The 115,343-nt window shown below is 64.5% G+C and carries 105 protein-coding genes and 7 pseudogenes (1 of these 112 running past the window's edge); 57 read left to right on the plus strand and 55 right to left on the minus strand.

All coding sequences use genetic code 11. The features are described from left to right. The 3 genes and pseudogenes from MSIMFI_RS25720 to MSIMFI_RS25730 all read left to right on the plus strand — a co-directional run. Positions 1-972, plus strand: a pseudogene (locus MSIMFI_RS25720) (PE family protein); the annotation flags it as partial. 37 nt (positions 973-1,009) lie between these two features. Then, on the plus strand, positions 1,010-1,927 hold the full coding sequence (locus MSIMFI_RS25725; protein WP_191499852.1) for an NAD-dependent epimerase/dehydratase family protein: 918 nt from the start codon (positions 1,010-1,012) through the stop codon (positions 1,925-1,927). After that, positions 1,924-3,441: an alpha-L-fucosidase gene (locus tag MSIMFI_RS25730; RefSeq protein WP_191499709.1), complete on the plus strand. Its 1,518-nt coding sequence runs from the start codon at positions 1,924-1,926 to the stop codon at positions 3,439-3,441. Before MSIMFI_RS25725 ends, MSIMFI_RS25730 begins: the two co-directional genes overlap by 4 nt. Here the strand turns inward: MSIMFI_RS25730 and MSIMFI_RS25735 are convergent. Continuing rightward, positions 3,386-4,207 carry an alpha/beta fold hydrolase gene (locus tag MSIMFI_RS25735; protein WP_191499710.1) on the minus strand — a complete coding sequence of 274 codons (822 nt, stop codon included), beginning with the start codon at positions 4,205-4,207 and terminating at the stop codon, positions 3,386-3,388. The two genes, MSIMFI_RS25730 and MSIMFI_RS25735, sit on opposite strands and share 56 nt — an antisense overlap. A gap of 94 nt (positions 4,208-4,301) precedes the next feature. On the opposite strand from MSIMFI_RS25735, the gene MSIMFI_RS25740 reads away from it, so the two are divergent. Both MSIMFI_RS25740 and MSIMFI_RS25745 read left to right on the plus strand, forming a co-directional pair. Then, entirely contained in the window at positions 4,302-5,183 is an 882-nt protein-coding gene (locus MSIMFI_RS25740) for a hypothetical protein (RefSeq protein ID WP_224770431.1), read from the plus strand. Then, positions 5,180-5,929: a hypothetical protein gene (locus tag MSIMFI_RS25745; protein WP_191499711.1), complete on the plus strand. Its 750-nt coding sequence runs from the start codon at positions 5,180-5,182 to the stop codon at positions 5,927-5,929. Before MSIMFI_RS25740 ends, MSIMFI_RS25745 begins: the two co-directional genes overlap by 4 nt. A gap of 63 nt (positions 5,930-5,992) precedes the next feature. On the opposite strand, the gene MSIMFI_RS25750 is transcribed toward MSIMFI_RS25745, so the two are convergent. The 3 genes from MSIMFI_RS25750 to MSIMFI_RS25760 form a co-directional block, all read right to left on the minus strand. Continuing rightward, the gene (locus MSIMFI_RS25750; protein ID WP_191499712.1) at positions 5,993-6,262 is read right to left on the minus strand and encodes a hypothetical protein; all 270 of its coding nucleotides are present in this window, start codon (positions 6,260-6,262) and stop codon (positions 5,993-5,995) included. Positions 6,263-6,357: 95 nt separating this feature from the next. Then, positions 6,358-6,669 (minus strand): hypothetical protein, encoded by a 312-nt coding sequence (locus MSIMFI_RS25755; protein ID WP_191499713.1) that lies wholly within the window; start codon positions 6,667-6,669, stop codon positions 6,358-6,360. Further along, entirely contained in the window at positions 6,670-7,326 is a 657-nt protein-coding gene (locus tag MSIMFI_RS25760; protein WP_191499714.1) for a DJ-1/PfpI family protein, read from the minus strand. It lies immediately after the preceding gene. 75 nt (positions 7,327-7,401) lie between these two features. On the opposite strand from MSIMFI_RS25760, the gene MSIMFI_RS25765 reads away from it, so the two are divergent. Beyond that, positions 7,402-8,355: a GlxA family transcriptional regulator gene (locus tag MSIMFI_RS25765; RefSeq protein WP_191499715.1), complete on the plus strand. Its 954-nt coding sequence runs from the start codon at positions 7,402-7,404 to the stop codon at positions 8,353-8,355. 43 nt (positions 8,356-8,398) lie between these two features. Here the strand turns inward: MSIMFI_RS25765 and MSIMFI_RS25770 are convergent, their stop codons facing one another. Then, positions 8,399-8,668, minus strand: a complete 270-nt coding sequence (locus tag MSIMFI_RS25770; protein WP_191499716.1) for an EF-Tu/IF-2/RF-3 family GTPase — start codon at positions 8,666-8,668, stop codon at positions 8,399-8,401. A gap of 69 nt (positions 8,669-8,737) precedes the next feature. Here MSIMFI_RS25770 and MSIMFI_RS25775 point away from each other — a divergent pair, with 69 nt between their 5' ends. After that, entirely contained in the window at positions 8,738-9,106 is a 369-nt protein-coding gene (locus tag MSIMFI_RS25775; protein WP_191499717.1) for a DUF3592 domain-containing protein, read from the plus strand. Between the two features lie 29 nt (positions 9,107-9,135). On the opposite strand, the gene MSIMFI_RS25780 is transcribed toward MSIMFI_RS25775, so the two are convergent. Then, positions 9,136-11,487 (minus strand): arylsulfatase, encoded by a 2,352-nt coding sequence (locus MSIMFI_RS25780; RefSeq protein ID WP_318187429.1) that lies wholly within the window; start codon positions 11,485-11,487, stop codon positions 9,136-9,138. A 41-nt stretch (positions 11,488-11,528) separates the two neighbouring features. Then, the gene (locus MSIMFI_RS25785; RefSeq protein ID WP_224770432.1) at positions 11,529-11,891 is read right to left on the minus strand and encodes a hypothetical protein; all 363 of its coding nucleotides are present in this window, start codon (positions 11,889-11,891) and stop codon (positions 11,529-11,531) included. A gap of 327 nt (positions 11,892-12,218) precedes the next feature. On the opposite strand from MSIMFI_RS25785, the gene MSIMFI_RS25790 reads away from it, so the two are divergent. Together MSIMFI_RS25790 and MSIMFI_RS25795 are read left to right on the plus strand one after the other, a co-directional pair. Then, on the plus strand, positions 12,219-13,064 hold the full coding sequence (locus MSIMFI_RS25790) for a ribonuclease Z (protein WP_191499718.1): 846 nt from the start codon (positions 12,219-12,221) through the stop codon (positions 13,062-13,064). A 170-nt stretch (positions 13,065-13,234) separates the two neighbouring features. Then, entirely contained in the window at positions 13,235-13,879 is a 645-nt protein-coding gene (locus tag MSIMFI_RS25795) for a response regulator transcription factor (protein WP_191499719.1), read from the plus strand. Between the two features lie 34 nt (positions 13,880-13,913). On the opposite strand, the gene MSIMFI_RS25800 is transcribed toward MSIMFI_RS25795, so the two are convergent. The 5 genes from MSIMFI_RS25800 to MSIMFI_RS28650 form a co-directional block, all read right to left on the minus strand. Beyond that, the gene (locus MSIMFI_RS25800; protein WP_191499720.1) at positions 13,914-15,056 is read right to left on the minus strand and encodes a PPE family protein; all 1,143 of its coding nucleotides are present in this window, start codon (positions 15,054-15,056) and stop codon (positions 13,914-13,916) included. 17 nt (positions 15,057-15,073) lie between these two features. Beyond that, a complete protein-coding gene (locus MSIMFI_RS25805) occupies positions 15,074-15,376 on the minus strand; it encodes a PE family protein (protein WP_191499721.1) in 303 nt (100 codons plus the stop codon). A 345-nt stretch (positions 15,377-15,721) separates the two neighbouring features. After that, the gene (locus MSIMFI_RS25810) at positions 15,722-16,909 is read right to left on the minus strand and encodes a sensor histidine kinase (protein ID WP_191499722.1); all 1,188 of its coding nucleotides are present in this window, start codon (positions 16,907-16,909) and stop codon (positions 15,722-15,724) included. A 25-nt stretch (positions 16,910-16,934) separates the two neighbouring features. Further along, the gene (locus MSIMFI_RS25815; RefSeq protein WP_224770433.1) at positions 16,935-18,128 is read right to left on the minus strand and encodes a transposase; all 1,194 of its coding nucleotides are present in this window, start codon (positions 18,126-18,128) and stop codon (positions 16,935-16,937) included. Beyond that, positions 18,082-18,738, minus strand: coding sequence for a hypothetical protein (locus MSIMFI_RS28650; RefSeq protein WP_224770434.1), 657 nt, complete (start codon positions 18,736-18,738; stop codon positions 18,082-18,084). Before MSIMFI_RS28650 ends, MSIMFI_RS25815 begins: the two co-directional genes overlap by 47 nt. A gap of 27 nt (positions 18,739-18,765) precedes the next feature. On the opposite strand from MSIMFI_RS28650, the pseudogene tnpA reads away from it, so the two are divergent. Next, positions 18,766-19,189: pseudogene (gene tnpA, locus MSIMFI_RS25820) on the plus strand (IS200/IS605 family transposase). A 149-nt stretch (positions 19,190-19,338) separates the two neighbouring features. Here tnpA and MSIMFI_RS25825 read toward each other — a convergent pair. Continuing rightward, a complete protein-coding gene (locus tag MSIMFI_RS25825; RefSeq protein ID WP_191499723.1) occupies positions 19,339-20,718 on the minus strand; it encodes a hypothetical protein in 1,380 nt (459 codons plus the stop codon). A 14-nt stretch (positions 20,719-20,732) separates the two neighbouring features. After that, positions 20,733-21,632, minus strand: a complete 900-nt coding sequence (locus MSIMFI_RS25830) for a haloalkane dehalogenase (protein WP_191499724.1) — start codon at positions 21,630-21,632, stop codon at positions 20,733-20,735. A gap of 90 nt (positions 21,633-21,722) precedes the next feature. Between MSIMFI_RS25830 and MSIMFI_RS25835 the strand changes: the two genes are divergently transcribed. After that, positions 21,723-22,334 carry a TetR/AcrR family transcriptional regulator gene (locus tag MSIMFI_RS25835; protein WP_186243397.1) on the plus strand — a complete coding sequence of 204 codons (612 nt, stop codon included), beginning with the start codon at positions 21,723-21,725 and terminating at the stop codon, positions 22,332-22,334. On the opposite strand, the gene MSIMFI_RS25840 is transcribed toward MSIMFI_RS25835, so the two are convergent. The 3 genes from MSIMFI_RS25840 to MSIMFI_RS25850 all read right to left on the minus strand — a co-directional run bounded on the left by MSIMFI_RS25840 (position 22,324) and on the right by MSIMFI_RS25850 (position 25,846). Next, positions 22,324-23,331, minus strand: a complete 1,008-nt coding sequence (locus MSIMFI_RS25840) for an NADP-dependent oxidoreductase (RefSeq protein ID WP_191499725.1) — start codon at positions 23,329-23,331, stop codon at positions 22,324-22,326. The genes MSIMFI_RS25835 and MSIMFI_RS25840 overlap by 11 nt on opposite strands. A gap of 68 nt (positions 23,332-23,399) precedes the next feature. Further along, entirely contained in the window at positions 23,400-24,590 is a 1,191-nt protein-coding gene (locus MSIMFI_RS25845) for an aromatic ring-hydroxylating oxygenase subunit alpha (RefSeq protein WP_224770435.1), read from the minus strand. Between the two features lie 5 nt (positions 24,591-24,595). After that, entirely contained in the window at positions 24,596-25,846 is a 1,251-nt protein-coding gene (locus tag MSIMFI_RS25850) for a cytochrome P450 (RefSeq protein ID WP_191499727.1), read from the minus strand. Between the two features lie 615 nt (positions 25,847-26,461). On the opposite strand from MSIMFI_RS25850, the gene MSIMFI_RS25855 reads away from it, so the two are divergent. After that, positions 26,462-27,277 (plus strand): PaaX family transcriptional regulator C-terminal domain-containing protein, encoded by an 816-nt coding sequence (locus MSIMFI_RS25855; RefSeq protein ID WP_224770436.1) that lies wholly within the window; start codon positions 26,462-26,464, stop codon positions 27,275-27,277. 133 nt (positions 27,278-27,410) lie between these two features. After that, positions 27,411-28,256: a class I SAM-dependent methyltransferase gene (locus MSIMFI_RS25860; RefSeq protein WP_191499729.1), complete on the plus strand. Its 846-nt coding sequence runs from the start codon at positions 27,411-27,413 to the stop codon at positions 28,254-28,256. 896 nt (positions 28,257-29,152) lie between these two features. Here MSIMFI_RS25860 and MSIMFI_RS29865 read toward each other — a convergent pair. Then, complete coding sequence (locus MSIMFI_RS29865) at positions 29,153-29,377, minus strand: hypothetical protein (RefSeq protein WP_191499730.1); 225 nt, start codon at positions 29,375-29,377, stop codon at positions 29,153-29,155. 150 nt (positions 29,378-29,527) lie between these two features. On the opposite strand from MSIMFI_RS29865, the gene MSIMFI_RS25870 reads away from it, so the two are divergent. Next, positions 29,528-31,234: an FAD-dependent monooxygenase gene (locus tag MSIMFI_RS25870; protein WP_191499731.1), complete on the plus strand. Its 1,707-nt coding sequence runs from the start codon at positions 29,528-29,530 to the stop codon at positions 31,232-31,234. A gap of 237 nt (positions 31,235-31,471) precedes the next feature. Here MSIMFI_RS25870 and MSIMFI_RS25875 read toward each other — a convergent pair whose 3' ends face one another. The 5 genes from MSIMFI_RS25875 to MSIMFI_RS25895 form a co-directional block, all read right to left on the minus strand. Further along, complete coding sequence (locus MSIMFI_RS25875) at positions 31,472-32,272, minus strand: glycoside hydrolase family 16 protein (RefSeq protein ID WP_191499732.1); 801 nt, start codon at positions 32,270-32,272, stop codon at positions 31,472-31,474. A 61-nt stretch (positions 32,273-32,333) separates the two neighbouring features. Further along, positions 32,334-33,524: a PPE family protein gene (locus MSIMFI_RS25880; protein ID WP_191499733.1), complete on the minus strand. Its 1,191-nt coding sequence runs from the start codon at positions 33,522-33,524 to the stop codon at positions 32,334-32,336. A gap of 41 nt (positions 33,525-33,565) precedes the next feature. Continuing rightward, complete coding sequence (locus MSIMFI_RS25885; protein WP_191499734.1) at positions 33,566-33,865, minus strand: PE family protein; 300 nt, start codon at positions 33,863-33,865, stop codon at positions 33,566-33,568. 849 nt (positions 33,866-34,714) lie between these two features. After that, positions 34,715-35,422, minus strand: coding sequence for a cutinase family protein (locus MSIMFI_RS25890; RefSeq protein ID WP_396820576.1), 708 nt, complete (start codon positions 35,420-35,422; stop codon positions 34,715-34,717). 54 nt (positions 35,423-35,476) lie between these two features. Next, on the minus strand, positions 35,477-36,046 hold the full coding sequence (locus MSIMFI_RS25895) for a TetR family transcriptional regulator (RefSeq protein WP_191499735.1): 570 nt from the start codon (positions 36,044-36,046) through the stop codon (positions 35,477-35,479). Between the two features lie 137 nt (positions 36,047-36,183). On the opposite strand from MSIMFI_RS25895, the gene MSIMFI_RS25900 reads away from it, so the two are divergent. From MSIMFI_RS25900 to MSIMFI_RS25910, 3 genes are all read left to right on the plus strand, one after another. Beyond that, the gene (locus MSIMFI_RS25900) at positions 36,184-37,056 is read left to right on the plus strand and encodes a lysophospholipid acyltransferase family protein (RefSeq protein ID WP_396820577.1); all 873 of its coding nucleotides are present in this window, start codon (positions 36,184-36,186) and stop codon (positions 37,054-37,056) included. Between the two features lie 100 nt (positions 37,057-37,156). Beyond that, positions 37,157-37,924, plus strand: coding sequence for a glycerophosphodiester phosphodiesterase family protein (locus MSIMFI_RS25905; RefSeq protein WP_191499859.1), 768 nt, complete (start codon positions 37,157-37,159; stop codon positions 37,922-37,924). Between the two features lie 26 nt (positions 37,925-37,950). Next, positions 37,951-38,757 (plus strand): DUF1906 domain-containing protein, encoded by an 807-nt coding sequence (locus MSIMFI_RS25910; protein WP_191499736.1) that lies wholly within the window; start codon positions 37,951-37,953, stop codon positions 38,755-38,757. A gap of 563 nt (positions 38,758-39,320) precedes the next feature. Here the strand turns inward: MSIMFI_RS25910 and MSIMFI_RS25915 are convergent. Continuing rightward, the gene (locus MSIMFI_RS25915; RefSeq protein ID WP_191499737.1) at positions 39,321-40,784 is read right to left on the minus strand and encodes an APC family permease; all 1,464 of its coding nucleotides are present in this window, start codon (positions 40,782-40,784) and stop codon (positions 39,321-39,323) included. 299 nt (positions 40,785-41,083) lie between these two features. Between MSIMFI_RS25915 and MSIMFI_RS25920 the strand changes: the two genes are divergently transcribed. Together MSIMFI_RS25920 and mmaA2 are read left to right on the plus strand one after the other, a co-directional pair. After that, positions 41,084-41,878, plus strand: a complete 795-nt coding sequence (locus MSIMFI_RS25920; RefSeq protein ID WP_191499738.1) for a hypothetical protein — start codon at positions 41,084-41,086, stop codon at positions 41,876-41,878. A 184-nt stretch (positions 41,879-42,062) separates the two neighbouring features. Further along, on the plus strand, positions 42,063-42,923 hold the full coding sequence (mmaA2, locus tag MSIMFI_RS25925; protein WP_191499739.1) for a cyclopropane mycolic acid synthase MmaA2: 861 nt from the start codon (positions 42,063-42,065) through the stop codon (positions 42,921-42,923). Between the two features lie 91 nt (positions 42,924-43,014). On the opposite strand, the gene katG is transcribed toward mmaA2, so the two are convergent. Further along, positions 43,015-45,255 carry a catalase/peroxidase HPI gene (katG, locus tag MSIMFI_RS25930; RefSeq protein WP_191499740.1) on the minus strand — a complete coding sequence of 747 codons (2,241 nt, stop codon included), beginning with the start codon at positions 45,253-45,255 and terminating at the stop codon, positions 43,015-43,017. A gap of 36 nt (positions 45,256-45,291) precedes the next feature. Beyond that, positions 45,292-45,708 carry a Fur family transcriptional regulator gene (locus MSIMFI_RS25935; RefSeq protein WP_396820589.1) on the minus strand — a complete coding sequence of 139 codons (417 nt, stop codon included), beginning with the start codon at positions 45,706-45,708 and terminating at the stop codon, positions 45,292-45,294. 207 nt (positions 45,709-45,915) lie between these two features. Between MSIMFI_RS25935 and MSIMFI_RS25940 the strand changes: the two genes are divergently transcribed. The 8 genes from MSIMFI_RS25940 to MSIMFI_RS25975 are packed head-to-tail and all read left to right on the plus strand — an operon-like array spanning position 45,916 to position 54,012. Next, a complete protein-coding gene (locus tag MSIMFI_RS25940; protein ID WP_186243416.1) occupies positions 45,916-46,260 on the plus strand; it encodes a lsr2/espR transcriptional regulator in 345 nt (114 codons plus the stop codon). 4 nt (positions 46,261-46,264) lie between these two features. Beyond that, entirely contained in the window at positions 46,265-46,744 is a 480-nt protein-coding gene (locus tag MSIMFI_RS25945) for an NADH-quinone oxidoreductase subunit B family protein (RefSeq protein ID WP_191499742.1), read from the plus strand. 38 nt (positions 46,745-46,782) lie between these two features. Continuing rightward, positions 46,783-48,717: a proton-conducting transporter transmembrane domain-containing protein gene (locus MSIMFI_RS25950; protein WP_191499860.1), complete on the plus strand. Its 1,935-nt coding sequence runs from the start codon at positions 46,783-46,785 to the stop codon at positions 48,715-48,717. Positions 48,718-48,722: 5 nt separating this feature from the next. Beyond that, on the plus strand, positions 48,723-49,673 hold the full coding sequence (locus tag MSIMFI_RS25955; protein WP_191499861.1) for a respiratory chain complex I subunit 1 family protein: 951 nt from the start codon (positions 48,723-48,725) through the stop codon (positions 49,671-49,673). 22 nt (positions 49,674-49,695) lie between these two features. Next, a complete protein-coding gene (locus MSIMFI_RS25960) occupies positions 49,696-50,358 on the plus strand; it encodes a hypothetical protein (RefSeq protein ID WP_191499862.1) in 663 nt (220 codons plus the stop codon). Then, positions 50,358-51,827, plus strand: a complete 1,470-nt coding sequence (locus MSIMFI_RS25965) for a proton-conducting transporter transmembrane domain-containing protein (RefSeq protein ID WP_191499743.1) — start codon at positions 50,358-50,360, stop codon at positions 51,825-51,827. Before MSIMFI_RS25960 ends, MSIMFI_RS25965 begins: the two co-directional genes overlap by 1 nt. Next, a complete protein-coding gene (locus tag MSIMFI_RS25970; RefSeq protein ID WP_191499744.1) occupies positions 51,824-53,299 on the plus strand; it encodes a hydrogenase large subunit in 1,476 nt (491 codons plus the stop codon). Before MSIMFI_RS25965 ends, MSIMFI_RS25970 begins: the two co-directional genes overlap by 4 nt. 38 nt (positions 53,300-53,337) lie before the next feature. Further along, positions 53,338-54,012: a class I SAM-dependent methyltransferase gene (locus tag MSIMFI_RS25975; protein ID WP_191499745.1), complete on the plus strand. Its 675-nt coding sequence runs from the start codon at positions 53,338-53,340 to the stop codon at positions 54,010-54,012. Here MSIMFI_RS25975 and MSIMFI_RS25980 read toward each other — a convergent pair. The 3 genes from MSIMFI_RS25980 to MSIMFI_RS25990 are packed head-to-tail and all read right to left on the minus strand — an operon-like array spanning position 54,002 to position 57,076. Continuing rightward, on the minus strand, positions 54,002-55,078 hold the full coding sequence (locus tag MSIMFI_RS25980) for a prenyltransferase (protein ID WP_191499746.1): 1,077 nt from the start codon (positions 55,076-55,078) through the stop codon (positions 54,002-54,004). The genes MSIMFI_RS25975 and MSIMFI_RS25980 overlap by 11 nt on opposite strands. Then, positions 55,065-55,823 (minus strand): class I SAM-dependent methyltransferase, encoded by a 759-nt coding sequence (locus MSIMFI_RS25985; RefSeq protein WP_191499747.1) that lies wholly within the window; start codon positions 55,821-55,823, stop codon positions 55,065-55,067. Before MSIMFI_RS25985 ends, MSIMFI_RS25980 begins: the two co-directional genes overlap by 14 nt. Next, the gene (locus MSIMFI_RS25990; RefSeq protein WP_191499863.1) at positions 55,817-57,076 is read right to left on the minus strand and encodes a glycosyltransferase family 4 protein; all 1,260 of its coding nucleotides are present in this window, start codon (positions 57,074-57,076) and stop codon (positions 55,817-55,819) included. The genes MSIMFI_RS25985 and MSIMFI_RS25990 overlap by 7 nt, the downstream gene beginning before the upstream one ends. 526 nt (positions 57,077-57,602) lie before the next feature. Here MSIMFI_RS25990 and MSIMFI_RS25995 point away from each other — a divergent pair. Further along, complete coding sequence (locus tag MSIMFI_RS25995; protein ID WP_191499748.1) at positions 57,603-59,777, plus strand: PPE family protein; 2,175 nt, start codon at positions 57,603-57,605, stop codon at positions 59,775-59,777. A 403-nt stretch (positions 59,778-60,180) separates the two neighbouring features. Beyond that, entirely contained in the window at positions 60,181-61,791 is a 1,611-nt protein-coding gene (locus MSIMFI_RS26000) for a PecA family PE domain-processing aspartic protease (RefSeq protein WP_191499749.1), read from the plus strand. 13 nt (positions 61,792-61,804) lie between these two features. Here MSIMFI_RS26000 and MSIMFI_RS26005 read toward each other — a convergent pair whose 3' ends face one another. After that, positions 61,805-62,467, minus strand: a complete 663-nt coding sequence (locus tag MSIMFI_RS26005; protein ID WP_191499750.1) for a cutinase family protein — start codon at positions 62,465-62,467, stop codon at positions 61,805-61,807. 375 nt (positions 62,468-62,842) lie between these two features. Here MSIMFI_RS26005 and MSIMFI_RS26010 point away from each other — a divergent pair, with 375 nt between their 5' ends. Further along, positions 62,843-63,799 (plus strand): carbohydrate kinase family protein, encoded by a 957-nt coding sequence (locus MSIMFI_RS26010; RefSeq protein ID WP_191499751.1) that lies wholly within the window; start codon positions 62,843-62,845, stop codon positions 63,797-63,799. A 20-nt stretch (positions 63,800-63,819) separates the two neighbouring features. On the opposite strand, the gene MSIMFI_RS26015 is transcribed toward MSIMFI_RS26010, so the two are convergent. Further along, positions 63,820-64,242 carry a hypothetical protein gene (locus MSIMFI_RS26015; protein WP_224770457.1) on the minus strand — a complete coding sequence of 141 codons (423 nt, stop codon included), beginning with the start codon at positions 64,240-64,242 and terminating at the stop codon, positions 63,820-63,822. Then, the gene (locus MSIMFI_RS29870; protein WP_396820590.1) at positions 64,143-64,691 is read right to left on the minus strand and encodes a TetR/AcrR family transcriptional regulator; all 549 of its coding nucleotides are present in this window, start codon (positions 64,689-64,691) and stop codon (positions 64,143-64,145) included. The genes MSIMFI_RS26015 and MSIMFI_RS29870 overlap by 100 nt, the downstream gene beginning before the upstream one ends. Positions 64,692-64,877: 186 nt before the next feature. On the opposite strand from MSIMFI_RS29870, the gene MSIMFI_RS26025 reads away from it, so the two are divergent. From MSIMFI_RS26025 to MSIMFI_RS26035, 4 genes and pseudogenes are all read left to right on the plus strand, one after another. Continuing rightward, on the plus strand, positions 64,878-65,354 hold the full coding sequence (locus tag MSIMFI_RS26025) for a tautomerase family protein (RefSeq protein ID WP_191499753.1): 477 nt from the start codon (positions 64,878-64,880) through the stop codon (positions 65,352-65,354). Positions 65,355-65,404: 50 nt separating this feature from the next. Continuing rightward, positions 65,405-65,580: pseudogene (locus MSIMFI_RS29875) on the plus strand (LuxR C-terminal-related transcriptional regulator); the annotation flags it as partial. A gap of 85 nt (positions 65,581-65,665) precedes the next feature. Further along, entirely contained in the window at positions 65,666-66,058 is a 393-nt protein-coding gene (locus MSIMFI_RS29420; protein WP_313958175.1) for a hypothetical protein, read from the plus strand. A gap of 142 nt (positions 66,059-66,200) precedes the next feature. Further along, positions 66,201-67,748, plus strand: a complete 1,548-nt coding sequence (locus MSIMFI_RS26035; RefSeq protein ID WP_224770437.1) for a molybdopterin-dependent oxidoreductase — start codon at positions 66,201-66,203, stop codon at positions 67,746-67,748. A gap of 4 nt (positions 67,749-67,752) precedes the next feature. Here MSIMFI_RS26035 and MSIMFI_RS26040 read toward each other — a convergent pair whose 3' ends face one another. Both MSIMFI_RS26040 and MSIMFI_RS26045 read right to left on the minus strand, forming a co-directional pair. After that, complete coding sequence (locus MSIMFI_RS26040; RefSeq protein WP_191499754.1) at positions 67,753-67,953, minus strand: hypothetical protein; 201 nt, start codon at positions 67,951-67,953, stop codon at positions 67,753-67,755. A gap of 43 nt (positions 67,954-67,996) precedes the next feature. Continuing rightward, positions 67,997-68,563: an FKBP-type peptidyl-prolyl cis-trans isomerase gene (locus MSIMFI_RS26045; RefSeq protein ID WP_186243431.1), complete on the minus strand. Its 567-nt coding sequence runs from the start codon at positions 68,561-68,563 to the stop codon at positions 67,997-67,999. 344 nt (positions 68,564-68,907) lie between these two features. Between MSIMFI_RS26045 and MSIMFI_RS26050 the strand changes: the two genes are divergently transcribed. Continuing rightward, entirely contained in the window at positions 68,908-69,468 is a 561-nt protein-coding gene (locus tag MSIMFI_RS26050; protein ID WP_224770438.1) for a hypothetical protein, read from the plus strand. 66 nt (positions 69,469-69,534) lie between these two features. Here the strand turns inward: MSIMFI_RS26050 and MSIMFI_RS29425 are convergent, their stop codons facing one another. From MSIMFI_RS29425 to MSIMFI_RS26065, 3 genes are all read right to left on the minus strand, one after another. Then, positions 69,535-70,149: a DUF6636 domain-containing protein gene (locus tag MSIMFI_RS29425; RefSeq protein WP_318187431.1), complete on the minus strand. Its 615-nt coding sequence runs from the start codon at positions 70,147-70,149 to the stop codon at positions 69,535-69,537. Positions 70,150-70,247: 98 nt separating this feature from the next. Next, on the minus strand, positions 70,248-70,739 hold the full coding sequence (locus MSIMFI_RS26055) for a SpoIIAA family protein (RefSeq protein ID WP_191499755.1): 492 nt from the start codon (positions 70,737-70,739) through the stop codon (positions 70,248-70,250). A gap of 493 nt (positions 70,740-71,232) precedes the next feature. Then, positions 71,233-71,595: a class I SAM-dependent methyltransferase gene (locus tag MSIMFI_RS26065; protein ID WP_191499757.1), complete on the minus strand. Its 363-nt coding sequence runs from the start codon at positions 71,593-71,595 to the stop codon at positions 71,233-71,235. A gap of 733 nt (positions 71,596-72,328) precedes the next feature. Here MSIMFI_RS26065 and MSIMFI_RS26070 point away from each other — a divergent pair. Beyond that, positions 72,329-76,444, plus strand: coding sequence for a PE family protein (locus MSIMFI_RS26070; protein WP_191499758.1), 4,116 nt, complete (start codon positions 72,329-72,331; stop codon positions 76,442-76,444). Here MSIMFI_RS26070 and MSIMFI_RS26075 read toward each other — a convergent pair. Next, on the minus strand, positions 76,441-79,839 hold the full coding sequence (locus MSIMFI_RS26075) for a TM0106 family RecB-like putative nuclease (protein ID WP_191499759.1): 3,399 nt from the start codon (positions 79,837-79,839) through the stop codon (positions 76,441-76,443). The two genes, MSIMFI_RS26070 and MSIMFI_RS26075, sit on opposite strands and share 4 nt — an antisense overlap. A 156-nt stretch (positions 79,840-79,995) precedes the next feature. On the opposite strand from MSIMFI_RS26075, the pseudogene MSIMFI_RS26080 reads away from it, so the two are divergent. Further along, positions 79,996-80,163: pseudogene (locus MSIMFI_RS26080) on the plus strand (VapC toxin family PIN domain ribonuclease); the annotation flags it as partial. Between the two features lie 7 nt (positions 80,164-80,170). On the opposite strand, the gene MSIMFI_RS26085 reads toward MSIMFI_RS26080, so the two are convergent. Then, positions 80,171-80,776, minus strand: coding sequence for an LppP/LprE family lipoprotein (locus MSIMFI_RS26085; protein WP_396820578.1), 606 nt, complete (start codon positions 80,774-80,776; stop codon positions 80,171-80,173). Between the two features lie 188 nt (positions 80,777-80,964). Here MSIMFI_RS26085 and MSIMFI_RS26090 point away from each other — a divergent pair, with 188 nt between their 5' ends. From MSIMFI_RS26090 to MSIMFI_RS26110, 5 genes are read left to right on the plus strand one after another with little or no spacing between them, the layout of a single operon-like run. Then, positions 80,965-82,635: a DEAD/DEAH box helicase gene (locus tag MSIMFI_RS26090; protein ID WP_191499760.1), complete on the plus strand. Its 1,671-nt coding sequence runs from the start codon at positions 80,965-80,967 to the stop codon at positions 82,633-82,635. Then, a complete protein-coding gene (locus tag MSIMFI_RS26095) occupies positions 82,632-83,774 on the plus strand; it encodes an acyltransferase family protein (protein ID WP_191499761.1) in 1,143 nt (380 codons plus the stop codon). Before MSIMFI_RS26090 ends, MSIMFI_RS26095 begins: the two co-directional genes overlap by 4 nt. Before the next feature lie 14 nt (positions 83,775-83,788). Continuing rightward, a complete protein-coding gene (locus tag MSIMFI_RS26100; protein WP_318187432.1) occupies positions 83,789-85,330 on the plus strand; it encodes a DHA2 family efflux MFS transporter permease subunit in 1,542 nt (513 codons plus the stop codon). 1 nt (position 85,331) lies between these two features. Then, positions 85,332-86,138, plus strand: a complete 807-nt coding sequence (locus tag MSIMFI_RS26105) for a GNAT family N-acetyltransferase (RefSeq protein WP_191499762.1) — start codon at positions 85,332-85,334, stop codon at positions 86,136-86,138. Further along, entirely contained in the window at positions 86,125-87,357 is a 1,233-nt protein-coding gene (locus MSIMFI_RS26110) for a lysine N(6)-hydroxylase/L-ornithine N(5)-oxygenase family protein (RefSeq protein ID WP_449870980.1), read from the plus strand. The genes MSIMFI_RS26105 and MSIMFI_RS26110 overlap by 14 nt, the downstream gene beginning before the upstream one ends. Here MSIMFI_RS26110 and MSIMFI_RS26115 read toward each other — a convergent pair. Next, positions 87,354-87,941, minus strand: coding sequence for a TetR/AcrR family transcriptional regulator (locus MSIMFI_RS26115; RefSeq protein WP_191499763.1), 588 nt, complete (start codon positions 87,939-87,941; stop codon positions 87,354-87,356). The two genes, MSIMFI_RS26110 and MSIMFI_RS26115, sit on opposite strands and share 4 nt — an antisense overlap. Beyond that, positions 87,941-89,182, minus strand: a complete 1,242-nt coding sequence (locus MSIMFI_RS26120) for a cytochrome P450 (RefSeq protein WP_191499764.1) — start codon at positions 89,180-89,182, stop codon at positions 87,941-87,943. The genes MSIMFI_RS26115 and MSIMFI_RS26120 overlap by 1 nt, the downstream gene beginning before the upstream one ends. On the opposite strand from MSIMFI_RS26120, the gene MSIMFI_RS29100 reads away from it, so the two are divergent. Next, positions 89,181-89,315, plus strand: a complete 135-nt coding sequence (locus MSIMFI_RS29100; RefSeq protein WP_263597450.1) for a hypothetical protein — start codon at positions 89,181-89,183, stop codon at positions 89,313-89,315. The two genes, MSIMFI_RS26120 and MSIMFI_RS29100, sit on opposite strands and share 2 nt — an antisense overlap. Positions 89,316-89,345: 30 nt before the next feature. Here MSIMFI_RS29100 and MSIMFI_RS26125 read toward each other — a convergent pair whose 3' ends face one another. Together MSIMFI_RS26125 and MSIMFI_RS26130 are read right to left on the minus strand one after the other, a co-directional pair. After that, on the minus strand, positions 89,346-90,707 hold the full coding sequence (locus tag MSIMFI_RS26125; protein WP_191499765.1) for an FAD-binding oxidoreductase: 1,362 nt from the start codon (positions 90,705-90,707) through the stop codon (positions 89,346-89,348). Between the two features lie 10 nt (positions 90,708-90,717). Further along, positions 90,718-91,959 carry an MFS transporter gene (locus tag MSIMFI_RS26130; RefSeq protein WP_191499766.1) on the minus strand — a complete coding sequence of 414 codons (1,242 nt, stop codon included), beginning with the start codon at positions 91,957-91,959 and terminating at the stop codon, positions 90,718-90,720. A gap of 96 nt (positions 91,960-92,055) precedes the next feature. Here MSIMFI_RS26130 and MSIMFI_RS26135 point away from each other — a divergent pair, with 96 nt between their 5' ends. After that, positions 92,056-92,877: a uracil-DNA glycosylase gene (locus tag MSIMFI_RS26135; RefSeq protein ID WP_191499767.1), complete on the plus strand. Its 822-nt coding sequence runs from the start codon at positions 92,056-92,058 to the stop codon at positions 92,875-92,877. After that, entirely contained in the window at positions 92,874-93,995 is a 1,122-nt protein-coding gene (locus tag MSIMFI_RS26140; protein WP_191499768.1) for an FAD-binding protein, read from the plus strand. The genes MSIMFI_RS26135 and MSIMFI_RS26140 overlap by 4 nt, the downstream gene beginning before the upstream one ends. A 55-nt stretch (positions 93,996-94,050) precedes the next feature. Here MSIMFI_RS26140 and MSIMFI_RS26145 read toward each other — a convergent pair whose 3' ends face one another. The 3 genes from MSIMFI_RS26145 to MSIMFI_RS26155 form a co-directional block, all read right to left on the minus strand. Further along, entirely contained in the window at positions 94,051-95,661 is a 1,611-nt protein-coding gene (locus MSIMFI_RS26145) for an alkaline phosphatase family protein (protein ID WP_191499769.1), read from the minus strand. Between the two features lie 248 nt (positions 95,662-95,909). Continuing rightward, positions 95,910-96,236 (minus strand): type II toxin-antitoxin system PemK/MazF family toxin, encoded by a 327-nt coding sequence (locus MSIMFI_RS26150; RefSeq protein WP_191499869.1) that lies wholly within the window; start codon positions 96,234-96,236, stop codon positions 95,910-95,912. After that, positions 96,230-96,412: a hypothetical protein gene (locus tag MSIMFI_RS26155; protein ID WP_191499770.1), complete on the minus strand. Its 183-nt coding sequence runs from the start codon at positions 96,410-96,412 to the stop codon at positions 96,230-96,232. Before MSIMFI_RS26155 ends, MSIMFI_RS26150 begins: the two co-directional genes overlap by 7 nt. Positions 96,413-96,557: 145 nt before the next feature. Between MSIMFI_RS26155 and MSIMFI_RS26160 the strand changes: the two genes are divergently transcribed. Further along, a complete protein-coding gene (locus tag MSIMFI_RS26160; RefSeq protein ID WP_191499771.1) occupies positions 96,558-97,241 on the plus strand; it encodes a GAP family protein in 684 nt (227 codons plus the stop codon). A 36-nt stretch (positions 97,242-97,277) separates the two neighbouring features. On the opposite strand, the gene MSIMFI_RS26165 is transcribed toward MSIMFI_RS26160, so the two are convergent. Further along, positions 97,278-97,727, minus strand: coding sequence for a nitroreductase family deazaflavin-dependent oxidoreductase (locus MSIMFI_RS26165; protein ID WP_191499772.1), 450 nt, complete (start codon positions 97,725-97,727; stop codon positions 97,278-97,280). A gap of 4 nt (positions 97,728-97,731) precedes the next feature. Beyond that, the gene (locus MSIMFI_RS26170) at positions 97,732-98,166 is read right to left on the minus strand and encodes an HIT family protein (RefSeq protein WP_191499773.1); all 435 of its coding nucleotides are present in this window, start codon (positions 98,164-98,166) and stop codon (positions 97,732-97,734) included. 60 nt (positions 98,167-98,226) lie between these two features. On the opposite strand from MSIMFI_RS26170, the gene MSIMFI_RS26175 reads away from it, so the two are divergent. The 3 genes from MSIMFI_RS26175 to MSIMFI_RS26185 all read left to right on the plus strand — a co-directional run bounded on the left by MSIMFI_RS26175 (position 98,227) and on the right by MSIMFI_RS26185 (position 101,658). Further along, a complete protein-coding gene (locus tag MSIMFI_RS26175) occupies positions 98,227-99,615 on the plus strand; it encodes an amidase (RefSeq protein WP_191499774.1) in 1,389 nt (462 codons plus the stop codon). Between the two features lie 89 nt (positions 99,616-99,704). Beyond that, on the plus strand, positions 99,705-100,817 hold the full coding sequence (locus MSIMFI_RS26180) for an adenylate cyclase regulatory domain-containing protein (RefSeq protein WP_191499775.1): 1,113 nt from the start codon (positions 99,705-99,707) through the stop codon (positions 100,815-100,817). Between the two features lie 256 nt (positions 100,818-101,073). After that, the gene (locus MSIMFI_RS26185; protein ID WP_186244170.1) at positions 101,074-101,658 is read left to right on the plus strand and encodes a hypothetical protein; all 585 of its coding nucleotides are present in this window, start codon (positions 101,074-101,076) and stop codon (positions 101,656-101,658) included. Between the two features lie 4 nt (positions 101,659-101,662). Here MSIMFI_RS26185 and MSIMFI_RS26190 read toward each other — a convergent pair. Beyond that, a pseudogene (locus tag MSIMFI_RS26190) lies at positions 101,663-102,424 on the minus strand (sensor domain-containing protein); the annotation flags it as partial. Between the two features lie 187 nt (positions 102,425-102,611). Here MSIMFI_RS26190 and MSIMFI_RS29430 point away from each other — a divergent pair. From MSIMFI_RS29430 to MSIMFI_RS26220, 6 genes and pseudogenes are all read left to right on the plus strand, one after another. Continuing rightward, positions 102,612-104,498: pseudogene (locus MSIMFI_RS29430) on the plus strand (AMP-binding protein); the annotation flags it as partial. Positions 104,499-104,531: 33 nt separating this feature from the next. Beyond that, the gene (locus tag MSIMFI_RS26200) at positions 104,532-106,364 is read left to right on the plus strand and encodes a flavin-containing monooxygenase (RefSeq protein WP_191499776.1); all 1,833 of its coding nucleotides are present in this window, start codon (positions 104,532-104,534) and stop codon (positions 106,362-106,364) included. 218 nt (positions 106,365-106,582) lie between these two features. Further along, positions 106,583-106,816, plus strand: a complete 234-nt coding sequence (locus MSIMFI_RS26205; RefSeq protein ID WP_186240937.1) for a hypothetical protein — start codon at positions 106,583-106,585, stop codon at positions 106,814-106,816. After that, positions 106,806-107,117, plus strand: a complete 312-nt coding sequence (locus MSIMFI_RS26210; RefSeq protein WP_191499777.1) for a type II toxin-antitoxin system PemK/MazF family toxin — start codon at positions 106,806-106,808, stop codon at positions 107,115-107,117. Before MSIMFI_RS26205 ends, MSIMFI_RS26210 begins: the two co-directional genes overlap by 11 nt. 211 nt (positions 107,118-107,328) lie before the next feature. Then, positions 107,329-107,562, plus strand: coding sequence for a hypothetical protein (locus MSIMFI_RS26215; RefSeq protein ID WP_047314067.1), 234 nt, complete (start codon positions 107,329-107,331; stop codon positions 107,560-107,562). Beyond that, positions 107,544-107,894 carry a type II toxin-antitoxin system PemK/MazF family toxin gene (locus MSIMFI_RS26220; RefSeq protein WP_224770439.1) on the plus strand — a complete coding sequence of 117 codons (351 nt, stop codon included), beginning with the start codon at positions 107,544-107,546 and terminating at the stop codon, positions 107,892-107,894. Before MSIMFI_RS26215 ends, MSIMFI_RS26220 begins: the two co-directional genes overlap by 19 nt. A 311-nt stretch (positions 107,895-108,205) precedes the next feature. On the opposite strand, the pseudogene MSIMFI_RS29435 reads toward MSIMFI_RS26220, so the two are convergent. Beyond that, positions 108,206-109,015 (minus strand): annotated as a pseudogene (locus tag MSIMFI_RS29435) (PE family protein); the annotation flags it as partial. A gap of 185 nt (positions 109,016-109,200) precedes the next feature. On the opposite strand from MSIMFI_RS29435, the gene MSIMFI_RS26230 reads away from it, so the two are divergent. Next, a complete protein-coding gene (locus tag MSIMFI_RS26230; protein WP_186243507.1) occupies positions 109,201-109,551 on the plus strand; it encodes a DoxX family protein in 351 nt (116 codons plus the stop codon). A gap of 16 nt (positions 109,552-109,567) precedes the next feature. On the opposite strand, the gene MSIMFI_RS26235 is transcribed toward MSIMFI_RS26230, so the two are convergent. Together MSIMFI_RS26235 and pncA are read right to left on the minus strand one after the other, a co-directional pair. Continuing rightward, the gene (locus MSIMFI_RS26235; protein ID WP_191499779.1) at positions 109,568-110,365 is read right to left on the minus strand and encodes a ketosteroid isomerase family protein; all 798 of its coding nucleotides are present in this window, start codon (positions 110,363-110,365) and stop codon (positions 109,568-109,570) included. Then, positions 110,365-110,925 (minus strand): pyrazinamidase PncA, encoded by a 561-nt coding sequence (gene pncA / locus MSIMFI_RS26240; RefSeq protein ID WP_191499872.1) that lies wholly within the window; start codon positions 110,923-110,925, stop codon positions 110,365-110,367. Before pncA ends, MSIMFI_RS26235 begins: the two co-directional genes overlap by 1 nt. A 68-nt stretch (positions 110,926-110,993) precedes the next feature. On the opposite strand from pncA, the gene MSIMFI_RS26245 reads away from it, so the two are divergent. After that, positions 110,994-111,854 (plus strand): DoxX family protein, encoded by an 861-nt coding sequence (locus MSIMFI_RS26245; protein ID WP_191499780.1) that lies wholly within the window; start codon positions 110,994-110,996, stop codon positions 111,852-111,854. Here the strand turns inward: MSIMFI_RS26245 and MSIMFI_RS26250 are convergent. The 3 genes in view from MSIMFI_RS26250 to MSIMFI_RS26260 are tightly spaced (at most 5 nt apart) and all read right to left on the minus strand, a layout consistent with a single transcriptional unit that may run on beyond the window. Further along, the gene (locus MSIMFI_RS26250; RefSeq protein ID WP_224770440.1) at positions 111,823-112,365 is read right to left on the minus strand and encodes a gluconokinase; all 543 of its coding nucleotides are present in this window, start codon (positions 112,363-112,365) and stop codon (positions 111,823-111,825) included. The two genes, MSIMFI_RS26245 and MSIMFI_RS26250, sit on opposite strands and share 32 nt — an antisense overlap. After that, positions 112,344-114,329: a DUF7064 domain-containing protein gene (locus tag MSIMFI_RS26255; RefSeq protein WP_191499781.1), complete on the minus strand. Its 1,986-nt coding sequence runs from the start codon at positions 114,327-114,329 to the stop codon at positions 112,344-112,346. The genes MSIMFI_RS26250 and MSIMFI_RS26255 overlap by 22 nt, the downstream gene beginning before the upstream one ends. A gap of 5 nt (positions 114,330-114,334) precedes the next feature. Next, on the minus strand, positions 114,335-115,343 hold the 3' portion of the coding sequence (locus MSIMFI_RS26260) for a carboxylesterase/lipase family protein (RefSeq protein ID WP_191499782.1). It continues 497 nt past the right edge of the window; the window shows 1,009 of its 1,506 coding nt (coding positions 498-1,506); its start codon lies off the right edge, out of view; it ends in the stop codon at positions 114,335-114,337.

Consider the following 115,343-nt stretch of genomic DNA (forward strand, 5'->3'; position numbering starts at 1 on the left):
CCCGGCGGCGCAGGCGGCGCCGGCGGTGGCGGCGGTAAGGGCGGCACCGCCGACGCCACTCAGGCCAACGGAGCGACATTGGCGTCCGGCGCCCTGGCCGGTAACGGAGGCGACGGCGGTGATGGCGGCGCCGGCGGCGGCGCCAACGGCGGTGATGGCGGCGCGGCCGGCTACGCGCGCGCTAGCCACAGTTTGGCCGCCGCGGGTTGGGGCGGTCACGCCGGTGACGGCGGCGGCGGCCTGGACGGTCAGAACGGCAGCGCCGGTGGCGCCGGCGGCAATGGCGGACGCGGCGGGCTGCTGGTCGGTAACGGCGGTGACGGCGGCTTCGGCGGAACCGGCGGCTCTGGCGGCAGCGGCTCGGGCGGCGGTGCCGGCGGTGCGGGCGGTGGCCACGTCCCCATGGATTCGTCGTCCACGCTCGCCGCATACAGCGCCAACAACAACGCCTTCGGCGGAAATGGCGGATCCGCCGGTGATGGCGGCGCAGGCGGGCAAGGTGGTCTGGGAGCCGCCGGCGGCGCGGGCGGTGACGGCGGTGCGGGTGGCCTGCTGGCCGGGAAGGGCGGCGTCGGCGGGCACGGCGGTGCCGGTGGTACTGGGGGCGCCGGTGGCCTGGGCGGCGACGGTGGCGACGGTGCCGCGGGCGGCAGCGCCGGTGCCCCCAATGGCGCGGCAACCGGCGGTAACGGCGGCGACGGTGGCGACGCCGGCCATGGTGGCGACGGCGGCGACGGCGGTGCCGGGGGTCATGGCGGCGCCGGCGGACGCGGCGGCCTGCTCGGCAAGCACGGCGCTGCAGGCATCGGCGGCGACGGCGGCGTCGGCGGCGACGGCGGCACGCGCGGCGACGCGGGTAGTGGGGGCGTCGCCGGCTTGGGCTTGGGGGCAGCATCGCATAACGGCTCTGCCGGTCCCGACGGAAACCCGGGCTTCGACGGGACCGATGGGACCGCCGGCAACCCCGGTTGACGGTCGGGCCGCAAAGCGAGCCGCATACCATCGGCGCATGCGCGCCTCGAAGATCCTGATCACCGGGGTGACCGGCCAGGTCGCCGCTCCCATAGCCATGGCGCTGGCTTCCGACAACGAGGTGTGGGGGATCGCCCGCTTCAGCGACGCCGCCGCTCGTACCCGCCTCGATCAAGCGGGCGTTCGGTGCCAACCGGTCAACCTCGCCGAAGGCGATTTCAGCGAGCTCCCGTCGGACTTCGACTACGTTCTCAATCTGGCGGTGGCCAAAAGCGGCAAGTGGGACAAAGACTTAGGGGCCAATGCGGAATCGATTGGCCTGCTGATGGCCCACTGCCGCGGCACCGATTCTGCCCTAAAGGCGTTCTTGCACTGCTCGTCGGCGGCCGTCTACGATCCGCCGGACGACGAACTGCGGACCGAGCGCGCCGCCCTAGGTGACAACCACAAGCCCTTGTTCCCCACCTATTCGATTTCCAAGATCGCGGGGGAGGTCGTCGCCCGGTCGATGGCGCGCGCTCTTGAGGTTCCCACCACCATCGCTCGGCTCAACGTGCCGTACGGCAACAACGGCGGGTGGCCGTACTTCCATATGGAGATGATGTTGGCCGGGATCCCCATCCCGGTCCCGCCCGGCGGACCGGCGCGCTACAACCCGATCCATGAAGACGACATCATCGCGGCCATCCCCAAACTGCTTGCGGCGGCGTCAGTTCCGGCCACCACCGTCAATTGGGCCGGCGACCAGATCGTCAGCATCCAGGATTGGTGTAGTTATATCGGCACGCTGGTCGGCCGCGAGCCGGTATTCGACGAGAGCCAACAAGCGCTGCGTGGCAACCCCGTCGACGTGACCAGGCTGCACGAACTTATCGGCGGCGGAACCACCGTCGACTGGCGCGACGGGATACGCCGCATGGTCGAAAAGTTTCACCCAGAGCTAGTCGGTGCATGAAATCTCTTCGCGGCGTTAAGCATACGTTTGACGCACGTTCCGTGCCCCAGTGGTTCGAGGACGCAAAATACGGCATCTTCATCCACTGGGGCCTGTATTCGGTTCCTGGCTGGGCACCGCTCGAGGCCGACATCCAGGAACTCATGGCAACAAGGGGGCCAGCGTATTGGCTCAAGCACAACCCATATGCCGAGTGGTACCAGAACACGATTCAGATCGCCGGCAGCCCGTCGCAACGACATCACCTCGAGACCTACGGTCCGGACTTCCGCTACGACGACTTCAAGCCAATGTTCAACGACGCCGCGCGCCAGTTCGATCCAGCCTCGTGGGCTGACTTGTTTGTGCGGGCACACGCGCGTTACGTGGTTCTCACCACCAAGCATCACGACGGATTCACCCTGTGGCCGAGCCGACATTCCAACCCGCACAAGGACTCCTGGCATGCCGACCGCGACCTCGTCGGTGACCTGACGACCGCGGTGCGCGACCGAGACCTGAAGATGGGGCTGTATTACTCGGGCGGGTACGACTGGACATTCAACCCGGCGCCCATTACCGACTTCGCCGGCATGGCCGGCTCGCTGGTTCAGACCGACGAATACACCAGGTACGCAAATGATCACGTCCGCGAGCTGGTCAACCGCTACCAGCCCTCGGTGCTGTGGAACGACATCGGATACCCGCCGCAGGCGGACCTCGCCGAGCTGTTCGCCTACTACTACACCCGCGTGCCCGACGGGGTCATCAATGACCGCTGGGCACAGCTGCAGCTTCCGGCGGGTCGTGGGACAAGACCGTTGCTCATGCGTGGCCTCAGCCTGGCGAGCGCAGTCTGGAAGTATCTACCCGACCGCGTAAAGGTTCTCGATTTTCCGACCGGTTTCCACTACGACTTTCGCACGCCCGAATATGCCCAGTACGACGCGATCAAGCCATACAAATGGGAGTCGACCCGTGGGGTGGGGCACTCCTTCGGGAACAACCGCTTGGAGGGTCCCGACGAGATGCTGTCCCTCGCCGGGCTTGCCCGCTCCTTCGCAGACCTGGTGAGCAAGAACGGCAATCTGCTGCTCGGCATCGGACCGTACCCCGACGGGACGATCCCCGAATTGCAGGCAAAGCTGCTCGCCGACTTCGGGGAATGGCTCGACGTAACCGGCGAGGCTTACTTCGGCACCCGCCCCTGGGTGAGGGCAGAGACTACCGCCACCGACGGCACCCAGGTGCGCTTCACCCAGAGTGACGACGCCGTGTACGCGACGTTGCTGCAGGCGCCGGGGGAGCGCCGCATCGGCATACCCGGCGTTTCGGGCGGCCCGGATACCAAGGTCGAGCTGCTAGGTGGCGGCGTCTTGGAACACAAACACACAGACGACCGCATCGTGGTCACCGTCCCCGACGTGTTGGACGTCTGGCCGGCCTACGCCCTCAAGATCACACCCAAGCCACGCGGGATCAGAGGTGAGTCAAAAGCCGCTCGGCAAACGTTTCGGGGTGCTCCCGATGCATGAAGTGGCCGCCCGGGACCTCCTCGACGACGTAATCGTTCGCGAACATCCGGGCGGCGCCCCGATAGTCCGAAGGCGCAACGATAGGATCGTCGAGCCCCGCAAAAACGACCGTTGGCACGGTGATTCGCGCCTTGAGTGACGCCGACGGGACAGGGGAGAGCTTTCGGTAATAGCCGAATGCGGCGTTCAAGCTCGCCGGGTTGGAAAAGCTTGCGCGGATGGCGTCGAACTCGCTCGGGTCGGGATTCCAAGTCGGCGACCAACGCCGATAGATCGCAGGAAGCGCTGCGAAGTCGTTGCGCGCGAAGCGTTTCGGCGCCCCCGGCAGCTTGTAGACCGCGAAGTGGCGGGCGCCCCAAAGCTTCTTCGGTGATGGCTTGAGCGCGGCGGGGTGGGGAATGCCGATGACAACCAGCTTTTTCACCCGCTCCGGGTCGAGCGCGGCCGCGCCGTATGCGGCCGAGGCTCCCCAGTCGTGCCCGATCACTATGGCGTCACCGGCGCCGAGTGCGTCAATCAACGCAAGTGGATCGCGCGCCAATGTCTCCTGATCGGGATCCCGGTTGGGCACTGCGCTCGGGTGGTATCCGCGCATGAATGGGCTGACTGCGCGGTATCCCTTGGCGGCGATTCGCGGACGAAGATCGTCCCAGGTGTGCGCCGTGTCCGGGAACCCGTGCAGCATGAGCACCAGGGGCCCAGCGCCCTCTTCGAGATAGGCGAATTTCAGCCCGTTCGCGTCGACGAAATGAATCGCATCGCCCATGGCTTGGGAACACTACTCTGCTCGTGGGCCATCGCGGCGAGTGCAGACGACGCCGTTGTGTCCTTGGGCTGAATTGCCGCTGTACCACGCTAATGTGGACGCCGACGACCCCGGTGGCAATGCGGACGCCGCGCAGGCCGGCCCCGCGGGGAGGAGCACGATGCGGTCCGCGACGGCTGGCCAACCGTGGCCGCGGGTGGTGGGCGCTATCGCTCTTGCCGTTCTCGGCACCTGCGGCCTGACCTTGCCGTTGACCGCACCGCACCCAAGTCGGGCCCACGGCTCAACGGCGAGCCTGGCGTCTCGAACGGACTGGACTCTCGCGACGGCGTTGCCCGCCAGCGCCGACTTCCCGGCCGACTGGGGCTACTCGTTGACGGGCCGGTTGCAGCGAGCCGCACCATCGCCCATCGACGCGTTGGCAGCCCAGTCCAGCCCCGATCCGGCGGCCGTCTACACACCCGAGATATGCGGGAGCATCCCAAAAGTCCTCGATCATTCTGGGGGCGCGCTGGCCGCCTACGTCCAAGTCGATCGGTATGCCCAGCTGTTCGTGCAGGACGCCCCGCAACCGGACGCTGCCGCGACTGGGGAGAGTCGCGAACACGGGCCGAATGCGCGGTTTGCGATCTGGGTCGTTCCCGACGGCACGGCCCGGATCGCGAATTACCTGCGATGGTTGGACCAATGCGGCGCCTACAAAGTCGCCAACTACTTTCTTGATGGCCAGCTCAAAGATCAGCGCAACGTTACGACCCGGGTAGAAGCCCGATCGGCGGACGGCGCCGACGCAGCCGTCACAGTCACCAGGACGTTCACCACGATCGGCAGCCGCGACCCTTCGTCGACTTATCATGTGGCCTACTACGCCGTGCGCGGTGTCCTGCTGGAATGCACGATCTACATGGAGGGCGCCGAACTCGACCAGGTGAAGCAGATCGCCTCCCACACGCTGACAAAGCTGCGTGGCTTGTGAACAACCCGTCTCGACTCCACAAGCCGCGCCGGCCGTGGCCGATCGTGGCCGCGTTGTGCGTGATCGCATCCGCCGCAGTGGTGATCACCGCACCGTCGGCGCTCGACGGCTGGCGAAACCGGGGCCCGTCGGGCCCCGAGGGGCTGGCTCCGAAGCTGGCCGCGCTGAGCGACCAGCAGTTGGCGGATCTGCTTCCGAAGCAGAGCGAGTTTCCGGACTCCTGGACGGTCAGCGACATCAAGGAGCTCTCGGATACGTTCGGCTACTTCAGATATCACGTGTCCGACGAAGGGCTGGGCATTGATCCCGCCGAATGCTTCTCGGTGGTGGGCGTGGCCTCGACCGGCGCTTTCGACGCCGCGGAGGTCTTTGGGCACGACCCCGCCGATCCGCCAGAGGTCGCCGACCGGAGAGACATCCGCCTGATGGTTGGCCGGGAATTCGATCCGTCCGGATTTGACGCGTTCACCGGCCTGGTCTCGCGGTGTTTGCGATTCAGCAGCGCCGCCGTCGGCTCCTATACGGTGAGCATCCTCGAAAACTCGCACCCCTCCGCCGGGCCCCAACGCTTTCGGTACTCGATCACCACCACAATCGGCGGTGACCCCGCCGACGCGACCCGGATTGACTATTACTCCTACGCACGCACATCCGGGTTAGTCCTGACCGGTGCCGCCAGCGCCGGCCATCAACAGGTCTTCGACACACTCTTCGACGGCACGCTGCGCCGTATCACCGAACGCTGACGCGACGAGCAATCGGCCCGAACCCCGGCACAGTTCGGACCGATTGGCGCTTGTGTCGTGACATCAAACACGTTCAGAGCCGGGCCCCTTGGTGTAGCGGGTCAGGAACCCGATGGCCGCGACAGCGGCGACCGCACCGATTACGCCCCATAGCACGAGTTGGAAGGCCAACGCACCCACGAACCAGCCGAACGTCATCGAGATGTACAGCAGCCAAATCACTCGGAACAAGGACCAAACGGCCAGGATGGCGCTGCCAATCCCGATGGCCAGGCTGTATTGGCGATCGACACGGTTGATCTTTTCTTCGATGCTGGCGGGCACGATCTTCATTTTTTCGGTCTTCCTTTCCTGAGCCGACGCCTCGATGGCGCCGTTGCTGCGATAAGTACAGACCCGTTGGGCGGCTACCGATCCCAACAACTCACCTAGCGGCGGCGACTTCCGGCAACCACCGAACGCGGCAGTCGGCCGGCGCGCGAATGCCCGCTCATTGTGTCGCCAACGACCGTGACGTCGAACGCCAGATTCAGCCGCAGGGGCTTGGTCACCGATTGGCGCCATGTCAGCCGGGTGCCGTCCGCAACGGCTTGACTCGTAATGTCTTGCAACGCAATCGTTTCGTCCTTGTATGTTGCAGTGCCCACGATCAGCTCGGACTCCTGCGCGAACACGTACCGCACCGCAAGTGTGCCGATGGGAGTCTTGATGCTCACGTCCCACTCGCCTTCGATGCCCACCTATACCTCCACCGGATCGCGGCCTGCGTCGCGCCACACGGTGCCTCGACGCTCGTACTCAAAGAGCTCCTCGACGGCATGTGCGATCCGCGGGCCGTACCAGCGATCCAGCAGATACAGCGCCAAATCCAGCCCGGACGTCACCCCGCCGGCGGTAATGAGATCGCCATCGTCGACCACCCGGGCCGTCACAGGGTGTACGCCGGCAGCCTCCAGCAGATCCATGCCCATGTGGTGGGTCACTGCGCGGCGTCGCTCTATCAGGCCTGCCATCGCCAACACCAGCGATCCACCGCACACCGCGGCCACGGTGACATCTGGATTGTCAAATGCCTTCCGCAGCAACGGTGTTAGGTCGGACTGCGCTGCCCGCGCCAGCAGTACCGGGATGGTATCAACTCCATCGTCGGGGTCACCGGCGACGGGCCCGCTGGCACCGGGCACGATCACACAACCGTGCTTGGACGGGTCGAGCGCAGCGGTGGCGGCTAACGCGAGACCGCGTGTGCCACTGGTGACGCAGCGCGGCCCCTGCGCGGAGACCAGCGTCACCGCCAGCTCGCCGCCCACGCTTTCGCTGCCCGCGGCGAGCACCTCGAATGGGGCAATGACGTCGAGCGGGTCAAACCTGTCGTACAACACGATTTGCGCATGCATCCCGTCATGGTCGCCGGTCCCTCCGATCGGGACCAGTGGCCGGATAGACACGCTGCGCCGGTATATTGCCAACGCATGCACCGTGTCGCCGTGCTGGCTGAGCCGGACGCCATCGCATTCGATCTGGCCATCGCGATTGAGGCGTTCGGCCGCGTCCGGCTAGCCAATGGTGATCCTGGCTATCAGGTTCGGGTGTGCGGCTGTGCGCCTGTGGTTGCGGCTGGACCGATCCGGATCGGTACTGACTTTGGCCTGGAGGAGCTCGCCAACGCCGACACCATCGTTGTGCCCGGGCGCAATGATGTCACCGCGGCAGTCGGCGATGACGTCGTCATTGCGCTGAAGTCCGCTTACAGCAAGAGAATTCGGATCGCTTCCATCTGCACTGGAGCGTTCACTCTGGCCGCAGCGGGGATCCTGGATGACAAACGTGCGACCACGCATTGGCTAGCGGCCGAATTGTTTTCGGCGACCTATCCCGCCGTCAGGCTCGATGCCGATGCGCTGTATGTCGACGAAGGCCAGATTCTCACCTCGGCCGGAGCCTCCGCGGGCCTGGATCTATGCCTTCACATGGTCGCTAGCGACTATGGTTCCGCCGTCGCCGCCGACGCAGCCCGACTGGCAGTAGCCCCACTTCATCGCATCGGCAGCCAAGCCCAGTTCATCATCCGCAATCGACGCGAGTCCCACACCGAACTCGACGGCGTGCTGGCCTGGATCGAGAACAACGCGCATCTACCGTTGACACTCGGCGACATCGCGCGCCACGCGTCCACCAGCGTGCGGACCCTTAACCGTCGGTTCCGGGCTGAGACCGGGCAGACACCCATCCAGTGGGTCAACGGTGTTCGCATCCGACACGCCCAGGAACTGCTGGAGGCGACCTCCGATAGCGTCGAAAACATTTCAGCCCGGGTTGGATTCGCGTCAGCGGCCAATTTCCGTGAGCAGTTCCGACGGGTGGCTGGGGTGGCGCCACATAGCTATCGCAATGCGTTTCGGGACAAGGCCGGTTTAGGCATCTGAGGGCAGACAGGTCGACTGCCAGTGGCCCAGTTGTGGGCCCGGACTATGCGAGAAACACGCCTCCTGACGTGATCACATCTCCGGCGGCAAGGTCGCTTGTAGTGAGCTTCTTGAAGAGCAGGCCAACATTGTCGCCCAACGTCGCGATGTCCACCTTTTTGCGGAATGTCTCGATCGCGTCGACCCTGACGCCCGGCCCGTCGTTGATTCGCACCTCATCACCGACCCTCAGCTCCCCGTACTCCACGCGGCCGGTAGCCACCGCCCCACGACCACGGATGAAGAACACGTCCTGGACCGTCATGCGAAACATGTGCGGCAACGCTACACGCCCGAAGGGGCTCGACGATGACGCGCACGGCAAGCTGGTTAACTGACATCCGTGGGCTGGTTCCAGCGAGCGAGGAAAGCCAGTGCGGGCCAGCGGGTCACGCGGTCCGACAAGCGGCAAGCGGTCGACACCTTGGCCGAACTCAACGCGCTCAACGCCGATCGGGAGCGCCTGATGCGCGAGGGACTGGCGGGCGTCGCAACGATCGTCGGCATCCGAGAAAACGTCGCGACCACGATGCTGGGCAGCTGGCATGAGCTGGTGCTGGACGTGCGACTGCCGGACCGCGATCCATACCGCGCCACGAGGCGCATCGCGCTCGAGCTGTCGACCGCCCCGCCCGTCAAGGTCGGTGCCGAGGTGCCGGTGCGAGTCGATCCCCGCGACCCATCGAAGCTCTTGATCGTTGCGACGCTGTAACGCCGTAACGCCGTAACGCCCGGCCTCGCCTATTGCTTGGCCATGGCGACGAGCAGCCGATCCTGCGGCTTGATCAAGTGATCCTGGCTGTCGCCGCCGATTTCCAGCAGTACCCAGGCGATTTCGCCGCTGAACGCGTTACCGGTTGCCTCGTAGTCGGGTGAGCATGGTGAGCCCGTGCTGCGCCCGACGTCGCACGCTTCGTCGGCCGAAAATGCCATGGGCTGCGTAATGTCCACTCGTCCCTTGCCCACCGGGGCGCCGTCGTAATACAGCGTGACGTCGCCGCCTTTGGCGAGTCCGTCACCGTCGTAGGCGAACTCCATGCGGAGCTGGTGGTTACCTGCTGGAATCGGCTGGTCGGCGGTCACCATGAACTGGTGGATGCCCAGGAAGTTGTAGCAATACTTCAGCCGGCCTTCATGGGCATACAGCGCCCACCCCCCGACGAGACCACCCTGGGTGACGATCACGCCATCGGCGCCGTCCTCGGGCACGGTGACATTGGCGGTCACTGAGTGAGAGGTGTTCTTCAGTCCCAGCACGCAGTTTTCGCTGACCCGCATTCCAGAGAACAACAGCTGCCGATTTCCGCGAATCAGCTTGGGACGCCCGGCGATATCGGGATTGAAGCGCTCGAACGAACGGTCATCGAGCGGCAGCACGTTGTACTTGACGGCCTCGATGAGCCAAAGGCGCTGTAGCGCTGCCAATTTCTGCGGATTGTCCTTGGCCAGGTCGTGGGCCTGGGTCCAGTCGCCGGGTCCGTAGAGTTCCCATTCATCGTCGTCGAACGCCGGCGCGTCGAGTAGCCACGGGGTGCGGTGCTTGGTTACCGCCATCCAGCCTTTGTGATAGATGCCACGGTTGCCCAAGCATTCGAAGTACTGCAGATCGTGGTTCTCCGGCGCGTTGCCGTCACGCAGCGTGGCCAACATGCTCACGCCTTCAATCGGTGCCTGCGCAATGCCATTGACCGACGCCGGCGCGGGTAGCCCGGCCGCCTCCAGGATGGTAGGGGCCACATCGATCACGTGATGAAATTGGTGACGGCACTGGCCGCTATCGGTAAGCCCGTTGGGCCAGTGCACAACCGTACCGTTACGGGTGCCGCCCCAATGCGACGCGATCTGTTTGGTCCACTGATAGGGCGTGCACAACGCATGCGCCCAGCCCACCGCGTAGTGGTTGTAGGCGCGCGGTGTTCCAAAGTCATCGATCTTGCTTTGCAGAAACTCCGGGCTTTCGATGCCACCCAGCCCGTTGAGCGTGGTCATCTCGTTGAAGCAGCCGAGCGGGGTGCCTTCGGCCGACGCGCCGTTGTCGCCGATGATGTAAAAGATCAGCGTGTCGTCCAGGACGCCGAGATCGGCAATCGCGTCTACCACACGTCCCACCTCATGATCCGTCTGCTCCAGGAAGCCGGCGTAGATCTCCATCTGCCGCGCCAGCACCGGTTTCAGCTCGGCCGGCATGTCGTCCCAAGCCGGAATCTCCGTGTGGCGCTTGGTCAATTCCGCGTCTTGGGGTATCACGCCAAGTTCTTTTTGCCTCGCGTAGATCTGCTCACGCAACACATCCCAGCCGTCGTCGAATTTGCCCCGGTACTTGTCGGACCACTGCGCGGGCACATGGTGTGGGGCGTGCGTGGCGCCCGGCGCGAAGTACATGACGAACGGCTTGTCAGGGGCGAGCGCCTTCTGCTGACGCACCCAGTTGATCGCGTGATCGGCGAGGTCCTCGGTGAGGGTATATCCCTCCTCGGGGGTCTTTGGGGGCTCGATCGCGGTGGTTCCCTCGTAGAGCCCGGGGTAATACTGATTGGCCTCCGCCCCGACGAATCCGTAGAAGTATTCGAACCCTGAGCCCGTAGGCCACTGATGAAACGGCCCAACCGGCGAAACTTCCCACGGCGGAACCTCGTGACACTTGCCGAACTGAGCCGTCGAATACCCGTTCAGCCGCAGAGTTTCCGCGATGGAGGCTTTGTCCTTCGGCCGCACACTGCTGTATCCAGGGGCCGAGGTGGCCAACTCGGTGACCCCACCCGCGCCGACGGAGTGGTGGTTGCGACCGGTCAGCAGCGCCTGGCGGGTGGGTGAACACAGCGCGGTGGTGTGGAAGCGGGTGAGCTTGAGTCCGTCGGCAGCGAGGCGCTCGGCGGTAGGGGTATCACAAGGTCCACCGAACGCCGATGACGCGCTAAATCCCACATCATCGAGCAGCACTATCAACACGTTGGGCGCGCCCGCCGGAGGGCGCAGCATCGTGATCGGCGGATACGTGGTGTCGGGATCCTTGGCGTCATACGTCGTCAAGCCAACATGCTTGTGGTCCGCGATCGGCAGACTTTCTCGCATCACCTGGTGCGGCTCCGTCATAATCGTTCCCTTCTGAAGCACTTCGGGTCGGCGGACCGGAACTAGCCGGTGCTGACGCACCCGCTGACGTTGACGTGGCGGCCCACGTTGGCGCAGACACTGGCGTAGCCGGCCGGCTCTGGCGGCGGTGGGGGTGGAGCGGACTCCGACGGCGGCGGGTAGTAGGCCGGCGGGGGTACGTATTGTTCGATGGTGCCGGCGACATCTGTACACCCGCCGACCGATACGTGGCGGCCGCCGACACTGGCGCAGGCGTCCGCCCGGGCTTGCGCGGGAGCCGCGAGGGAGAGGGCGCCAGCGGCCGCGGCCAGCGCCAACACCACCGCGCCGGCCGATGGCCAGGATCGCGCGCGCCCGGACGCTTTGTGCGTCCCGCTGCTCATCGGGTGGGCGGTGCCGTTCATGTCGATTCCCCTTGTCCTGATTGGATCTCGTGGCGAGCCGTTACTCGCCGTACTGCCCACTATCGGCCGGTGGTCGCGACAAATCTGTCGGATGAACGCCGGATTTGCCGGTTGAAGTTCTCTCCTCCTTTTGGGGGACGTTTAGCAGGTTCTCGCTATGGCGAGGAAAAGGTGCAAACTACCTGATTTCTACGAAACATGCTGTCGTGGTGCATATTTCGTAGAGGCACCGCACCTCGCGGACCGCCGCTGGGGCGGTGCGGCCGACCATAAACGGATCACCGAGGGCGCTGGCGCCGGGATGAGCGGTTGTGGCATACCTATGGCGTGATTGAAGTTACTTTGCTGGGCACCGGCAGCCCGATTCCGGATCCGCTGCGCGCTGGCCCGTCCACCCTCGTGCGCGCGGGTGGTCAAGTTTTTCTCGTCGACTGTGGCAGGGGAGTGCTACAACGCGCCGCCGCCGTAGGTCTGGGTGCCAACGCACTGACCGCGCTGTTGGTGACCCATCTGCACAGCGACCATGTCGCTGATCTCGGTGATGTTTTGATCACCCGGTGGGTGAGCACGTTTGGCCCCGATGCGGCGCCGTTGCCGATCATCGGTCCACCGGGAACCGCGGCGATGGTGGAGGCGACGTTGGCCGCCTTCAGCGCCGATATCGGCTATCGAATTGCTCACCACGCCGACCTGACCCAGCCGCCCGCCGTCGAGGTCCGCGAACACACCGACGGAATTGTCTGGGACCGGGACGGAGTTCGGGTCTTGGTGGCGCCGACGGACCACCGCCCTGTGTGTCCGACGATCGCGTTTCGTGTCCAGCATGACGGCGTCTCGGTCGTATTGGCCGGCGACACTGTGCCGTGCGAAAGCCTTGACCAACTTGCCAGCAAAGCGGACGCCATGGTGCACACCGTGATTCGCAAGGATCTCATCGCAGCGTTGCCCCTGCAGCGCATCCGAGACATCTGCGACTACCACTCCTCGGTGGAAGAGGCAGCTGCAACCGCCACGCGCGCCGGTGTGGGTACTTTGGTGCTCACCCATTGCGTACCGGCGATCGCGCCGGGTCAAGAGGAGGCCTGGCGAGCGTGCGCAGCCGCACATTTCGACGGGCGCATCGAGCTGGGACCCGATCTACACCGCGTCGAAGTCACCGGCGCTAGCCGATGAGCGCATCGCTGGCCGCCGTGTGGCAGAGTCGTTCACTGACACCCAGCAATTGCGTGACCGGAAGCGAGCAAACTGCCACGCCGTTCGGACCGGGAAGCAACAATGAGGAGGCGCCCGTCCGTCCCTCGGCCGTGGCGAGCAAGCTTTGCAGCGAGCACTTGGAGCAGCCCATGGCCGACCCCACTCGAGTCACAGTCGTCGTGGCCGACGATCACCCGGTAACGCGCCAAGGTGTGGTGCGCGCGTTGAAGTCCAGCGGACGGGTGCACGTCGTGGCCGAGGTGGCGGACGGTCGCGCGGCGCTGGACGCCATCCGGCAACTCAGACCCGCGGTAGCCCTGCTCGACTACAAGATGCCCGAGCTGGATGGACTTGAAGTCACTCACGCGATTACCCGTGATGGGTTGCCCACTCACGTGGTGTTGCTGAGTGCTTTTGATGACAGCTCGGTTGTCTACAAGGCTCTGGCCGAGGGTGCTTCGGGGTATCTAACCAAGGAATCCGATAGCGACGAAATCGTGAACGCCGTGGTCAAGTGCGCCAGCGGCGACGCGTACCTGCCGACCGGGATAGCCGGCGGGTTGGCTAGCGAAGTCAAGCGGCGGGCCAGGGGGGCGACGACGTTGTTGACCGAGCGCGAAAGTCAGGTGGTGAAGATGATGGCCGACGGGATGTCGGTTCCACAGATCGCGTCGCAACTTCACCTGGCAACCAGCACCGTTAAGACGCATGTGCAGAGCCTGTACGAGAAGCTTGGTGTCTCTGATCGGGGAGCGGCCGTCGCCGAGGCGATGCGGCGTCGACTGCTGGAGTGACGATCCGCTGAGATCCGCGGAAAGGCACGCCCAGTTATCCGCCCGCGACCGGGCGCACCATCACGGTCGGCCGGAACCCGTATCGCGGAATCGAGTCGCCACCGCTGCGACCCGCGCCCGTCGCCATCGGTATCCCGGGCATGCCCGGACCCCCTTCCATGACCATGGGTGCGCCGCCCCGTCGGGTACCCGGCAACCCCGCTGCGCCGTGGCCCTTCGGCGAAGCCATCGTGGTCCAGCTCGGCGGCACGGACATGCGGCCGATCGACGGAGCATGTCCCAGGTTCGCCGATATCGCCGGCGGCCGAACACCGAGACCCGCTGACTGCATCGCGCCGGCTACGGAACTGAGCCCGCCCGTAGCCGAACCCAACGCCTTCGCCGGCGCGGTGGCGGCGGTCGCCACCGCGTTCACAGCGGACATGGCCGACATGCACGCACCTGTAATCTGCGCAGTCGTAGTCCCAAACGCCGCCATGTCGGACAGAAACTCCAGGAGGTTGTACACCCAAAGCAGGAGGTTGTGCACCCAAGGCGGTGGCGTGACCGACGCGAGCCGTTCCAGCGCCTGGGGCACCGCAGCGATGAGCCCGGGGCCCGCCGACATGACGGCCTTGCCAACCTCGGCGACCCGCCCGGCCAGTGCGACCGCATTGGTGATCGCCGGCGGCGGGGTGAACGGTGTCAATCTCGTTGCCGCTGCCGAGGCGGCGGCGTAGCCGTACATGGCCGTGGCGTCCTGAGCCCACATCTCGGCGTAGAGCGCTTCGGTGGCCCCGATCGCTGGGGTGTTCTGACCCAGAAAGTTGGTCGCAATCAGCGACATGAGGAGGGCACGGTTGGCCGCGATCACGGGCGGCGGCACGGTCATGGCGAACGCAGCCTCGTAAGCGGCAGCGGCCGCGTTCGCCTGGACATGGGCCTGTGTAGCCTGCGCCGCAGTGGCGCTCAACCAAGCCACATACGCCGTCGCCGCGGACGCCATCGCTATCGATGTGGGACCCAGCCACGGCCCACTGGTCAAACCAGAGATCACCGAGGCGTACGAGGCCGTTGCCGCGTGCAATTCGGCGGCTAATTCCTCCCACGCCGCTGCGGCCACCAGCATCGGCATGATCCCGGGTCCCAAATACATTCGGCCCGAGTTGATTTCAGGTGGTAAGGCTCCGAAGTCCATTCCTGATCCTCTGACAGTCAGCTACTCGCTGCGATCGCGTTCGCAGCCTCGGTGCCCGCATACGAACCGGCGCTGGTCCGCAGGGTGGTCACAAACAGTTCATGAATCGCTGCGGCCTGGGCGCTGACCGCCTGATACATCTCGGCGTGCGCGGCGAACTGTGCTGCGGTTAGCGCCGATACCTCGTCGGCGGCAGCGGGAACCACCCCGGCGGTAGGGCTGGCCGCGGCCGCGTTCTGGGCACTTAACGCAGCGCCGACACCCCGTAAGTCGTCGCTCGCTGCCGCCAGTGTTTCCGGTGCGGTTATCACATAGGACACGGGTTCTCCTTTGCGAAACGGACCGACTCTGTGGAATTGCGTTTGCGCTTGGATGGGTTATTGAGTTCACGTTCCGTGTGATAAGTGATAACAACCACATATCTAAGGTGCCGCGTCGAGATGTCGATGCACATCGGCTGACCGGCTACACAGAGGATGAATTTGCGCCCCCCAATTGACGGAGCGCCTTTCTGCAAATTGGAATCAGGGCTGGTAGCGACGCCTCAAGCGGGCGCCATCAAGAGACTGCCGATTCGACCGTCACGTCACGACTTTGCTTGGCGCCCAGCGATGTTCAGACTAATGCGGTGATCGAAGAGAGCCGCTCGCCCACACGGTGCAGCGTCAGCGCCGTAGCGGCAGCTCCACGCGCAGGTGTGCCCCGACAGGCTCATTGACGATGGTCAGCGTGCCGCCGGCGGCTTCCACTCGCGACCGATGTGATGCCAGACCGATATGTCCCTGTGCGAGACGCCGCGCCGCGGCGTCACGGTTGATACCAATCCCATTGTCTACCACGTCGATACGAGCCACGTCATCGGCGACTTCCAGTTTCACCGATGCCCTGGTGGCCTGCGAGTGGCGAGTTACGTTGGCCAACAACTCGCGAACCACTCCGAACAGGATCGGGTCGATCCCATTGGCTTCCCGGTAATCGGTGTCGGTTGTGATGGCTATGCCCGAGCGAGCCGCCGCAACGGAAGCCAGCTTTTCGACGGCAGCGGCCAAGCCAACCTGATCGAGTACGGCTGGGTGTAGCTCGAAAGTCGCCTCGCGCAACAACCGCGAAGCGTCCTGCAGGCTCGCCAGTGCGTGCTCGAGGGGCGCATCGGGGGAGACCTTGACGAAGTCGGCGATGTCACGCCGGGCGGCGAGCACATCTTGCAGCGGTCCGTCATGGATGGATTCCGAGATCTGCCGGCGCTCGACCTCCGAGGCGGTCATCGTCTGCGCGAGTAACTCATCGCGAGACCTCGTCAGTTTCGCCATTTCGTCAACATTCCGCAGCCGAAAAAGCACCACCAATAGAGCTGTGCCGCAGACGAATCCATACATCAGCACTATCAACGCCGTGATCGCCGGACCAAGGCGTGGCGCGATCACCGGGTCCAGAAGAACCGATGCGGTAAATACCGCAAGGCTGCAAGCCAGCACAGTAGCGGCACGTCGCACCGACAACTCGACAGCCACCATCCTCGGCAGCAGCGCCATCACCAACAGCGGAATATATCCGCCGGGCGACAACAGCTTGAAGCCGAACACCGCCGCGACGTCAACCAATGCGAAAGTCAGTAGCGCCTTGTCACCGGTAAAACGCGACCTTGCCGCAGAAAACGCCACTGTCAGCGTGCATATCGCGATGAGTGCGTAGCTGCCAAGCAGCGCAATCTGCGCAGGCCATCGAATCGGATCGATGTCGATCACCATCCCCAGAAGCATGATGATGACGACCCCGGCGCGAAGCATGGATCCGGCCTGCAGTGAACGCAACCGCTGTTTGCGAAGGACCTGCTCGATATCCGTGCTGCTCATCGTTTCCCTAACATACGACGGGACCTCAGCAATTTTGGTGTTTCTCGCGTCCCCAAACCGCGAATGTAGATCGTTTCTGCTCGACGTCCTCCGCGCATCGAAGATGCACGGATTCCTTGTGGTGGTGTGCTGTCTCGCTATGCCCCTGTTGGGCGGGTAGCGCCGTGGGCTCACCAGCAGGGAAGGTTCGCGCCGAGCGGCTCTGTCGCTGCAAGGCCCTTCGGGCCTTGATACGCGCCACTGACCTCCGCGAGGACGGACACCTGCGGCCTCGCCGCTTAGATACTGCTACGGCCGGACCTCGACGCCCATCAACGTCGTGACGGTGGATCAGCCAACCATGGTTGGCTGCTTCCAGATCCAGCCGGTCGAGACCATCAGCCCCCTGGCGGACATGCAGCCCCAGGAATGCCGAAAACAGGTCCCGGTCTTCTTTGATGCCGCATGCGCAACGATGCACCCGTTGGAAGAGCGGCTTTTTCTTGCGGTTCCCACACAGACAGGTTTGCGACAAGGCAGTCGTTTTCGGGTTGAACTCATAAAGGCGATCACCGCCGGCGCTTTCAGCCTTGCGGCGCATCACCTCCACCAGTAACCCTGGTGCCCGGTCGCGCACACTGCGGGGGAAATTCTTCTGCCACGAAACGTAATTCAGCTTCTCGCACACCACATCCGCGCCGTGCGCCAACAACCTGTTGGCCAGCCCACCGTGCAGTGTCTTACGGTGCTCAGCCAGGCGGCGATGCTGCTCAGCCACCACCGTAGCGGCCTGTTTGGCGGCGCGGGAACGCTGCTGCCAGTGGCAGCGGCCAGTCTTATGCGTGCCGTCGGGGTTGAAGCAGCCCGGCGAGCCGGCACGGTGCTGACGGTCCACGTGCCGCTGCCCGCGGCGCAACCGCACCATGTTCAACCGGATCCGATCAGCCAGCGGCTCAACCCATCCCGTCCAGGCACCATCACTGCGCTCGATGGCCACCGCGATCTGACTGGGCCCCAAGTCGAACGACACCCGACCATCACCGACCGGATGCCTCCGCGTCGGGGACCCATCGCAGACCAGTTGCATGCGGTAGGTGTCGCGCCCGTTGATCACCGTGCGCACGATCCGGGTAGACAACACCTTGCCCACAGCGATCAGCGCCTCGATCTCGGCCAGCTCGGCGCGCTGTTCCTTACCGCGGCGACCCGACTGGGCCGCCGCCGCGATCGCGATCACCATCCCGGCGCCCCCACTGCAACCCGACCAACCGTCCGGCGGCGTCGGTCTTGGGTCGTAACGCACCGTTGCCGTCCTTAGCCGCCAACGAATGCAGCCCACGCTTTGTGCTCTTGAACCGTGGCTTTCCCCGACGCCGAACATGCCACTGCTTGACCGCATCAAAGGCCCGCGCACCCAGGTTCTGTGTCTCCTGGGCCGGCACGTGTTCACGCACCCAGGACTGGCGCAACGACGACGCGAACGACTGCGCGGCACGATCGCTGAACCCATGAGCCGCCGTCACAGCATCCAACGCCGCCCGCCGAGCGGCGCGTTCCTTCTTCGTACGCCGTGGCAGCTGGCATGCCACCTGCCACGCCGGATCGGATTTGACGGCGCGGCTACGCCCGATGAATTCGGCCAGCACCGAGTTATACACCCGCGCCCCCGCGAAAAACCGTGTCCGGATCACCCGGCACTGCCCCGCGTCCGGGCGCAGCGGCCACGACCGCACATGCGTGGGCGCATCCTTGGGGCGCTTGCGCGCCCGCGGCTTACGCTCACCGCGCGCCCTATCACAGCCACCAACAGTTGTTGCCGGTGCAGGCGGGTAGACACCTTCGGTGTGCACGCCACGACCATAAAAGACACCACCGACATCGCGGTTGCGGCAGGCAGCGCCAACCACCGGCGTGGCGCCCACAGCGTCTCGGCGCTGTGGGCACATCTTGTATTCGTAACCAAATACCGTCGGCGGATTCTGGATTCGGCGATGCTGGACTTCTGCGAGCACACCATGTCGGGTGTGCGCCGATCTGGATGCCGAGTTGGTTGAGTTCAACGGCGAGCCCGAGCACGTGCACCTATTGGATGCTTACCCGCCCACCCTGGCGGTCGCTACACTGCTACGCCGGCTCAAAGGCCGCTACAGCTACACGGTGCGCCGCGAGTACACCGGAACGTGTGTGCGCGCCCGGATGCCTAGCCACCTGTGGTCGCCTTCGCATTTCGCCGCATCGGCTGGCGGAGCGCCGTTGTCGGTGATCAAACGCTACATCGAAAACCAAAACCGGCCCCTTTAACATAGGCAACGTCCGACAGCGACCGGGTCCGCGCAGCTGCTACACCGCCACCCCTGCCACTGGTTACTTCAACCACCAACATGATGCACTAACCGCGCTATAAAGTAGCGCGGCTTGCGCGCTACGACTCCCGGTCAACCGGATTGCGATCAGACCACGCTTACTCGTGCAAGGGTGCAAATAGTCGGATAGTACAGATCACGATTCCATCCGACCGCGGGAAACACGACGCCCTGGAAGAGGCTTGGGACTGGAGTGCGCGCAAGTTCGTGCCCGGTTTCGATGTCGATCGCCACGACATGGTCTGCGCAGCGGCGCCCGCCTGCCGCGCGCACACCCCTGTTGTTCAACAGCGGCCCGCCGTACGTCATCAGGCGGCGCAGGCGATGGCCACGTAAGCCGGGGAGTCTGCCGTGGAAGTCGTTGATCACGACCTCGCCGGTGTCGGCGAATCGGACCATGTGACTGGCCGTGGCGTACGGGCGCCGCCACAGGCGTTCCAGTCCGGAATCGCCGAGGCGCCAGGCGGCAAGAACACCATTGGCTGAGTCATAGCCCAATGCGATCCGGCGCTGTGGGTCGTACAACGGTGGATTGGTGACGGCACCCCGAGCGATGCCGCAGACGTCGACGAACTCGTGATCGGTTGCGTCCGTTAGGGAGACACGGATCAGCTGATTGGCGCTGGGCGCCACACCGGCGGCGAGCATCGAATGGGTGTAGGTGTGTTCGCCGTTGTTAAGGAACCACATCTGGCCGCCGTCCACCACAGGATCCCAGCCGTAGCTCTGGTCCGGCCTGCCGCCATAGCGCAGCACCCAGCTGTCGTCCAGCTCAAGGCGTTCCGCCGACGGGTCCCAGATGTAGCGGTACGTCGTGGTTACACCCACCACGTAGATGGCGTGGCCGTCGCTGGACAGTCGTGCGATCGCTCGCTCGGGCAGCTCGACCTCGGCGCAACGCGGCTGCAGACTTTCGGGTTCCAGCAGCGAGAGCCGGGCTCGCCGCGAGTCATTCTTTCGATCGAGATCCTTTGTGGCAATGGTCCCATCGGCGAGGATGACGAACGAGTTGTACGGGCGGGGCTGGGGCAGCTCGCGCCGCTCGATCACCGAGCAGTCCGGCGCCAGTCGATGGCACCAGCGTCCGAACACCGTGTAGAGCGAGCCGTTGGCATGGGCCGCGAGCCCGCCGGGCCAGAACGGCCCCGCGGCCAGTTCCGGTGAACGTTCCAGTGGCCGTAGCGACTCGGGGTCGATGCGCTCGACCCACCCGGTCGACGGACTGTCGAGCATCCGCGGCCCCAACGTGTGCCGAAGCACGTACACCTCGCCGGGATCGCGAAGCACCACCATCGTCACCGCGTAGGCGTCTCGAGTCGTTACTTCAAGGCGTTCGCCGTCGGCGATGCCGAGTCCGCGGCTGCCGTGCGGCGCCTGGGTACGGCGCGGCCCACCGTCCTCGCCCGGCCACGGGCTCGGCCAATATCCTGCCAGTGCGTCGTCGCGACTGGAATCGTTGGTAAGCAACTGTTTTCAGCTGGCTAAACCTTGGCGAGCAGGCCAAGCAGTTCCCCGGCCAATTGCTCACCACGGTCTTCTTGAACGAAGTGCGCGGCACCCTCAATTCGCACCTGCTCGTGTGCAGAGGGGATCAAGTCGCAAAAAACCTGTCCCGACCTTGGGTAGGGGAAGACAGGGTCGGTGTCGGAGAAGGCAACGAGAGCTGGTTTGTGCCATCGCGACAGCTCGTCGCTGACCGCCTGCATTTCCGATACGCCAGGGGCGTCTTCGCTGATGGGGACCAGCAGCGGAAATTGCGCAGCGCCGGCCTTTGACTCTGCAGTAGGGAACGGCGCCTCATAGGCAGCCACGACGTCATCGGAAAGCTGGCTGGTCGTGGCTCCCTGGATGACGAATCCGACGGGCAAATCCGGATTTTTTTCCGCGAAGTCGCGCCAGGCCATGAATCCCTTGGACACCCGTCCGGTGAACAGACCGGTATTCAAAATCATCAGCGCCTCAACCCTATCGGCGTTTTCCACCGCCCAGCGCAGTCCGATCGGGCCGCCCCAGTCTTGGACAACCACCGCCGCGTTATGCAGGTCGAGAGCGCCCAGCACCTTCGCGACCAACTCGCTGTGTCGGTCGTAGGTGTACCAGCGCCGGTCGGTGGGTTTGTCGGAGCGTCCGAAGCCGGCGAAGTCGGGAACAATGACCCGGTGGCCGGCCGCGACCAGCGGCGTCACCATCTTGCGGTAAAGATAGGCCCACGTCGGCTCGCCGTGAAAACACACCACCGGCGACCCCTCCCGTGGCCCCTCATCCAGATAGTGCATCCGCAAACCGTCGACCTCCAGGTAGTGCGGTTCGAAGTCGTACCCAGGAAGGCGCTCGAAACGCGAATCGGGTGTTCGGAAAACATCCGGGTTGCTGGAGCTCATTGCTGCCATCTCCAATTCGGTAGGGCCGGCGATGGTGCACACCGTAACGGATTTTTGACCGACCAGTCAACTATTCGATAGGCTTTGTGGGTGCCACGAACCTCCGACGCCCGGGATCGCATCGTGTCAACCGCGGCACGACTGTTCCTCGAGCGCAGTTACCACGACGTGGGTGTGGAGGAACTCTGTGGCGCGGCTGACGTTCGCAAAGGCAGCTTCTACCACTATTTCTCATCGAAAGCTGAACTGGCGAAAGCGGTTATCGATCTCCACATGCAGGCTTTTCAAGCGCGCCTGACCAGCCAGCCCGGCGCCACGGCCGCCGACAAGTTCGCCGCGATTCCAGACGCGATCGGCGCCATCCAGACGGCACTGTATGCGGAGTTCGGACGCTTCGTCGGCTGCCCGTTCGGCAACCTGGCAGCCGAGCTGTCGACCACCGATGAAGCGGTGCGCATCCACCTCGCCGCGCGGTTGGCCGTACTGGAAGAGCAACTCGCCCAGGTCTGCCGCGAGGCCGCCGCTGACAAGATATTGCGCGATGACGTCGACCCCGATCGGCTGGCCCACGCGATATTCGCTCATTACCAGGGTCTTATCTTGCTCGCCAAGCTGCATGGCTCGAGCGCTGCTGCGCTGGCCCCCGCGCTGCACGACTTCGTTGACGGCTACCTAATCGACGAGGTCAGAGCTAGACCTTGACCATAAGCTTGCCAACATTCTTACCGTCGAACAGCATGTTGATCGCAGTCGGCAGCTGCTCGAAGCCCTCAACGACGGTCTCGAGCGGCGTCAGCTTGCCCTCGGAAATCAGGCTGGCGATCTCGCCAATTGCCTCCGGCGCACGGCCGAAGTGGTCGAAAACAATGAAGCCCTGCACCGTCGCTCGCCGGATCAGCAGGTTGGCGAAGGCGCGCGGGCCCGGCGGCGGGTCGGCGTCGTTATAGCCGGAGATCAGCCCACACAGCGCGACGCGTGCGCCAATGTTGAGACGCGCGAAGATCGCGTCCATGATGTCGCCGCCGACGTTCTCGAAGTCGACATCGATGCCGTCGGGCGTCGCAGCGACGAGCTGGGCGGCCCAATCCTCGGCGCGATGGTCCACGGCCGCGTCGAAGCCGAGCTGCTCGGTCAGCATCGCGCACTTTTCCGGGCCGCCGGCAATCCCGACGACACGGGCGCCACTGGCCTTGGCGAGCTGCCCGGCCACCGAGCCGACCGCACCCGCCGCGGCCGACACCACAACGGTCTCGCCCGGCTGCGGCTTGCTGATATCACGGATCCCGATCCACGCGGTGAGCCCGGTCATCCCGAGCGCACCCATGTACGCGCTCGGCGAGACGCCCTCGGCTACGTCGACCGGAAACAACGGCATTGTGTCGGAGGCAACCGCATACTCCTGCCAGCCGACGAGACCCTGAACGATCTGCCCGACCGCGTAGTTCGGATTCTTCGACGCAACAACCTCGCCGAGGCCACCCGCGCGCATGACTTCACCGATACCGACCGGCGGCAGGTAGGTCGGCGTGTCGTTGATCCACGCTCGGTTGGTCGGATCGAGGGAGATCCAATCGACGCGTACGAGTGCCTCGCCGTCGCCGATCTCCGGGATCGGTACCTCGCCGAGTTCGAAGGTGTCCGGACCGATGCGTCCGGTTGGGCGTTGCCGGAGCAGGAAACGGCGGTTTCGATCGGGCATTAGCGCACGGTACTCCACACGGCATCGGCGCAACATAGGCCGAACCGTTTCGCAACTCAGCCTGATGCCTACAGTCGAGCGAGTCGCTCCTCAAGGACGGCGTGGAAGTGCCCGATGGCGCTTTCGTGCCGACCAAACTCCACGAAAGCGCTCGCGCCTGCGCGTAAACCACGCTGCACACCTGCAGACATCTCGTTGTCTTCTACGGCCCCTCGGTGAAGGACGCTCGAAACGCTTGCATTGTGGTTGTACGGCACGGCATTTACCGTTGCTTGCCGTGCTCGCTCGGCGAGCCCTGGCGTCGTCATGACGTACGTAGTGACCGTGGAGCGGTCGACGCCGACAGGGTCGATCGCGATCACCGCCACGCGATCGGGCAACGTCGCCACAATCGTGTTCGGGAAGAGGTGATACACGTAGGTCAGCCGGCCACCGACCGTCCAGGTCGACGTCGGGCGCTGACGCAGTCTTTCAATATTGCGGTACGGGAAAGTGATTCGGCTGTTGGGGCCGAAAGTTTCTACGATACTGAGGTTGTCGTACTGACCCGGGTAGAACGTGTCACGGTGCGTTGAGCGAATATGATAGCCCTCCAAGAACTGTTCGACGAGAATCTTCCAGTTAATTTGCTGGACAATTGATTCCACGAACACTAGATGCTCAGCCGACACCAATATGTCTGCCCACGGACTCCCGTCGGTCAACTCCCTAGCGGCATCGGTAACCCTTGGTAAGGAATCAGTGCCGTGATCATCGAGCGCATCTATCACAACGAGGCCGTCGACCTCACGACTGGCAATTTCAACCAATCCGCGTGTCGACATGTCTAGATCGGGGAAGCCCCCCGCGTGGGGAATGTGGGCCAGCTCTCCATCGAGGCGGTACGTCCAGCCGTGATAGCGGCACACAAGCGCACGGGAACAGCCCGCGCCCGCAACGAGAGCCATTGCGCGATGACGACACGCGTTGCGAAACACCCGCGCCTGACGATCGCGGCCGCGTACGGCGAAAAGTGGCACGCCGAAACTGATCCGTTCGACGTGGTCGCCCGGATTCGGTATAGCCGCCGACGGAATGAACACACTGGGCGAACAGCGCAGTAACCGCAGTTCCTTGGCAAATCGGCTTGGCTGGAGATAATTCTGCACCGGTTCGCGCCAGGCCTCGCCCTCGTCGGTTGTGCCGGCCTCGATGTGGGCAAGGACTCGCCGGATGATCTCCAGATCATCGGCGACGCGAAACTTTCCGGACGCGGCCACGCGGATCAGCCCTCTACCGGACACTTGCCCGTGTAGTCGACCTGCCAATGTTTGATGCCGTTGAGCCATCCCGACCGCAGTCGCTCCGGCGCTGCAAGCGGTTTGATATCCGGGATATTGTCAGCGATGGCGTCGAAGATCAGCTCAATCGTCATCCGTGCGAGGTTCGCCCCAACGCAGTAATGCGCCCCGGTGCCGCCGAAACCGACGTGCGGATTGGGATTTCGCATGATGTCGAACCGGTACGGATCGTCAAACACGTCCTCGTCGAAGTTGGCCGACCGGTAGAACATCACCACCCGTTGCCCTTCTTCGATCCGCACTCCGGACAATTCGGTGGTCGCCAGCGCCGTACGCTGAAACGCCGTGATCGGGGTCGCCCAACGCACGATCTCGTCGACCGCCGTCGCCGGCCGCGTCTGCTTATACAGTTCCCACTGGTCGGGGAAGTCGATGAATGCCATCATGCCCTGGGTAATCGAGTTTCGGCTGGTCTCGCTGCCCGCGACGGCCAGCATCATGACAAAGAAGCCGAACTCATCGTCGGAGAGCTTTTCGCCCTCGATGTCTGCCTCGATGAGCGTGGTAACGACATCCTCGCCGGGGTTCCTTGTCTTGACCTCGGCCATCTTCATTGCGTAACCGATCAGCTCCGTAGAGGACACCTTCGGATCGATGTGGGAGTACTCCGGGTCCTCGTTGCCGGTCATCTCGTTGGTCCACCGGAATAGGTCCCTGCGGTCCTCCTGGGGTACGCCCAACAATCCGGCGATCGCCTGCAGCGGCAACTCGCACGACACCTGCTCGACGAAGTCACCTGAACCTTGCGCCGCGGCCAGCTTGACGACGCGCTGAGCCCGCTCGTGAAGCTCGTCGCGCAGCCTCCCAATGGCCCGCGGCGTAAATCCGCGGGAGATGATCTTGCGCAACCTAGTGTGTTGCGGCGCGTCCATGTTGATCAGGACCAGCCGCTGCAACTCGATGTCCTCACGTGCAATGTTGTCGTGAAATCGGGGAATCACGGTGTCTTGCCGGCTGGAGAAGACGTCGCTGCGCAGCGACACCTCCCTAACGTCTTTGTGCTTGGTCACCACCCAAAAGCCGCCGTCGTTGAAGCCGCCCTTGCCGACGGGCTGTTCGCACCACCAGATGGGTGCGCTCTTGCGCAGCTCCGCAAGTTCGGCGACGGGGATCCGATCGACATAGATGTCGGGGTCGGTTGGATCGAAGCCGAGAGGCAGGTTCGGGCAGATCATGGCTGAGCTCCTTGATTGCGACGTGTTCTACGGCGCGGTGGGTTGCGGTGCCATCGATGGCGCGCGGATCCACTCTTGTCTTAGCATCACAATATCAATGTCATGCGTCAATTAAAATGTGGTCAACATAGATCGCGTTTGGGTGGGCTAGTCAGCTCGTCGGACACCGCGAGCGCGGGAGCACTCGGGAACCGGTCTGGGCCGGTGACCCGCCGGACGCGAGCCTCGACGACCGTCGACCGGGCCCCACTAGCTCGACAACATCAGCCTGTTAGCTATGAAACTCTCGAAGTCAGAATCGATTTCCTGCAATTCGGCGGCAGCGCCGGGGCGGCAGGCACATCACGCGTCGCAGCGGACGAAGCCCGATGGCATTGGTGGGCGCGATTCGATTCGGGTAATCCGCAACCGGGGCCAACCGGCGCGCCACGGACAGCCTCACCCCTAGGACGTCCGTCCATGCGTTAGCATTACCATGCATCAGCAATTTTGTGCGCTCCGCGCCGCTGCGCAGGGAGAGGATGAATGCGAGTACACAGGTCCGACCCCCGACGAAGCCCCGTCCGGAGCAACAACGGGGCAGCGGCCAGTCCGCGACCTAGCCAAGCCAGCGAAGTGGTCGGGGACAGCCGGCTCAACGCGCGCTCGGTGCTCGCCTCGGCACTGCTGGGCGCTGATCAGCCCTGCCTTACGGTCGGTGAGCTCGTCGGGGTGGCCATGCTTTGCGGCATCACAGCCAATGCCGCCCGCACGTGCCTATGGCGAATGGTCTCCAGCGGCGAACTCACGTGCGATAACGGAACTTACGCACTCGCGGGGCACCTGCTGGAATTGCGCCAGCGCAAAGATGAGGCGGCCCAAATCAACAACGCGGTCACGAAACGTTGGGACGGCACCTGGGAACTGGCGGTCGTCGCACTCGACCGCCGGTCGAGAAACGATCGACTCAAGCTCCGCAAAGCTGCTGCGGCCCTGCATCTGGCCGAACTGCGAGAAGGAATCTGGGTCCGTCCGGACAACCTCGATGCACGACGGCTACCGATGTCACGTGCCGTGCTCGAGGGCCAGTGCGTTTACTTCCATGGGGCCGCGACTGCAATGCCCGCCGACATCGTGAATTCGCTTTTTGCCCTTGACACTTGGGCTGCCGACGCAAGAAGGCTGATCGCGGCGATGGACGCCGAGCTCGACATCGAACCAGCAGACTCTGATACTGAGCTCGCCGATGGCACCTACAACGCGTTCGCACTATCGAAGGCCGTGGTGGAGCATTTGCTGCTCGATCCATTGCTACCAGCCGAACTCACCCCGAAAGAGTGGCCCGGACATACCCTGCGCTGTACCTACCGCCGTTTCGACGATGCAATCAAGCAACGAATAAGGGACGCGTTCCGCCGATCGGTGCAGGGTCGTGTCTCACCGGCGATGTAGACGGTGCAACGGGGTAGCTGCATCACAATATAGCGGATACATAGCGCTTATTTCGTATGGCGCCACACGTGTGGATACGTAAGTGTCCCGTCAGGTAGGAAAGGTGTCGCCCGCGGAGTGTATAACGCAAGCCATGGCAGACGCGGGCCACGTCATCACCCATGTTTCCGATACCGCCCGCTGGACGGCGTTGCATCGGGCAACCGAATCGAAACGTCCGGACGCGTTGTTCAGCGACCCACTCGCCGAACGTCTCGCGGGTGAACGAGGCCGCGCTATCGTCGCCCGATCTCCACGGACGACCCGCAACGGTTGGTGGCTCGTTGCGCGCACCAAGATCATCGACGACATCATCTTCGAAGCGATCGCCGATGGCTGTGACCGGGTGTTGAACCTGGCAGCCGGGTTGGACACCCGACCGTATCGGTTGAGCCTCCCGCCCAACCTCACCTGGGTAGAGGCCGATCTGCCGCCGCTTCTTGCGGAAAAGTCGCGGCTGCTTGCCGACCAGACGCCGCGATGCCGGTTGATTCGCAGCGCCGTCGACCTAGCCGATCCGCGCCCCCGCAACGACTTCTTCAACCAAGCGTTGGACGGCGCGGCCAAAGCGCTGGTGCTCACCGAGGGCCTGTTGATGTACCTCGACGAACGTGATGTCGTCGCGCTCTCCGAGGCGATCAAGCGACCCGAGGTCGCGTGGTGGGTACTCGAGCTCGCCGGACCGGGCCTGAAGAAAATGCTGAACAAGAAGGTAGCCGGCATGCTGCAGAATGCGCCGTTCAAGTTCGCACCCGAAAACGGGTTGGCATTCTTCGAAGACCTCGGCTGGCGCATCGCGGAAACAGAACCGCTGCTTGCGGCCGCCCACCGGTTCCGTCGGTTGCCCATGTCGATGCGCCTGGTTGCCCGCCTGCCTCAGCCAGATCCGCGTCACCCCGGCGGTAGGCCATGGAGTGCGGTTGCCGTCCTTACCCGGTGAACCGGGATTGATCGACACGTGCCCATTCCGCATTCGCGTGAAACACCTCCGATATAGAGATTTCGGCATTACCGAAATCTCGACTCGAAAAAACATGAAAGCTGTTGAGCACCAATCTATTCGCGACCTAACCTAACCCTAGCCGGGAGCGGTGGGTGGAGCTTGCTGGGCAGGAGTGGCTGCGAGTTCACGCATTACCCGCTGGCCCTGATCGCGTCCCCGGACGTGAACTTGAACTTCGTGTCGAATTCGCCACCGACGTTTTCACCCCGGCTGGCGTTGAATCACGGATCGGCCGGTTGGAGCGAATACTGGTGACGATGGCTGCTCACCCGGGTCGGGCATTGTCATGCCTCAAATTCATGAGTTAGCGCGACGCAAGAGAGAACGTTACTGCCGTCCCGCCTCCCATATCAGCCCCGATTCCGGAATACCTGGCTCCAACCACACCAGCCCAAGAGGTGTTGGCCGGCGTCTACGCCCCGGGTATTCGATGTCGACCCAGTCGCGGCCTAAGTTCGCGCATCCACGCAGCCGCCCGTAGCCACATGTCCGTCCGCCAATATTCGAGGTGACTGATTCGCATATCACACCGGGCGAGCGGGCCTTCACCGATAACCTCTGCCGCCGATCCTCGGCATTTCGTCCCTTGGGAAGGCCTAACGAGTACCCTCAGCACCGGTGCCGCCAGTGATTTGCCTCCTATCGGACGTAGGTAAGGATCGGATTTCAAATTCACGGCTAATTCTCATCTTTTGCCACGGTTTGATCACAGGTTTGCTAGGAATCCTGAGCTCCAAGGCTAAGAACACATGGTTGTGGATTTGGCATTGCGCGTCGGAGAGGAGTTGACAATCGTGGCGAGTGCATCAGGGGCGAAGGTAATTTGCCTACAGTCACACCCGGCTTGGGCTGCTGCACAGCGGCGCGAACGTCAACTTCAAGAAGAGATGCGTCGCCATCCGGCATACCTGGGCCGGCAACGCGCCGCTGCAATGGGTGGCGACGTCGCGATCGGTGTGCGCAACTTCGCAGTGTGCCCAGGCACCGACACCCCAGCCTGACGATTCCTCGGTACCCCATAGTGGCTTGACCTCTGTGGGATAAAAGCTCGCCACCACGGGTTCTAAACCACCCTGCTGTTGCAGCGTGTCGCAAGCGACTTGAAGACCAAAACGTTCAGCGTATTGCGCCAGCCTCCCGGTAGTACTACAGTCGTAGTAGCATGAATTCACCGGTTGACGAATTATGGTCAGAAGGGCTGGTCGGCGATGACTGAGGAATTGACTGCGGTACTGATCGTCGGGGCTGGGCCGACGGGGTTGACGCTGGCGAACGAACTGACCCGGCATGGTGTCGCGGTGCGGATCGTTGATCGTGAACCGGCGCCGCTGACGACATCCCGTGCTCTGGTCGTACAGCCTCGGACTTTGGAAGTCTTTGACGACATGGGCGTTATTGATGAGGCGCTCGCGGCAGGTAGTCCGGCCACATCGCTGACGATCGCGTTCCGGAACAAGAAGGTACGAGTAGACCTCGCCGGCGTGCTGACCGGACCCCAGAACTACACGGCCTACCCGGCGCTGCGCACACTATCGCAGCACGACACCGAGCGGATTCTCACGCAGGCGCTGTCCAAGTGGGGCATAGAGATTGACCGCGGGCGGGCGCTGATCGATCTAACTCAGGACGGCGACACTGTGGAAGCGTCGCTGCGTGATCAGGACGGATCGATCGAGATCGTGCGATGCCGCTGGATCATCGGCTGCGACGGCGCACACAGTGCGGTCCGCAAAGCGGCTGGCATCGCGTTTACCGGTTCCACCTACCGCGACGACTTCATCATGGCCGACGCCGAACTCGACTGGGAGCTACCACACGGCGGCCTGTACGGTTTTCCCAGCGCTGCTGGCATATTCGCGGCGTTTTCGATGCCGGGGGAGAAGCGGTACCGCATCTTCGGCAATGTCCCGCCGGGGCTCGACGGGCCCCGGGCGGAGTACAGCGAGCCAACCCACGAAGAATTCCAGGCGATGCTCGACCAGCGAGTGCCGTTCCCCGCCAAGGTGATCAAGGAGCATTGGGTTACCCGCTACCGGGTGCACAGCCGTGTGGTGCCCATATATCGCCAGGGCAGCGTCTTCTTGGTTGGGGACGCCGCACACGTGCACAGTCCCGTCGGGGCCCAAGGCATGAACACGGGTATCCAAGACGCCTACAACTTGGCGTGGAAACTCGCGCTGGTTGAGCGCGGCATCAGCGACGAACCGCTCCTCGACAGTTACGAGGTCGAACGTCATCTCGTGGGCGTTCAGTTGCTCAAGACGACGGACCGGCTGTTCACGGCTTTGTTGGGCAACAACCCGTTTTCCAGGATCGCCCGCGGTTGGTTGGGCCCAACCGTGGCAGCGCGAGTGCTCACTCAGCGCTCATTGCGCCGTTGGTTCGTTGGCAAACTGGCTCAGTTGCGGCTGCGCTACCCGCACAGCCCGCTCAACGCCCAGGACGGCTCTGGCTGGGCTGATGCCCCAGCTCCAGGCGACCGGGCACGCGAAGCCGACGTGCTGATCGACGGGAAGCCGGGACGCCTCTACGAGGTATTCCGCGGCATCCACCACACCGTGCTGCTGTTCACCGGCCTCGACGACCAGGCGCGACCAGCCGTGGAGTTGTGCCGAATCGCCGAACAGATCGAGCGGGCCTATCCCGGTCTGGTGCGGGCGCGCGTAATCACGGCGGAACGCTTCGCCGACCATCCGATGGCACTGGGCGATCCGGATCGATCGGCACACCACCAATACGGGGTCACATCCCACTGCGCGTTTGTCATCCGGCCGGACGCCCATGTCGGCTACCGCGGTCGGGCGGTGGAACTAGACCGGCTTCTGGGTGACCTAACAACCCGACTGCCCCGCGGTGCTGCAAACTCGGACGCCACGAAACCGCCGGGTCGGGCCGCGGGCGTGGGCAACGGCTAAAGCAAGGTGCCGTCGGCGGGTTCGCTGACCCAAGCGGCAAATGCCGGCACACCGGCCCAAGGGGTCGCGCCACCGACGTCCGCCGGTCACTGCCACCACGGCAAAGAGATGGCCAAACCGCAGCGCCGCCGCCTCAAACCCGCACCGTCCATGCCGGACGACTGCGGACTGGCGTGCACGCGACAGAACCGCCGGGCGTAGCGCGCGACAAGCGGCCCGACGTCCATGGGTCGTGTCTTACCAGACGCGCACCCAGTCGACGAGCATCTGTGCGGGATAGGTCCCCGGACCGGGATCGCCGCCACCGGAACCAGCAACCGCGAGATTTAAGATGGGAAACACCTGGTAGCCGGGGTTGTTGAAGGGCCAGTCCGCCAGCGAGTTCGCCGCAACAGTGAAGTATGGCTGCGCGCCCTCCGCGTAGTCCTGCCAGAAGCGCATACCGGCCTCATCCCACTGGACCCGCCAGGTGTGCCAGGAACTGTCCAGCGCGAGGTTGTGGGTCTTCCATTCGGAGCCGTTGGCTTTTGCGTGAACCGTGGTCGCTGCAGGCCACTTGCCGTTGCCGTACCACTCAAGGATGTCGATTTCGCCCTGAGCATCACTGGACAACCACCAGGCCGGCCAGCAGCCGGCGGTGAGGCAGTCGAGCTTTATTCGAGCCTCCCAAGTATGGCCGATGCCCCCTTGCCACGGGCTGAACACCTTGCCGCCGTAGTACGTGTTGCCGTCCTTCGCGGCGCGGATGACCAGGTTCGAGTTGCCGTCGAGGAACACGTTCTGCCGATCGTCTCGGTACTGGCCGACATGCTCGGGTAACTCCCAGTACGTCGGGTCCTTGATCGTTTCGCGGGCTTTCGACACCGTCCATTTCGACGGATCGGGGGCAGCGCCAGCGGGTCCATCGAACTCGTCATGAAAGAGGAAGTTTCCGGGCTGACCGTTGGGTGCGGCACGAGCCGGTACGACGGGCGTCGCGGCTGCCAGCGCACCGATGCCCGTCATCAACAACAGGCTGCGACGATCCATGTCTGGCATAAGCAAGGCACCATAGCAGCCCAGGCCGTATGCCGCTAAAACTGAGATCGCCCGACCGGGGTCACCCGGCGGCAGGTGGTTTTGCCATCACCGAGGGCCTGAAACCGTAACTCGGCAGGTTGCGCCCGTACTGACCGCCGACAAACTGGCCAAACGGGGTCATCGGAAGGGTATTCAGCCCTTCCGCCCCCGCCGGGACCGTAGCGGCGTTGGTAAGTGCCGCCACCCCGGGGTTCGTCATGGCGTTCACCGGAGCCCAGCTTGCCGGCACCGACAACCCGCCCAGCGGAAGCGCCTTCCCCAGACCCGCCGCTACGCCACCGGCATTGGCTGCCGTCGATCCAGCCGATGCGCCTAATGCCTGCGCCGCACCTTCGGCGGCCTTTGCCGCGGGAGCCGCCAAACCCTTCGCAAACGTGGTCATGGCCGTGATCCCGTTGCTGATCTGCCCAAAGGACTGTCCCATCTGGACGGACATCTGCGCCGACGAAATGTATCCACCGAGATACTTCGTGTACATCGAGGCCAGGTCGTCGAACGGCGTGTAATTGACCAGAAAGTCATCGATTGGCTTGAGATTTGCCATGCTCAAGTTTGGCGAGGACAAGGTGTTCAACAGGCCGGAAACCTCGTTGTTCGTGCTGCCCAGTACCCCCTGCACGCCGTTCTGCGCGGAATTCTGGACCGCGGACGCGACCGCGTTGGCCTGGCCGGCCACCCCGGAGGGGGTGGTCACTTCCGCCGGCGCGTTGAATTCGGTCAGCTGCGATGCCGTCGACGACGAACTCGCATATCCGTACATAGCCGCGGCGTCCTGAGCCCACATCTCGAAGTACTCCGCCTCAACGGTGGCGATCGCCGCGGTGTTCTGGCCCAAGAAATTCGTCGCGATCAACGCCGCCAGCAGAGCACGGTTAGCTGCGATCACCGGCGGCGGCACGGTCCCCGCGAACGCCGTCTCGTACGCCGCCACTGCCGCCCCCGCCTGACTTGAGGCCAGCTCGGCCTGCTCGGCACTATTGTCCAGCCACGCGACAAACGGAGTCGTGGCCGCAACCAGCGACGCTGACGCCGGCCCCAGCCACGGACCGCTGGTCAGCCCGGAAATCACGGACCGATGCCCCGCGGCGGCCGCGTGCAAGTCGGCGGCCAGCCCGGCCCAAGCCGCCTCTGCGGCAAGCAACGAACCCGCCCCCGGGCCGGTGTACATGCGGCCAGAGTTGATTTCGGGCGGCAATACCCCATAGTCCATGTCTCAACCCCTCTAGCTCTCGGTTCGACCTGCCGACCCGCTCAGCCAGCCGCCGTTGCGTTCGCCGCCTCGGTCTCCGCATACGAACCCCCACTGGCCGCCAAGGTTGCCGCCAACGACTGTTGAATCCTGACCGCACGCGTAGCCAGCGCCTGATATCGCTGCGCATGGGCGGCGAAGTGCGCCGCCGTCAGCGCCGAGACCTCGTCCGCGGCCGCCGGAACAACCGCGGTCGTCGGCCCGGCAGCAGCAGCATTGCCGACGGAGAACGCGGCGCCGATCGATTGGAGATTGCTGGCTGCTGCCGACAGCAGCTCTGGATATGCAGTAACGAAAGACATGGGATTTCCCTTCAGCGATGCGGGAACTGCCGAACACGCCGATGTCTCGGCTACCTCGAACGCTATAAACCGGGAGCTGGCCTACTCAACGCTGCTGATCGCGCAGAATCGATGCTGATCTTGCTGTTTTGCCAACATTCATGCTGATTTTAATCACAGGAGCTTCACAGGAATTCCCCACGGTCTGTTCATTGAACATATGCACATTTTGTGCGCAGATACGCAGTTCCACAGCGCACGGCGTCTGCCCTTATCATCCGCACCGCCGGTTTCCAAGATAATTGTTCACCCAGAGTTAATGTATCCGCGTGCGATTCTCACCGCCCAAAGCGAAACAACCAACCGAGGCGCCTATCACCCGAACGAAATCAGGCTGATCACATGACTTTACCCAATTAGGTTGAGGTGTCGTTCGAGCGGCTGGCAATTTCGGAGTTTGTCGCGATCACCGAACCAGGCGCCCTGCCACTTGTTGGCCGAGGTGTATCTGGTCCGTGATCTTCATGCGACAGCGACGAAGGACGCTCATCTTCATGATGGCGCTTGCGGTTATCGCCGCACTGCTGACAGCACTGTGCCTCGGCTATCACTTAGGCCGCCGCGCTGGCTCGGCACCCGCAATCCGGAAAAGACGAAGACGTCGAGCGGCGCTGGGCAGGTTCGCGATCAGCCTGATCGTGCTGATGGTTGCTCGCCGTATCCAGCGGAGCTTTATGGTCAAACGTGCGCTTCCCGACGCGGCGGGAGGCTGGGGGCTGAAACTTATTGAGTCGCTTCAACTCCGACGGGGTCGGCGACGACTCCACAGACCGATGACCCGTTGGGCCCACATGACGCGCGCGTGATCGACTACAGCTTGCTCGCCACGAAGTCGGCAGCCTGGTTGGCCATGCCCGCCTGGACGTACGCATTGGCGAGATGTTGCGGCCAATTTTCTTTCCAGGTGTTCGGGTCGGCCGGGTTGCAGACCGGATCGGCGCCGTGGCACAACTCGATGGTCCGGTCGTTGTAGAGCGGGTTGAAGTTCGTGATGGGCCCAACCCACTGGCTTCCATTGCCGAACAATGCGACAGCAGCGATGTGCTGATCGATGCCGTCGGGCAGCGGGCTGTCGAATCCGAAGGCGGACATGGGAACCGCGAGCACTATGTCGGTGACCGCCGCACCCAGCGAGTAGCCGCCCAACACCAGCCGGGTGTCCGGGCAAGTGTTGACCATGTATTGAACATGGCGGCTCATGTCGTTGGCGCCGACATCAACTTCACTGTCGGCGGGGTACTTCACCGCATAGGTGCCCATGCTCTTGCCGCCGATCTTGGAGCTCAGCGCGTTGATGAAGGCATTACCGAGCACGCCGGGCCCCGGCGATTCGAATCGGCCGCGGGCGAAAACGACCTCCACTTGCGAACAGTTTGCCGCGGCGGCCGATGGCGTGGCCCGCAGCGCTGTTGGCGGCAACACCATGTCAGCGACCGCTAGTGTGGCGGCGATTGCGACTGCGGCGACGCCAACCCGAAGGCCAACGACAAGCGGTTTGAGGGGAAGGGAAGCGTGCACAGAAGGATGTTAGCGACTCACGCCCGGTTAGGTGCTTCGAAAAAAACATGAAAATCAGCGTCCGGGTTTGACGATACGGGCCGCCGCTTCGACAGCGGCGGCGCGGCGGCTGGCAAGAACGTGCGCATCGGTGGTTGCCATCGCGGGGTCGGGCCAGCGCGCCCAACCTAAGGCGATTCCGAAGAGCAGGACCACCAACTGCTGCGGCTCCCAGGCGGGATCGACGTAGCCCAGGTCCTGCGCCTGTTCCAAAGCGGCAATGCCCTGATCGTGTGGCCGCTCGCCCTCGATTTCCGGTGGGGCGAGCGGAAAGCCCTCCAATTGCGCCCAGGTGATCATCCGTATGTGCTCGGGCCGACGTTGGGCCAGATCGAAGATGTCGCCGACAAACTCGGGTACTGCCTCGGGGCGCAATTCGACGGTCCGGAAGAACTCGGCACCGTCGGCCGCAACCACGTCTCGAAAGAGGGTCTCCTTATCGCCAAAATGGGCGTACAGGCGTTCCTTACTCGCACTGGCTGCTCGGGCAATGCGGTCGATACGCGCACCGGCCAGGCCGTACTGCGCGAACTCCGCGCGCGCGGCCGCAAGAATCTCGTCGCGGAGCTCCGTTGTCGTTCTCACAGGAGAATTTTAAGCAGACAAACTAGTTTGTTTGTTAGCGTGCTTAGCAGATCTACAGGGAGGAAGGGCGGTCATGGGCGAGGTAAACCTGCTCGAGCAAGCGATTGTCTTGTTCTCCACTCCGGGCGGAGGCGAGCGTGGCTGACGGCCCAGACCTCGCCACCATCATGGAGCCGACGGGACGAGTGCAAACGCTGCGACGAGTTCTCGACACCGTTGTCGACGGCATCCGTCCCGTAGTGGACCTGTATCGACCGTATGTCGACGGTGTGGAAAATCTTCCCGCTGACGGGCGATTCCTGTTGGTGGGCAATCACACTCAATCCGGCGCGGAAGTCTTTATGATCCACGATGCCGTGCGGCGCGCCATCGGAACACGAGTGCGACCGTTGGCGGACCGAGGCTTCGGACGCATGCGTGGCCTACCGGCTGATCTGCTGGCGGCTTTCGGCGGCGTAGTGGGGGCGCCGGAGACAGCGCGCGAGCTCATGCGTCACGACCAGACCATTCTGGTTTTTCCTGGCGGCGGCCGGGAGATCGCAAAGTACAAGGGCGAGGAGTACACGCTGCGCTGGCAGGGCCGTTCGGGATTTGCGCGGCTGTCCGCGGAGAACAGCTATCCCATTGTCCCGGCCGGTCTTGTCGGCGGCGACGACGTCTACCGCAGTTTGACCACCCGTGACAGTGCCGTCGCAAGGTTCGGTGAAGCTTTGGGCCGCAGGCTGAATGGTCGGCCAGACATGGCCATGCCGTTGTTGCGGGGGATCGGCCCCACCCTCATTCCTCGACCGCAACGGATGTACCTCCGGTTCGGCGCACCGATCCTTACGACTAGGCCGCGCGGCGTCGGAATTGAGGCGTGGACGCAAACCGTCAAGGAACGAACACAGGTGCAACTGGAACGAATCCTGGCCGACTTGCTGCGGCTGCGAGACGTCGATCCCTACCGCGGGCTCAACCCGCTGGCATGGCGCGAAGCGACCAGGCCAGCGGTGCCTGCCCACCTGTGATGCCCGAATAGTCGCCGCGGCAGCCGATCTCACCATTGCGACGACATCACCGCGGCAGAGTTGAGATACTTCGCTTATGGGCGACGGCGGCGTAGGCACCGTGGAGTTTCTTAGCGGCACTGGACGCATTGCTATGGCGCACAGGGGATTTACAGCATTCAAGTTGCCCATGAACAGCATGGGGGCGTTCCACGAAGCCGCGAAGCTTGGTCTTCGCTACATTGAGACCGACGTTCGCGCTACTCGTGACGGCGTGGCCGTAATCCAGCACGACCGGATATTGCGGCCCGAGGCGGGTGCGTCGGGCGCAATCGACCAGTTGTTGTGGCGAGATGTTCGCAGCGCGGACTTGGGCGCGGGGGAGTCGGTCCCAAGCCTCGAGGAACTCCTTGTCGCCCTACCTGGCATGCGGATAAACATCGATATCAAAGCCGCCACGGCGATCGAGCCGACCGTCGACGTCATCGAGCGGTTGAACGCGCACAACCGCGTGCTGGTCACCTCATTTTCCGATCGTCGCCGACGACGCGCGTTACGCCTGTTGTCCAAGCGGGTGGCCAGTTCGGCGGGGACGGGTGCGTTCGTCGCGTGCCTGGCGGCGAGAACCCCCGGCAGCTGGGCATATGCCTGGCGGACGGTGCGTGACAGCGACTGCCTACAGCTGCCACCGCGATTGGGCGGTGTGCCGATCATTACGCCGGCGCTGGTGCGAGCCGTTCATGCTTCGGGACGTCAGGTTCACGCCTGGACGGTCGACGATCCCGGTGTCATGCATGCACTGCTCGACATGGATGTCGACGGCATCATCTCTGATCGCGCGGACCTACTTCGTGATGTCCTGATAGCCCGCAGCGAGTGGTGGGCGTAAGGCGTCTCGCTTGGTACCATCGCGCGGTGCCCGAATCGGCTGCCCCCGGTAGACGCGGCAAACACCGATCTGTTTCACGACGCGACGTCCTCAAGTACGCCCTAACACCGGTGCTGCTCACCGGAGGAACCCTGGCCGCCGCACTCGGTGGGCACAGGGCATCTGCCGCAAACATCAGGCTGATCGACTTTGCAGAACAACGGATAGCACCGCAGGAGATCAAAGCGGCCGGCTATGACGGGGTGGTCAACTACGTATCCGAGTCGCGGCCAGGCGCCAACTTCGAGGCCAAGCCCATCACTCGCCAGTACGCGGACGAACTGCGCGCAGCGGGTCTTCACATCGTCAGCAACTTCCAGTACGGCAAGCCGGGTTGGCCTACGCCGTCGGATTTCACCCGAGGGTACGACGGCGGCGTGGCCGACTCTCAGACAGCTCTGCGCCTGCACGCCGCGGCCGGGGGCGGCAGTTCTGCCCCGATCTTTTTCAGTGTCGATGAAGATATCGACCTCAACACCTGGAATAGCCTTGCGGTCGAATGGTTTCGAGGTATCAACTCGATACTGGGCGTGGCCCGTACCGGCATCTATGGGCATTGCCAGGCGTGTACGTGGGCAATCAACGACGGCGCAATCGGGCACTCAACCACCGCGGGGCGTCGGTGGGCGTGGCAGACGAAGTCGTGGTCGCATGGGAAGCGGGAGCCCGCGGCGGTGCTGTACCAAGAGATCGTCAATAGCGAGGCGAACCCAGGCCCCCTGCTGGGCGGTATTCACGTCGATGTGGACGAGGTGCTTGCGGCGGATTTCGGGCAGTGGGATCTCGATCGTTGACGTGACCGATCACGCGGCACGTTCACCCTCGATTCACCGAATTGGTGCATGAGTCATATAACCTGCAGACCACTGGGTTTCGCCAAATGGCGTCGGACACAACGACACTGTCAAGGAAAGGCCACAAAGAGTAACGATTTGCACAGCGCGCTGGCATGGCGACCGAGCGGATGGAAGTGTGATGCCTGTGAGTGTTGAGGTTGACGAGCCGGCGCACTGCTCGCGCACGCAATGGCTGGATAGACCACCCCAACGCTGTGCGCGTGGCCACTGGTTGCTGCCGGGACACATGATCGTCGGCACCGTTTCGTGTTCGCGCGGCATGCATATCTGCTGGGAATGCGAGTGTGGTGCCGCCACATATGCGCCGGCATTGGTTGAGTCGTGCACTGTCGCTACCGAACTGGCTTCGACCGCAGGCGTTCAGAGTAATGGAGGATAAGGGGGTTAGCTTTCATGCTCGGCTCAGTTATGGATGGTTGGGCAGCCGGGTGGCTTTGGCCGCATGTGGAGGTGACACTCGGCGCGTCGGCGTCCGGCCATTCTGAGGAAGAGCCGGAGATCTAACGCGTTGTCGCCGTGTCGCCCACGCGGCTGATGGCTCGGTAGTAGTGGAGGTAGGCGAGCGCCGGTACCACGATGAACGTGATCACGATCAAGGATATCGAGAAGTAGTTGGGCTGGCTTCGCGACAAGACGATGGACCGATAGTCGAAGGACACCGCCAGCCCGATCGAAATCGCGAACGCAACGACCGGTAACACTTTGTCAGTGAACGGGTTTCGCCGCACTGCCGCGTGCTCCTCCCGCTGAGACTGCGCCAAGGCGATGAGAGCGATTGGCACGATTATGAACTGTACGAACCTGGCGATCACCGCCAGGCCGGTGAGGTTCAGGCTGTCGAATCGAAGCGCCAGCGGAAATGCGAGTGCCAAAGAAGCCGTGATGGCGAAGGCGACCATCGGCACACCGAACCGATTGTTACGAGCCAGGCCGGTAGGCAGAACACTCCCGTCGGCCAGCGCGGTCCATAGCCGTGGAGCACCGAACGAGGCAGCCACGTTGATGCCGAACATCGAAACCAAGGCTCCAACGACAACGACCGTTCGGAAAGTATCGTTTCCGATGGCAGCCGCCAGTTTGACCGTGTCGGGGGAGGCGACGATCTTGTCCGATCCCAGCAGCATCGCTACGACCAACGCAAGCACATAGATCGCACCCACCGAGAAGATCGCTATGGGTATCGCCCTAGGGAGGTTCCGATCCGGCTCTTCCATTTCCTCGGCAGCGTTCGCGATCGATTCGAAGCCGGTGAATGCGTACAACGCCGCGATCGTGGCAAGCGCCAAGCTCGAGACAGTGCTCTTACCGATCTCGGCGATTCCGAGCACTGAGTATGACGCCGGGTGGTATGCCAACTGTGACGTTCCGTAGTTGTTCATGCGCTGCGTGACGATGATCCACAATCCGCCGGCAATGAACACCGAAAGCGCGAATACCTTGCCCAGCGTTGATGTTCCGTTCGCCCACTTGATCACCCGGTTGCCGAACAAGTTGATGACCAACAGCACGGCGATAAAGCCGAGGAACGCTAGCGTCTTAACGCTTAGTACTCGTTCGTCGTCGGCCCAGGTCTTGCCGGGGAAAGCGACCCTCAACAACGTTGAGACGAACAAGGACGCCAGCACTCCCCATGCGATCGAGGCGGTAATCGCATGGGTGACACCAACATAGATGCCAATCCGCCGCCCGAATGCGGCCGTCGTGTAAGCGTAGGAGGCACCGTTCGTCTTGACATACCGCGCCGCCGTTGCAAACACCATCGCCATGATGCCTGCGAAAAGGCCGGCCAAAATGTAAGCAACCGGTGCAAAGGGTCCGGCGAGTTTGATGACCGCACCTGGAGTCAAAAAGATACCCGCTCCGATGATTGCGTTGATCCCGAGCATGACGACGCTCCAGAAACCAAGCTTGCTAATCGCAGTTCCTCTCGCAGGCTTAAGGTCTTCAGCGTGCCACAGATTCATCTCAAACTTCTTTTGACGTCCTGCGCGCATTGAAGTAGCGCCGTGGGCGCACCAGCAGGGAAGGTTCGCGCCGAGCGGATCTGTCGCTTCGAAGCCCCGCGGACACTTTTATAGGCGCCACCGACCTCCGCGAAGGCGGATGCCTGCGGCCTCGCCGGTCACCCGCCGTATGCACCGATCTGGGTGCTGAGTTGGTTGAGTTCAACGACAAGGCTGACCAAAGTCTCTGCGCTCTAACGCGATTGCCTCGGGCCGAAATGACTAGGCGGCGCGGCTGAATCATGAGAGATCATGGCGTCATGGCCGACGACGAACTCGACAGCTTGTATTGGGCGCAGCCGGATGCTTTCACCGCCCAACGAACAAGACTGACCGCCGCGGCCAGGAAACGCGGCGACGCCGCCGCCGCTAGACGAATTTCGGCGGCGCGCAGACCCACGACAACAGCATGGATAGTCAACCGGCTCGCGCTCGAGCATCGGGATACCAAACAGCGCCTGGCCGACCTAGGCGACCGCCTGCGCGCCGCGCACAGCGCTATGGACGGCGACCAAATCCGGGACCTATCCGCCGAGCAACACAAACTCCTCGATGAACTCGCTCGAGCCGCATTCGCAGCGGCCGATGTACACAGGCCGTCGTCGACCGTGCGTGATGACGTGACCAGCACGCTGCAAGCTGCGGTGGCAGACCCAGCGGTCAGAGACCGACTTGGTCGATTGACCCGGGCCGAGCAATGGTCTGGGTTTGGCGCGTTCGGCGATGCTGCGCCGGTCGTGCGGACCGCCCGTGCCGGCAAGGCGAAACCGGAGCCCAAGACACGAGACGAAAAGGCAGAGCATCAGCGGTTGGAAAAATTGAACGCGGCGGTGGCCGCGGCCAAGCGCGCCAAGGTTGAAGCCGACGCCACGCTGTCGGAGCGCCAAGCCGAACGCGATGCGGCTCGGCTGCGTCGTGACGAAGCCCGCACAAGGCTTCGCGACGCACAGTGGGAGTTGAACAGTGCGGAGAACCGCTATGAGGAAGCAAAGCGAGCCAGCCGGGCCGCCGCGGAACTGGTTGACGAGGCCCATAAAGCTGCCCAGCGCAGTTGACATGGGGATATTGCTGCTGCCCTTGGCCTTTCGCACGGTGAGCGACAACTACGTACGCAACGGCCCCGATGAGATTACAACCCGAATCCGATAACATTCGCCAAACAGTGCATCGAGGATGACTTCTCAGGGTATGTCTTCGTGCAACACCGCAGGTCATCGCAGTTCGGGAAAGGCATGGGTCATGGCTGAGCTAACGCCGCACTTCGAAGATGTGCAGGCGCACTACGACTTGTCCGACGACTTCTTCCGGCTGTTTCTGGACCCGACCCAGACCTACAGTTGCGCGTACTTCGAGCGCGACGACATGACCCTGGAAGAGGCCCAAATCGCCAAGATCGACCTGGCCCTGGGCAAGCTGGGCCTGCAGCCGGGCATGACGCTGCTCGACGTGGGCTGCGGCTGGGGCGCCACCATGCGCCGGGCAATCGAGAACTATGACGTCAACGTCATCGGCCTGACGCTGTCCAAGAACCAGGCCGCCCACGTGCAAAAGTCAATCGACGAGATGGACACGCCACGGACCAGACGGGTCGAGCTCAAAGGCTGGGAACAGTTCGACGAGCCCGTCGACCGCATCGTGTCAATCGGGGCGTTCGAGCACTTCGGCCACGATCGTCATGCCGACTTCTTCGCGCTCGCCCACAAGATCCTGCCCGCTGACGGGGTGATGCTGCTGCACACGATCACCGGCCTGACTCGACAGCAGATGATCGACGAAGGCTTGCCGCTGACGTTGTGGCTGGCCCGCTTCTTGAAGTTCATCGCGACCGAAATCTTCCCGGGCGGCCATCCGCCAACGATCGAGATGGTGGAGGAGGATTCGGCGAAGGCCGGGTTCACCCTGACCCGCCGGCAGTCGCTGCAGGCGGACTATGCGCGGACCCTCGACCTGTGGGCCGAGGCCCTGGAGGCCCACAAGGACGAGGGCATCGAGATTCAGTCCGAAGAGGTCTACGAGCGCTACATGAAGTACCTGACCGGTTGCGCCAAGCTGTTCCGCGTCGGCTACATCGACGTCAATCAGTTCACCCTCGCAAAGTAAGGGCGCCAGGGTCGGAGCCGGCGGGTCGGGGCGTGACGACACCCCGCGAGCCGATAGCTCGCGGGGTGTCGCAAGGTGATGACCGTCAGGGTTACTTGAGATCGAACCGGTCGTTGTTCATGACCTTGACCCAGGCAGCGACGAAGTCCTCGACGAACTTCGCCTTGTTGTCATCCTGGGCGTACACCTCGGCCAGCGCACGCAGCACCGAATTTGACCCGAAGACCAGGTCATTGGCGGTCGCCGTCCACTTGAGCTGCCCCGACGAGCGGTCGAACCCTTCGTAGACGTTCTCCGCCGACTCCGACGCCTTCCACTCCGTGCCCATATCGACCAGGTTGACGAAGAAATCGTTGGTCAAAGCGCCCGGCTTGTCGGTGAACACGCCGTGCTTGCTGCCGCCGTGATTGGCACCGAGGGCACGCAGACCGCCGACGAGAACCGTCAACTCGGGAGCGGTAACACCCAGCAAGTACGCCCGCTCCAGCAGCAACTGCTCCAGGGGCGCTTTTTCACCCGGCCGCACATAGTTGCGGAACCCGTCGGCTCGCGGTTCGAGCACCCCGAACGACTCCACATCGGTGTTCTCCTGCGAGGCGTCGGTGCGCCCAGGCGCGAAGTGCACCGAAATGTCGTAGCCGGCGTCCTTGGCTGCCTTTTCGACCGCTGCCGACCCGGCCAACACAATCACGTCGGCCAGCGAGACCTTCTTGCCACCCGATGCCGAGCTGTTGAAGTCCTGCTGGATCCGCTCGAGAACGGGCAGCACCTTGTCCAGTTCGGAGGGCTCGTTGACCTCCCAGCTCTTCTGCGGCTCGAGGCGCAGCCGTCCACCGTTCGCGCCGCCCCGCTTGTCGGTTCTGCGGAAGCTACCCGCGGCCGACCAGGCCGTCTTCACCAATTGCGGAATGGACAGGCCGGACTCGAGCACCTTGCCCTTCAGGGCTGCGATGTCCTGCTCGTCGATCAGCGCATGGTCGACCGCCGGCACCGGGTCCTGCCACAGCTGCGGCTCGGCGACCCAAGGCCCGAGGTAACGCGAGATCGGTCCCATGTCGCGGTGCAGCAGCTTGTACCACGCCTTGGCGAACGCCTCCGCCAGCTCCTCGGGGTGTTCCAGCCACCGCTGCGTGATCCGTCGGTAGATCGGATCCTCGCGCAACGAGATGTCGGTCACCAGCATCGTCGGGGCCCGACCCGGTCCACCGTACGGATCGGGGATCGTGCCCGCGCCGGCACCGTCCTTGGCCTTGAACTGCCAGGCTCCAGCGGGGCTCTTGGTCAGCTCCCACTCGTAGCCATACAGGTTCTGCAGGTACCCGTTGCCCCACTTGGTCGGGGTGGAGGTCCAGACCACCTCCAGGCCGCTGGTGATGGCGTCCTTGCCCGCGCCGCTACCGTAGGAGCTCTTCCAGCCGAGCCCCTGTTGTTCGACCGGGGCGGCCTCGGGTTCGGGGCCGACCAGATCGGCGTCGCCGGCGCCGTGGGTCTTGCCGAAGCTGTGGCCACCGACAATGAGTGCGGCGGTCTCCTCGTCGTTCATCGCCATCCGGCCGAACGTCTCACGGATGTCGTGTGCCGCCGCGATCGGATCCGGCTTGCCTTCCGGACCTTCCGGATTGACGTAGATCAATCCCATGGTGGTCGCGCCGTAGGGCTGGGCGAGGTCGCGCTTACCGGAGTAGCGCTTGTCGGTGCCCAACCACTCGTCCTCTTCGCCCCAGAGGATCTCTTCGGGCTGCCAGACGTCTTCACGGCCGAAGCCAAAGCCGAAGGTCTTGAACCCCATCGACTCCAGAGCAACGTTGCCGGCGAAGATGATCAGGTCCGCCCGGGAGATCTTGTTGCCGTACTTCTTCTTGACCGGCCACAACAGCCGGCGCGCCTTGTCCAGGCTTGCGTTGTCCGGCCAGCTGTTGAGCGGCGCAAACCGCTGCATACCCTCGCCGCCGCCGCCGCGGCCATCGTGAATGCGGTAGGTGCCGGCGGCGTGCCAGCTCATCCGGATGAACAGGCCACCGTAATGGCCGTAGTCGGCAGGCCACCAGTCCTGCGAGGTGGTCATCACCGAGATCACGTCTGCCTTGAGCGCCTCGACGTCGACCTTGGCAAACTCTGTGGCGTAGTCGAAGTCCGCCCCAAGCGGGTTGGCCGCCGGCGGTTGCCGGTGCAGCATCGACACGTCGATTTGGTCGGGCCACCAGTCCCGGTTCGTCAAGGGGGGATGCGCCTTCGGCTTGGGGGAGGGGATTGCGGGGCTTTCGCTCTCGCTTGTGCTAGCCGTCTTGGTGTCCGGGTTGGGCGGACGGCTTTCAGATGTATCGGATGACACGGCATTCCTTCCGGGTGTGAGTGAATCGGGCTGTGATCACGGCTGTGATCCGGGCACTACGGTCGAGCAGTCGGGGCACAGGCCCCAGTAGATGACTTCGGCCTCATCGAGAACGAAGCCATCCAGAACGTTGTTGTCGTCGGACGGGGTCAAACACGGCGCCTCACCGACGGCGCAATCGATGTCGGCGATGACTCCACAGGACCGGCACACGACGTGGTGGTGGTTGTCGCCGACCCGGGACTCATAGCGGGCAACCGACCCCAACGGCTGGATCCGCCGAATCAAACCCACCGCGGTCAGGGCATTGAGAACGTCGTAGACGGCCTGGCGGGAGACATCAGGCAGGCCCTTCCGGACGGCCGAGAAAATTGTCTCGGTGTCGGCATGCGGGTTTGCGTGCACCGCCTCCAGCACAGCGAGCCTGGGGCGGGTCACGCGCAGGTCGGCCATGCGCAACTTTTCCGTGTAGTCCGCCGTTGGGGCCACTCCGCCACTATTACGCGCTTTTCTGGAATCAGTCAAGAGTTGACGGAGCCGGGTATGTCGGCGCAGATCCCGTGGTTTGGAACAGTTTGGAACAGTGACGTACGTGGCGGGCAATCTGATAAATTCTTCAACTGATCAACTAGCGAAACGTTGAAGTCTTGAGGTGTGGGTGTGGAGTCGGAGCCGCTGTACAAGCTCAAGGCCGAGTTCTTCAAAACGCTTGGTCATCCGGCGCGGATCAGGATTCTGGAGCTTCTGGTGGAGCGGGATCGCTCCGTCGGTGAGTTGTTGGCCTCCGACGTCGGTCTCGAGTCGTCGAACCTGTCCCAGCAGCTGGGGGTGCTGCGCCGGGCGGGTGTTGTCGCCGCACGCCGCGACGGCAACACCGTGACCTATTCGATCGCCTCGCCTGATATCGCCGAGCTGCTCGCGGTGGCTCGCAAGGTGCTGGCCAGGGTGCTTAGCGATCGGGTCGCTGTGCTGGAGGACCTCCGCGCCAGCGGCACGGCGAAGTAGCGCCATGGGCTGGCTCGCCAAGATCTTCCGCGTCGGCCGGGTGGTCGAGCCCGCCGGCGAAGCGCCGGCTCCGGCAACGGAACCGCTTGCGGGGATGCGGGGTTCGCTACAGATCCGGCATGTCGACGCGGGTTCGTGCAATGGGTGCGAGGTGGAGATTTCGGGCGCATTCGGTCCGGTGTATGACGCCGAGCGGTTCGGGGCGCGACTGGTCGCCTCACCCCGGCACGCCGATGCGCTGCTGGTGACCGGCGTGGTGACGCACAACATGGCCGGCCCGCTGCGCAATACGCTCGAGGCGACGCCGCGCCCACGGGTGGTGATCGCGTGCGGGGATTGCGCCCTTAACCGAGGGGTGTTCAGGAATTCCTACGGCGTGGCCGGTGCGGTCGGCGAGGTGATCCCCGTCGACGTCGAGATCGCGGGATGCCCGCCTACACCCGCGGCAATCGTGGCGGCCCTGCGATCGGTGACCGGGAAATGACCAGCACGCGAACAGACCCGGCTGTGTCGATGCCAAACATGGTGCCCCGCAATGGTTTCAGTTCAGCTGTCGGCGGAATTGTCACCTCGGCCGTGGGTGTTGTCGGGGTCGGGTTGGGTCTGCTGGGCATGTTTGGGTCGGCGCGCGCGGTGCACGCCGGCTGGCTGCTGCCGCTGTCCGGTATCCACATCGAGCTCGGCCGGTTGGGCGGATTCTTCATGGCGCTCACCGGTGCGGTAGCGATTCCGGTCGGTTGTTACGTGATTGGATATGCGCGCCGTGAACACCTGGGCCGGGTTCCGTTGGCGATCCTGCCGGTGTTCGTCGCGGCGATGGTGTTGGTGCCGGCCGCGGGTTCGGTGACGACGTTTCTGCTGGCGTGGGAATTGATGGCGATCGCGTCGCTGATCCTGGTGCTGTCCGAGTACACCCGCCCGCAGGTCCGCTCGGCGGGGCTGTGGTATGCCGTGATGACTCAGCTGGGCTTCAGCGCGATCTTGGTCGGACTGGTGGTGTTATCGGCGGCCGGGGGGGCGGACCGGCTCGCCGACCTCGGCAGAGTTTCTGACGGGGCTCGCCCCGCCGTGTTTGTGCTGACGCTGGTCGGGTTCGGTTCGAAGGCGGGGCTGGTTCCACTGCACGCCTGGCTGCCGCGTGCGCATCCGGAGGCGCCGAGCCCGGTGTCGGCACTGATGAGCGCGGCGATGGTCAACCTGGGCATCTACGGCATCGCTCGTTTCGATCTCCAGCTGCTCGGACCGGGCCCACGCTGGTGGGGACTTGCCCTGCTGGCCGTTGGTGGCGCCTCGGCGCTCTACGGGGTCCTGCAGGCCTCGGTGGCCACCGACCTCAAACGGCTACTGGCCTATTCGACGACCGAAAACATGGGCCTGGTCACGCTGGCGCTTGGTGCGACAACACTTTTCGCGGATACGGGTGCGTTCGGACCGGCGTCGATCGCCGCCGCAGCGGCGGTCCTGCACCTGATGGCGCACGCGGCATTCAAGAGCCTCGGGTTCCTGGCTGCGGGGTCGGTGCTGGCCGCGACCGGGCTACGCGACCTCGACCTGCTCGGCGGACTGGCCCGCCGGATGCCGGCGACTACCACGTTTTTCGGGGTGGCCGCGCTCGGCGCGTGCGGGCTACCGCTGGGCGCCGGCTTTGTCAGCGAGTGGCTGTTGGTCCAGTCGTTGATCCATGCCGCTCCCGGACATGACCCCGTTGTGGCGCTGACGACGCCGCTGGCGGTCGGCGTGGTCGCCCTGGCCACGGGTCTGAGCGTGGCGGCGATGGTCAAGGCGTTCGGGATCGGGTTCCTCGCCCGTCCCCGCTCCGGGCAGGCCGACGAGGCGCGGGAGGCGCCTGCCAGCATGTGCGCCGGGATGACAACCGTGGCCGCTGCCTGCCTTGTGCTTGCGGTGGCACCGGTGCTCGTCGCGCCTGCGGTGCGGGGGGCCATTGCGACGCTGCCGGCCGCACGGGCAGTGGAGTTCACCGATCTTGGCGCCGTGGTGCGGCTTCCCGGGGCGTACGGGTCGATCGCGCCCGGCGTGATCGCCGCCGGTGTGGTCGCCGCTGCGTTGGCGGCGGCCGGCCTGTCGCGGTCGCGTTTCCGCCGTCGCGCCGCAGCCGCCACGCTGCCGTTGTGGGCTTGCGGCGCAGACGATCTCACCGCGCGCATGCAGTACACGGCGACGTCGTTCGCCGAGCCGCTGCAGCGGGTTTTCGACGACGTGCTACGCCCGGACACCGACATCGAGGTCACCCCCACGACCGAGTCGCGGTATCTGGCCGACAGGATCACCTACCGCACCGCGATCGCCGACGCGATCGAACAGCGCCTCTATACCCCGGTGGTCAAAGCGGTGGCGGCCGCGGCAGGGCTAATGCGGCGCGCCCACACCGGCAGCGTGCACCTGTACTTGGCCTACGGCGCGCTGGGGGTGCTGATCGTGCTGGTGGTCGCCCGGTGAACGTGATCTCCTACTTCGCGGGCGCGGCGCAGATCGGCGCGGTCATGGTGGGCGCGCCGCTGGTGATCGGTATTACGCGTCAGGTGCGGGCACGCTGGGAAGGCCGGGCCGGCGGCGGGCTGCTGCAACCGTGGCGCGATCTGATCAAACAACTTGGCAAGCAACAGATCACGCCGTCGGGAACGACCATCATATTCGCCGCGGCGCCTGCGATCGTCGCCGGAACCACGCTGCTGATCGCCGCGATCGCACCGCTCGTCGCCACCGGATCACCCCTGGACACCAGCGCCGACCTGTTCGCCGTGGTCGGGCTGCTGTTCTTGGGCACCGTCGCACTGACACTTGCCGGTATCGACACCGGCACCTCGTTCGGTGGCATGGGCGCAAGCCGCGAAATTACTATCGCCGCCTTGGTGGAGCCGACGATCCTGCTCGCGGTGTTCGCATTGTCCATCCCGGCCGGATCGGCCAATCTTGGTGCGCTAGTGGCAAGTACGATCGACCACCCGGCCCACGTCGTGTCCCTGGCTGGCGTACTCGCGTTCGGGTCGCTGGTGATTGTCATTGTGGCCGAAACCGGGCGGCTGCCCGTGGATAACCCGGCCACCCACCTGGAATTGACCATGGTGCACGAGGCGATCGTCCTCGAATATTCCGGCCCACGGCTGGCACTGGTTGAATGGGCGGCCGGCATGCGTATCACAGTCCTACTGGCCCTGTTGGCAAATCTGTTCTTTCCGTGGGGAATTGCCGGTGCCGAGGCCACGGCTCTTGACGTGTTGACCGGCGTGGCAGCGGCGGCAACCAAGGTCGCGGTTCTCGCCGTGCTGCTTGCGACGTTCGAGGTGTTCGTCGCCAAACTGCGCTTGTTTCGGGTGCCTGAACTGCTGGCCGGCTCATTTTTGCTGTCCCTGCTCGCCGTTACGGCGGCCAACTTCTTCACGGTCCAGGGATGAGGAACCAGCGATGAGCCCAGTCATGTCCCAAGCCGATTTCTCAATCCTGGTTGACTTTGCCGCCGGTGGGCTCGTGCTTGCCTCGGTATTGATCGTCTGGCGCCGCGACTTGCGCGCCATCGTGCGATTGCTGGCGTGGCAGGGTGCGGCGCTGGCAGCGATCCCGCTGCTGGGCGGTATCCGCGATCATGATCACGCGCTCATTGGCGTGGGCGCCGCTGTCATTGCGCTGCGCGTGGTGGTCTTGCCCTGGCTGCTCTCCCGCGCGGTGGGCGCCGAGCCGGCCGCGCGACGGGAGGCGAGCCCGCTGGTGAACACCACCAGTTCGCTGCTGATCACCGGCGCGTTGACCGTCGCCGCTTTCGCGATCACCCGGCCGGTGGTCAATCTGCATCCGGGTGTGACCATCAATGCAGTGCCTGCCGCGTTCGCAGTCGTGCTGATCGCGCTGTTCGTGCTGGCCACGCGGCTGCACGCGGTCTCGCAGGCGGCCGGATTCCTGTTGCTAGACAACGGAATCGCCGCGACGGCGTTCCTGTTGACCGCGGGGGTGCCGTTGATCGTCGAGCTCGGTGCCTCCCTGGACGTGCTGTTCGCCGTCATCGTGATCGGCGTGCTGACCGGCCGGCTGAGACGCACCTTCGGCGGCGCCGACCTGGACAAGCTGCAGGAACTGCGGGACTGATGACAATTCTGTTGCTCGCCGCAATCCTTGCCCCGGTCACGGCGTCGATCGCCGCCCTGGTCGCCGGGTGGCGACGAATGACCGCAACGCTGACCGTGCTGTCCGCTGCGACCGTGCTCGCGTGCGCCGCGGCGCTGGGATTTCGGATTGGGTCCCGGGCGCAATTCGCGCTGGGCGGACTGCTGCGCGCCGACGCGCTCACCGTGACCATGCTCGTCGTTATCGGCATCGTCGGCACGCTTGCCAGCTGGGCGAGCATCGGTTATATCGAATCCGAGCTTGCACACGGCCACACCGATGAGCGCGGCGCCCGCCTCTACGGAGTGCTGACACCGGCGTTTCTGGCGGCGATGGTGGTCTCGGTGTGCGCCAACAACATCGGCGTGGTTTGGGTGGCGATCGAGGCCACAACGGTGATCACCGCCTTCCTGGTGGGGCATCGGCGCACCCGCACTGCGCTCGAAGCCACGTGGAAGTACGTGGTGATCTGTTCGGTAGGCATCGCTGTCGCCTTCTTGGGCACGGTGCTGCTGTACTTCGCCGCCCGTTGCGCTGGCGCACCGGGCGCTCACGCGCTCAATTTCGATATGCTCGCCGCGCAGTCCGGCCACCTAGACCCTGGGGTGGCCCGGTTGGCCGGCGGGTTGCTGCTCATCGGCTACGGCGCCAAGGCAGGCCTATTCCCGTTCCACACGTGGCTGGCGGACGCGCATAGCCAAGCCCCCGCGCCGGTGTCCGCGCTGATGAGTGGGGTGCTGCTGTCGGTGGCTTTCTCGGTACTCATCCGAATGCGGCCGATCGTCGACGCAGCCACCGGGCCCACCTTCTTGCGCAACGGACTGCTGGTGGTCGGGCTGGTGACGCTGCTCGTCGCGGTGCTCATGCTGACCGTAACCGGTGATGTCAAGCGGATGTTGGCCTACTCATCGATGGAGAACATGGGCCTGATCGCCATCGCCGCGGCGGCCGGCACGACATTGGCGATCGCCGCGCTGCTGCTGCACGTGCTCGCCCATGGGATCGGCAAGACCGTGCTGTTCTTGGCAGGTGGTCAGCTGCAGGCCGCACACGACTCCACCGCCATCGCGGAGATCACCGGCGTGATGCGACGGTCACGGCTGATCGGCGTGTCCTTCGCGACGGGCCTAATCGTGCTGCTCGGGTTGCCACCATTCGCGATGTTCGCCAGCGAGCTGGCCATCGCGCGTTCCCTAGCCAATGCGCGGCTGGCCTGGGTCCTGGGCGTGGCGATGTTGCTGATCGCGATCGGCTTTACAGCACTGGCACGCAATTCCGGGCGCATACTGCTTGGCGCCCCGACAGCGAGCATGCCCTCGATCGTCGTCCCGGCCACGGCCACAGCGGCCCTCATCATCGGCATCGCGGCCTCCGCAGCCCTTGGCATCACCGCGGGCCCACTCACCGACCTGTTCAGCGTCGCCGCCAGCACTGTGGGTGTCCCGCGATGATCCGAAGCTGGGTTAGACACCGGGTATCCGAGGGTGGACTGATCGAGATGGCCGAACAACTCCTGGCCGATTCGTTTCGCCTGGCCCTGGTCGCCGCCCACGACGATGGAGACAGTCTGCGTGTCGTCTACCTGTTCCTGGCCGGCCTATCCGACCGCCGTGTTGAGCTGGAATACGTTGTTCCCGTTGACAATCCGAACGTTCGATCGTTGGCTTATCTGTCGTTTCCGGCCGGCAGGTTCGAGCGCGAAATGGCAGACCTGTACGGAATCCGCCCCGTCGGCCATCCCAAACCCCGGCGGCTGGTACGCCACGCGCATTGGCCCGAATGGCATCCCATGCGCACCGACGCCGGGCCCGCGCCCGAATTCACCGCTACCGGCGCCTTTCCGTTCCTCACCGTCGAGGGGCCTGGGGTATACGAGATTCCGGTCGGGCCCGTCCACGCCGGCCTCATCGAACCCGGTCACTTCCGGTTCTCCGTCGCGGGCGAGACAATCGTGCGACTGAAGGCCCGACTCTGGTTCGTACACCGAGGCATCGAGAAGCTCTTTCACGGCCGCATCGCCACGGGCGCGATCGATCTCGCCGAACGCATCAGCGGCGACACGTCCGCCGCGCACGCGCTGGCCCACAGCCTGGCTATTGAAGACGCCCTCGGGATCGAGCTGCCCGACGAGGTCCACCGGCTGCGGGCGCTGATCGTCGAACTCGAGCGGCTGTACAACCACGCCGCCGACCTCGGCGCCTTGGCCAACGATGTTGGCTACTCCCTCGCCAACGCCCACGCCCAGCGGATCCGCGAAAAGCTGTTGCGGCTCAACGCCGCCGTCACCGGGCACCGGCTATTGCGCGGCGCCATCCACCCGGGTGGGATTGCGCTGCATGGTCTTCCGGACACCGCCGAACTTCGGATGCTCGCCGTTGATATCGCTGAGATGGCCACATTGACACTCGCCAACTCCGTTGTCCACGACCGCTTCACAGGCACCGCCATCCTGCACCCCGACGACGCAAACGCCCTCGGCTGCCTGGGGTACGTTGCCCGCGCCAGCGGCCAGCGCACCGATGCCCGCGTCGAGCACCCCACCACCGCGCTGCCCATCACCGAGATCAGCGCGCCTGACGGCGATGTCCTCGCCCGCTACACCGTGCGGCGCGACGAGTTCGCCGCGTCTGCGGACCTAATCCGATACATTGTCGAGTCACACACCGGCCCAATCGAATACACTGTCCTGGCTTACCCGGTGGGCGCCCCAAGCACCGGTATCGGCATAGTCGAAGGCTGGCGCGGCACCATCGTGCACCGCGTCGAAATCGACGCCGCCAACCGGATCACCCGCGCCAAAGTCGTTGACCCGTCTTGGTTCAATTGGCCCGCACTGCCCGTGGCAATGGCCGACACCATCGTCCCCGACTTCCCGCTAGCCAACAAAAGCTTCAACCAGTCCTACGCCGGCAACGACCTCTAGTCGTCAAGGCGGCCAGTCGCGACTGATAGGTTCGGCTGATGAGCCGCGACGATGCCCGTACCACCGAGCGTTTGTTCGCGCTTGCTGAGCAGGTGCGAGGTTTCATGCCGAGCGACGAGGGAAGCGCGCTTTACCACGCCGCGTTGCGGTACCTCTGCGGCGGTGTCGGGGTTGAGATCGGTACCTACTGCGGCAAATCCACCGTGCTGCTCGGCGCTGCAGCGCAGCAAACAGACAGTGTGCTTTTCACGATCGATCATCACCACGGGTCGGAGGAACACCAGCCCGGTTGGGAATACCATGACGCCTCCTTGGTCGACGAGGTCACCGGGCTGTTCGATACACTGCCGACGTTTCGTCGCACGCTCGACGCCGCCGGGCTGGAGGACCACGTCGTCGCCGTGGTGGGTAAGTCGCCGATTGTTGCTCAGGCATGGCTGTTACCGGTGCAGTTGTTGTTCATTGACGGCGGCCACACCGAGATAGCCGCGCGGCGGGACTTCGAGGGATGGGCCAAGTGGGTGACCACCGGAGGGGCGCTGGTCATTCACGATGTGTTCCCTGACCCCAAGGACGGCGGCCAGGCGCCATACCGAATATATTGCCGTGCAATCGATTCCGGTCAGTTTCGAGAGGTCGCGGTGACGGGTTCGCTGCGGGTGCTCGAACGCACGGGCGGCCAGCCGGGCGACCAGATCGACGTCACCGGCTAGACCCGGTAGCAACGCATTCGCAGTCGAAGTCGGTCTGCAGACCCACAGGCAGCCCGTCGCCACGGAAGATTCTACTTCCTGGTGTGGTCCCCGACAGCGCGTCGGCCGCCAGGATCATGGCCGCGCCCGTCCAGGTGGTGCGTTCCTCGGGCCAACGTTTTCCATCGGTGAACACCAACCCGGTCCAATAGGAGCCGTCGCCTTCACGGAGATGCTGCATCGCACCGAATAGCTGGTATGCAGCTGATCGGTAGCCGAGAGCATCGAGTGCCATCACCAGTTCGCAGGTCTCTGCGCCGGTCACCCAGGGCCGATCGGCGACACAGCGAATGCCGAGACCGTTGACCACAAAGTCGTTCCAGCGCTGCTCGATTCGCGCGACGGCCGCTGGGCCCCGAAGTGCACTGCCCAGAATGGGGTAGTACCAGTCCATCGAGTAACGGTTCTTTTCAGTGAACGCCTCGGGGTGCGCGGCGATTGCGTGGCCCAGTCTGCCGAGTGCCAGTTCCCACTCCGGTTGTTGTTCCCCGACACGCTCGGCGAGCGCAAGCGCACACCGAATGCTGTGGAAAACGCTGGCACTGCCGGTCAGTAACGCGTCGGGAAGCGGACCGGCATCACTTCGTGCCCAACAGATCTCGCCGTAGCCGACCTGCAAGTCGATGACGAAATCGATCGCCTTCCGCACCACTGGCCACATCGTCGCGGCGAATGACCGGTCGCCGGTGACCAGCACGTGGTGCCAGACACCGGTGGCGATGTATGCGCAGAAGTTGCTGTCGCTGTTAGGGTCTTCGACGACTCCGGCACTCAGCTGGATGGGCCAGGAACCGTCCGGCCGCTGCGTGCGACGGCTCCAGTCGAACGCGGCTCGCGCCGGCTCCAGCAGCCCGGCGGCGGTGAGCGCCATCGCGCATTCCACATGATCCCACGGATCGGTATGGCCCCCTTCGAACCATGGGATGGCACCCGATGATTCCTGAGCGGCGGCAATGGACAGCGCGGTCTGCCGGCATTGCTCGGGCGTCAGGACACCCGGTACCTTTGGTGGACTATCCCGACGCAACTGAATACCCTTGCGTCGCTGCGATTTCTGCCGGCCGCGCCTTGGTGAAATACATCGCCACGCTCTTACCGACGAGCGGATTGAGCAGTGACTCCGCTACCTGCGTTATCTTTGGTCGCTGCATCAGATCCCACACTAGGAGTCGGTGATAGGCCGCCACCACGGGATGGTCGGCATTCGAGACTCCGACCGCGCATTTCAGCCACCAGAACGGCGAGTGCAGTGCGTGCGCGTGATGGATATGCGTCAATTCCATTCCACGGCAGGTGATCTTGTCCCGCAGTGAACTGGCGCGGTAGATGCGTACGTGGCCGCCCTCGTTGCTGTGGTATTCCTTCGAGAGCATCCAGCACACCCGTTCGGGTAGCCATCGCGGTACGCTAACCGCCAGAGTGCCACCGACTTTGAGCACCCTGATCAGTTCGGTGATGGCGGCATCGTCCTGCGGAACGTGTTCCAAGATTTCGGAGGCGATGACGCAGTCGAAAGTTTCGTCATCATAGGGCAAGCTCAGCGCGTCGCCAACAACAGCTTTCGCTGACGCCGTGGCCGGCGCTTCACCGGATTCGGCCATTGCCTGCAGCATGGTCTCCACCGAACGCAGTTCGGCGGCATCGCGATCGAACGCGACGACGTCGCTGCCGCGCCGAAATGCTTCGAACGCATGACGGCCGGCTCCGCAGCCCACATCGATGACTTTGGTCGACGGCCCGATACCCAGCCGGTTGAAATCGACTGTCAGCATGGGGCTTCGCCTTCCGCGACGGCGGCCCTGCGGGCGATCGCCCGCTCGTAGACCCGCACGGTTTGAGCGGCCACCGACTCCCAGCTGAACACGTTGAGTGCGCGCGCTCGGCCGGCGTTGCCAAGCCTGTGGCGCCTTTCCGGCGAGTCGAGAAGCCCACCCAGCGCGTGGGTTAAAGCGTCGACGTCGGCGGCCGGCACCAGCTCTGCGCAGGAGCCGTCGGTCCCCAGGACCTCGGGTAGCGCGCCGACCTGGCTGGCAACGATGGGGGTACCGCTGGCCATCGCTTCGACCGCGGGCAGCGAAAAGCCTTCGTAGAGCGAGGGAATGCAGGCGACCTCGGCCGATGCAAACAAGGCGGCCAGATCGGCGTCGGAAAGTCCGTTGGCGATGTGGACGATGTCGGAAATCCCCAATTCGGCGATGAGCTTTTCGGTGGGACCATTGGGTTCCACCTTGGCGACAAGCCGCAACTCGAGATCGCGGTTCATGCGAAGCCTGGCAATCGATTGAAGAAGGGTGCTGACCCCCTTGAGCGGCGTGTCGGCGCTGGCAATCGCAATGACCCGGCCGGGTTGCCGCGGGCGCGTCTCCGGCTTGAACAACTCGGTGTTCACACCCAACGGCACCACGTGTAATTGATCCGGTGAGACTCCGAAGTCCGCCACGATGTCGGCAGCCGACGACGACGAGACGGTCAACAGGTCCGGGATGTGGCGCGCCACCTGCTTCTGCATATTGGAAAACCCATACCAGCGGTGTACCAAAGGTTTTCGCCACCACGGGGCGGCCGCGAGGTCGAGCACACGATCCCGGGTGATGGGGTGGTGCACGGTAGCAACCACTGGCAGGCCCATGGCCGCGATGCTCAGGAGGCCGGTGCCCAGGCTCTGGTTGTCGTGAACCAGGTCGAAGTCAGCGGCACGGTTGGCCAGTAGCCGAGCGACACGCTTGGTAAACGTCCGCGGTTCGGGAAAGCCCGCGGTCCACATGGTGACGAGTTCCAAGAGGTCGATCGAGTCGCGAATCTCGCTGGGACGTGGCATCCGAAACGGGTCGGGTTCGCGGTATAGATCAAGGCTTGGCACTTCGGTCAACCGCACTCGCGGATCAAGCAAGTCCGGGTACGGCTGGCCGGAAAACACCTCGACTTCATGGCCGAGGTCCACCAGACCGCGGCTGAGATAACGGACATAGACCCCCTGTCCGCCGCAGTGAGTCTTACTACGATAGGACAGCAGGGCAATTCGCATACTTAACTCTTCTCCGCTGGTGAGCGATGGCAGATCGACGCCTCGAACCGTCACGATGACCGGACCCACGAGCACCGTGACCGCAAACTGGACACTTGTCCAGACTATAGTTCGATTATCTAACAGACGCAATGCGGTCCCGCAGACCTCCCACCAGCAGGTCAAGGCCGCCGGTAGGGCGCGTATGAAATCAATCGGCGGCCCCCGCCGTTCCCCGCGGTGCAGACTCCAAGGCCAGCTACGGCAGCACTACCGACATCGATGCCTGCGCCTGGCCGTCACGACCTGGACCCCAACTGCGGGACCGCTCGAACGCTCACGGGGAGGCGAAGTACTTCAAAGTAGTCATTTGGCAAAGTGCCGTTTTGGCATCGGCATGCTCATGACGAAAGCTTTGCCAGGGATTGCGACGTGACAACGCCAAATCCTGTCCGACTCTAACCGGACCCGAGGTACAGTTTGTGCCGTCCCCGCGTCGGTCAGCACGGTAGAGCAAGGAAAGACCCGCTTGAGGAGGCGGAGTCCGATGAATTTTGCGGTGTTGCCACCAGAGATCAATTCGGCGCGGATGTTTTCTGGTGCGGGATCGGGCCCACTATTGGCCGCCGCGGCGGCCTGGGACGGGTTAGCCAGCGAACTGAATTCGGCCGCGGCCTCGTTTGCGTCGGTGACCTCGGGGCTGGCTGGAGCGTCGTGGCAGGGCCCCGCGTCGGCGGCAATGGCAGCCGCGGCGGCGCCGTATGCGGAGTGGTTGCGCGTCGCCGCAACCCAAGCCCAGACTTCGGCTGGTCAGGCCAAGGCGGCGGCCTCGGCGTTTGAGGGGGCGTGGGCCGCAACCGTGCACCCGGTAGCCTTGGCGCTCAACAGGTCTGAGCTGATCGCATTAGTGCGATCGAACCTGTTGGGTATGAACGCCTCGGCGATCGGGGCGGTTGAGGCCCAGTACGAGCAGATGTGGGCCCAGGACGTGGCCGCGATGTCGAGCTATTACAGCGGGGTGTCGGCCGCGGCTGCCCAGCTGACGCCCTGGCCGCAGGCAGCGCAAGCCCTGCCGGGCTTCAACCTGGGGATCGGCAACATCGGCAGCTGGAACGTAGGCAGCGGCAATACCGGTAGCTACAACTTCGGTGGTGGCAACAGCGGCCCCAGCGCCACCGGCGGTGGTAACAACAACGTGGGCTTCGGCAACTTCGGCTCCTTCAACCTCGGGGCGGGCAACGGGAATGCGGCCATGGTCGCCGACGGCTTGGCTTACCCTGGCGCAGCCTCCGACAACGTTGGTACGGGCAACATCGGCCAATTCAACATCGGTATCGGCAACGTCGGCATCGGCAACATCGGCTTGGGCAACGGAAATTTGGCCACCGCAATCGCAGGTGCGCAGGCCGTGTCGAACGTGGGCATCGGCAATCTCGGCAATCACAACACCGGCATCGGCAACGTCGGCAACCACAACTTCGGCATCGGCAACGTCGGCAGCAACAACATCGGTATCGGGCTCACGGGCGACAACCAGATCGGCATCGGCGGACTCAATGCCAACAACGTCGGTTGGAACGTCGGGCTGGGCAACAACGGCAGCTTCAACTTTGGCTTCGCCAATACCGGCAATAGCAACTTCGGCCTGGCCAACACCGGCAACGGCAATATCGGCATCGGGCTCACCGGCGACAATCAGATCGGTTTCGGCGGATGGAACTCCGGCGCCGGCAACAGCGGCTTGTTCAACTCGGGCACCGACAACTCCGGGTTCTTCAACTCCGGCAGCTCCAACTGGGGCATAGCGAATACCGGAAGCCACAACTGGGGCATGGTGAACTCGGGCACGACCAACACCGGCATCGGCAATACCGGCAGCACCAACACCGGCCTATGGAACGCCGGCAGCGTCAATACTGGTTCCTTCAACGCGGGCAGTACCAATATGGGGCTCGGGAACTCGGGCAACGGAAATCTGGGCGCCTTCAACTCCGGCGGGACCGCACTATTCGGCCATAACGTTGGCTTCTTCAACGCCGGCAACCACAACGTCGGTTCGTTCAATGCCGGTTTCGGAAACGTGGGCTGGTCCAACACCGGCATCGGGAATACCGGCGGATTCAACAGCGGCGGCAACGGCACCGACCCCGTCTTCGGACCGGGAGTCATCGGACAGGCTGGCAATACGGGCTTCTTCAACTCGGGCTTCACGAATACCGGCTTCTTCAACTCAGGCGACACCAACACCGGTTTGTGGAACTCGGGCAACGTCAACACCGGCTTCGGCGGAACCGGCAGCTTTAGCGGCAACTCGGGCTTTGGCAATTCGGGCACCGGTAACTCTGGCTTCTTTAACACCAGCAACTACAACTCCGGCTTCGCCAATTCGGCCAGCGGCGGCTATAGCTCGGGCTGGGGCAACTCCGGCGGCGGCGACGACAACGTGGGCTTCTTCAACGCAAGCAGCGGCGGCACCAACACGGGCTTCTTCAACCGTGGCGCCTACGGGTTGCAGGTGGGCTTCTTCAATTCGGGCAATCATGACGTGGGTTTCATGAACTCGGGCTACTACAACACCGGGTTCCTCAACTCGGGCGAACACAGCTCGGGCGTCGGTAACAGCGGCGGGATGGAAAACTCAGGCTTCGGCAATTCGGGCGGCTTCGACTCGGGTGGATTCAACGCGGGGCCCGGGCAAGCGGGCTTCTTCAACCGAGCGTGACGCTGCTTGCCCTGACAGCTCGCACTGCAATCGGGTTCACCTGGCCCGCGCGGGCGACAACTCAGACACCAGAGTTGCCCAGACAGCACGCCGCTTGGGCGTGAAAGGCATCAACTTCCGCAGAATCAACGTATTGCACCGCTCAGTGCCGACAAGTCGGGTTATCAAAGCCGCGCAAACGTATTGGTGAGACCACAATCCGAGTCACCGCATTCGCGGATTATTAGCTAATTCTTTGAACTGGCGTGTTTACCCGGTGCGACATGGCCGGGGAGGGGCAGACTAGTGCGCTGGCGCGTTGTGGGCCCTGCCTGGTTACCGATGCGTGAAAACTGAGATGCAAAGTCAGCATCTGGATAGGCTTTAGCGACACGGATCGCTGACTCGACGTGGAAGGGGCGGAGTGTCACTTCTAGTCGTGGCTCCCGACTGGCTGGTGTCGGCCGCATCGGACCTTGAGAGCCTGGGTTCGGCGCTGAATGCGGCGAATGCGGCAGCTGCCGTTCCGACCACTGGACTTGCGGCTGCTGCCGGTGATGAAGTATCGGTCGCGCTGGCGGCGCTCTTTGCCGGGTTCGGTAAGGAGTATCAGGCTCTCAGCGTCCAGATCAGCGGGTTCCATCAACAGTTTGTACAGTCGCTGAACTCGGCGGTTGTGTCGTATCAGGCCACCGAAGCGGCCGTCACGGCGCCGTTGCGGGCCGTTGAGCAAAACGTCCTGGGCGCGGTCAATGCACCCACTGAGGCGTTGCTCGGGCGCCCACTGATCGGCAACGGAGCCGACGGGACGGCCGCCAGCCCGAATGGGGGCGCTGGCGGGCTGCTGTATGGCAATGGCGGCAACGGCTATTCGCAGACGAACCCTGGGGTGACCGGCGGGTTTGGTGGCCCGGCAGGTTTGATCGGCAACGGGGGAGCCGGGGGCGCGGGAGGAATGGGCGCGACCGGCGGCAACGGCGGTACCGGTGGGTGGCTGTGGGGCAACGGCGGAGTCGGCGGGGAAGGAGGCGGGTCCTTTGCCACCGGCGGCAACGGCGGGCTGGGTGGTGCGGCGGGTCTGATCGGCTCGGGTGGGACCGGCGGCGCCGGTGGCGTCGGCGCCGGTGGGATTCGCGGCTATGGCGGCGCGGGTGGCCGCGCCGGTTGGTTGGCGGGCGCCCCCGGGACAAGTGGTACCGGGTGGGACGGCAGAACCGTTCGGATGGACGTGTACGCCGAGACCGAGCCGGTGGTACACCTGTCCGTCAACGGCGGGCCGAGCATTCCGTCGCTCGTTGACACCGGATCCGAGGGCCTGGTCATCACGCCCGCCGCCCTCGGCGGCCCGTTGGGCGTTCTGCGCCTGGGCTTACCGGTGTCGTTTGGGATCAGCGGGTACAGCGGGGGGTTGACCTATATCTTCGCCACCTATAACGCGCCGGTCGACTTCGGGAACGGCATCGTTACCGCCGGGACCCCGGTCAACGTGGTCTTGCTGTCCTTCCCGCAAACCTTCGAGGGATACTTTGCGCCCGCCGGCGTAACCAGTGTCTTGGGTCTCGGGCCAAACGCCGTGGGCCCTGGGCCGAGCAGTCCGGTCACAGCGTTGGGCGGCGATCTCAATCAGGGCGTCCTGATCGACCAGCCCGGCCGCGAGTTGCAGTTCGGCCCCAACACGGGAACGGAAAGAGTCGCGGTTTCCGGAGCGCCCATCAGCACCGTGCATGTAAAGATCGGGGACGGGCCGCTCCAACCCGTCACGGCGATTATTGATTCCGGGGGCGTGACCGGAACCATGCCGTCATATCTATTGAATGGCCAGACTTCCGGAAGCTTGCCAGCGAATACCCTCATTACCGTGTACGCCAGCGACGGTGTGACAGAGCTGTACCACTACACGACGTCCGCGGGCTACAGCCCAATTGTCACGACGGGCAGCACAATGAATACCGGAAACAAGCCCTTCGAGCTGCAACCGATCTATATCAGCTACTCACCGGGCGGAGTTGGGACAACGATCTTCAACAACCCGTGAGCTGCTGCCCCGCTCAATCGCGTTGCGGCCCTTGACCGAGCTTGTTAGCCGCGAATGTCGCTGCCTGGCTTGTCATCCCGGATTGAATGTACGAAACGTGCGCCATGATGTTCCCGCCTCCGGTGCAAATCGGATCGTCGGGAGCGCACAAGCTAAGGGTCTTGGAGCTGAATTGCGGGCTGATTGTCGGCAGCGGCTGGCCGCCCCACAACATGCGCGAGAATCCACTGGATGGCTCGCCGAAGAGCGCGACAGCGGCGACGTGATCCGCCACCGGGGCGGGCAGCGCTGCGCTGGCCAAATCGATCACGGTCGCGCCCTGTGAATACCCCCCAAGGACGAACTTCGTGTTCGGGCAGCTGGCCGCGGTGGCCTGGATGTAGGCGCTCGCGTCATCGGAGCCGGTTGTCGCGCTGTTGTGGTAATCGTCGTTCGCTGGGTAATTGACCGCGTAGACCCCGACCGTCCGGCCAACAACCTGCGAACTCAGCGAGTCGACAAACGCCTCGCCGACGTTGCCAAGACCCGGCTCTTGATGGGTACCTCGAGCAAAAACCACTGCGACGTCGGAACATGCATCAGCTGAGGCAACGGGACTGACAGCGGGCGCGCTCACGAGCGCCCCAGCTATCACTGCGGCGACGCCGATGATGCGGACAAGGCTGCATGAAATCATCTGCACATGCTGACATACCGACAACGACCGCTGCCGGGCGCCCGTGCGGGGATCAGCGTCCACAACATACGAAAGGGAAAGGGACCGTACCCTTTCCCACTCGCGAGATATGGGAATAGGGCACGGGGAGGCTAACACCGGGGTGTCGGTGCAGTTGTTCGGTGGCCATGATCGCAGAAACTCCTTGAACTACAGCACTTCTGAGCTTCCCAGCATGGGGAGCCGCGCAAACGATTCGCCGCACTGTGGCAACGGTTGCCGCCGCGGGGCATTGCGAGGTCGCCATCATGAAGTCGCCATCATCGAGTTCGGCGATGCTCGTCGCGTCGTTACCGACAATGTCCCATCGGTGCAGCCGCCTCATATGCTCCGGACATGGAGAAGGCAGACCGCGTCATAACCCAAGTCGAGATCGCTGTCGTAGGTGTGCATGTCCTGGACACCCACGTCATTGGAATCACGTCCATTCCCGAAGGCTCGCAGGGCCAGCTCGTCGAGACGATCAAGATTTCCCCTGCGGGGACCGCGGGCGGCACTGCCGTCGTACTGAGTCGGCTTGGAGCCACGGTCCATTCCTTCGGTGCCATCGGCACCGACGCGATGGGCGACACCCTACTGGCGATGCTCAGCCTAGAAGGCGTCGACGTCGGTGGTCTGATTCGGACCTCGGCGAGCCAGACATCGGCATCAGTCATCCCGGTGCGCCCCAATGGCGAGCGCCCCGCCTGGCACTGCGTGGGCGCCAACGCCGTATTCACTCTCGACGACCTCGACCTTGACGAGCTCATTCGGTCGTCGCACCTGCATCTGGGTGGTCCCGAGTTCCTCGGCGGTCCGGCGGCCAGCGAGCTGCTTGAGTGCGCAAAGGCCAACGGGCTCAGCACATCCGTTGATATTCTTGCCGCCGGGGATCCCGGGTTACTGCAGTGGATTGCTGATGCCCTGCCCCACACCGACTACCTGTTGCCCAATGACGAGCAAGTGTTGGGCTTCACTGGGGCCCCTGACCTTCTTACCGGTGCCCAATATCTACTGGGCGCGGGCCCCGCATGCTTGGCGGTGACGCAGGGCAGCAAAGGTGCGCTGATCGTTTCGAATGAGGAAACGTTCGAAGTGCCCGCGTTCGCGGTAGATGTGGTCGATACCACCGGTTGCGGTGACGCGTTCTCGGCCGGATTCATCCTCGGCCGTGCGCTGGGACGCAGCCTTTCGGAAGCGGCTCGACTCGGATGCGCGACCGCGGCACAAGTTGCCGGCGGAATCGGAACCGACGCTGGAACATACGACCTCGACGCGGTCGACGCGTTCATTCACCGCGGCGACACCCGTTAAGCAGGGTTGCTGTACGAGGCTTAGCTTGCCAGTTCACCGATTCGGCCGGCGATGACATCGTCCCAATCATCGAGCCGCGAGAGAAAAAACGCCTCGGCCTCATCGAAGGTGATGTCCGGGTTAGGGCCGATCAGGCCTGCGACATCCTCGTATACGCGCGAGGCCTCCGGATCAACGAAATCCCATTGGCCGAGCGGCCATTCGGCGGTGAGGTAACCCGCATCCGAGTATTCCTGGTACAACGGCGTTCGGGGATACGGAAGGATCCGGCCGAGGAACTTGAAGGCGTTCGTGTATTTCGTCGTCGGACTTCCGGCAATGCTGCGTTTTGATTCCGTCGCATTCAACGGTTCTTGGCAGCCCGGGTTGACGGCGAACGGCTTGCTGAATCGTCGATCCCAAGAACTGTCGCGATAGTTGATGCCCACCAAGTCATTTGGCATCCAGAGTCGCTCGCGTCGGGTTCGGTCATGCCGACGCTACGGCGAAACGCAGCGCCGTATGCGGTTTCGGTTGCCAGAGCTTGATGGAGTGCCGCTACAGCCAGCTGCGTCTGTGAACGCGGCGGTCGCCGACCGCCTCGAGGCGTGCGCAGGTTGTGCAACACATCGACGACCGGTTCGAGCATGCCGCTACCGTTGTCACGCCAGCCTGCGGCGTGAAGCGCGATCGCGAGCTCGCCATAACCGCGGGCGTACACAGAATAAATGCCATCGATGAGCCGTCGTACCGTCGGCGGCTGTTCAAGCCAGTGCTCCGTCGCCTCGGTGATCCCCGCGCGAATGCGACGGCCGCCATGCCTCAGGAGTGCCTGCAGCAGCTCGTCCCGTGTCCCGAAGTGATGCGCGACGCCCGCATCGGTGATGCCGAGTTGTTGGGCGACGGCACGCATTTGAACGGCCCGCGGGCCACCCAAAATCAGGAGTTGCTCGGCCGCCTCAAGGATCGCCGATTTCGCTTCCTCCGGCTGACGCCGGACACGCTGCGCGGACACACAGTTAGCCTAACTTGACATGTCAAGGTAGAGAAACATACCTTGACATATCAAGGTATAGACTTGCCGCGGAAGGAGCCGACTATGCCGATGATCGATTTGACCTTGCCAAAGGGGAAATTCGACCGTGCCCAGCAGGAGGCATTGGCCGCCGAACTCACTCGCCTAATCATTCACTGGGAGAGCGGAACTGACCGGCCAGGCTACGACAAGGCGTCGTGGGCATTCGTGCAGGAGCTTGACCTGATCGAAGTGGGCGGGCGGCCGCGCGTCCCCGAAGGTCGACAGGTGTACCGCGTTGTTGTCAGCGTTCCCAAGGGCTCGCTGGACGACAGGCGCCGATGCGGGCTCATCACCGATGTTGCCCACGCCGTTGTCGCGGCAGAGGGTAGTGAACCAAGTCCGGGAAACCTCATGCGCGTGTGGTGCATAATCGACGAAGTCGCTGATGGCAATTGGGGCGTTGGTTCCGCACCTATGCGACTGCGGGACCTCGCAGCCCGCTTCGGTGTACGACCGGGCGACTCACGCTGGGAGGAACTTAGCTTCGACCAGCGCTGAGATCGTCGCCGAGCGCCTCGCCTCGCATATCAAACGAGGTGATCGCCTAGGCGCAGCACGGCCGCGGAGAACGCAAACGCCCGTCCACTGACTCGGCCTCGCCCACCCCGGCCGAACTGGTCGTCGTACGGCTCGTCAGCGAGGGCCTGGCCAACAAAGACATCGCCACAAGGCTTTTCGTCTCACCATGCACCATGGAAACCAGCTCACACACGTTTCTACCTAGGGGCAGCGTCGTTGCGACATGCTGTCAAGAGTCAGCCGGACTAAGCTGAACGGCAACAAGTGCGACAACGCTCAGAGGTGTGCAAATGTGGATGATCGTTTGCCGTCTGGTCTCCATAGCCGCCATGGTGTTAGCACCGATGGCCATCGCGACGGTCGTGTCACCAGGCGTGAGTTCTGCGCAATGCGCCGACGGCGAGTGGTGGGATTCAAAGGCGAACCTGTGCCGACCACCGGACGCGCCACTAGCTTTGCCGTGCGATGCCGGCCAGTGGTGGGACCCGACCGCCAATCTCTGCCGACCCCTGGGGATTGGGCCGCAGCCACTCGGCTGTGAGGCAGGCCAATGGTGGGATCCCACGGCCAACATATGCCGCCCCTTGGGCGTCGGACCGCAACCGCTGGCATGCGACAACGGCTGGTGGTGGGATCCGATCTCAAACGCATGCCGACCACCGGTGCTGCCTCCGCCCGGGTAACCGGCGACCCGCATCTCGGGGCGCGGCGGGTGATCTGCAGGGGCCTCGCCCGTAGCCCGGCCACCCCATGCCGGCGTCACTGGTTCGCCTGCACGGCAAGGTGTTTGCGGCCGTTGCGCAGAACGCGAGTACAGTAGCTGCGATGGCTATAGCCCCGTCGAATGAGCGGATGATCGCCGGGGTCGCCGCCGCGTCCATCTCGCTCGGGGTAGCCCAGCTGGTAGGTATCCCGTTCGGTTCGCGAGCCGACGCGCGTACTGCGATCGGCTCAATGGCCATCGATCTGACACCGGGGCCCATCAAGGAATGGGCGATTCAGATCCTGGGCTCTCTGGACAAACTCTTCGTGGCCGTCGTCGTACTAGTGGTGATCGCCACGATCGCTGCCATCGCCGGAACCCTCGAGACCCAGCGCCGCCCGCTCGGCAGCGCCGCGATCGCCGTGGCCGGCGCCCTGGGATGCCTCGCGGTGCTCTCACGGCAGGGTGCCACAGCACTCGACACGATCCCCACCGTCGCCGGCGCCGCCTGCGGCGTGGCGACCCTACGCCTGCTCACCCGTCGATTCTGGCCCGCCCCAGCAGACCCGGAAAGCAGACCCGACCACGAGGAGCCCGATGCCGGCAGGCGAACGTTGGTCATGGTCGGATTGCTCGGATTCGGAGTGGTGAGTGGCGTGGTGGGTGCGGTCATCACGCGGATGGTGCATTCGGTGGCCGCTGACCGTACCAGCTTCGCACTGCCGCGACCGCGTACGTCGGCGCGACCAATACCCGCTGATGTGCAACCGAAAGGTGTTGCGCTACCAAGCTTTGTCACCCCCAGCGCCGACTTTTACCGGGTCGATACCGCACTCGTTGTTCCCCAACTCAGCCATGGCGACTGGCGGCTGCGCATCCACGGGATGGTGGACCGCGAAGCCACGTACAGCTTCGACGACCTTGCCCACTTCGACGTCGTCGAAACGGTGACAACATTAACCTGCGTGTCGAATCCCGTTGGAGGCAACCTGATTTCAACGGGCATCTGGACAGGCTACCGGGTGGCTGATCTGCTGGCAGCGGCCGGTGTGCACCCGGACGCCGACATGATGCTCTCGATGTCGATCGACGGGTTCACCGCCGGCACGCCAGTGCAGGCACTCACCGATGGCCGCGACGCGCTGCTGGCGATCGGCCTCAACGGTCAGCCGCTGCCGATCGAGCATGGCTACCCAGCCCGGCTGGTAGTACCCGGGCTCTACGGGTACGTGTCGGCCACCAAGTGGGTCGTCGACATGGAGCTGACCCGCTTCGACCGAGCAAAGGCGTACTGGACGCGGCAAGGCTGGGCGCCGCGGGCACCCATCAAGACCGAGTCGAGAATCGACGTGCCGAAACGTGGCCAGAAGGTGCCGATCGGGCCCGTGGTGTTTGGCGGTGTCGCGTGGGCACAGAATCGTGGCGTGCGGGCCGTGGAAGTCCGCATCGACGATGGCGGGTGGCAGCCAGCTGAGCAGGGCGCGAGCTATTCCAACGAGACGTGGCGGTTATGGAGCTTCCCCTGGCAGGCGAAAAGCCCTGGGAAACACACCATCACGGTGCGTGCCACTGACAACACCGGAGCTGTCCAAACTGCAGATCAGGTTGATCCCGTCCCTGACGGTGCCACCGGCTGGCACGCGGTGGACTTCACCGTGACGAAGAGGTGAAGCACTATTTCGACGAGAGTTTGCGCCAGCTGAATACCGCGAGCACGATGCCGATCAGCACCGTGATCGGACCAATGACGGACCATGTCGTGGTGTTGCTCATCGGGCTGCCGCCAAGCACTCCGAATCCCTGAAGCGCCCAGATCAGACCGAACAGTGCGACGATCAAGCCGACCGCGAACGTTACGACGAAAGCCCTGTTCATATGGCGATGCTACGCGCCGGAGAACGCCATCCATCGTCGCAGCTCAGCTTGAGGCGCCGAGGATCTTGATCGCGAAGACGAGTGTGTCACCCGGCCGGATTCCAGCGCTGGGCTGGCCGCTGGGGTAGCCGTCCGCGGAGGTCATTGCGACGGCGACCGTGGACCCGACCTTTTGTCCCGCGATGGCCTTCTGGAAGCCCGGCACGACTCCGCCAAGCGGGAAGTCAACTGGGGCGCCGCGTTCGTAGCTACTGTCGAATACGGACCCGTCACGTCCATTGACGCCCATGTAGCAGACGGAAACCCTGGCCGTCCCCGGGACCACCGGTCCGTCTCCGGCGTGCAGCGTTTGCACCTGGGTCTGGGTGACGCTGAACGGTGCCGTCACGTTCACGCGCGGAGCTGTCGTATCCGTGGATCCGGTGACCGCGATGCTGCCGGTGGTCCCGGCCAGCGTCCAGTCGGGCGTTCCACCGTTCTGCGGTGCTGCGGTTGGGCACGAGCCCGCCGCGGTTGCCTCGCCCGATACGGCGGGCGTCAGAACGATTGTCGCGACACAGGCCGCGAGCGCGACGGACGAATACACCCAGGAGGACTTCACGGCAGTCACGCTACAACCACTTATTGCGTGCCGAACGGGTAGCCCTTCGCTGGGCGACAGGGCGATGCGACGTGGTACTTCGCAGTGCGGCGGTGCACTCGGATCAACTATCGCCGCCGACGTGGCGCACTGCGCCGATAGTGCGGTTGATTCGGTGAACATCGTTGCAGGGCAGTGTATTACGGTTGACTTAACTGGTAACACTGCACTCTCGGATCGTGCATACTATGCATGCACACAACCCCCGGTGATCGTGTCGGGACCAGAGCGCACGGTTCCGCAGGCACCGCCGCGCCGCCACTCACACCCATTCCTTCTCACCGGTGAGACACTCACGTCATGCAATCTGCGTTGTGCGCGATCTCCGTAACAAAGGGCGAGAGGTGCTAGACCGGTATCGGGGCCGTCTGGTCGCCATCGCGGTGGCCGCGATGATCCTATCGATCGGAATCAGTGCCCTGCTCGCCGGGCGCGGCGCGGCAGCTCCAGCGTGCGCAAACGGGCAATCCGATGCCAGCCCCACCGGCAAGGGCGAGCAGGTGATCGTGGACTACTTCAAGGCGGTCAACAACCAGGACTACGCCACGGCATGGGGATATCTGGGCCGTCAGATGCGCGCCACCTACGGCGCGATATCTCCGGCGCAGGACGCCGACGGCCTGTCCAGCTTCTCGTCGACCATGCGCCGACACCTAAAGTGCGTGCGAGTCACCACGATTGCCAGCGCGAACACCAACGACCCAGATGTCTCCGCATCACTCGGCCTCCAGTGGTACCGAGTGACATTCGACGCTGAGTACATCACCCCGTTCGAGCCCGGCGCCGCCGCACTGCCGCCGTTCTACAAGACGCTTGCCGACCCGCATGAACCAGCGCCACCGCCGCTCATCATCAACCAGGCAACGAGCCCCTGAAGCCAGCGCACGGCCTACCAGCAGTGCGGCGCCCCGGGCCTCGGCGCCTTGCTGCCCACGACCAGTTCAGAAAAGCTGATATGCCTCGCGGGAGATCGAAAAGCCATGGCCAGATCCAACATCGCGGCAAGTAATCCCCGACTCGGCACTCTCGCAGCGAATCGGCCCGGCTTTAATGGCCTGACCATAGGCCAGCGGTTCACCGGCGCCCCCAAAGGGGGGAAGCACCCGGACGGTGTCTCCTGCGCAGACGAAATGAGCCAGTCCACCGCTCCCGATCGAGATGCCTTGCCCGTAATCGAGTCTGCAATCAGCGGGCCGGGGCGGGGGCGACCAATCTCGCTGGTCAATGTCGCACCGCACACTTGTCGGGCTGATCTTGCACCCGACGTTGCCGCTCGGCGAGAGGAAACCGGTGAGCTCGTAGACCTCCCGGTCCACTGGCGCCAGGGCTGGCGACGTGCCGGGTGCTGTTTGCGCCGCCGAGGGCTTAGTCTGTCCAGCCTCGGGCGGGGAGCTTTCGGATTGCGTTTCCGAGGAAATGCCGCACCCGGCTAGCGCGATCACCGAAACAACGAGGACACCTACGGTATCGAGCGTCGAGGCGACCATCCGACTACTCCACGCCATAGCCAGCATTGATACCGACCTCCGTTCCACATCGGACGAATGGTCCGCCATTGATGCTACGAGGGGCCCGCGGCGATGAACACCGACGCTGACGAAATCGCCAGAGAGGCTTCGACAACAGCACGACGTCCCGGGCGAGATCGAGACGGTCAATAACCTCGACGGCCGACTCTGATGTCGCCGCGGATTAGGAGTTTGCCGATGCTCACGACCGCAGCAGTTGTCCCACCCAGGTAGGCCCTGGCCATCTGCGGAATAGACGCGTTCACGCCATCGGGTAGCGCGGCCAACCACGCCGCCGCCTCATCGCGCTCGTTGTTGGCATATACGCGCACCGGACATGGCATCCATCGACCAAGCTGACGCGCCGGCTCACGAATCCAGTTGACATCGCTGACGAGCGCGCAGCCGTCCAGCAACGGGAGGTAGCTAATACCCAGTCGCGTGTCCGCCACTAAGGCGCCCGGGGTCAGGCGCTTGAAGTCCGCACCGAATTGGTAGAGCAAACGCAAGCGCCGGTTGGCTTTTCGCGCCCGACCCACCAGTGGCGCGAACACATTCGCGTAGTCGGCTGCTGTCACCGTGCCGAGCGCCTCGAGGGCCTGCACATCGGCCGGCACGTCTGAAAGTTGTTTGAGCACAGAGAGCCTTTCCTACCACCGGGCTTCTCAGACGCGCGCCAAGTTACTACAGGACGCGTCCGAATCGAGCGTCGCATCCGAGGGTAATCCGGCACTGATCCCTTGACGGCGAATAGCCCGCGAGTGCGGCGTTACCAGACGGCCAGCCGTTGACCTACTCGGCATATACCCGGACTCGCCACGATCGAGTGGTTGGCGATAACGGCGCGAGAATGCGGGCGAGCCGGGCAGGGTCGGGGACTGCATCGGGTTCAAGCAGCCATTGCACGACCGGCGTGGTTATTACTTCGTGAAGACGAGTAGGTCGTGGGTGTTCCGGACTGTCTGAGGCGTGGTTTCGGCGCCTGCCTCGTCATTCAGTCGGCCCAGTCCGTCGGCGATCTCTTGGTCGCTGAGATGTTCGAATGTGGAGATCGCGCGCCGGGCAAGCCGTTGACTGTAGGCGGCAAGGGTGGGACTTACTTCGTGTTCGACTTCATCGATTGCGAGTGGGTTAGCCCGACTTGGCTGAAGACCTGTTTGCATGCGCAAGAGGTTGGGTAGAGCTGGGGGTTAGTGGGATGGATTCAGCTCGTCCGGCGATGTGATGCACCTCCGGCTGAAGGTGCTTGGCGACGGCGACCCGGCGCATCTGTTCCGAAGGCTCGATCGCGTAGACCGGGCCTTGTCCGATCGTTACCAGCATGGATGTGAATCGTCCTGTGCCAGAGCCTAGCTCAGCAATCCGCAGTGGACGCTGGGTCGGCAGTCGGCGAGTCACCGCCGCAGCCCATGCTTGCATTGCCTCGGCGGAGAGCCCTCGGCCTTGGTCGTAGCCGCGGTGCAGCCGGGTGTTGTAGTCCACGGCGGGCAACATGATTTCAGTATGACCACCGGCTTGCCGGAATCAAACGAGTTTGATGATCGACGCTGACACGAAGATCGCAACCCGGGCTGCGGCCAACATTGATGCCGCCACGCCGCACCCCGCGCGCAAACTACCTCACCACCTCCACACCACCCGGATGGGACCACCATTCGCGACGACAACCGGTCAAACCGGGCCCAGGTCAGGTAGACCACACTCAACACGCGCCGCAGACGATCCCAGGTAACGAACCGCATGGGGCACCGGCAATCCTCGTCGAACTCGACAATATGAACAACGCCGACGACGCCCGCTCAGATGCACAGCGCGGACGATCGGGCGCAGTGTGCCGCAGCTGTCACGCAAGGGATGATCGCCTACCTCAGCGCCAAAGCGTCGTCCGTCTTGTAGCAGGGTGAGCTGAAATGCACAAGCGTGAATAACGCCGAATACGCTGTGTATCTTGACAACTCGCGTGACAAGCTAACCTACGATATCGTAGGTCATAACTGAGCGCTCTGATGCAGTCCGGCCAAAAATACTCAGGAAATTCGAAGCATCGATGAAACCTGCTTGGCTGCAATAGAATTCGCGTTATTATCGCTGTCGTCTCGACTTTGCCGCGCTGCGGTCAGCTCTTCGGCCCGCTACTCTAGCGCCCACACCGGGCACCCAATCTCGGCGGAAGAAGAAGCTACAGGCTTGCTGGACAAGCACTTTCGAGAAAATTAGGAGATCTATCGTGTCGTATCTGGCCGCGGTCCCCGAAGCATTAGCAGCCGCGGCAGCTGATTTGACGAGTATCGGGTCGGCGGTCAACGAGGCAAGCGGCGCGGCGGCAGGATCGACAACGGGAATACTGGCCGCCGGCGCCGACGAGGTATCGGTCATGATCGCGGCACTGTTATCCGAACATGGTGAGGTTTATCAGGCGCTCAGCAAAGCCGCCGCCGAATTTCATCAACAGTTCGTCCAGCTATTAGACGGCAGCGCGGTTACCTATGTGGAAACAGAGCTACAAAATGCCGAGCAGAACGCGTTAAACGCGGTGAATGCCCCCACCGAGTATTTGTTCGGCCGTCCGCTGATCGGCAATGGCGCTAACGGTATTCCAGGGACGGGACAAAACGGCGGAAATGGCGGAATTCTCTGGGGTAACGGCGGTAACGGCGGGTCGGGCGCCGCCGGACAGGCCGGTGGAAATGGCGGCAGCGCAGGCATATTCGGCAACGGCGGCTCAGGTGGCGCTGGAGGCAGCTCGATCAATGGGACCGGCGGCGCTGGCGGCAACGCCGTGGCCGGAGCAATCAACGGCAGCGGCGGCATGGGCGGTACCGGTGGTATCGGCGGTCAAGGCGGCCTGGGCTACGCGGATGACGGAGTCAACCCAGCTACCTCCGGCGGAGCGGGCGGCTTCGGTGGCCAGGGCGGGGCCGGCGGCGCGACCGGATTCGGTGGCACCGGCGGTGCCGTCGGTGCCGCCGGCACCGGCGGCCAAGGCGGCCAGGGCGGCCAGGGCGGTGCTACGACCACGGCCGGTCACGTTGCCGGCCAAGGCGGCGAAGGCGGGCAGGGTGGCACGGGCGGCACCGGCGCTGGCGCCACTACACCTTCGGGCGGTGCCGCCGCCGGCGGCCAGGGCGGCCAAGGCGGCGCGGGAGGGACGGGCGGCAACGCCGTCGCCGGCGCGATCAACGGCAGTGGCGGCCAAGGCGGCACCGGCGGTCAAGGCGGCTTCGGCGGCGTCGGCTACTTCGACGACGGCTCCAACAATGCCGGCACCGGCGGCACCGGTGGCGAGGGCGGCCAGGGCGGCGCCGGCGGCGCGATCGGCACGGGCGGCGCCGGCGGGGCTGTGGGCAAGGGCGGCATCGGAGGCCAGGGCGGCACCGGCGGCCAAGGCGGCGACGGCGCGTTCCTTACCGGCCACGCCGGCGGCACCGGCGGTCAGGGCGGCGTCGGCGGCCAAGGCGGCACCACCAGCGGCGGGATCAATGGCATCGGCGGTACTGGCGGTACCGGCGGCCAAGGTGGAACCGGCGGCTCGGGAGCCACCGACGACGGTTCCGATAACGCCGGTACCGGCGGTACCGGCGGTACCGGCGGTTCCGCTGGTCTCGGTGGCGCGATCGGCACGGGCGGCACCGGTGGCGCGGCGGGCAATGCGGGCGTTGCAGGCGCCGGCGGCACCGGCGGCCAAGGCGGCGGCACCGGCTTTACCGGTCACACGGCCGGCGCCGGCGGCCAAGGCGGCCAAGGTGGCGCCGGCCTGGCCGGTGGCATCGGAAGGGACGGCGGCGCCGGCGGCGCCGGCGGCCAGGGAGGCCAAGGTGGCTTTGCCGCGATCGATGCAACCGCTGGTAGCGGCGGCCAGGGTGGCCAAGGTGGCACCGGCGGCGCTGGCGGCACGGGTTTGGCCGACACCGGCTCCAACGACGCCGGCACCGGCGGCAAAGGTGGGCAAGGTGGCCAAGGCGGCGGGGGCGGCGCGGCCGGCTTCGGCGGAACTCTCGGTGCGGTCGGGGCCGCGGGCATCGGCGGCACCGGTGGCCAAGGCGGCCAGGGCGGCGCCACCGCCACGGTCGGTAACATCGCCGGTGCCGGTGGCCAAGGTGGCCAGGGCGGCCAAGGCGGTACCGGCGCCTCGAACACGACACCGGCCGGCACCGGCTTCACTGGGGGGCAAGGCGGCCAAGGCGGCGCCGGCGGCGCCGGCGGTAACGCTATCGCCGGCGCAACCAACGGCAGCGGTGGCCAGGGCGGCACCGGCGGCCAAGGCGGCACCGGCGGTTTGGGCGCCATCGACGACGGCTCCGACAACGCCGGCGCTGGCGGCACGGGCGGCGTCGGGGGCACCGGCGGAGCCGGCGGCGCGAAAGGCACCGGCGGCAGCGGCGGGACCGTGGGCGACGGCGGCCTAGGTGGCCAAGGCGGCCAAGGCGGCGACGGCGGCTGGGGCGCGTTTGGCACCGGTGACCACGGCGGCCAGGGTGGCCAAGGCGGCGACGGCGGCGTCGGCGGCACCACCAGCGGCGGGACCAATGGCAGCGGCGGCCAGGGCGGCACCGGCGGCCTAGGTGGCGCGGGCGGCGACGGCCGCATCGACGACGGCTCCGACACCGCCGGCGCCGGCGGCATGGGCGGCACCGGCGGCCAAGGTGGCGTCGGGGGTGCTGTCGGCTCGGGTGGCACCGGCGGCACCGTGGGTGGCTTGGGCGTAGGCGGCCAAGGCGGCGCCGGCGGCCGGGGCGGATTCACCTCCTTTACCGGTCACACCGCCGGTGACGGTGGCCAAGGTGGCCAGGGTGGCCAAGGGGCCACCGGCGCCGACGGCACCGCATCCTCGACAACCGGCGCCACCGGCGGCGAGGGCGGCGCCGGCGGCAGGGGCGGAGACGGTGGCAGCGCCTTTGCTCCGGGCGCAACCGCCGGCAATGGCGGTCAAGGTGGCACCGGGGGCGCCGGCGGCGAAGGCGGCAACGGCTACGCCGACGACGGCACTATCGCGGCCGGTGCCGGTGGTCAGGGCGGGAAAGGCGGCGCTGGCGGACAGGGCGGCGAGAGTGGCTTCGAATTCGGCTTCGGCACAGGCACCGGCACTTCGGGCGATGGCGGCGTCGGCGGCCAAGGCGGCGCCGGCGGCCAAGGCGGCGCGACCACCACTAGCGGACATACCGCCGGTGCCGGCGGCCAGGGTGGCCTAGGCGGCGACGGAGGCATCGGTGGCCACAACGTGAACGGCGGTAAAGCCGCCGGTGTGGGCGGCCAAGGCGGCGACGGCGGCGCCGGCGGCGCCGGTGGCGACGCAGTCGTCGGTGCGACCAACGGCAGCGGCGGCCAGGGGGGCACCGGCGGCACCGGCGGCCAAGGCGGCCTCGGGAACTCCGACACCGGCACGGACGACGCCGGCGTCGGCGGCCAGGGCGGCAAGGGCGGCAACGGCGGGGCCGGGGGCGCGATCGGCACCGGCGGCACCGTCGGCGCCCCGACTGTGGGCGCCGCTGGCACCGGCGGGAACGGCGGCCACGGCGGCCAAGGCGGCGCGACCACCACTAGCGGACATACCGCCGGCGCGGGCGGTGCGGGCGGCGCTGGTGGTTCTGGAGGCGCAGGTGCCACCGGCCCGGCCGGCGGCAGCGGCGGCGGTGGTGGCCAGGGCGGTCAGGGCGGTCAAGGCGGCAACGGCGGCTTGGCCTTCGCTCCCGGCGCAACCAATGGCGACGGCGGCGCGGGCGGCGCGGGCGGCGCGGGCGGCATCGGCGGCCACGGCTACGACGACGACGGCGCCAACAACGCGGGCAGCGGCGGCACCGGCGGGCGAGGAGGAGAAGGCGGCCTCGGCGGTGGGCCAGGGGTCACTGGCGGTGGCTCCATAGCCGGCAGCGCGGGCGCCGCGGGCAGTGGCGGCGAGGGCGGTCAAGGTGGTGAAGGCGGACATACCACGTTCGCCGGCCACACGGCGGGTACGGGCGGCAGCGGCGGCCTGGGCGGTACCGGCGCCCAAGGCGCCAACAGTGCAGGCCCCACCGTCCCTGCCGGAGACGGCGGCCAAGGCGGCAAAGGCGGGAAGGGTGGCATCGGCGGCGCCAACGCACTTGGCAAGGGCGGCGCCGGAGGTCAAGGTGGGCAAGGCGGCACCGGCGGCACCGGCGGCGGCGGCATCATCGCCGGCGGCACCGGCGGTGACGGGGGGGACGGGGGCGAGGGCGGCGACGGGGGGGTCGGCTCCAGTGGGGACCCCGGCACCCCCCGGGGCGCTGGCACGGCAGGCGGCACAGGCACCGGCCCGTCCGGCTCGGTCGGCGGCAAAGGCGGCACCGGCGGCCCCGGCGGCTCCGGCGGTCCCGGCTCGCCCTAAGACGTCAAGGCCAGGAACGCGCCCAGGTCCACCAGACCGGCCGGCGTAGCGGGCAGATACTCGGTCAACATTTCCGAGCGCACGATTACCGTCGCATATTGTGCCCGGCTGATCGCGACGTTGAGTCGATTCCTGTTGAGCAGGAACGATATTCCGCGTGGTACGTCGTCAACGGACGAGGCAGTCATCGAAATGAAGACAACCGGCGCCTGCCCGCCCTGGAACTTGTCGACCGTTCCGACCCGTACCTCGCCCAGTCCGGCCGACCGCAACCGTTGGCGCACCAGCGCCACCTGGGCGTTGTACGGCGCCAGCACTAGCACGTCGGAGGCGGCCAACGGTCGGGTGCCATGCTCGTCGGTCCAATCCCGGCCCAGTAGGTCCTGGATCTCCACAACGATTGCGTCGGCCTCCTCCGGACTTTCAATCGAATTACCTTGGTGGTCAATGAAAAGCGCGCGCACACCGGGCTCAAATCCGTCGAGGCGACGCGCGGCGGTGAACTCGGCGCGCGAGTGCAGCCGGCCCTCGTAGGACAGCGCCGATACCGCGGCGCAAATCGCCGGATGCATTCGGTACGAGCGGTCCAGGAAGTAGCCGCGTTCATCGGGCAGCGTGCGCTGTCCGTCGACCAACCAATCCAGGGCGGAGGCGTCGACCGGTTCGGGATGTGTTCCCTGACTGACCTGCGGCAGTTGCTGCGGGTCCCCGAGCAGCAATAGATTGGCGGCCGCCGGAGCCACGGCAATTGTGTTGGCCAAACAGAACTGACCCGCTTCGTCGATCACCAGCAGATCCAGGCTGCGCGGGGCCACGCGATTGCTGTTGGCGAAATCCCAGGCCGTACCACCGATTACGCACCCGTGGTTACTGGCGATGAACGCCGCGTACTGGCTGCCGTCGATCTCCTGCCAGCGTGCAGCACCGTGATCGTGGGGTTTCTTGGCTACGAGCTCGGGGTCCAGGCCCGCGTCGATCACGCAGTCCAACAGATTTTCCACGGCCGCATGCGATTGCGCGACGACGCCAATGCGCCAGCCATGTTCGGTGACCAGTCGCAGGATCACCCCGGCCGCGGTGTGCGTCTTGCCGGTTCCCGGGGGCCCGTGCACCGCCAGGTACGACGAGTCCAGGTTCAGCACCGCCGCCGTAATGTCGGCGACGATATCGTTGCTACGCGGTAGCCCGGCCGCGTCGCGGGTGCGGGGCGGGCGGCGCAGCAGCACGTCGACCAGCGCGGTGCTGGGCAGCTGCGGCAGCCCGGCGGCCACGGCAGCCGCCGTCGACTCAATTGACTGCCGCAGCGTGGTGGTCGGAACCGGGGGCCCCGGGGCCAGCGCAACGGGAAGCTGGTGAAACACGTTGCCGTCATCGCCAATTCGTTCAACAATGACAACCTCGGTGGGCAGTGCCGGGTCGTCGACCTCGACAACCACCGCGCGGCCCGCGGCACGGCGATCGGGATCGTCGGTCATACCCGCCGGAGCCGGAGGCTCATACAGCGCAAAAACGTTCGCATTGAGGTCGCCACGGGCCACTTCACCGGTCAGGCGCACCCGGCGCTGCAGCTTGTGCGCCCGCGGAGGCTTATGCCAGTCAACGGCGACCTCGGCGTCGATGACGACGAAAACGTCTGTGTTGTCTGACCATTCGTCGACGGGATAATTCAGCCGATCGAAATGCGCCCACCAGAACGGCTTGTCCTCACGTCGATGATAGCCGCGGGCCGCCGCCACCAGAGCGACCGCCGCCTGTTCCGGGGTCCGCTCTGCAGCGGCCGCGTCACCGGTGAATGCCGACAACGTCAACGTCAACGGGTCATGGTCGTCGACGGGCTCGCCGTCGGCAACCGGCTGCACGCCGACCGGTGTGACGCCGGATTCCCAAGCGCGCATGACGAGCCAGTCACGCAGCGCGCGGGTGGACCGGCAGTCGTAATGGTTGTAGTTCTCGATTTCCTTGAGCACGGTTGCGGCCTCGTCATGGCGCCCTTGACCGATCAGTTCGCAGTAGCGGGCATAGGACGTGATCGAGTCGGTGGCGGTGGCGACGTCCCCGCAGCGCAGCTGTGTCCCCATGTAGAGCGGCTCCAGCGCCTTGAGGCTGACCGACTCGGCGCCGACCCGAATGCTCTTGCGCACCAACGGATACAAGTCGACCAACACCCCATTGCGCAGCAAGTCGTCGACCTCGTCCTCGCCGACGCCGTACCGCCCGGCCAGCCGCAACAGCGCGGTCTTCTCATACGGCGCGTAATGGTAGATGTGCATGTTGGGGTGGCGCCTACGGCGCTTGGCCACCACGGCCAGGAAGTCGGTCAGCGCCTTGCGTTCGGCGACCAGGTTGTGTGCCCACAACGGGCGGAAGGCCCCCGTCGCATCCAACACACCGAACAGATATTCCAGGCCCCAGTGCTTGCCGTCGGCGGTCCACAGCGGATCACCCTCGAAGTCGAAGAACAGGTCACCGGCGTTGGGCTCGGGCAATAGTGCCAGCGGCTGCGGGTCGGCGATCTCGAACTGCGGAATACCCGTATCACGTTGCCGCACTTGCAGTCTTGCCTGTGCGGCAAGTTTGTCCAGCGCACCGCTCGTCAGGCCGGGAACCGGCCGGTTATTGCCGGCCAGTTCCCCGATCGTGGTGATGCCGGAGTCAATGAGCTTCTCCCGCTGGGTCACTCGCATGCCGGCGACCAACAGCAGATCGTCGGCCGCGCGCAACTGTTCACTGCAGAGCTCACAACGAAAGCAGGCCCCAACCCGGTCGTCGTCCCAGCGGACCGCCCTGCCGGCGGCGTAGTGATCGTCGAGGAGGCGCTGCAAGCGCTCGCGCTGGGACCGATAGACCGGGACCAGATCGCCGACGCGGTAGCGCACCACGGTGCCGTCGCCAAGCTCGAGCTCGGCCTCGGATGCCACCGCCACGCCCGCGCGCGCCAGCGCATCGGCATAGGCCGCAAGCTGCAACAACGCGGTCGCCTTGGCCGACCGGGCCAGCTTGGTGTCGGCGACCCGATATTGCTCACCATCTCGGATCAGGAAGTCGGCGAAGCCGACGAAGCGGCCGTCGAACATGGCGGCCTGATACACCACGGGCGCGCACCGGGCGATGGCGCGCTGCGTCGCCTCGGCCGCAGCCGTTAGCCCGTCGACCGAGTATGCCGGGCGACCAATCACCGCAACCGCATCGCCGAACTGGTCGCGCAGCTGGCCGAGCCGGCGCCGCTCGTGCTCGGTACCGAGAGCCGCGGTGCGTGCGAACAGTTCGTCGTCGCCCGAGACCGCGGGACCTCGGCCCAGCTTCGCGTCGAAATCCCTGAGCAGCGCGTACTCGCACCGGGCCGCGGCCGCGAGATCCGAAGCGCTGTAGACGATGTTGTCGCCGGTGACGAACACAGCAGCCACTGTAGGGGAGAGGACCGACAAATCCGGTCGTTCGCAATGTCATGCGTCCACGAGCCCAGCATCGACCGCAGCGAACAACGAGACACAGATCGACCTCGACGACGAAGCGCTGGCCCGGTCCCGCGAGCAGGCGGAGGACTACGAGGGTTGGCTGGGCGCCCGGTGGTGCGTGCCCTGTCGGTCGTGGATCTGCTGATCTGCGGCACGGCCGCGGCCACGGGCCTAGTCGTCCTCCACGACGACGCCGATTACGAACTCGCAGAGCGCCACATTCCCGATGTCGTTGCGTGCCGCGCTGTTCGCGCCGACGGGTAGCGGGCCGTCAGCCGCGGGTGGTGTTGCCGATCAGTTCGACCCCGCTGCCGTTCCAGTGGAACTTCACATCGCCATTCAAGCCATGGATGCCGCTGGGGTACGTCAGCGCCACCGTGTCGCCATTGCACTGTGAGGTGTCAATGCCGTTGAATCCGTAGGTGTCTGGCACGCCCTGCGGAATGTAGCGGCCCAGATGGAACAGCACCGCGCGGGTGCTGGGGTTGAGGGCGTTGGTGTTGGCCTTGATAATCACCGCGGACAACTGAGCGCACTCGTTGTAGTTGCCGGCCAGCGGTTCGGGATTCCACGGCTGCTCGCTGCGCGGGTCCCGAGGCAACTCCGAGACGACTTTCGCGATGGTGGGCGAGGCGAGGTTGACGGCGCACGGATCGACCGGCGCTGTGCTGCTGCTGGGCGGTGCGGCCGTCGCCGACGGCGGTCCGGGCGTGGCGTCGGGTGCGTTGGCGGGAGCTGTCGGTGTGATCGGCGTGGCCGTCGGCGTCTTAGCGACGGTGGAGTCTCCGGAACCGCAGCCCGTCAACATCGTGGCGACCAAAACAGCGGCCACGCTCAGCGGCCGGGCGCGGCGGGGTAGCGACCACACATCGCGCACCGTACCGCCATCGGCCCCGCGGGTGTGGCAGGCGCGGCCGTGCAATCGCGATCACCGTCGCGAGGGTGCGCAGTTGTACGGCCGACGCGGCGTGTCGGTGTACAGACACGCGCGCTCGCCCAGCGGGCGGGCCACCCGCCGCGCCCTGCGCTGCCAGGCCCGGCACCGCCCGTAGACTCGATGTCCAAATGGCCATCTCGGACAACTCGCCTGCGGCGTCCCCTGTGACATTTGCCGACCTGCAGATTCATCCGCGCGTCTTGCGGGCGGTCGGTGAAGTCGGTTACGAATCGCCGACGGCGATTCAGGCCGCCACGATCCCGGCGCTCATGGCAGGCTCGGATGTGGTGGGGCTGGCGCAGACCGGCACCGGCAAGACGGCGGCTTTCGCGATCCCGATCCTGTCCAGAATTGACACGACCAGCAAGGCCACCCAAGCATTGGTGCTCGCGCCGACCCGTGAGCTGGCGCTGCAGGTGGCCGAGGCGTTCAGCCGCTACGGGGCCCACCTGCGGCAGCTCAACGTCCTGCCAATCTACGGCGGATCGTCCTACGGGGTGCAACTGGCCGGGCTGCGACGCGGGGCGCAGGTGGTGGTTGGAACCCCCGGCCGGGTCATCGATCACCTAGAACGCGGGACGCTGGACTTATCGCGGGTGGACTACCTGGTGCTCGATGAGGCCGACGAGATGCTCGCCATGGGTTTCGCCGACGACGTCGACCGCATCCTGTCCGAAACCCCGGAATACAAACAGGTCGCGCTGTTTTCGGCAACCATGCCTGCCGCGATCCGCAAGATCACCGCTCAGTATCTGCATGACCCGTTCGAAGTCACGGCAGAGGCGAAAACAGCTACCGCCGAGAATATTTCGCAGCGGTACATGCAAGTGGCGGGGCCACGCAAGATGGATGCGCTCACTCGAGTACTGGAAGTCGAGCCGTTCGAGGCGATGATCGTCTTCGTAAGAACCAAGCAGGCGACCGAGGAAGTTGCCGAAAGGCTGCGTGCCCGAGGGTTTTCCGCCTCAGCCATCAACGGCGACATCCCGCAGGCGCAGCGCGAACGGACCATTGCAGCACTGCGAGAAGGCTCCATCGACATACTGGTCGCCACGGACGTGGCGGCCCGGGGGCTCGACGTCGAGCGGATCTCGCATGTGCTCAACTACGACATCCCGCACGACACCGAGTCCTACGTGCACCGGATCGGCCGCACCGGCAGGGCCGGGCGCTCGGGATCCGCGCTGTTGTTCGTCTCGCCGCGGGAGCGTCACCTGCTCAACGCGATCGAAAAGGCCACCCGGCAAACGCTTACCGAAACTGAGCTGCCCACGGTTGAGGACGTCAATGCCCAGCGGGTGGCAAAATTCGCCGATTCCATCACCGGCGCGCTCGGCAGTCCGGGAATCGAGCTGTTCCGCAGGCTGATCGAGGACTATGAACGTGAGCACAATGTCCCGATGGCCGATATCGCGGCGGCGCTGGCGTTGCAGTCACGCGATGGCGAGGAATTCCTACTAGCACCCGACCCGTCGCCGCGGCGACCGGAAAAGCGAAGCCGCGAGGACCGACCCGAAAAGCCTAGGCGTAAGCCGGAGTTCACCACATACCGGGTCTCCGTCGGCAAGCGGCACAAGATCGGTCCGGGCGCAATCGTCGGCGCCATCGCCAACGAGGGAGGTTTGCATCGCAGCGATTTCGGCCATATCAGCATCGGACCGGACTCCTCACTGGTGGAACTGCCGGCCAAACTGCCCAAAGCGGCACTGAAAAAGCTTGAAAAGACCCGGATTTCGGGTGTTCTGATCAACTTGCGGCCAGACCGGGCAGGCAAACCCCGCCGGAGCCGTGCCGGATGACCCTGTCCGAGGAACGAGACGCCCAAGGCGGACTCGAGCAAACCGCGCACGTGGACCGGGTGGCGTCGCTGACCGGAATCCGGGCCGTCGCCGCGCTTCTGGTCGTCGGCACTCACGCGGCTTACACCACCGGCAAGTACACCCACGGCTATTGGGGCCTGGTCGGTGCCCGGTTGGAGATCGGCGTGCCGATCTTTTTCGTGCTCTCGGGTTTCCTGCTGTTCCGCCCGTGGGTGAAGTCGGCGGCCACGGGCGGTCCGCCACCTTCACTGAGTCGCTATGCGTGGCACCGGGTTCGGCGCATCATGCCTGCCTACATCATCACCGTGCTGTTCGCCTATGTCCTGTACCACTTTCGGGAGGCGGGACCAAACCCCGGGCATAGCTGGGTGGGACTGATCCGCAACCTTACCTTGACCCAGATCTACACCGACGGCTATTTGGGTTCCTATCTGCATCAGGGCCTCACCCAGATGTGGAGCCTGGCGGTGGAGGCCGCCTTCTACGTGTCGCTGCCGCTGTTGGCGTACCTACTGCTGGTCCTGATAAGTCGGCGACGCTGGCAGCCCAGGTTGCTGTTGGGCGCATTGGTGGGGCTGACGCTAATCAGCCCGGTTTGGTTGATCCTGGTGCACACCGATCACTGGTTTCCCGACGGCGCCCGATTGTGGCTACCTACCTATCTCGCCTGGTTCCTCGGCGGCATGATGCTGGCCGTGTTGCAGGCCATGGGTGTGCGCTGCTACGCGTTTGCGGCCATTCCGCTGGCGATCATCAGCTACTTCATCGTCTCCACTCCGATCGCCGGGGCGCCTACCACATCGCCGGCGACACTTAGCGAGGCGCTGGTCAAGACGGGCTTCTATGCCGTGATTGCCGCGCTGGCAGTGGCGCCGCTGGCCTTGGGCGACCAGGGCTGGTATTGGCGGCTGCTGGCCAGCCGACCGATGGTGTGGCTCGGTGAAATCTCATACGAGATCTTCTTGATCCATCTGGTGACGATGGAATTCGCCATGGTTTATGTGGTCCGAGCACACGTGTACACCGGCTCGATGCTGTACCTCTTTGTCGCGACGATGGCGATCACCATTCCATTGGCTTGGCTGTTACACCGCTTCACGCGCGTCAAGGCCGATTAGACGGGCTTGACTTAGTGGGCAGGCCGCGGACCCCTCGCCTCACGCTGATAGCGGTTTGCCTCGCGGTCTTCATGTTGTTGCTCGACATGACCATCGTGTCGGCTGCGCTTGCCAACATTCAGGCATCGCTGGACGCCGAGCTCAGTGGATTGCAGTGGGTAGTAGACGCGTACGCGCTGCCCATGGCGGGCCTGTTGCTCACGGCGGCCACGTTGGGCGACCGGCTTGGGCGGCGACGCCTCTTCCTGGCCGGAATGACGGTGTTCACGCTCGCTTCGGCGGGCTGCGCATTGGCCGGCAGCATCGAGGTGCTGAACGCTTGCCGGGCGCTGCAGGGCGCGGGCGGGGCAGTCTTGCTTGGCGTCTCACTGCCGATTGTGGCCGCGGCCTACCCCGAACAGCGCGGCAGGGGCGTAGCGATCGCGATCTACGGTGGCGTCATGGGAGCGGGCGCCGCCGTCGGGCCGCTGCTCGGTGGCGCATTGGTGGGAGCCTTCGGCTGGCAGTCGATCTTTCTGATCAACGTGCCGATCGGATTGGTCGCGCTGGCGATCGCGGTGTGGTTCGTGCCGGAATCCCGTGCGCCGCAAGACCGCCCGCTCGACTTGGTCGGTACGGCCGTGTTGACGGCCGCGCTGTTCGCCGGCACGTATGTGTTGATCGAAGGCAATCACCGTGGTTGGACCAGCCCGCTGATCGTCGGGCTGAGCGTGTTCTGCGTCTTGTCCCTGCTGCTGTTCGGCTCGTGGGAAGCACGCGTGAGCGCTCCCATGCTCGACCTGCGGGTGGTGCGCCGACCCGGTTTCGCCGGGGTATCGCTCGCGGCGTTCGCGGCGGCCGGAACACTGATCGCCTCGACCAACTACCTCGCGCTGTATTTCATGAACACCTTGGGATACAGCCCATTTCAGGCCGGGCTGCGAGCGCTCCCGCTGACCATCGCATGCGTGCTGGGCGCCCCGCTCGCCATGACCGCCGCGCCCCACTTTCCGGCCTGGATGTCGATACCCGGTGGCGCCGTGTTGATCGCGGTCGGGCTATGGCTAATGACAGGGGTCACCGAGAACACTCAATGGACACACTTCATCGGTGGTTCCATCGTGGCCGGACTGGGTCTGGGTGGCCTGTTCGCGTTGACTTCCGACATCGCTTTGCAATTCGTACCGGTCGCCGACGCCGGGATGGCCACCGGAACGGTGAGCACGATCCGTCAGGTCGGCATCCTAGCCGGCGTCGCCGGCCTTGGGGCACTGTTCAGCCGGCATGCGGCCAACGGCGCCGCCGACGGACTTGCCAAGCTGCACGGCGTCGCCCCAGGCCCGGTTCGCCAACTCGCCGACCGATTGTCCGCCGGCGCGGGCCTGCGGGTGCTCGAGTTCCTGCCCGACGACGTGAGGCCGGCGCTGCCGGCGATCGCGCGGGTGGCCCGGCAGGCAAGCGCCGACGGCATGCAGGCGGCCTTGGTGGCCGCCGCATTCGCCGCGACCGTCGCCGCGGTGGGCGCGGCCATCCTGATCGGGGTCGGCGGGCACCGCCAGCGGGTAGTCTCCGAATAACATGGTGGGTGACGCAATCCTGATCCCGGCGACCGCTACCGGCCGCTACAGCGTCATGATCTCCACCGACCCCGCCGACATCGAAGCCGCGCAGCGGCTGCGCTACCAGGTATTTGCCGAAGAGCTGGGGGCGGCGCTGCCGCGTGCCACCCGCGGGCCGCTGACCGGGGAAATGATCGATGTCGACCAGTTCGATCCGCACAGCGATCATCTGTTGGCCAGGGACGAGACGAGCGGACAGATCGTCGGCTGCTACCGGCTGCTGCCGCCCGACGGCGCCCGGGCCGCGGGTGGACTGTTCGCCGACACCATTTTCGATATCGGTGGCCTGAATCAGTTGCGCCCCAAGCTCGTCGAACTTGGTCGCGCGAGTGTGCATGCCGAACACCGCACGGGCGCTGTGATGGGTCTACTGTGGGCCGCAATACTGTGGTATCAGGAAATCACCGGCTATGAATGGGGGATCGGGTGCCTGTCGGTTCAAATGGAAGGCGGGTACCGGCGGGGCGCGTTGGTGCGAGGCGTGCGCGACGCGGCGTTCGGTACTCAGCCTGCGCCCGCCCAGTACCGAGTGATGCCGCGAAACCCAGTTCAGGTCAACGGATTAAGCCTGTCCGAGTTGCCTGACCCCGGACGCGTGCGGATACCGCCGATGGTGCAGGGCTCCCTGCGAATCGGTGGGATGATCTGCGGAGAACCCTCCTACGATGCCGATTTCGACATGGCCGATTTCGTCGTCCTGATTAACCGGGACATGGTGCGTGAACGCTATCTGGAACGGTTGACGCGTTCTCATGTCCACTCCTGAACGAACGGATTTGCTCGGTATCGGCTTCGGGCCGTCGAATCTCGCGTTGGCGATCGCGCTGGATGAGCGCAGCATGCACGCGGTGTTCGCAGAGACCCAGCCGAGATTCAGTTGGCACCGGGGCATGTTGCTGCCGAGCGCACGCATGCAGGTGCCGTTCCTCAAAGACCTGGTGACTCTCCGAAACCCAAAGAGCGACTTCACGTTTGTAAACTACCTGAGCGAATGCGACCGGATCGTCGAGTTCATCGGCCGGCACACGTTGTTTCCCAGCCGGGTGGAATTCCACCACTATCTCGAGTGGGCCGCGTGCCGTGTGGCCGCCGATGTCCGCTATGGACATCGCGTCGTCGAGGTGACTAGCGGCGAACCAGGCTTTGTGGTGCGGACGGATCCCGAGTGGTTGATTCACGCACGGACATTGGTGTTGGGGACGGGTCTGCGGCCCGTGCTGCCCGAGGGTGTTTCCGAAACTGCCCGACAGTGGCATAGCCACACGCTGCTTAATGGTCTCGCGACGCTGAATGCCGCCGCCCCAAGGCGATTCGCAGTTGTCGGTGCGGGTCAAAGCGCGGCGGAGGTGGTCGGCTACCTGCACGACACCTACCAGCAGGCGCAGGTGCATGCGGTCTTCACCCGATACGGCTACAGCGTGGCCGACGACAATCCTTTTGCGAATCGAATTTTCGACCCCTCGGCCGTTGACGATTTCTATGCTGCCGACCAACCGCTGCGTCAGCGACTGCTCGACTACCACCGGTCAACCAATTATTCGGCCGTTGATCCGCAACTGCTCGACGACCTCTATTCCCGCGAGTATTCCGAGCGGGTGTCAGGTAATCGACGCCTCATCATGCACAACGCCTCCGAAATCACCGGCGCCCAAGAATATCCGGATCGGGTGCGGCTGAAGATATCTCACCTGACCACGCACCGGCAGCAGACCCTGGACTGCGACGCGGTTGTTTATGCAACGGGCTATACGCCGGTGGACATCCGAGGATTCCTGGGAGATTTGGCTGGCCGCTATGAGTTCGACTCCGAGGGGCGGCCGGCTGTCACGCGAGACTACCGTTTGGTCCCCAAATCGGGAGCGCCGGGAGATATCTACCTCAATGGGTCGGTTGAGCACACGCATGGCCTCGCGTCCTCATTGTTGTCGAACGTGGCGGTGCGCGCCGGCGAAATCGTCGCGGCAATTGCCACGCGACAAGATTAGGTCGCCCGTCGGGCGGGCGTCGGCGTCAGGATCGGGACGACGAACTCCTCGACCATTGCCCGCTCGTCGGTTTCGTCACGGCCGGGGAACATCAGCAGGGAGATGATCACTCGCACCGCCCATCGAGCTCGTCGTTCGACAGTGGCTGGGTCGTCGGGCCCAAGAGAGCTCAGAAAGCCGGCGGCCAAGGCGGTGATCACCGCGGACTGCCCCGCCATCTCGCCGCCGATCGGCAGGCGGGTTGAGTCGAACCACGCCGCCAATGCCGGGTTCTCGCGAACCATCCCCAAGGTGGCGGTGATGCCGGCGATGAGCCGTTGGCGCGAGTCCTCAACATGAGCGATCCGCTGCAAGATCTCGCGACCCAGCCGGCGCGACTCGCGATGCACGTAAGCCGTTCGCAGCGCCTCTCGGCTCTCGAAGTACCGATACAGCGTCGCACGGGAACAGCCTGCGGCACTTGCGATCTCATTCATGCCGATCGTAGCCGGATCACGATCGGTGTAGAGCCGCTCGGCCGCATCGAGTATCCGGTCCGCAGCCGCCTCGGTGCGGTGCGCGGCCAGCCAGTCGTTACCCGGCATCAGGACCGGACCCGGATCGGCACCGACAACGGGCGCCGGACATAGCTGCCGCCCGCCCACACGATGCGCGACTCGTCGACTTCGAAGTCCGGGCAGCGGGCCAGCAGCTCGGTCAGCGCAACCCGGGATTGCATACGCGCCGCGGCCGCACCCAAACAGTGATGTGCACCATGGCTGAAAGTCAGAATGTTGCGGGGGCGCCGGTTCACATCGAGTTCGGCTGCGTCCGGCCCATATTGGCGTTCGTCGTGGTTGGCCGACCCATATAACAGCAACACCTTGCGACCCGCCGGGACGGTGATGTCACCAATTGTCACGTCGCGTGTGACCGTGCGCGCCAGCCCCTGCACCGGCGAGGTCAGCCGCAGCAGTTCCTCAACCGCGTCGGGGATGCGTTCGGGGTTGTCGACCAGCAGCTGGCGCTGGTCGGGCCGTTGGTGCAGCATCGGCATCGAGCTGCCGAGCATGCCGGTGACGGTGTCGTTGCCGCCGGTGACCATCGTGAAGGTGAACGCAAGTATCGACAGCACGCCGGCGATGTCGCCGTCGGCGCCCACCCCGGCCGCGACCAGGTGCGAAATGGTGTCGTCCGCGGGTGCGGTACGGCGTCGCTCGATCAGCGCGCTGAAGTAGGCCATCATCGACCCGACCGCGTCCTCGACAGTGTCCTGTGCGCCGGCGACGGCACCCTCAACCGTATTCGCGGCGACGATGGCCTGGGTCCAGCCGTCGAACTGGACCCGGTCTGCTTCGGGGACACCGAGATAGTGCGCGACCACCATCGACGGCAGTGGCTTGAACAGTTCGGTGACAATATCGCCGCCGCCGCCCGCGCGCAGCGTCTCGATCCGCTCGACGACGAACTCGCGCACTTTCGGCTCGACCGCCTCGACTTGTCGCGGGGTAAAGCCGCGGGACACCAGCTTGCGAAACTCGGTGTGTACCGGGGGGTCCTGCATCACCATCGGCGGGTTATCTTGCAGCCCAATCATTTCCAGCTCGCCGTAATTGACGGTCAAGCCCTGCGCCGATGAGAACGTCTCGTGGTCCCGAGCCGCGGACCACACGTCGCTGTGCCGCGACAGCACGTAATAGTCGTGCTCGGGACGCCCGGGCGGGATGACATGGTGCACCGGGTCGTGATCGCGCAGCGCCTTGTACATCGGCCAGGGATTCGGCCAGGTGTCCGCGGTGGCGAGCTGAAAATTACACAGAACATCGCGAGACAAAGCTACCGACATGTCTTATTCGTACGACACCATCGTCGAGATGTCAACATACCTACGCCCGTTCCGCATCGAGTGTGCGTTCATGGCTTCGGGTGTGTACTCGCGGCGAGATTTCGCTGGATTTCTCGCCCTCATTTCACACTGAAAGCCCTAAGCGCACACTCGACGCCAGCAGCTAGATCCCGCTGCCCGGGTTCAGGATGCCCAACGGGTCCAGGGCCTGCTTGATCCGCCGGTTCAGGTCCATGACCTCAGGGCCCAGATAGCCGGCCAACCACGGCCGCTTCAGCCGCCCGACCCCATGCTCGCCGGTGATCGTGCCGCCCAGCCCCACGGCCAAATCCATGATCTCGCCGTACGCGACATGCGCGCGCTCCACCATCGCGGCGTCGGACGGGTCATACACCAGCAGCGGATGGGTATTGCCATCGCCGGCGTGGGCGATCACTGAGATCATCAGGTCACGCTCCGAAGCGATTCGCGCGATTCCGGCCACCAGCTCGCCCAATGCGGGCAGCGGCACCCCGACATCTTCGAGCAATAGCGATCCCTTACTTTCAACCGCCGGGATGCAGAACCGGCGCGCGGCCACGAATGCCTCGCCTTCGTCGGGATCGTCGGTGGAAAACACTTCTGTCGCACCGTTTTCGGCGAACACCGCGGCCATCAGTTCGGCGTCCTGACTGCCCGCCCGCCCACGTTCGTCGGAGCCAGCCACCAGCATCGCGGCCGCAGTGCGGTCCAGGTCCATTCGCATCGTGTCCTCGACAGCGTTGATCGCTACCGAATCCATGAACTCCAGCATCGAGGGACGTAGCCGCGCGGTAACCCCGAGCACGGCATCGATCGCGGCCCGGACCGAGGCGAAGCTGGCCACCACAATGCTCGACGCATTTTGCGCGGGTATCAGCCGCAGCGTCACTTCCGTGATGACGCCCAGCGTGCCCTCGCTGCCGACGAAGAGTTTGGTCAGCGAGAGCCCCGCCACGTCCTTCAAACGTGGGCCACCCAACCGGACCGCGGTGCCGTCGGCCAGCACCACCTGCATGCCCAGCACATAGTCGGTGGTGACGCCGTACTTCACGCAGCACAACCCGCCGGCGTTGGTGGCGATGTTGCCGCCGATGCTGCAGATGTCGAACGACGACGGATCGGGCGGATACCACAGACCGTGGTCGGCGGCGGCCTGCTTCACCTCGGCGTTGAACAGCCCAGGCTGGCATACCGCGGTGCGGGTGACTGGGTCGACGGTGATGTCGCGCATCTTTTCCGTCGACAGCACGATCCCGTTGTCCAGCGCGGTCGCGCCGCCCGACAGGCCGCTGCCGGCGCCCCGCGTGACCACCGGCACCCTGTGGGCGGAAGCCCACCGCAGCACCGTCTGCACCTCTTCGGTGCGCCTCGGCCGGACCACGGCTAGCGGTTTGCCCGCCGACGGATCAAACGCGCGGTCTTGCCGGTAGCCCTCGGTCACCGCTGGATCGGTAACCACCAGCCCTTCCGGCAACTCGGCAATCAGCCCCGCCAATACGTCCACCGGGCCGATCCTACGAGTCGACCGCGAACTCCGGTTCGCGGTCGAGTTCGTGCAGCGACGTCAGCCGGGCACAGATCAGGCCGGCGACCAGGATCGGCAGCGCCAATGCGAAGAACGTTGCCTTCAACCCGGCCGCGTCGGTCAGCGGACCGGCCAGCAGCAACCCCAACGGACCCGCGGCATAGGCCAGCGACGCCATCACCCCAACCACTCGGCCACGCAGATAATGCGGGGCCCGGGTCTGCATGACGTAGTTGTAGATCGGCTGGATTGGCCCGTAGACCAGGCCGATCATCGCGCACATCGCCAGGATGACGGGCAACGGCGGCAGCAGTGCGATCCCAGCCGTCGCCAGCCCGAGGGTGAGCACCGCGGTCAGCATGATGGTGCGCCGCGGCAGGTGCTTCGCCAGCGGCGCGTAGCCGAGCGCGCCGGCCAGGCCGCCGATGGACAGCGCCATCAACACCGAGCCCAGTTGCGCCGGTTGCTGCCGGTCGGTGAAGTACTTCGGGAAAAGCACGCTCTCCATGGGCAGATAAAGCGCGGTCACGGCCAGGTCGATCAGCGCCAGCGCACGCAGGACCCGCAAGCTCCACACGAAACGCAGCCCCTGAGCGACTCCGGACACCAGCCCGTCGGGCCGGGTCGTGTGGTGCGGCTTGCCCGCTCCCTCGAGCCGCAACGCGGCAATCGCAAGGATGGACAACCCGAATGCCCCCGCCGTGATCCACATCGTGTTGATGCCGCCGACCGTTGCGATCATCAAGCCGCCGACGCCCGGACCGACCACAAAGGCCAGGTTGATTATCGCCTCGTAGCTGCTGTTGACCCGGTCCAGTGACCAGCCCGCCCGGGCGGCCGCCTCGGGCAGCATCGACTGACGGGCGGTTATCCCGGCCGGGTCAAACGCGGCCGAAAGAGCGGCCAGCGTCGCCAGTACCACCAGGTTGACCGCGTCGGCGCCAAACGCCCACGCCACGAGCGGGATTGCGGCCACCGACGCTCCGGATAGGGCGTCGGACACCATGGACACCCAGCGACGCCCGAAGTAGTCGACGGCGGTGCCCGCGACCAGCGTGGAGAACAGCAGCGGCAGCATCGTCGCGCCGGCCACGATCGACGCCTGTCCGGCACTGCCCTCGCGCTGTAACACCAGCCACGGGAAGGCGACTATTGAGATGCCGTTGCCCGCACACGCCATCAGCGTGGCGAAAAGGACCAGAAATGCCGGGACGCGGCTGTTAGTGCGCATGGATATCGCCGCCGAATCTAACGCCAAGCCAGTGTAGGAAACCACCGAATTTCGCGGCGGTGGCCTGGCAGCGATTTTTGCGGGCAGGATGTTCGTGTGCTCACGCATCCCAATACCGGCCAGACGTTCGGTTCCCCGGTCGCGCCCGGTACCGGCTGGCCGGGTGATCCGGCGACGGCGCAGACCCCGGTGGCTGCCGACGCCGCGCAGGTCGTGACGCTGGCGCGACAAGCGCGCTCGATTTCGGAACTCGACGCGGTGATCAGCGTGTGCCGCGCCTGCCCCCGGCTGGTCACCTGGCGGGAGGACGTCGCCGTCACCAAGCGCCGAGCGTTTGCCGATCAGCCGTACTGGGGCCGCCCGGTGCCCGGCTGGGGATCTGAGCGGCCGTGGCTCCTGATCGTCGGTCTGGCCCCGGCCGCGCACGGCGCCAATCGGACTGGACGGATGTTCACCGGCGACCGGTCCGGGGACCAGCTGTACGCGGCACTGTATCGGGCCGGGTTGGTGAACCAACCGATCAGCATCGATGCCGCAGACGGCTTGCGGGCCAACCAGATTCGCATCGTGGCGCCCGTGCGGTGCGCGCCCCCGGCCAACGCGCCGACGCCGGCCGAGCGCCTCACCTGCTCGCCGTGGCTGGACGCCGAATGGCGCCTGGTGGCCGATGAGGTCCGGGTGATCGTTGCGCTTGGCGGGTTCGCCTGGCAGGTCGCGTTAGGCCTCCCGGGCCTGGCCCGGACGGCCGGGGGGCGCAAGCCGAAGTTCGGCCACGGCGTCGTGGCTGACTTGCCGTCGGGTGTGCGATTGCTAGGTTGCTACCACCCGAGCCAGCAGAACATGTTCACCGGTAGGTTGACTCCGGCAATGCTCGACGACATTTTCACCGAAGCCAAGAAGCGGGCAGGGATCAATTGACACGGACGGTTCTGGTATCCGGTGCCAGCGTGGCCGGTCTGACGGTGGCGTATTGGCTTGGGCAGTACGGCTATTCGGTTACCGCTGTGGAGCGCCATGCCGGCCTGCGGCCGGGTGGCCAAGCGATCGATGTGCGCGGGCCGGCGCTGACGGTGCTGGAACGCATGGGGCTGCTTCAAGCCGCCGAGGCCAAGAAGACCGGGATTCGCGGCGCATCCGTCGTCGACCGCGACGGCAATGAGCTATCCCGGGACACCGAATCCACGCCGACCGGTGGTCCGATCGACAACCCCGACATCGAGCTGCTGCGTGATGATCTCGTCGAATTGCTTTATGGCGCAACCCAACCGGATACCGAGTATCTGTTCGATGACAGCATTGCGGCGTTGGAAGACGACGGCACCTCGGTCACGGTGACGTTCGAGCGCGCTGCGGCCCGCAGCTTCGACTTCGTGCTCGGCGCCGACGGTTTGCATTCCAATGTGCGCAGCCTGGTTTTCGGCCCGGAGGAGCAATTCATCAGGAGGCTCGGCACTCACGCGGCGATCTTTACCGTGCCGAACTTCCTGGAGCTGGACTACTGGCAGAAGTGGCACTACGGCGACACCACCATGGCCGGCGTTTACAGCGCGCGCGACAATGCCGAGGCCCGGGCCGCGTTGGCCTTCATGGACACCGAACTGCGCATCGATTACCGCGACACCGACGCGCAGTTCGCCGAACTGGAACGACGGATGGCCGAAGACGGCTGGGTACGCGCGCAACTGCTGTATTACATGCGGAACGCGCCGGATTTCTACTTCGACGAGATGTCACAGATCACGATGGATAGCTGGTCGAAGGGCCGGGTGGCGCTGGTTGGCGACGCCGGGTATTGCTGTTCGCCGCTGTCGGGGCAAGGGACCAGTGTCGCACTGCTGGGCGCCTATATCCTCGCTGGCGAGCTGAAGCTGGCCGGCACTGATTACCAGCGCGGTTTCGCCAACTACCAGGCCGAATTCAACGGCTTCGTCGAGCGCAACCAATGGTTGGTCAGCGACAACATCCCCGGTGGTGAGCCGATACCCCAGGAGGAGTTCGACCGCGTCGTGAACTCGATCAACCTCGAGGACTATTGAGCTGGCGCAGACGGCACATCGGTGGCCGGGCGAGGTCCAGATCCGTGCGAGCTCACTATGGCCAGTATTGGTTCATGGGTTGGGCGAACCGGTCATTCTGGGTGAGTCGGGGCAGCTGGAGGGCGTCTTCGATGGTGCGCAGCAGGCTGTAGTGATTGTTGTAGTTTGGGGCAACGAAGTGGCCCTGGCGCATCCCGGAATTTGGTGACGGGATGACGATCATAGGGATGTGGTTGCCTTGGTTGTCGATGCCCAGCGACAGGTTGTCGTAGTCCTCGTCCCAGGTGATGAAAACAGCACAGCGCCGCGTTTGGAATGCGGGAGAGTTCAGGATCGTGGGGAGTGTGTCTGCGAGGAACGTGTCGCCCGCCGTGACATCGTATTGATGATCCCCGATTTGGCTGAGCGCGAACAGAACAGGATTGTCGCCTTCCATGTTGTAGGTCTCATCCGCGGCCCACCACACGAAGTTCGGGGTGGTCGCGACTGAGGCGAGATCGGTGGCCATCCGCGTCAGCGGCAACACGTGTGCTTGGCAGCGTGGGATGTCCGAGAAGATGTTGTGGAATGCGAGAAATGGCAACTCGTCGGTGGCGTAGCCGACCCCGGGCACGCGAGTGCAGGGGGCGGGCATGGACTGCGCGTAGCCAGCCCATGTTTTGCCCGCCGCTTCGATGTTGTCGGCCAGGTTGGGTTCGTCATAACAGTCCTTGGGGCAGTTGAAGTTAACCCCGAAATCGGATCCGCCGAGGATCGGAGTGTAGTTCGGGTCACTGGGGTGGGTTGCGGCGTAGTAGTTCGATCCGTAGCCATAGGTGCTGATGAGGCTGTTGATGTAGGGCGCGTTGGGGCTGCCGACGATGTCCGTCACACCATGATTTTCGAAATAGATCATGAATACGTGATCGAGAGCGCCGACCGTCGACACCGGTGGTGTGGGCGGTGGTGGCGCGGGCAGTGGAGCGCCAACAGTAAACGAAAGGTTGTCGGCGTAGGCGTCGTTGTAGCTGCCAGGCACCGGGTTGTTGTCTGTGAAGGTCACGACCACAACTGCGCTACGGGTGCCTGCCGGAATCGTTCCGGACGTTTCGCGTTTGAGCAGCACGGTCTTCAACCAGCGATCACCCACAGTGACCGGCCCGACCTTGCCGCCGCCCAGCCGCTGTCCGCTCGCCCCCAGGAAGTCGACGGTGGCTGACGCCGCAGACGGGTCGGTTAGATAGCCGCCGAACCATCCACTTAGTGAATATGGCACCGCCCGGGTGTCGATCTGGCGTGCCGCACGGCTGAGGTCGACAGCTTGGGTGAGTGTGGACGTGGCGACGTTTCCACCGCCGAAGAACTGCACGCCACCGTCGGGGGGGCCGCTGCTCGAGTCAGGAAATCCCAGCGCCGCTGGCAACGTTGGCGCCGGCCACGCCCATGGCGACGGCGGACGGGCCCGCGTGCCATATTTGATAACCGTAGGTGTGCCCGTGACAGTCCACCCCGGCACAGTCACCGAACCGTATCCCGATAGTGATGGGTCGCCGAACTCGGCGCCTGGGTTGATCAGCAAGTTCGGGCTCTGAACCGAAGTCGCCGACACCGGCGCGGTGGCGCTGGGCAACATCAACGCAATGATCGAGATCAGAGCACTCGTTGCACGACGAAAGCCGTTGGACATCGGGCATTCACATCGCTCGCGTCTGATGTTGGCACGCAGCGTATCTCACCGTCGATCGCGGCTCACGTCCGGTGTCGACCCGCAGTGTTGTGAATTTGAGATAGGGTAGTTACCTTCTCGTGCCTGAAGTCTTCGGGCTGGACGGCGTTCCGAGGCGGCCGGCGCTACGACCTCGGAGCTGACTGGATGTTATTGCACGCCAACAGAAACAGTCTTTAGCTCTAGATCTAGAAAACCTTCGATCTAAGTCAAAGGTCCAGTACGCGACGAAGCCCGCGGTCGACTTCCTGCATCAGGCTCGGCGGTACCTCGCCGACTCGATCGATGAGGTCGTCCTTGTTCAGCGTGACGAGTGCCGTGGCGTTGACAACCGAGTCGTAGATGCGGGTGGAACACGTTCCCGGCATGGCCGCCAGCCCCGTGTTGGAGGTGACGACGGCGGCCAGCACCGTGGTTAGTCGACTGGCGTTATACGGATCGGATTGGATCACTAACACCGGACGGCGCTTAGCGGGTCGGCTGCCGGAGGGCGCGGCGAGGTCTGCCCAGTAGATCGCAGCGCGGCTGATCACCAGCTGTCGTCCATCGAGTCGAGCACCCGGTGCCCGACCGCCACCGCAGCGGCTTGCGCCTCATCGCTCTCATCAAGTCGATGACCAAGCAGCTCTAAAGCGTTATCGATCTGCCTGGTCAGCGACTGGCTGTCTAGCTCGTCGAGGTAGCGCTGGGCGGCCCGGCGTGGTGCAGCCACGGGGCCGTAGTGTCGGCTGGGTGATCGCTGGGTTTATCACCGCGACGCCGCATCGGATCGGTTCCTTGTCGGCGCCCGTTGACGCCGCCTCGGGTGGCCCGATGGAACCTCACGGCCGCACGGACCAGGTCCGGTAGGCGCACTCATGGGGGCTTTGATGCTGACGCTTGCCGGGTTGGCGTTTCTGGACTCCCTCAATGTGCTCAACGTGGGTGTGGTTTCGGCGGTTATTTACGACGGTCGGCTGAGGCGGCAATCACCGGTTCCCGGCGCGTTGAGCTTCATCGCCGGTGTGTTCGCGGTCATGACCATTTTTGGCCTGCTGACCGTGCTCGGGCTTCACTTCATGACTCATTTCGTCGACTTCAGCATCACGCCAGCAGTTCGGTATTGGGGCGAGCTGCTGGCGGGAGGGGTGCTGATCGGTCTGGCCTACTTGCCTTTGACCGCCCAATCCTCGGCGCCTGGGTGGGCGATGGCGGCGACGCGGCGACGTCCGTGGCTGCTCGGATTTGTCGGAGTGGCAGTCGGTCTCGGCCAAGCGCCGACGGCGGTGCCGTATCTGACTGGCTTGGCAATGCTTTCGGCGCTGCATCCACGTCCAGCGATCTGGCCGGTGATCGTCATCGTCTACTGCGCGGTGACGCGTTGGCCGCTGCTGGTGATCCTTACCCTGTCGACTCGCCGAACCACCCGAGCCAAACGCATTCAGCGATCGATCGTGCGCCTTCTCACGCGCTACGGTCCGATTACCGTGCGGATCATTTTCCTCGTCGTGGGCGTCGGATTGGTCATCGACGCCCTGATGCATTACAGCGCGCTTGGGTGAAACGGAACCGCGGAGCCAGCCGTGTGCCGCTCACATTCAGCGGCGGGTCAATACGACCACGGGAATTGGTCGCGATGTCCGTCGCTGATAGGCGTCGTAGCGGTTGGCGTTGTTCTTGTTGACGATCTGCCAGAGCCGCGCGTAGTCCGCGTCGCTGGGCAGCAGCGGCCTCGCTGTCACCGCGAATCGTGTCGGCCCGACGTTGATTTCGACTTCCGGGTGGGCCGTGAGGTTGTGATACCAGCCCGGCGATCGAGGATCGCCGCCTTTGGACGCGACGATGAGGTACGCATCACCGTCGCGGGCGTAGGTGAGCGACGTGGTCCGCGCCTTGCCGGTCTTGGCGCCGGTTGTGTGCAGCAGCAAGCTTGGTGGTGCCCCAGGGATTCGATGTCCGATGCGGCCATTGGTGCCTTTGTAGATCGCGTCGTGGACGCGTAGCAGCCGCGTTCCAATCCGCTGCTCGACCCATTGGGATATGTCCATGGGCTCAGTCTTGCGTAGTGGGGTCCGGTTGGACCAGCGCCTCCCGCAGGATTCGTCCGGTGGCCTCCCGGTCCGGGTCTCGCCGTAGCACCAGTCCCTTGGCGACCGACAGCTTGTCGCCATTGCGTCGCGGCAGCACGTGCAGGTGAATGTGGAACACCGTCTGGAAGGCAGCGGACCCGTCGTTGATGGCGATGTTGGTCGCGTCGGCCAGTTCGGTCGCCCGGGCCGCCCGCGCGATCCGCTGGCCGATGATGATCATGTCGGCCAACGTCTGCGCCGGCGTGTCGGTGATGTCGACAGTGTGTCGTTTGGGCAGCACCAAGGTGTGGCCGCGGGTGAACGGGCGGATGTCGAGGATCGCCAGATAGCCGTCGTCCTCGTAGATCCGGATGGCTGGAGCTTCCCCGGCGGCGATCGCACAGAACACGCAGGACATGCCGCCACCGTACTGGACCCGCGGGCCGGGCCGGTTCGGTCAGCGGGATACGCTGCGGCAGTGGACCCTAGCGACCTGGCGTTCGCCGGCGCGGCTGCACAGGCGCGCATGCTGGCCGATGGTGAAGTCACCGCGCCGGTGCTGCTCGAGGTCTACCTGGAACGGATTGAGCGCCTGGATAGCGAGCTGCGCGCCTACCGCGTGGTGCGCTACGACGGCGCCCGCGAGGAAGCAGCGGCCGCTCAGCAACGCATCGACGCGGGGGAGCGGCTGCCGCTGCTGGGCGTACCCATCGCCATCAAAGACGATGTCGACATTGCCGGCGAGGTAACGACGTACGGCAGCGGCGGGCACGGTCCAGCTGCGACTTCCGACGCCGAGGTGGTCCGCCGACTGCGCGCGGCCGGCGCGGTCATCATCGGCAAGACCAATGTGCCCGAGCTGATGATCATGCCCTTCACCGAGTCGATCACATTTGGGGCAACCCGCAACCCGTGGAACCCCTCTCGCACCCCCGGCGGTAGCAGCGGTGGCAGTGCCGCCGCGGTAGCGGCCGGGTTGGCCCCGGTGGCACTGGGATCCGACGGCGGCGGATCGATTCGCATCCCGTCGACGTGGTGTGGGCTGTTCGGGCTGAAACCGCAACGCGATCGCATCTCTTTAGAGCCCCACGACGGAGCGTGGCAGGGCTTGAGCGTCAACGGGCCGATCGCGCGTTCGGTGCTGGACGCGGCGTTGTTCCTCGACGCGACGACAGCGCTGCCCAGCCCCGAAGGTCAGTTCGTCGACGCGGTCGCTCGCGAGCCCGGCCGACTGCGAATTGCCTTGAGCGCCAAGGTTCCAACCCTGATACCCCTCAGGTGCGGCACAGCGCAACTGGTAGCGCTCGAGCAGGCGGGGGCGTTGCTTCGCGACCTGGGCCATGAAGTCATCGACCGCGATCCCGATTATCCGGCCGCGCTGTACGCCAACTACCTGCCTCGCTTTCTCCGCGGTATCAGCGACGACGCGGACGGCCAGGCGTATCCGGAGCGCCTCGAAGCGCGTACCCGCGCCCTGGCGCGGCTTGGTTCGTTCTTCTCCGACCGGCGGATGGAGGCACTGCGTATTGCGGAAAAGTCGCTGAGCATCCGCATCCAGTCGATCTTCAACGATGTCGACGTGGTTGTTACCCCGGGCACCGCGACGGGCCCGTCCCGCATCGGCGCCTACCGACGCCGGGGTGGAGTGTCGACCCTGCTGCTCGCCGGGCAACGGGTTCCCTACCAGCAGGTCTGGAATCTGACCGGCCAGCCCGCCGCCGTCGTGCCGTGGGACTTCGACGGCGACGGCCTGCCAATGTCGGTGCAGCTCGTGGGCCGGCCCTACGACGAGGCGACGCTGCTTTCGTTGGCCGCGCAGATCGAAGCCGCCAGACCGTGGGCGCACCGGCGACCGCCGGTGTCATGACCCGCGCCGGCGACGATATGCATGGCGATGTGGGGGTACCTCCCGCTTGCGGGGGAGAGGAGCGGCGCTCATCAGTGAGGGACGACCACATGGACCAACCCGACAAGGAAGATCTACTCGACGGACTTGAGGGCACCGCGCGTGCCGAGCGCGCCGAGCTCGTGGACTGGCTGCTCGAGCAGGGCATCACCGCCGAAGAGATCCGGGCGACCAACCCACCGCTACTGCTGGCCACCCGGCACCTCGTCGGGGACGACGGCACCTATGTATCCACCAGGGAGATCAGTGAGAGCCACGGTGTTGACCTGGAGCTGCTGCAGCGGGTGCAGCGCGCCATCGGCCTGGCCAGGGTGGACGACCCGGATGCGATCGTGCACATGCGCGCCGACGTTGAAGCGGCCGCAGACGCCCAGCAATTCGTTGAGCTGGGCCTGCATCCCGATCAGGTGGTGCTTGTCACGCGTGTGCTCGCCGAGGGCCTGTCCCACGCCGCTGAGGTCATGAGGTACACCGCGCTGTCGGCGATCATGCGTCCAGGAGTTACCGAGCTCCAGATCGCACAGGCGTCGAAGGCGCTGGTGAGCCAGATGGTTCCGTTGCTTGGTCCCATGATCCAGAACATGCTGTTCATGCAATTGCGGCACATGATGGAGACCGAAGCGGTCAATGCTGGGGAGCGGGCTGCGGGTAAGCCGCTGCCGGGTGCACGTCAGGTCACCGTTGCCTTCGCCGACCTGGTCGGGTTCACCAAGCTGGGTGAGGTGGTATCTGCCGAGGAGCTGGGTCAGCTCGCCAGCGGGCTGGCTGAACTCGCGCGTGACCTGACAGCGCCGCCGGTGCGATTCATCAAGACGATCGGCGACGCGGTGATGTTGGTCTGCCCTGATCCAGCGCCATTGCTGGATACCGTTCTCAAGCTGGTCGAGACGGTTGACACGGACGACGCCTTTCCACGGCTACGGGCCGGAGTCGCCTCCGGTATGGCCGTGAGCCGGGCCGGCGACTGGTTCGGCAGTCCGGTGAACGTGGCAAGCCGGGTGACCGGCGTAGCGCGGCCGGGGAGCGTGTTGGTCGCGGAGTCGGTGCACGACGCCTTAACTGGCTCCGGTGACATCGATGGGTTCCACTTTTCGTTCGCCGGTGGCCGCCGCCTCAAGGGCGTTAAAAGCGAAGCGAAACTGTTCCGCGTCCGGCGCCACTAGCGGCACATAAGGGCAGGCCCGGGCGACTCCTGGGGGCGTCGGCACTCCGTCCTACGCGGGTCCGACACGGCCGGATTTCACCCCGTCCTTCCGGCACTTGAGACTGGTCGCTTCCGGGCCTGCTTCGTAACCAAAAATACAACTGTGACTGCTTACTAGCAACGGTTTTCCCGCATTGCGAGCACAACCTCCCGGGTCTCTTTCGCCGGCAGTGAACGGTGTTCCATTAGCACTGTAACGATGTAATCATGTAATCATGAAACACCACCACATGCACGGGCGCCGGTACGGGCGCCCCGGGGGCTGGCAGCAGGCCGAGCAACCCGATGCCAGCGGCGCGGCCGAGTGGTTCGCCGGACGACTGCCCGATGACTGGTTCGTTGGCGACCCCACGGTCATCGTCGACCGTGAGGAGATCACAGTCGTGGGCAAGCTGGCTGAACCCGAGAGCTCCGGAGAAGCCGAAAGCAAGGAGCGCTCGGAAGGCCGGGTATCGCGATTCCGTGAAGAAACCCGGCCCGAGCGGATGAACATCGCCGATGAAGCGCAAGATCGCTACGGGCGCAAGGTTTCTTGGGGCGTCGAAGTTGGCTCGCAAACCGGCACCGAACGAATTCTGTTCACCCACATCGCTGTTCCGGTGATGACACGCTTGAAGCAGCCGGAACGCCAGGTTCTCGACACGCTGGTCGACGCGGGCGTGGCCCGATCCCGCGCCGACGCACTCGCGTGGTCGGTCAAGCTGGTCGGCGAGCACACCGAGGAGTGGCTGGCCAAGTTGCGCGCCGCAATGTCGGCGGTCGATGACGTGCGCGCGCAGGGACCGGACCTGCAGGCCTAATCCGTCATCCCTTGTTGACCTTGGCGATGATCTGGTCGGCGATCTGTCCGCCTTGGTCGGTGATGTTGTAGCCACAAGCGTTGACGTCGACGACCACATTGTTGGCCACGCTCATCGCCCGCTGGCACTCCCAACCGTCAGCGCCTTCCTGGGTGTCCACCACGGTAATGCGCGGCGGGGCGCCCTCCACTTGGGCGAACGTCCACCGGTACGTCTTGCCCTTGTTGGTGACGGTGACGGTTTTGCCGGCACAGTTCTTCCACCTGTTGGCCGAGTTCTGCACGAAAGTGCGGGCTTTGTCGGCGGAAGGAAAGGCCACCGCGGCTTGGTTGACCCAGTGGTCGTAGTTGTCGCCGGGCTCGGATGACACCAAAGCGCTGATCCCGGTGTAGCCAGTGCCGCCGTACACCGGAGCTTGGCTGGTGTACAGCGCTCCTTGGCAGTCCGGCAAGGAGAGCGTTAGCGATGAGGAATCCATCGAAGTGATGGGTTTCCCGGGCGTCATCGACGATGAACCCATCACCGAGTTGACTTCCGACGGGCTCAGCAGCACGGAACTCAGCCGGTCCTCGGATATCGGCTTCGGCGGCGGTTTTGGCTTGGGCCGGGTCACCAGCCAGATGCCCACCCCTCCGACGACAAGGACGAGGCCTATGGCTATGGCAGCCACGACGGGCCACGGATTGCGCGTGCGGGGTGAGGGGCCCTGGTGCCACGGCGTCGGACCGGCGGGTTGCTGCGGTGGCGGGGTGCCGCTCCAGCCGGCCGGAATGGGTCCGCTCGGCGGCGACCACCCGGGCTGGCCGGCAGGGGTCGGCCGCTGCTGCGGCATTGGTCCCGACGAATGCACCGGGCCATAAGACGGAGTCGGCGCATGCTGGGGTCGCTGGGATGGCGGCGGGCTGGCGGCGGGGGGCGGGCGTTCCCGGGGGGGGGGGGGGGTTTTTTCACGGGGCGCGCTGCTACACGGTGGGCACCTGGTGGTCGTCCCGGACTCGGTGGTGCGTTCCCCAGAAGAGTTTCATGCGCTACTGGTTGGACACCACGTCAACGTACTCAGTCAAACCCCATCGGCGTTTTATGCATTACAAACCGCTAACACCGCACAGCATGAGATGAGCGCCCAGCTAAGCCTGGATACGGTCGTCTTTGGCGGGGAAGCCCTTGACCCGCAACGGATCGCGCCGTGGCTGGCCCGCCATCAGCGATCACCTCGGCTGGTCAACATGTACGGCATTACCGAGACCACGGTGCACGTGTCCTTCCGCGACATTGTGCAGCAAGACACCCACAGCAGCGTAAGCCCCATCGGGGTGCCATTGGCCAACGTGGGCGTGTTTGTGCTCGATGGATGGTTGCGTCCGGTTCCGGTAGGAGTGGCCGGTGAGTTGTATGTGGCTGGTGCGGGCGTGGGTTGTGGGTATTGGGGTCGCGCGGGATTGACCGGATCACGGTTTGTGGCATGCCCGTTCGAGACGGCGGGGATGCGGATGTATCGCACCGGTGATGTGGTGCGCTGGGGTCTCGATGGGCAGCTGGAATTTTTGGGACGCGCCGATGAGCAGGTCAAGATCCGAGGGCATCGGGTGGAGCCAGCCGAGGTCGCCGCGGTGTTGGCCGGTTGCGAGGGTATCGACCAAGCGGTGGTGATCGCCCGCCAAGCCCGTCCCGGTGATACGCGGTTGGTGGGGTATGTCACCGGGACTGCGGATCCGGTGGGTGTGCGCGCGCAACTGGCTGGCCTGCTGCCGGCATACATGGTGCCCGCCGCGATCGTGATGATGGCGCGGTTGCCGTTGACGATCAACGGCAAACTCGACACCAAAGCCTTACCCGCACCCGAATACACCAGCACCCAGAGCTATCGAGCCCCGACCACCCCAACCGAAGAAATCCTGGCCACAATCTATGCCCAAGTCCTCGGTATCCAACGCGTCAGCATCGACGACTCCTTCTTCGACCTCGGTGGGGATTCGCTGTTGGCCATGCGAGCCATCGCCGCGATCAACACCTCGCTGGACACCAACCTGAACGTGCGCGCATTGTTCGACGCGCCAACGGTGACAAGCCTCGTCTCGCTCCTTGATGCACCGAGCCGTGCGTTGGAGTTCGCGCCTGTCAGGGTCCTGCAAAACGGTTCTGGATCTCCGCTGTTTTGCATCCATCACGGCGGCGGCGTTAGCTGGCCATACCGTGCACTGGGACCATATCTAGATTGTCCGATCGTCGGTATCCAACAAGACGCACAAAGTGCTGGTTCGGAATCCGGATCGGTTCGCAGCCTGGCGAAGGATTACGCCCAGCGGCTCGTAGAATTCTATCCTGGGGGTCCGTACAACATTCTTGGCTGGTCCTTTGGCGGAAACGTGGCCCACGAACTCGCCATTGAGCTTAGCCGTCGTGGATATGTGGTCCGACGCCTAATAATCCTCGACGCTGCGGCCAGCCATGATGACGCAATAAACATTTATGGTGCTGAACCTATTGACGACGATGCTTTAGTTCTGGATCACTCTTTAGAGGATGCCTGGGGGCCGGATGGCATCAATGCTGAGGTCCCCCACGCCTGCCCCTTCGGAGAACTACGCGATCTTATCGTTAAGAACACGAAGGCGAATATTCGATATCGATCCGAGCACACGATTGATGTGTTTGATGGCGACCTGACCATATTTTCGGCGACCCGGAGCGCGCCGAGTGGAGCAATTCGACAAAGTTGGCGACCATATGTAACCGGTGATGTCACCGATTATCCGGTTGATTGCACCCACCATGAGATGTTGACCGTCCAAGCCGTCGAGTTGTTTGGTAAGCAACTCAGAGCGGTATTAGAAAGTTAACAAAGCCCGCAAAGCAAGTTTGAGGAGATAACTGTGAAAGTAGGCGTGATCGGAGCCGGCCCGTCAGGGCTGACGACGATAAAGCAGCTGCGCGACGAGGGGCATGACGTCGTATGCCTTGAAAAAAGCTCCGACGTCGGCGGTATCTGGTACCGCAATGGCGAGGACAGTGAATCGATGAAAGCATACGATGATATGTTCCTCACCATTTCCATGAAGCTCATGTCCTTTTCAGACTTCATGGTCGAGGACCGAGTGTTTGCGGATCGCCAAGGCTACTTGAAGTACTTGAACGACTACGCCGACAAGTATGATCTGCGGCAATGCATCAAATTCAATTCTACGGTCGATGCCATCGAAAAAGCTGGTGACCACTGGAAGGTTTCGGTTACCGCGAACGGGCGCTTAGAGCACCACACATTCCAAGCAGTTGCCATCTGCAGCGGTCCCTTCCAGACGCCGGCAACCAACATTCCTTACCTGAAGCAATTCTCCGGCGAAGTGATACATTCCTCTCGGTACCGGAATAATTGCAAGTTTGAAGGCAAGCGCGTGCTCGTTATAGGCCTTGCCGAATCTGGCGCCGATATCGTCAGGCAGATTTCGGAAGTCTCGTCCGAGTGCACGCTGGCCATCCGCTCGCGCTCCTATCTAGTCCCTCGTCTCTTTGATGGGCGATATTCGACAGATAGCACGACGGTTCGGGCTCATCATTACGAGATGTACGTCCGCTCGTCGGGCCAACCCTTCCCCATGGGGGCCTTATTTCAGGACGAGACAATGTCGATGGATTCGTTCATGGATGCCGTCAGGCACCACGGCATGCAGGCGGCAATGGCAAAAGCCGCAAGCTTGTTCGATCTGGAATCGTTCGGCGCCGACCTTTTGGCCGACGTCCGCGGAGAGCCGTTAACCGCAGTATCCAAGGCCATGGCGAACGTAATGCTTGGCGCGCCGACGGTCGATGTTGATGAATTTGACCCGCGGAACAGCCTGGGTCAACCGCTATACCCTCCGAAGCTTGATTTGTTCACCGAGGCAACAAAAGAGACCTTCGAATACATCACTGAATGGAATCTAAAGTCTCATAACGGAGAAGATTCTTACTCTCCGCGCGTGATCTTCTGTAAGAACGTTTCATTCGTGCCCAACATCTTGAATGGCAAGATCCAGGTGAACGATAGCGGCATCGAGAGCATAGACGGCAATACGGTCTACTTCAAGGATCAGACAGTCAAAGATTACGATTGCATAGTCCTGTGTACCGGTTTCGAACGCGATTTCTCGTTCTTGCGTGGTGTCGAAATCCCAGAGAACAACGTTCGCCACTTGTACAAACACGCATTCCATCCCGATCATGGCGGCCGGCTTGCGCTTATCGGGTTCGTTAGGCCATTTAGCGGTGGTATTCCTATTTGCGCCGAGATGCAGGCTCGATACTTCGCTCTTCTTTGCAGTGGTAAGCTTGAATTGCCCTCAGACGTGATCGACCGAATTAAAGCGGACAAGGCATGGGAGGAAAAGTGGACCGAGCTGAGTCCGCGTCACTCCGAGGCGGTTCCGTCACTAGTCTTTTTTCTTGACTCGATCGCGAAAGATATCGGATGCATGCCGACCTGCGAACAGCTAGTTGATGAACCGGAGCTCTTGGTAAAACTCTGGTTCCATTCATTCAACCAGTTGTGTTACCGGATTGTCGGGCCACATAGTATGCGGGGAGACGCAAAGAAATCACTTATGAACGAGAAGCTGCCGGGCGATAGCCTGCTGAGTATGTTCTATTTCATGGCAAGCTCACTTTGGCCCCATCATGTGCGTCCGAAAGCTTTGCCGCTGAACCCAAATCTATGGGAGGTGGAAGCTTAGCGGTCTGCCGCATTTCAGAACCGCCCAGCTGGCAAGCCAGAAGTTACACCAAGCTCGACCTTTCGTCCCGGGTCCAACTTGCACAAGAAGTTACCCGCCGGGGGTTGTGACTGATGCACGGCGAAGGTTCATGTGCTCGTACCGGCCGGTTTCCTCACGGTAACGCGGTCGCTCACGCGGGCCAGCATCTGTCTTACAAATTGTCGTACAATCTTGTCGTGGCTAACACGATTACCTTCCGGCCCGACGACGACACATCGAAGGCGCTAGAGATCTTGACCAAGGACGGCACACCCGTATCCGCGGCCGTTCGAACCGCTCTCATTGATGCCGCACGCCGGAAGGCCGGCGCGGCAATCCGCGCCGAGGCAGAAAGGCTTGCCGCAGACGAGTCAGACCGCGCTGAGGCCATGCAGGTGCTGCGCGACATGGAGACACTGCGTGCGTGGTGAGGTCTTTCAGTTGCCGGCGCCGCGGGGGAGCCGCGGTCACGAACAATCCGGCTCCCGCTATGCCGTTGTAGTCCAGTCAGATCAACTGCCGCTGTCGACCTGGCTGGTCGCACCGACGTCCACGTCAGCTCGTGCCGCGAGCTTTCGGCCCGAGATTGAAATCGGTGGCATGAACACCCGGGTGCTTGCCGAGCAGACCGCAGCGGTCGACCCGGGCCGGCTCGGCAAGAGCGTCGGGTTCCTCAGCTTCGACGAAATGCAGCGCGTTGATGCGGCAGTGCGCATCGTCCTAGGCCTCTAAGCGCCCGCGCTATTACACTGCTCATCTTTTACGAAACCCGTTGGGGTACATTGCAATATGCAGTGGGTTACTGGTAACCCAGCATATTCGATTGCTGCATATTGGCAACGAATGGGCGAGTAAAGACCGACATCACAGTGGCCTGTTCGTTTGGTGAACACATGGGACGATCCGCCATACCGTGTGTCTACAATTCGTCTACACTGGTTCCATGGCAGCAGAAACCACAACTGTCCGAGTCCGCCGTCCCGATTCTGAGCGGCTGCAATCTCTAGCCAAGGCTCGTCAAACCGCCGTCGTCGACGTCGTGCACGCAGCCATCGACGCCTTGGAAAGGCAGGAGTTCCTGCGGGGGCTCAACGGGGACTACCAGCGCCTGCGCAGCGACCCCGAACTGTGGGAGCAATACCTGGCCGAGCGTCACGAGTGGGACGCACTGGCTTGATCTGGCGGGGGGAGGTCTATCACGTCGATCTCGGCCAACCAATCGGACACGAGCCAGCCTTTCGCCGCCCGGCGGTGGTGGTGTCGGTCGACATTCTCAACAACGGACCGGGCGGTCTGGTGGTCGTCGTCCCGATCACCACCGCTGGTTACGGCCTGCGAAGCCACGTTGAACTCGAGCCAGCGAGCAGCGGGCTGGGCCACACTTCCTACGCTCGCTGCGATCAGCTGCGGGTGGTCTCCGTCGAACGACTGTCATCTCGCCAGGGAATGATTAGTCCAGAACAGATGCAAGCCATTGACCAAGCACTGCGCTTCGTCCTAGATCTGTAGTGCCCAGCCTCGTGCCATATTCGATTCCGCCGTATTCCTCCCGATACGCAGCGATGCATCAATTGAAATGTGGTGGGGGAGCGGCACTGATCGCCGGCGTGGCTGCAGCCTGATCAACCGGAGAGTCCCTGCAGAGGTTTTGAGGCAACTTAGTTCGCTGAAGCGTGTGCGATCGGCTAGTGCATCAGTGATCCTTCGGTTTGCTCGGATCGAGTGGCGAGACTTCCCGCCTATGCCGGGGCCCAGTTGCTCGTCACGTTGCAGCCCACGAAAAAAATTGGGTAGAGGGATGATATGGCTGCAAAAGAGGGGCCGCCGTCCGGCCCGAATCCGCCCCCGGCCGGGGCGGGCCCACCGTCCCCGGCTACGGCAGTAGGCCCTACGACGGCCTCCCCGTCGCCGACAGATGCGTGCCCGCCCGCACCACCGGCACCACCGTTCCCCCACAGCCACCCGCCGGCGCCGCCGTTCCCGCCGACCCCGCCGGTGGCCGTCGCGCCGTCACCGGAGGCGGTGACGCTCCCGCCGGCCCCACCGGCGCCACCGTTACCCCACAGCCAACCGCCGGCACCGCCATTCCCGCCGGCCGCGCCGGTAGTGGCGCCGGACCCGCCTTGGCCACCGGCCCCGCCGGAGCCGATCAGCCCGGCCGACCCGCCGTTACCACCTGCCTGGCCTGGCGCACCTGACCCACCGGCGCCGCCGTTTCCGTAGAGCAGCCCGCCGGCCCCTCCCGACTGCCCGGTTCCAGGCTGCCCGTCAGCACCGTTTCCGATCAATGGGCGCCCCAACAGTGTCTGGGTGGGCGCATTAATCGCGCGCAGCAGATTCTGCTCGGCGTTGGCGGCCTCGGCGCTGACATACGACCCGATACTCGTATTCAATGTCTGCACGAACTGGTTGTGGTACTCGGATACCTGGGCATGCAGCGCCTGATAGACCCGCCCGTACGACCCGAACCACGCCGCAATCGCGGCCGACACTTCGTCCTGGGCTGCCACCGCTATCCCCGTTGTGGGGGCGGCGGCTACAGCAGCGGCGGCGCTGAGTGACGAACCAATGCTCGTCAAATTCGCTGTCGCCGCTGCCATTAACTCCGGCACCACATATACAGAAGACATCGACACCCCATGCCATACCAGACGCAGTGCAGTCACTGTATCGCGACCGGGGCTCGACATCCGGCGTTTCCATCGAGCCGAACTGCAGCTGCGCACTGGATCGACGGTCACGTTTTCCGGGCGCATGTCGTCTTACAGATGAATGCATCCACCGAACACAGCCCCCAGTACCAAGGAGTAATCCCATGGAAACTGCTTACCTGGCGGTCGTCGGGACAACCGCGATCCTCACCGCCGGCGTCGCGCTGCCCGACCTCATCCCCGCCGAATTCGTGCTGGCGAATTCGGCCCGAGTGGGGGTGCCGCGCTCGTGGCTGCCGACGCTCGCGGTGCTGAAACTCGCCGGAGCCGGTGGGCTGATCGTCGGGCTGCTCGGCTTGTCGGGTATCGGCATCGCGGCGGCAACGGGCCTGGTCTTGTACTTCGTCGGCGCTGTTGTGTTCCACGTGCGGGCACGCGTGTTTTCCAACATCGCGTTTCCAGGCGGCTACCTAGTGCTGTCGCTCGCCTCGCTGGCGCTGATGATCATGCACTGAACAGGCGGCGAGCCGGTCAAGCGGGAAAGTACCGGATCCGGTTGATTGCATCACCGCGCCAAGCCACGTCGGCGAACAGGATGCCGCGTCCGCGGCCAGAGGCGAGTGACACGGTGACTGTCGAGCCCGCGCCGATCACCTTGGTCCAGCTGGCTCCGCTCAGTTGCTCGATGAGTTCGACAACGTCAAGCAGCTTGTCGTCGCCCAAAGTTATTGGGGCAGTGGATGCTAACGAACTCAGCGCGGCGAACTTGTCTCCTGAGACGACCGCGTCGAGGAAGGCTTCCACCAGCTTCTTGTGACGCGTTCCGGCTCGAAGGAAGCCGGTCATGAATCCTGCGGTACCGCCCGGGCCTTGGTTGCCCAACAATCCCCGCGACAGTTGCAGGGCGGGCGCCACCGCGCGTGATCCGTTCCGGAGGAACTGCAGCATCATCGCGGGCAACTCCCAGTACGCCCGTAAAACCGCAATCTGCCATTCCCCGTTCACTTCTCGGAGGTCGTAGCGCAGAAAGGCGGGGATGAACATCGTCACGGCCGAACCCATCGCCACCTCAAGTTCGACATCGCGCAGCACGGCTTTGCCGGAGACGATATCCAGGTCGCGATGGAACGTGATGTCACGCGGGGCGATGAAGGTGTCGAAAAAGCGGCCGATCTCCTCGGTGCCGACATGCGGGCGCGACCCGACTGGGTCTTCGACGCGGCCGTCACTGGTGAACAGTCCCACCCAGCCGGCGCGGTCGTGGGCCGCCGCGGCCTGCGGCGACCGCTCGACGGCGGCCAGCAGATCATCCCGGTCGGGTGCAGCCATCAGTGCCCTCCGATCAACGCGATACTGGCGGTGCGCATCTCGTCCAATGCCTGCGCGGTCGTATCCGCGGACACGGCCGCCGTCAGGTTCAGCAGCACCCGGGTGGCCAATCCTGCGCGGGACGCGTCCACGGCGGTGCGTCGGACGCAGTAATCGGTGGCAATGCCGACGACGTCGACCTCGTCGACGCCTCGCTGCCGCAGCCAGTCCAGCAGCGGTGTCCCGTAGTCGTCGATGCCCTCAAAGCCGCTGTAGGCCGCGGCGTAGGCCCCCTTGCGAAAGACCGCCTCGATGGGGCCGGTGTCGAGATCGGGAACGAATTCAGAGCCGGGGCCTCCCGCGCGGCAGTGCGGTGGCCACGACGACGAGTAGTCCGGATGGTCGGAAAAATGGTCGCCGGGATCGATGTGGAAGTCCTTGGTGGCCACGATGTGCTGGTAGCTGGGATCTTCGGACAGGTACTCGTTGATCGCCGGGGCCAATGTGCCGGCACCGGGCACCGGTATCGAGCCGCCTTCGCAGAAGTCGTTTTGCACGTCGACGATGATCAACGCTCGCACGCAATACACCATATCCTCGTCGGGCAATCGAGGGGTTTGTGCAACGGCCAGTGGGGTAACCATCGACCATGTTGAACCGCAGAATCGCGAGACCCATGCTGTCGGTCGCATTCATCGGCCAAGGCGTGGACTCGCTGCTCAATCCCAAGCCTGCTGCCGAGGCCGCGGCACCCACGGTGGACGGACTGCGGGCATTGCCGGATCCCGTTGGCAGCCGTGTTCCAGCGGACGCCGAGACGTTCGCTCGAATCAATGCGGCCGTTCAGATCGGGGGCGGCATCTTGCTCGCCACCGGCCGAACACCGCGTCTTGCTTCGGCCGCACTGGCGTTGACAGTTATACCGGGCAGCCTTGGCGCCCATATGTTTTGGAGTGAAGCCGATCCGGCGCTCAAGGCCGAGAAACGCCGCGCATTCCTTAGCGACGTAAGCCTGTTGGGCGGACTGATCATCGCGGCCGCCGATACCGGGGGCAAGCCGTCATTGGGTTGGCGTGGCCGCCGGGCGGCCGAACGACTCTCCGAGAAGGTATCCGGGGCGCTGCCGGGATCTCACGACACGCTGCTTGACCCGGAGCTCGGCGAAAGGATCGTCCACGGCCTGCAGGTGGGCGCCGAACGGGGACGCGAACTGGCAAGCACAGCCGCCGAAAAAAGCGCGCCATACGCCGAAGCCGCACTCGAACGCGGACGCGAACTGGCCAGCACAGCCGCCGAAAGGGGTGCGCCACTGGCCGAGGCCGCGCGCAAGCGGGGCGAAAAGTTGGCAAGCACCGCTCGGGTGCGCGGCGTGGAATTCGCCGAAACCGCACGTCACCGCAGCAGCCAGCTTGCCGACATGGCGGTAGTGCGGGGCGGTCAGCTGGCTGACGCCGCGCGCGACCGAATCGACGAACGAGTTAACGACCGTCGCAAGCGTTGGGGCCGTTAGCCAAGAACGCGTCGACAACTGCTTGCACATCGTGGCCAGCCGCGCCGATGTCGACGACGACACCGCTCTCATCGTCACCGAGCGGTTCCAGGACGTCGAATTGCGACCGCAACAGCGTGGGCGGCAGGAAGTGACCAGACCGTGCGGCCAACCGGCGGCCAATCAGGTCCGGTGACCCGGTGAGATGCAAAAACTGCAGCCGTGGGCAGTGCGCCCGCAGCTGATCGCGGTATTGATGTTTGAGCGCCGAACAGCTCACCACACCCCCCTGGGAGTGACCGGCCAGCCATCGGCCAACCCGTTCCAGCCATGGGTAGCGATCGTCGTCATCGAGCGGCTCGCCGCCAGACATCTTGGCGATATTGGTCGGTGGATGCAGCGTGTCAGCATCCATGAACGGCACCCGCAACCGTTCGGCAAGCGCCGCGCCCACCGTCGATTTGCCCGACCCGGCGACACCCATCACCACGATCGGTACCCGGGTCGCGCTCACTGAAGGTTGCGGTTCCATTCCATCCAACCCACCCCGCTTCGCCCGTCTGCGGTGCTGATGCTGACCCAGGCACGAGGGAACTGGCTCACCCGTCCGTCGCCGGCGGTCAGTCGGACCGGCGCTTGCCCGCACACATCGATATTCGCCGTGATCCCACCTGGGTCCAGACTCAATTTCGCGTTCAGCGGTAACCCGTTGTCGCCGAACGCTTCCCGAATGTCGACCGTGCGCAGCTCGCTGACTTTCCCCGCCGCGTCCTGGATGTAGCCGATGCCGATCGCTGGGGTGTGCGGAATTCGCACGTTCAACGCGTGCAGGTGGGTGCCGTCGTCCAGATGCAGCGCACTCCACATCCAGTCCATGCTCCACCAGTCGCGGCTACCCCAGGAGTGGTCGCGCTGCCCGGGAATCGAATTGAATTGGTAGCGAGTATCGTTCACGGTCACGCCGCCGGAGACGGTGCACGGGATCTCGTAACGGGTCGTCAAGCGGTACCGATACGGCGTACCGTCGGTGGCCCAAACCAGATTTATCGTGATGTCGACCGGATCTCCCGCTTCGCCGCGCAACAACGCCGACGGGTCCGGGTAGGCCTGGCCTTGCGCCCGCACGTCAACCCGATAACTCTGCAGCGGCGCGTCGGCGCGGTGGCCCACATCGATGGCGTCGGTGCGCAGCACCCACGGGTCTACCGGCAGCGGGACTTCGACGTCGACGACGGCGACGGTCGGTAGATCGGGTCCGCACAGCAGCGCGTGAAACCAGGCCGTGTGCTGGTTCGGGATCAGGCCGAGCCGGAACCAGCCGCCCAAACCCTGTGCCGCGTCCACGAAGTCGGCATACCAGCTCTCACTCCACAGCGGTTCTTTGGTCGGGGCATGGGCGAGTTCGTCTTGCTCCGAAGGCCGTAACGGCTCCAGGGGCGACGGAACCGGTAACGTCGCCAATGCGTCGGTATCCAGGACGTGATCGCAGTGCCGCTGCAGCATCGTCATGAACATCCGGTCGCCCCGCTCGGTGCGCTCCACCAACATTGACGAGACGATTGCCATCATCACACCGAAAAAGCTTTGTCGGCGTACGCCTTCGGCGACGTCGGCAAGGCTGATCGGCCTTCCTGGGCCCAATGCCTCGTGATACGCCCGCAGCAACACGTCGTAGTTAGCACGGCGATCCTGCGTAGGCAGGGCGCAGCCGAGAAAGTACGCCAGATCGGTTAGCGCAGGCCCCCAAGAAACGGTCTGCCAGTCGACCACAGTGAGCGCCCGGTCCGCCTCGGCGGTGCCGAAAAGCAGGTTGTCCAAACGGTAGTCGCCGTGCACCAAGCCTTGAACTCTCGCGGCCTCCTGGGCCAGATAGCCGTCGAACGCGGCGATCAGACGTTCGCATACCATCCGGCATTGCGGTGTGATCTGATCGCCGTAGCGGTCGAGGAAGCCGGCGTAGAGCGGCGTGAGCATGGCCTGGGTGAGCGGTGCGTCGCGGTTGAGCCACGGAGCTTCGGCCAGCGTGGTGTCGCCGACCAGCGGGCCGTGCAACCGTCCCAGTTGGGTGACGGCCAGCATGGCATGTTCGGTTGTGGCGCCGGCGATTTCATCGCCGACGACCGCCTGTCCGGCGTCACCGAGCAGTAGGTCGAATGCTCCGCTCGTGACGTCGACCGCAGCGTGGTAGCAAGGTGCTATCGGCCCGCCAAGACGTGGTGAGATGTCACGGTAGAAGCGGACTTCGCGCTCGTAGAGGCCCAGGGCCGACCCGGTCTGGCGGCTCATCGGATCGGTGGCCGCTACCTTCAACACCACCGATTCGGGCCCGCCCGGTTCCGCGTATGTCAGCAAGACGCGGTAGCACTCGCTCATCTGGCCGGTGCCGATGCGTTCGACGGTGAAATCGCTAACGACGCCGGCTCCGATCGTCGCGGTCAACCAGGACGCGGTGAGCTCGCTCGGTCGTTCGATCACTCGCTCGGTGCTGGGTTCCATGATGGTCAGCGTGCCAGGGAGAAGCCGTCCCATGCCATCCGGCGTTGCTGGTGCGGATCGAACTCGACGCGGCACTTGCGATCGAAAACCATGACGGCACGGTCAGTGTGGGTATAAGCCGGCCAGTCGTCGCCCGGTACACCGGTGCGGCCGAACGACCGCCATCGTCGTTGCACCTGGTTACTGACCCGCAGCGCGGCGCGCCGGTCGGCCGCCGCGGTCAGCAATGCGCCGAACCTGGTGCGGTAGATGTCGAAGACGGCAAACAGCTCGGTGGCATGCGTGGCCCCGATACCCGCCCAGCGCAGTGTGCGCGGCGCATAGTCATAGCGGTACATGTACGTCGGCGCATGGATGCCGTGAGCCTCGGCGATCTGCCAGGCGGCGGCGCTGAACGCGAAATCACCGCCGAGCTGGATGCATGCCGCCGGCGCTGGATATTCCGGATAGGCGGCGGTTATGCGTTCGCGAGCACCCGGTTCCGCGTCGACGAACAGCTCCTCGACCATCGCTTCGTTGGTTGGCAGCATTCCAAGGAAGCGGGTGAACAACCTGCCCTCTTCGGCGTTGGTGCCCACAATGAGCGGCACGCGGTGAGCTTGGCCGCATCGCATCGCCTCAACCGGATCCACGGGCAGAAAGTCGTCGCCGAAGACCGGACCAATTGGGAAGGCGCCCAGCCGTTTTTGCATGCCCTGGTCGATCAGTCGGTGTTGTGTTTTCACCAATTCGGCAGTCGACGCCCGCATCAGCGCGGCGGCAGCGTCCTCAGTGCGCACGCCGAGCAGGTCAGCGAAGCGCTTCGCGAACTCTGCTGCAACCTCTCGCGAGCGCACCATGCCCGCGGCTGGGCTTTCCGAGATCGCCCGGGCGAACAGTCCTTCGGCGGCTGGCACCGCCAATAGCGTGGCGGTGATGTGGGCGCCCGCGCTTTCGCCGAAGATGGTTACGTTGTCGGGATCACCACCGAATTCGGCGATGTTGTCCCGAATCCAGCGCAGCGCCAGCACCAGA

The organism is Mycobacterium simulans, from assembly GCF_900232995.1.
GTDB lineage: Bacteria > Actinomycetota > Actinomycetes > Mycobacteriales > Mycobacteriaceae > Mycobacterium > Mycobacterium simulans.

Bases quoted from the DNA above. Each gene is read 5' to 3' on its own strand.
- MSIMFI_RS29425 (WP_318187431.1), bottom strand. From the start codon at position 70,149: ATGGCGGACCATTCGTCCGATGTGGAACGGAGGTCGGTATCAATGCTG.
- MSIMFI_RS25965 (WP_191499743.1), top strand. From the start codon at position 50,358: ATGACAATTCTGTTGCTCGCCGCAATCCTTGCCCCGGTCACGGCGTCG.
- MSIMFI_RS26245 (WP_191499780.1), top strand. From the start codon at position 110,994: ATGTTGAACCGCAGAATCGCGAGACCCATGCTGTCGGTCGCATTCATC.
- MSIMFI_RS25850 (WP_191499727.1), bottom strand. From the start codon at position 25,846: ATGATCTGCCCGAACCTGCCTCTCGGCTTCGATCCAACCGACCCCGAC.
- MSIMFI_RS25830 (WP_191499724.1), bottom strand. From the start codon at position 21,632: ATGAGCTCCAGCAACCCGGATGTTTTCCGAACACCCGATTCGCGTTTC.
- MSIMFI_RS26090 (WP_191499760.1), top strand. From the start codon at position 80,965: ATGGCCATCTCGGACAACTCGCCTGCGGCGTCCCCTGTGACATTTGCC.
- MSIMFI_RS25885 (WP_191499734.1), bottom strand. From the start codon at position 33,865: ATGTCTTTCGTTACTGCATATCCAGAGCTGCTGTCGGCAGCAGCCAGC.
- MSIMFI_RS26165 (WP_191499772.1), bottom strand. From the start codon at position 97,727: ATGGACATATCCCAATGGGTCGAGCAGCGGATTGGAACGCGGCTGCTA.
- MSIMFI_RS26120 (WP_191499764.1), bottom strand. From the start codon at position 89,182: ATGTCGGTAGCTTTGTCTCGCGATGTTCTGTGTAATTTTCAGCTCGCC.
- MSIMFI_RS25785 (WP_224770432.1), bottom strand. From the start codon at position 11,891: ATGAACGGCACCGCCCACCCGATGAGCAGCGGGACGCACAAAGCGTCC.
- MSIMFI_RS29420 (WP_313958175.1), top strand. From the start codon at position 65,666: ATGTGGATGATCGTTTGCCGTCTGGTCTCCATAGCCGCCATGGTGTTA.
- MSIMFI_RS25815 (WP_224770433.1), bottom strand. From the start codon at position 18,128: ATGGTGATCGCGATCGCGGCGGCGGCCCAGTCGGGTCGCCGCGGTAAG.
- MSIMFI_RS26035 (WP_224770437.1), top strand. From the start codon at position 66,201: ATGGCTATAGCCCCGTCGAATGAGCGGATGATCGCCGGGGTCGCCGCC.
- MSIMFI_RS25765 (WP_191499715.1), top strand. From the start codon at position 7,402: ATGCACCGTGTCGCCGTGCTGGCTGAGCCGGACGCCATCGCATTCGAT.
- MSIMFI_RS25920 (WP_191499738.1), top strand. From the start codon at position 41,084: ATGGCCGACGACGAACTCGACAGCTTGTATTGGGCGCAGCCGGATGCT.
- MSIMFI_RS26185 (WP_186244170.1), top strand. From the start codon at position 101,074: ATGAAACACCACCACATGCACGGGCGCCGGTACGGGCGCCCCGGGGGC.
- MSIMFI_RS26110 (WP_449870980.1), top strand. From the start codon at position 86,125: ATGTCCACTCCTGAACGAACGGATTTGCTCGGTATCGGCTTCGGGCCG.
- MSIMFI_RS26170 (WP_191499773.1), bottom strand. From the start codon at position 98,166: ATGTCCTGCGTGTTCTGTGCGATCGCCGCCGGGGAAGCTCCAGCCATC.
- MSIMFI_RS25970 (WP_191499744.1), top strand. From the start codon at position 51,824: ATGATCCGAAGCTGGGTTAGACACCGGGTATCCGAGGGTGGACTGATC.
- MSIMFI_RS25945 (WP_191499742.1), top strand. From the start codon at position 46,265: ATGGGCTGGCTCGCCAAGATCTTCCGCGTCGGCCGGGTGGTCGAGCCC.
- MSIMFI_RS25960 (WP_191499862.1), top strand. From the start codon at position 49,696: ATGTCCCAAGCCGATTTCTCAATCCTGGTTGACTTTGCCGCCGGTGGG.
- MSIMFI_RS26065 (WP_191499757.1), bottom strand. From the start codon at position 71,595: ATGTTGCCCGCCGTGGACTACAACACCCGGCTGCACCGCGGCTACGAC.
- MSIMFI_RS26025 (WP_191499753.1), top strand. From the start codon at position 64,878: ATGCCGATGATCGATTTGACCTTGCCAAAGGGGAAATTCGACCGTGCC.
- MSIMFI_RS26145 (WP_191499769.1), bottom strand. From the start codon at position 95,661: ATGTCCAACGGCTTTCGTCGTGCAACGAGTGCTCTGATCTCGATCATT.
- MSIMFI_RS25810 (WP_191499722.1), bottom strand. From the start codon at position 16,909: ATGAGCAGCACGGATATCGAGCAGGTCCTTCGCAAACAGCGGTTGCGT.
- MSIMFI_RS25985 (WP_191499747.1), bottom strand. From the start codon at position 55,823: ATGCTGACAGTCGATTTCAACCGGCTGGGTATCGGGCCGTCGACCAAA.
- MSIMFI_RS26095 (WP_191499761.1), top strand. From the start codon at position 82,632: ATGACCCTGTCCGAGGAACGAGACGCCCAAGGCGGACTCGAGCAAACC.
- MSIMFI_RS25870 (WP_191499731.1), top strand. From the start codon at position 29,528: ATGACTGAGGAATTGACTGCGGTACTGATCGTCGGGGCTGGGCCGACG.
- mmaA2 (WP_191499739.1), top strand. From the start codon at position 42,063: ATGGCTGAGCTAACGCCGCACTTCGAAGATGTGCAGGCGCACTACGAC.
- MSIMFI_RS25950 (WP_191499860.1), top strand. From the start codon at position 46,783: ATGGTGCCCCGCAATGGTTTCAGTTCAGCTGTCGGCGGAATTGTCACC.
- MSIMFI_RS26015 (WP_224770457.1), bottom strand. From the start codon at position 64,242: ATGCCAAATGACTTGGTGGGCATCAACTATCGCGACAGTTCTTGGGAT.
- MSIMFI_RS26250 (WP_224770440.1), bottom strand. From the start codon at position 112,365: ATGGAACCGCAACCTTCAGTGAGCGCGACCCGGGTACCGATCGTGGTG.
- MSIMFI_RS25750 (WP_191499712.1), bottom strand. From the start codon at position 6,262: ATGAAGATCGTGCCCGCCAGCATCGAAGAAAAGATCAACCGTGTCGAT.
- MSIMFI_RS25875 (WP_191499732.1), bottom strand. From the start codon at position 32,272: ATGCCAGACATGGATCGTCGCAGCCTGTTGTTGATGACGGGCATCGGT.
- MSIMFI_RS26010 (WP_191499751.1), top strand. From the start codon at position 62,843: ATGGAGAAGGCAGACCGCGTCATAACCCAAGTCGAGATCGCTGTCGTA.
- MSIMFI_RS25780 (WP_318187429.1), bottom strand. From the start codon at position 11,487: ATGACGGAGCCGCACCAGGTGATGCGAGAAAGTCTGCCGATCGCGGAC.
- MSIMFI_RS25800 (WP_191499720.1), bottom strand. From the start codon at position 15,056: ATGGACTTCGGAGCCTTACCACCTGAAATCAACTCGGGCCGAATGTAT.
- MSIMFI_RS26230 (WP_186243507.1), top strand. From the start codon at position 109,201: ATGGAAACTGCTTACCTGGCGGTCGTCGGGACAACCGCGATCCTCACC.
- MSIMFI_RS25760 (WP_191499714.1), bottom strand. From the start codon at position 7,326: ATGCATGCGCAAATCGTGTTGTACGACAGGTTTGACCCGCTCGACGTC.
- MSIMFI_RS25860 (WP_191499729.1), top strand. From the start codon at position 27,411: ATGGCAGACGCGGGCCACGTCATCACCCATGTTTCCGATACCGCCCGC.
- MSIMFI_RS26115 (WP_191499763.1), bottom strand. From the start codon at position 87,941: ATGCCGGGTAACGACTGGCTGGCCGCGCACCGCACCGAGGCGGCTGCG.
- MSIMFI_RS25730 (WP_191499709.1), top strand. From the start codon at position 1,924: ATGAAATCTCTTCGCGGCGTTAAGCATACGTTTGACGCACGTTCCGTG.
- MSIMFI_RS26040 (WP_191499754.1), bottom strand. From the start codon at position 67,953: ATGAACAGGGCTTTCGTCGTAACGTTCGCGGTCGGCTTGATCGTCGCA.
- MSIMFI_RS26180 (WP_191499775.1), top strand. From the start codon at position 99,705: ATGGACCAACCCGACAAGGAAGATCTACTCGACGGACTTGAGGGCACC.
- MSIMFI_RS26105 (WP_191499762.1), top strand. From the start codon at position 85,332: ATGGTGGGTGACGCAATCCTGATCCCGGCGACCGCTACCGGCCGCTAC.
- MSIMFI_RS26215 (WP_047314067.1), top strand. From the start codon at position 107,329: ATGGCAGCAGAAACCACAACTGTCCGAGTCCGCCGTCCCGATTCTGAG.
- MSIMFI_RS25990 (WP_191499863.1), bottom strand. From the start codon at position 57,076: ATGCGAATTGCCCTGCTGTCCTATCGTAGTAAGACTCACTGCGGCGGA.
- MSIMFI_RS25935 (WP_396820589.1), bottom strand. From the start codon at position 45,708: ATGGCCGACCTGCGCGTGACCCGCCCCAGGCTCGCTGTGCTGGAGGCG.
- MSIMFI_RS26235 (WP_191499779.1), bottom strand. From the start codon at position 110,365: ATGGCTGCACCCGACCGGGATGATCTGCTGGCCGCCGTCGAGCGGTCG.
- MSIMFI_RS25915 (WP_191499737.1), bottom strand. From the start codon at position 40,784: ATGAATCTGTGGCACGCTGAAGACCTTAAGCCTGCGAGAGGAACTGCG.
- MSIMFI_RS26130 (WP_191499766.1), bottom strand. From the start codon at position 91,959: ATGCGCACTAACAGCCGCGTCCCGGCATTTCTGGTCCTTTTCGCCACG.
- MSIMFI_RS26160 (WP_191499771.1), top strand. From the start codon at position 96,558: ATGGGGGCTTTGATGCTGACGCTTGCCGGGTTGGCGTTTCTGGACTCC.
- MSIMFI_RS29870 (WP_396820590.1), bottom strand. From the start codon at position 64,691: ATGCGTGCCGTCGCCCAACAACTCGGCATCACCGATGCGGGCGTCGCG.
- MSIMFI_RS25880 (WP_191499733.1), bottom strand. From the start codon at position 33,524: ATGGACTATGGGGTATTGCCGCCCGAAATCAACTCTGGCCGCATGTAC.
- MSIMFI_RS26255 (WP_191499781.1), bottom strand. From the start codon at position 114,329: ATGGAACCCAGCACCGAGCGAGTGATCGAACGACCGAGCGAGCTCACC.
- MSIMFI_RS25975 (WP_191499745.1), top strand. From the start codon at position 53,338: ATGAGCCGCGACGATGCCCGTACCACCGAGCGTTTGTTCGCGCTTGCT.
- MSIMFI_RS29100 (WP_263597450.1), top strand. From the start codon at position 89,181: ATGTCTTATTCGTACGACACCATCGTCGAGATGTCAACATACCTACGC.
- MSIMFI_RS26005 (WP_191499750.1), bottom strand. From the start codon at position 62,467: ATGATTTCATGCAGCCTTGTCCGCATCATCGGCGTCGCCGCAGTGATA.
- MSIMFI_RS25770 (WP_191499716.1), bottom strand. From the start codon at position 8,668: ATGTTTCGCATGACGGTCCAGGACGTGTTCTTCATCCGTGGTCGTGGG.
- MSIMFI_RS25735 (WP_191499710.1), bottom strand. From the start codon at position 4,207: ATGGGCGATGCGATTCATTTCGTCGACGCGAACGGGCTGAAATTCGCC.
- MSIMFI_RS25995 (WP_191499748.1), top strand. From the start codon at position 57,603: ATGAATTTTGCGGTGTTGCCACCAGAGATCAATTCGGCGCGGATGTTT.
- MSIMFI_RS25840 (WP_191499725.1), bottom strand. From the start codon at position 23,331: ATGCCCGATCGAAACCGCCGTTTCCTGCTCCGGCAACGCCCAACCGGA.
- MSIMFI_RS25795 (WP_191499719.1), top strand. From the start codon at position 13,235: ATGGCCGACCCCACTCGAGTCACAGTCGTCGTGGCCGACGATCACCCG.
- MSIMFI_RS25725 (WP_191499852.1), top strand. From the start codon at position 1,010: ATGCGCGCCTCGAAGATCCTGATCACCGGGGTGACCGGCCAGGTCGCC.